We start from the raw sequence: 112,012 nt of genomic DNA, 5'->3' as shown, positions 1-112,012 counted from the left end.
GGCGCCGCCGGACCGGAGGGTCCCTGTCCGGGCGCCAGGGGCGGGGGCTGGGACGTGGTCTGTGCGACTCCGATGGCGGGCCAGAACAAGATCACCGCCCACAGCGCGGAGGCCTTCGTATGCATTATTCCGATATTTTGCATACTTCGTACCAGTGCCGCAATGCAGGTGATCGAGCGCGGCCGCCGTCTTGCTGCCTTGAGTTTGTTCGGGCGCCTGCCTAAACTTTGCCATGATTGCAAAACAGCCGGTCTCACGTTTGCGCTCGATGGCGCTGACGGTGGCGCTGTTCGCGATCACCCTCGCAATCTTTCAGCCCCTTTCCCACGCGGTCATGCTGCGGATGGGCGGCCTGGAGGCGGCCACCGCCCTGTGGGGTGCTCTCTGCCAGCCCAATGCCGACACGGGCGAGGGCGAGTCACAGGGACCGGTGAATGCCAAGGTCCACGATTGCTGCTTCGGACTGTCCCATGCACCGGCACAGGCGCTGCCATCCGGCGCCTCGATCGAGGTCGAGGTCACCGAGGCGGCCCCGGGCGTCCACCCGGCGCACCATCATCCCTCGACCGGCGCCATTCGTGACGGGCCCAACCAGCCTCGAGCTCCACCACTTCTGAACGACTGACTTCAATCCTTGCAACACGCGCGCCCGCTGGCGCGCGTGTTGTATCGCGTCAGCCATTCGAGGGAGTGCCTATGCCGGCGATTCTCAGGACGATCGATGATCGTCCCGGTGAGGCCTGCCGTCTGTTCGGCGGTCACCCTCCCAGCCCCTCCGATCATGTTCCCGCACTGCGGGGCGCTAGCCCGTGCGGCTCATCCATCAATCCAATTCAAGGTGAACTCCCATGCCCCGTAGCGCGATGCGCCGCTATCTGAGACGCTGCCTCTCGGCCCGTCCTCTTCTTGCTCCCGGACTGATGATCCTCGCGATGCCGGCGCTTGCGCAGACGAGCGACAAGCCTTCGGGGACGCCCGTCGAATTTCCGCCGGTGCTCGTTCAAGGCACGGGTGTGCCGGTCGAGAATACGACGGCCGGTCCGGTCCAGGGACTTCGCGCGCTGACGGCCAAGTCTTCCACCAGGACCTCGACCCCGATCGAGCAGCTGCCCCAGAACATCAACGTCATCACGCGCTCCCTGATCGACAGCCAGCTCTCGATAACGCTCAGCGACGCGGTCAGGAACGCCAGCAACGTGCAGCCCGTCGACACACGGATGATTGGCAATGTCGAGCAGACCCCGGTGAGGATCAGGGGGTTCGGCGCGGAACTCTGGACCGACGGCTTTGCCGGCAACCTGTTCAGCGCGGGCGACCGCGATGGGCTGGTGAATGTCGAGCGCGTCGAGATCCTGAAGGGCCCCAGCGCCGTCGTCTATGGCGGCGGCGCCGGTGCGCCGGTCGGCGGCGTGCTCAACGTCGTCTCGAAGATGCCGACCGACACGGCAAAGTATCAGGTGGGCACGACGTTCGGCAGCTACTGGTACGCCAACCCCTACATCGACGTGAACCAACCCCTGAACGACGAGAAGACGGTGCTGTTCCGCTTCACCTCCGAGTATACCGGGAGCAGTAGCTACATCGACGTTCTGAATTCCCGCCGCTTCAGCGTCAATCCGACGCTCACGCTGACCAACAAGACGGACACGACCCTGACGCTCCAGGGTTTTGTGTCGCAGGCCTACCAGCAGGCTTATCCCGGCCTGCCGGTCAGCGGCACGGTCACTGGAGACTACACCGTCAACCGCAACCTGTACTTCGGCAATCCCAATATCATGCCGAGCTACTCGAAGCTGTATGGCGTAACCGGAACATTGGATCATCGCATCGACGATGTCTGGTCGGTCAACGTCAAGGCGCGGTGGAGCGCCTCGGAGATGCAGCAGAACTCCCAAAGCGCCTTCCTCGACGCCACGGGAACCGGGGGCACGCCGTTGTTTCCGCCGTCGACCTTCGATGTCAACAACATCGAGGTGTACGACCAGCAGCAGGAGATCAGCATCAACCCGACGGTTCAGGCGAAGTTCTCGACGGAGTCGACGAAGAACACGCTGCTGATCGGTGGCGACTTCAGCCGCGTCCGCGACTGGGGGTACATGAACGTCGACACGAATGGCAACGTCTGCTTTCTGATCGGGTTCGGCTGCACGCCCTCCCTCGCCAACCTGCAGAATCCGTCGTTCACAACGCCCTATACCTTCCCTGTGCCGGGAAAGGGAGAAGGTGCTTCGTTCTTCAACTTCAACAACACCTACTTGACGACGGGCTTCTACGCGCAGCTGCAGTCGACGATCAACGAGCGCTTCCATGTTCTGGCCGGGGCCCGCCTGGCGTCGATCGACATGACCTATAACGAGTTTGCGAGCGGCGCCATGGTGACGCGCGTGACGCAGGCGACCCGGCTGCTTCCCCGCGCCGGAATTGTCGTCGATCTGGTCAAGGGGCTATCGCTGTACGGCAGCTATTCCCAGGGTATGAAGTGGGTACCGTTCTCGCAGACATTCGCCCAGCCGGCGCCCGAGTTTTCCACGCAGTACGAGGCTGGCGTGAAGCTCAACATCAACGATACCCTCACCGGGACGGTGGCGCTCTTCCAGATCGAGCGCACGAACGTCCCGGTGCGGTTGACGGCCTTTTCCGCCGCCCTCACCCAGCAGACATCGCGCGGCTTCGAAGCCGACTTCCTCTACCAGCCCAATCGCAACTGGAGCGTGCTGGCGAGCTACGGTTACACGAGTGCCTTCTTCGCCGACCCCGCCGGGGCCGGCATTCCGGCGGGCTACCGGCTGCCCTTCGTCCCGGAGCATTCGGGTCGCTTCTGGCTGAACTACCAGTTCGACGAGAGCGTCGCGCCGGGGTTCAGCCTGGGCGCCGGCGTCTATGCGGCCTCGAACCAGTACGTGGATGCGACCAATCTCTGGCAGACGGCGGGCTACTATACGGTCGATGCGAAGATCGGCTACGAGAACGAGAAGTTCCGTGCCGTTCTTTCGGCCAAGAACCTGACGAACAACCAGTACTTCGTTCCGTACAGCTGGCTCGGCGGACAGGTGGCCCCGGGAGCGCCGCTCTCGGTCTATGGCCAACTGGCCTTCAAGTTCTGACGGGAGGCTCGCAATGTCTTTGACACGCCGTCAGTTCTCCGCCGCGGCCGCCGTTGCCGCGGCGGTCGCTCATTCGCCCAGCGATCTCCTGGCGCAACAGACGGGCGGCGGTGAGCCGTCGCCCGGAGCCGCAAACGGGTCGCCTCACGACATGTCGTCCATGCCCGCCCATTGGATGGGCTCGGAGCAGATCGCCTTCCTGATCTATCCGCAATTCACGGCGCTCGACATGGTCGGTCCGCATCACATGCTGACGAGCCTGATGGGCGCGAAGGTGCATCTCGTCGCCAAGACGCGCGATCCGGTGCAATGCGACACCGGTCTTTCCGTGATGCCTTCCATGACCTTCGACGAATGTCCGAGCGACCTCGACATCATCTGCGTGCCGGGTGGTTCCAGCGGTACGCTCGCGGCGATGGCGGACGAGGCGACGATGCTCTTCCTGAAGGACCGCGGCAGCCGGGCGAAGTACGTCACGTCGGTCTGCACCGGTTCGCTGCTCCTCGGGGCGGCCGGGCTGCTCGCCGGATACAGGGCGACGTCGCACTGGGCAACCAGGGGAATTCTGCCGATCTTCGGCGCCAGCCTCGCGGGCGAAAGGGTCGTGGTCGACCGCAACAGGATCACGGGTGGGGGCGTGACGGCGGGGATCGATTTCGGACTGACCCTCGTTGGACATCTGCGGGACCGGGAGTATGCGGAGGGCGTCCAGCTCATGGCGGAGTACGATCCCAAACCGCCCTACGCGGCAGGCACGCCCGAAAGCGCCCCTGCAGAAGTCAGGGCGATGATCGAAGGCATGTTCACCGATTTCGTCGCTGAAGCCGAGAAGGCGGGCCGTACTGCCTTCGCCAGGTTCGGGAGGCTGTGATGACGCAGGCACTTGTCGGCCAAGCAGCTTGAGCTGCAACAGACAAGCCGGCTAAAGTACAGCATGACCGCAATGCTGCCGTTTTCCCGTTTGCGCTCGATCGCGCTGACGGCAGCGTTGTTCGCGATCACGCTCGCCGTCTTCCAGCCTCTCTCCCACGCGGTCATGCTGCGCATGGGCGGCCTCGAGGCCGCCACCGCGCTTTGGGGAGCCCTGTGTCAGCCCAATGGCGACACGGGCGAGGGCGAGTCGCAGGGGCCGGCGAACGCCAAGGTCCACGATTGCTGCTTCGGCCTCGCGCACGCACCGGCGCAGGCGCTGCCATCGGGGGCCTCGATCGAGATCGAGGTCGCCGAAGCGGCGCCGCGCGTCCACACGGCGCATCATCATCCGTCGACCGGCGCCATCCGCGATGGGCCCAACCAACCCCGAGCTCCTCCGCTTCCGAACGACTGACCTCCCGTCTCGCAACGTGCATGCCCTCGGCATGTGCGCTGCTTCGCGTCAGCCATTCAAGGAAGCTTCATGTCTTCGACTCTCAGGGCGACCGTCGTCGCCTCCATAGGGCTCGCCTTCGTGCCCTCGATCCTTCGCGCCGAAGAACTGGCACAGAGCCAGGCGCCCAGCATGCCGCCCATTACCGTCACCGCGCCCACCGCGTCGCTCACCGTGCCATCTGTCAAACAGGCCGAGGAGCAGATCAACAAGACGCCCGGCGGCGTCGAAGTCGTGCCGGCGACGCGCTATCTCGACGGTCGCGCCACCACCATGAAGGACATGCTCGACTACACGCCGGGCGTCTGGGTGCAGAGCAAGTATGGCCAGGAGGATTCCAAGCTCGTCATCCGCGGGTCCGGCCTGTCGCGCAACTTCCACCTGCGCGGCGTCCGCCTCCTGCAGGACGGGACGCCGATCAACCAGGCCGATGGCAGCGGCGATTTCCATGAGATCGACCCGCTCGCCCAGCAGTATATCGAGGTCTACAAGGGCGCCAATGCGCTGCGCTACGGCGCGGCGACGTTGGGCGGTGCGATCAACTTCGTTTCACCCACCGGGCGCAGCAATCCCGGATTCGCCGCGCGCGTCTACGGCGGCAGCTACCAGACCTTCGGACAGCAGGCCGCGGCCGGCTTCAACGAGGGACCGTGGGACGCCTGGCTGTCCTTCACCAACCTGAGCGGCAACGGCTTTCGCCAGCACACCAACCAGAGCCTTCAGAGGGTGAACGGCAATGTCGGCGCGCAGATCGGCTCGAACGCGGAAACGCGCTTCTTCCTGTCGGGCAACCAGGTCCGCAACCAGATTCCCGGCTCGCTGACCCAGCAGCAATATCTGACCGATCCGCAGCAGGGACCGCTCGCCAACGTGCTGCAGAACACCCGGCGCGACGTCGATTCGTTCCGCTTCGCCAACACCACCGTCATCGACATTGGCGAGGACGCGCTCACCCTGCAGGGCTTCGTGAAGTCCAAGTACCTGTTCCATCCGCTCACCTTCGCGGTCGTGGACAACAACCTCCTCGATTGGGGGCTGACAGGGCAATACAAGGGCAGCCGCTCCGTGGCGGGGCATCGCAACGACTTCGTCCTCGGCATCAATTACTTCGCCGGGACCAACCGCAACAAGCAGTTCGCCAACAGCTTCGGAGTGCCCGGTGCGTTGACCAACGACAACACCGAGAACTCGACCAGCATCGAGGTCTACGGCGAGAACTGGTTCTACGTGACCCCCGAAGTCTCGGTCGTCACCGGCCTGCAGCTCAACTGGCAGACCCGCGTGCTGATCGACAACTACCTGGCAAACGGCAACGACTCGGGATCGGCGGCCTATTTCGAAGTGAACCCGAAGATCGGCGCGCTCTGGGAGCCGCGTCCGGGCCTCCAGTTCTTTGCCAACGTCTCGCGGGCCTCGGAGCCGCCGGCGTGGGCCGAGCTGAACCCGAGCGTCGCGCCCGGTTTCGCACCGCTGGCGCCGCAGACCTCGTGGACCGCGGAAATCGGCACGCGCGGCACGATTGGCGGCCAGTTAGGCTGGGATCTTTCGATCTATCGGTCGTGGGTCAAGAACGAGCTGCAGCTCCTCGTGGTGCCGGGCTTCGGCGGTTCGGCCATCGCCATCAACATCCCGAACGCGATCCATCAGGGCATCGAACTCGGACTGAACGGCACGGCCTGGCAGGGCGAGAAGGGCGACCGCCTGACCGCCCGCATGGCACTGACCGTCGGCGACTACCGCTTCGACAACAACCCGACCTACGGCAACAACCAGCTGCCGGGGGCGCCGCCCTATTACATCCGGGCGGAGGCGCGCTACGCCACGCCGGGCGGGTTCTATATCGGCCCGAATGTCGAATGGGTGCCGCAGGGTTACTACGTCGACAACGTCAACAATCCCGCCTTCATGACGTCGCCCTATGCGCTGCTCGGCGTCAAGGCCGGATACACGGGCTTCAAGGGGCTCGAATTCTTCGTCGATGCCCGCAACCTCACGAACCAGATGTACGTGTCGAATGTCGGTGTGACCAACACCGCCAACGCGGCGAGCCAGCTCTACAATCCGGGCGAGGGCGCGACGATCTACGCCGGAATCCAGGCGCGATTCTGAAGCGGGAACCGACCTGAACGAAGACCTCGACACGGATCTTCATGTGGCGGCGGGAGAGCGGTCTGCCGCGGCCTCGTGCAGAAATTCATCCATGGGAGAAATCAGATGATTGGACGTCGAATTGCGATTTGTGCACTGCTGGTGCTGCCCTTGGCAGCTCCTGCATCGGCTCAGGACTACACGCTGGGTTCGCTGGAGATCGCGACGCCCTGGACCCGCGCCACCGCTCCCACCGCCAAGAGCGGCGGCGGCTTCGTGACGATCACCAACAAGGGCACGACGGCCGACCGCCTCATGGCCGCCCGCAGCCCGGCATCGCTCAAGGTCGAGATCCACGAAATGAAGATGGACGGCCAGGTCATGCGGATGCGCGAACTCGCGAACGGTCTCGAGATTCCGCCGGGGGCGACGGTGACGCTGAAGCCCGGCGGTTTCCACATCATGTTCATGGACCTGAAGGCTCCGCTTGCGAAGGACGCCAAGGTTCCCGTGACGCTCGTCTTCGAGAAGGCGGGAAGCATCGACGTGGACTTCAAGGTCGAGGCCATGGGTGCCGCCGGCACCGGACACCAGATGCGATAGGTGTCCGTCGTGCGGCTCGACCCTTCAGCGCCACCCGGCGCCCTCGCAGAACCGCTGTCGACGGCGGCGCGGCGGGGGATTCTCGCGCTGGTGATCTTCTTCCATGTGGGAGGAGGCTGGGCGCTGACGCAGGTCGAGCCGGTGAAGCTGGTGGTGGGCGACATCGCGCCGATGGAGGTGCGGATGGTGCCGGCCGAGGAGCCGGGTCAGCCGGAGATCGAGGAGTCCGAGCCGCCACCACCGGTCGAGCTGAAGCCGCCGCCGCCGGAGCTGGCGACCATCGTCGAGCCGCCGCCGCCCGACCTGCCGCCGCCGGAGTTCCCGCTGGCCAAGGTCGAGCTGCCGCCGCCGGACGAGCCGCCGCCGCCCGAGTTCAAACCGCCGGAGAAGGTCGAGCCCAAGCCCAAGCCGCCCGAGCCGAAGCCTGTGCAGCGCAAGCCGCAGCCGGCGCGTCCGGCGGCTCCGGTCGAGGCCGGCCCGCAGCAGGCTGCGCCCGCGGCGCCGGCCGGCCCGCGCACGGTGCAGGCCGCGCAGCTCGGCTGGCTGGTGCAGCCCAATCCGGCCTATCCGGCGCGCGCGCGGCGGGCGGGCGAGCAGGGCACGGCGACGATCCGCGTGCTGGTCGACGTGACCGGCCGGCCGGCCCAGGTCTCGCTGATGTCCTCCTCGGGCCATGCCGATCTCGACCAGGCGGCGCTGAGCGCCGTCCGCGCGGCGCAGTTCCGACCCTATGTGGAAGGCGGCCTGGCGCAGGCGGTCTGGGTCCACGTCCCGATCAAATTCGTGTTGCAGTAGGAGAGTATCGCATGGGCGACACATCGGCCCTGGGCTTCGGCCATTTCATCGCGCAGGCGGACATCGTCGCGAAGATCCTGCTGGGCGTACTGGCGGTGATGTCGGCGATCTCCTGGTACCTGATCATCTACAAGGGGATCGGGCAGGTCATCCGCCAGGGGCGCAGCCGACGGTTCCTGAACTTCTTCTGGAGCGCCACCTCGCTCGAGCAGGTGCAGAACGAACTCAGCGTCCACGGCGTGCGCGAGCCGTTCGGCCATCTCACGGCGCATTCGCTGCACGCCCAGGCCCATCACGCGAAGTTCGGCGCGGCCAAGCTCGAGGAGGCGGGCAGCGAGACCGAGTTCCTGACGCGCACCATCAAGAAGGTGCTCGACGAAGAGACGACCTCGCTGGAGAACGGGCTCACCATGCTGGCGACGATCGGCGCCACGGCGCCGTTCGTGGGCCTGTTCGGCACGGTGTGGGGCGTCTATCACGCGCTGGTGGCGATCGGCATGTCGGGCTCGGGCATGCTCGACAAGGTGGCGGGCCCGGTGGGCGAGGCGCTGATCATGACCGGCATCGGCCTCGCGGTCGCCCTGCCGGCGGTCATGGGCTACAACTGGCTGACCCGCTCCAACCGCGTGCTGACGGCCAAGCTCGACGCCTTCGCCTTCGAGCTGCTGACCTTCCTGTCGATGGGCCGTGCGCTGCAGGCCGGCCGCAAGCCGGGCAGCGTTCCGCTCGCGGCCGTGACCTGAGGGAGACGGGCAATGGCATTCGGAAGCTTCGAACGCAAGACCTCGTCCCAGCCGATGGCCGAGATCAACATGGTGCCGCTGATCGACGTGGTGCTGGTGCTGCTGGTGATCTTCATCGTGACGGCGCCGCTGCTCACCAACGTGGTGAAGCTCGACCTGCCCAAGGCGACGGCCAACGCCGACCTGCAGAAGCCCGAGAAGATCGAGTTCGCGATCGACGCGCAGGGCTCGCTGTTCTGGGGCGGCGAGCGGGTGACGCGCGAGGAAGCGATGGAGAAGTTCGTCGAGGCCGGCCGCAAGCGGCCGCAGCCCGAAGTCTATCTCCGCGCCGACGCCACCGTGCCATACCGCTACGTCTCCGAGACCCTGGCCGACGCTTCCAAGGGCGGCCTCTCCAAGATCGCTTTCGTCAGCGAACCGGCGCGCTGAGCCCGGCCGTCACATCTCCTATTCCCGTGTGAGGAACCATGTCCGACTATGTTGCGGGTCCAGCGAAGCACGTCGCTTCTGCCGGTGCATCGGGGGAGCAGCCCGCCGGCCGCCTGTACGCACGGCTCTGGCGCTGGCACCTGCTGGCGGCGCTCCTCGTGATCCCGTTCGTGCTCTGGCAGAGCACGACGGGCACGATCTATCTCTGGGCCGAATGGTGGATGGACCAGGCCCATCCCGAACTGCGTTTCGTCCAGCCGGGCGCGACGCCCGTGCCGCCCAGCGTCCAGCTCGCCGCGGCGCTCGAGGCGGCGCCCAAGGAATTCGCCGCCAAGGTGAGCGGCGGGCACAGCCATGGCGGCGGCGGTGCCGCTCATGACCACGGCGCGATGACGGAGCGGGGCGGGCCGCCGGTGCAGGAGATCATCCTGTCCGACGATCCGCGCCGCAGCACCCAGGTCATGATGCTGAACGAGAACGGCCTGCCGTATCCGATCTTCGTCGACCCCTATAGCGGGCGGGTGCTGGGCTCGTTGACGGGAAGCCAGTGGCTGCCGGGCCTGACCAAGGCCCTGCACGGAGGCTGGCCGCTGGGCAAGCCGGGGAGCTGGCTGCTCGAACTGGCGGATGGCTGGGCGATCTTCATGATCCTCTCGGGCCTTTATCTCTGGTGGCCGCGACAACGCGGCTTCCTCGCCGCCCTGCGACCGCGCTTCGACCGGGGCGCTCGCATGGCGGTGCGCGACCTGCACGCCATCGTCGCCGTCCTCTTCTCCGCGGTGTTCCTTTTCTTCCTGATCAGCGCCCTGCCTTGGACAGCTTTCTGGGGCGGCGAGGTCCTGTCGCGGGTGCAGACGGCGCTCAATCAGAAGGGCACCGCCGGCTTCTCGCCGGGCGGCGCCTCGGCGCGACAGATGGAGGCGGCACAGAAGCCGATCGACGATCTCGTCGCCGAGGCACGGGCCCGCGGCATCAGCCAGGCGCTCAGCGTGCGACTGGCGCCGTGGCCGGGCGCGCCACTCTACATTAGCAATCGCAACGGTCCGCCGTCCGCCGACCGCGTGATCCTCGGAAACCCGAAGACGGGCGAGGTGACCCGCGATGCGCTGCGCGCCGACCAGCCGGTGATCCCGCGGATGGTGGGCTTCGGCATCCATGTCCACCAGGGTGACTTTGGCCTGTGGAATCTCTGGATGAACACGGCCTTCGCCCTGTCGCTCGTCTGGCTCACCGTTTCCGGAATCGCCTCGTGGTGGATGCGCCGGCCGCGGGGCAGCCTGGGCGTTCCGCGCAAGGTCGCGCTGCGGTGGCCGCGGGGGCTGGTCGCCACCGCGGCGGCGATGTGCCTCCTGCTGCCGATCTTCGGCGCTTCGGTCCTGCTGCTGCTCGGGCTCGAACGTCTGTTGGTGCATCGTGGGAAGCCTGCCTGATATCATGACCTCCGGCGCGACAGGTCGCGAAGCGGAGGTTTGTGAGATGCAGCGGGTCACCCTGTCGGTCGACGACGATCTCCTGGCGACGCTCGATCGCCATATGAAGAAGCACCGCTATGCCAGCCGCTCAGAGGCCTTGCGCGACATCCTGCGCGACGCGGCGGCGCGCGAGGCACTCGATGCCGGTCCTGCCGGCAAGGAGGAGGGCTTCTGCATCGCCACGCTCGCCTATGTCTACGATCACGAGACGCGCGATCTCGGACGGCGGCTCACCCAGGCCCAGCACAAGCATCACGATCTGCAGGTGGCCACCCTGCATGTCCATCTCGACCACGATTCGTGCCTGGAAGTGTCGGTGCTCCGGGGACCGGTCAAGGCGGTGCGCGCGATGGCCGACGAGACGGTGAGCCAGCGTGGCGTGCGCCACGGCCAGCTCCATCTCGTCCCGGCTGAACTCGACAGCAAGCGCCATAGTCACGGCGGCCGGGGCGGCGGCGGCCACGACCACATTCACGCGTAAGTGCGAAACCCCTTCACCCAGCCTCTCCTCCTGACGGGGGAGAGGAGACCGATCAGGCCGCTTCCTTCCACGCCTTGTCGACCACGGCCACCACGTCGCGCATGATCTGCGTGAGGTCGAAGTCCTTGGGCGTGTAGACACGGGACACGCCGGCGGCGATCAGGGCTTCGGCGTCGGCGGGCGGGATGATGCCGCCGACCACGACCGGCACGTCGCCGATGCCGGCTTCGCGCATTCCCTTCAGCACGTCGCCGACCAGCGAGACGTGGCCGCCCGACAGGATCGACAGACCCACGACGTGCACGCTCTCCTCGAGTGCGGCGTTGACGATGCGCTCGGGTGTGAGGCGGATGCCCTCGTAGACGACTTCCATGCCGCAGTCGCGGGCGCGCACGGCGATCTGCTCGGCGCCGTTGGAATGGCCGTCGAGGCCGGGCTTGCCGACCAGCATCTTGATGCGGCGGCCGAGGCGGCGCGAGACCGCATCGACCTCGCGGCGCGTCGCTTCGAGGCGGCCGTCGGTGACGCCCGCAGCACGTGCCACGCCGGTGGGGGCGCGATACTCGCCGAACACGCCGCGCAGCGCCTCGGTCCATTCGCCGGTGGTGACGCCGGCCTTGGCGCAGTCGATCGACGCCGGCATGACGTTGCGGTCTTCCTTGGTCGCGGCGACCAGCTCGGCGAGGGCGGCCTTCACCGCCGCACCGTCACGCGTCGCCCGCCAGGCGTTCAGCCGCTCGATCTGGCCGCGCTCGACCGAATCGTCGACCGTCATGATCGATTCCTGCCCGCCACCGAGCGGCGAGGGCGCCCCCTCGGTGTAGGCGTTGACGCCGACCACGGTCTGCTCGCCCGATTCGATGGCGGCGAGGCGCTTCAGGTTGGATTCGACCAGGCGCTGCTTCATGTAGGCGGCCTCGATGGCCGCCACGGCGCCGCCCATGTCGGCGATGCGGCCCATCTCGGCCAGCGCCTCCTGCTTCAGCGCCTCGACCCGGGCCGCGATCTCCTTGCTGCCGTCGAAGATGTCGCCGTATTCGAGCAGGTCGGTCTCGAAGGCCACGATCTGCTGCAGGCGCAGCGACCATTGCTGGTCCCACGGGCGGGGCAGGCCGAGCGCCTCGTTCCACGCCGGCAACTGCACCGAGCGGGCGCGGGCGTTCTTGCTCATCACCACGGCCAGCATCTCGAGCAGGATGCGATAGACGTTGTTCTCGGGCTGCTGCTCGGTGAGGCCGAGCGAGTTCACCTGCACGCCGTAACGGAACAGGCGCTGCTTGGGATCGGCGATGCCATAGCGGTTGAGTGTGATGTCTTCCCACATCTCGGCGAACGCCCGCATCTTGCACATCTCGGTGATGAAGCGGATGCCGGCATTCACGAAGAAGGAGATCCGGCCCACCACCTTGGGAAAGTCGGCGTCCGGCACCTGGCCGCGCGCCTTCACCGCGTCGAGCACGGCGATGGCGTTGACCAGCGCGAAGGCCAGCTCCTGCACCGGCGTCGCGCCGGCCTCCTGGAGGTGATAGCTGCAGACGTTCATCGGGTTCCACTTGGGAACCTCGCGATAGGTGAAGCCGATCGTGTCGGCCGTCAGTCTCAGCGACGGTTCGGGCGGGAAGATGTAGGTCCCGCGCGAGAGGTATTCCTTGATGATGTCGTTCTGGGTCGTGCCCTGCAGCTTCGACCGGTCGACGCCCTGCGCCTCGGCGGTCGCGATGTACAGCGAGAGCAGCCAGGCGGCCGGCGCGTTGATCGTCATCGACGTGTTCATCCGGTCGAGCGGGATGCCGTCGAACAGGGTGCGCATGTCGCCGAGATGCGAAATCGGCACGCCCACCTTACCGACCTCGCCCTTGGCCAGCACATGGTCGCTGTCGTAGCCGGTCTGCGTCGGCAGATCGAAGGCGACGCTGAGGCCGGTCTGGCCGCGCGCGAGGTTGGTGCGGTAGAGCTCGTTCGACTTCTCGGCCGTGGAGTGGCCGGCATAAGTGCGAATGAGCCAGGGCTTGTCGCGGTTCGGGATTGTCATGTGTGGCGATTCGCAGTGCTGTTGACGTAGACTTGGGTACACCAGATCATGCTGCGTCGCAGCATCGAAGATTTTGCAACGCGGCGGAAGGGAAAAGAGGGGATTTGAGCGACGCTTCTTCCCCCTGGGGTCAGACGGCCGGCCAGACGCCGCCGGGACCCTCGAGCCCCACAGCCGCCCCCGGAACGCCCTGGAGTCCCGACCTGACCCCCAGCCGGCCGGTCTATGACGGGAAGCTGGGCGAGCTCTACGCCATCTACCTGCGTCATCTCGCGATGATGCTGGTGACGTTGGGCTGGTCCCGCTTCTGGGGCCGCACCCGCATCCGCCGCTATGTCTGGAACCATCTCTCGGTGCTGGGCGACCGGTTCGAGTATCGCGGCCGCGGCCGCGAGCTGATGATCGGTTTCCTGCTGGCGCTGTTGCTGGTCGCGGCCTGGTCCGGCCTCATGTACCTGGTGTGGCTGTACGTCTTCCACCAGAAGCCGTTCGCCACCTTCGGCCTGTTCGACCTGTTCTCGCTGTCGGTCGTGCTGATCGGCTTTCCGCTGGCCTATGTCGGCCACTATGCCGGCCTGCGCTACAAACTCTCGCGCACGCGCTGGCGCGGCATCCGTTGCGGCATGGCGGGCTCGGCCTGGGCCTACGGTGCCACCGCGACCTTCCTGCAATTCGCCAATGCCATGACCGGCTACCTGCTGACACCGGTCATGTCGGTGAACCTGGCGCGCCCGCGCATCGTCAACACGCGGGTCGGCACCCAGGGATTTACCTTCGCCGGACGGGCGGGCGACATCTATGGCCGCTATCTCGGCTACTATTTCCTGAACATCGCGGCCTGGGTCGCCGCGGCCGTCGTCACCTTCATGGCGGTCGGCGGCACACTCAAGAGTCTCGGTTTTTCCTCCGACGACTTCCTGAAGCTGTTCGCCCATCCAAACCTGCGCACCGTGGCCGTGGTGCTGCTCATTGCCTTCGGCGCCTATATCCTGTTCGGCCTGCTCATCCTGCCGCTGCGCTGCTGGTGGCAGGCCTATCTGATGCGCTACCTCGTGACCCATTCCCGCGCCGGCAACGTGCTGTTCGCCACGGCCATCTCGACCTGGCAGATGTGGGGGTTTCTGGTCCTGAACTACCTGATCGTGCTGCTGACCCTGGGCCTCGGCTGGCCGTGGGTGATGCACCGCACGATGAAGCTGATCGCCGGCCAGCTCTGGATCTATGGCGCACCCCAGGGCGGTGAAATCCGGCAGCCGGCCGACCTCGGCCCGACCTATGGCGAGGGCCTGCTCGACATGTTCGACGTGAGCGGGGTCTGACGATGGCCGCCCGCTACTATGACGGCGTCACGGCGGACGTTCAGGAAGTGACCTTGAAGGTCACCAGCCATGAGCTGCTCATCTCCCGTTCGGAAGACTCCAGCCTCCTGGCGCGCTGGCCGGTCGCCGACATGTTCGTGCTGGGCGATTCGCACCATGAGGCCGTGCCGCCGCTGGCGCTGCGCGGCAGCGAGGCGCGGCTGGTCGTCGAGGATCCGGCCTGGCGGGCGCAGCTGGTGTCGCTGGTGCCGGCGCTGAAGCCGCTGGCGCTCGAACCGGTGAAGGTCGCGCCACGCCTCGGCGCCTATTCGCTGGCGATCGTCGCGCTGGTCGGCCTGTTCTGGAGCGTGGTCGAGTATGGCACCGGCTATGCCGCGCCGCTGCTGCCTTACTCGTGGCAGGTGAAGCTGGGCGAGACCGTGCTCGACGAGATCACGGCCGATGAGGAGGTCTGCACCGGCACCGCGGGCCTCGCCGCGATCAACCGCCTGGCCAACGATCTGGCCAAGGAAGCGGGCTACCCGCACGAGGTCACGGTGCACGTGGTGAAGGGCAAGCTCGTCAACGCCTTCACGCTGCCGGGCGGGATCCTCGTTTTCTATTCGGCGCTGATCGACGACGCGAGCAGCACGCAGGTCGCCGGCGTGCTGGCGCACGAAATCGGCCATGTCGTGCATTTTCATCCGACCAAGGGCGTGGTGCGCGCTTTCGGCATCGACATGCTGATCAAGCTGCTGACCGGCGGTTACTCCGATGTCCTGACCACGGTCGGCAGCGGCGGTACCACATTGCTGGCCATGCGCAACGGCCGCGCCTTCGAGCGGGAGGCGGACGAGACCGGCGTGCACCTGCTCGAGCAACGTGGCCTGCGGGCCGACGGCGTTTCGACGTTCTTCGAGAAGATGATGAAGGAGAAGCCCGACGATGCCGCCAGCGCCGCCGGCATCTGGTCGAGCCATCCGCCCACGCAGGAGCGCATCACCGCGACCAAGCGCCCGCCCAACGGCAAGCTGCCCTTCACGACGGCCGAATGGCAGGCGCTCCGGAACGTCTGCAAATAACCGATCGTCCGCGCTCAGCCCGTTCGCGTCAGCCTGATTTCCACCTCGCGCTCCACGTACTTCCATTCCTCGCTCGCGCGCAGCTCGGCCAGGAGGGCGTCGAACGCCGCCTCGTGCTCGGGCGCGAACTCGAACCAGGTGAGGAAGTCGAAGGGTTCGCCGAGGTCGCGGGCATGGTGGAGGCGGCGCGCCACCGCCGGCAGGTATTTCATCGACAGGGCGATGTGACGTGACCTGTCCTCGAAGATCGTCCGGCGCTCGTCCTGGGCCATCGACCACCAGGCTTCGGACTTGCGGATCGGGATCAGCGCCGCGCACGTGGCTTCGCTGCGGCCGAGCCCGGCCTGCACGCCGGCCAGTTCCTTCAGTTCGGCCGCCGTCGAATAGCGCGGATGGCTGACGACGCCGCGCAGCCGCCACGCGGCGCCGGGGAGGTCCGTCGGGGCGAGATGCGTCGCGGCGGCAAGGCCGGGACCGCAAATGGCGGACAGACGCTCGATGCGCCAGGGGCCGGCGTCGCCGGCGGAGAAGGTGACGGTGAAGGGCGGCGGCATGAGTGCATCCTAGCAAGACGCGCGCCGGCTCCTTGGCTATGAAGCGGCATGGGCCCGCACATCGTTCTCGCCACCGCCGCCGACGACCCCGCCATCACACCATCGGACCGGCTGTATGCCGACGCGCTGGAGCGGCGCGGGTGCCGCGTGACGGGCGCGCCGTGGGACGGGCCGCGCGAGGCGTTCGCCGGCGCCGATGCCGTCGTCCTGCGTTCGACCTGGGGCTATTACCGCGCGCTCGAAGATTTCAAGGCATGGACCGAGTCGATGGCCGCCTCGACGCGGCTGTTCAACTCCATCGATCTGGTGCGCTGGAACCTGCGCAAGGACTACGTGGATAAGCTCGCGGCAGCGGGCGTGCGCGTGCCGCGAAGCTTCGTCGTGCCCTGCGAGGTGTCGGCAATCGGCCGGGTCTTCGAGGAGACCGGCTGGGCCCAGGCCGTCGTGAAGCCCGCCAGCGGCGCGTCGGGCCATTCGGTCGAACTGTTGCAGCGCGCGACCCTGGCTGGGCAGATCGCGGGTCTTGCCGACGAGGCGCGGCAGGCGGGCGTCGTGGTGCAGGAGTTCCTGCCGGAGATCGCCGAGGGCGAGCTGTCGCTGGTCTATTTCGACGGCGTCTTCAGCCACGCCATCCGCAAGCGGCCGCCGCCCGGCGAGTTCCGCTCCAACTCTCGCTACAAGCCGACGCGCACCGCCGAAGCGCCGTCGCCCGCTGTATCGCACCAGGGCGCTGCCTGCCTCGCGACCCTGCCCGAGATGCCTCTGTACGCCCGCGTCGACGGTATCGTGCGCGACGGTACGCTGATCGTGATCGAGGTCGAAGTGCTGGAGCCGGCACTGGCCATGGATTTCGACCCGCCCTCGGCCGATCGCTTCGCCGAGGCGACACTCAAGCGTCTCGCCTAGCTGTCCCTGAACAGCGACGTGACCTCGGCCGGATCGGGCGCGACCTTCCAGCGGGCGCCGGCGGCTTCCACGAGCTGCCGCCATCCGTCCAGCCGGCGGGCGTAGCGCGCGGGATCGCGATTGTCTTCGGCCAGGCGGATCACGTTGGTCGCGATCACCTCCATGCCGCGGAGTGTGGCGGGCAGTGCCGGATCGCGGCGACAGGTGTGCGGCAGGTCCTCTTCGAGGTCGGAGAACAACACGATGGTGCGCGTGGCCGCCTGTCGGGCCGCCAGATGCTGCGCGGCCTGGAGCAAAGCGCCGCGTATGTCGGTATAACCCGCCGGCTTCGCGCGGCTGCCATAGTCGGCGAGCTTCTGCCCATAGGCGGCAACGAGGCGCTGGCGTTCGGTCGGCCGGTCGGGCGCGGTGAAGCTCAACAGGACCGCCTCGTCGGTGAAGCTGCAGGCCCCGATCTCGGCCACCGCGAAACTGTCGTGCGCCCGCATGAAGCCCATCGTGATCCGCAGCGTGCGCAGCGCCTTGTCGACTTCGCGGAAGTAGCTCTTGGACACGTCGAGCAGGCCATAGACGGCGGAGGCAGTGGCGCTGCGCTCCTCGCACGCGCCGAGCGCGAGGGCAGACCCGGCCGTCACCGTGGCCAGGAGACCGGTATTGAAGAAACGGCGGCCGATGTCGATCATGAGGAACGCACCGCGCGGGTCGCGAAGAGGGTTCGCACAAGCCGCTCGACGACCAGCGGCAGGAAGATCGCGAGATCGTAGGCGGCAAGCGCCACCGCGAGCAGCCCTTCGACGAGAAAGCGCAGCAGGCGCACCGCGAAGGACAGGGACTCGAGGATGAAGCCCAGAAGAAGCTGGAGGACGACGCGACCGTTGCGGATCAGCGCTTCGATGGCGAATCCCAGGAAGGCCAGGGCGAAGGGTATGATCAGGCCGAACGCCGCCTGCGCGTAGCGCGCCATGGCGCCGGCGGCCTCGCCGGCTTCGGAGGGCGCCGTGCCGGCCAGGGTCCCCAGCAGTTCGCGTTCGAGCCGCGAGATCTCGTCGCGGGTGAGGGCGAGCGCCGCCTCGATGAGCGCCAGCACCACCAGGGCCGTCGTCATGACGACGATGATGGCGAGCCGCTGACCCTTCATCTGTTCCAGCCGTTCGAACTGCGGGAACATCGTCGTGACGCCCAGCGCCTCCAGCAGAACGATGCCGACGGCCACCTCGAGCACGATGATGGCGAGGGCGGCCAGTCGGTAGATCGGCACGCCCATGATGCGATAGGAATCGCCCACCACCTCGGCCATCGGCCGTTCGAGCAGCGCGAAGTTGAGCCAGCCCGCGATTCCCACGGCCAGGATCAGCACGATCGCGAAGACGAAGCCGATGCCGGTCGAATGGCCGAGTTTCACGTCACGTGCCGGCGCCGCCGAAGCCTGGATGGCGTGAAGCTGGAGTCCATAGGACTGGATCACTTGCCGATGTTCGGCGACATTCGCCTCGAGGCGCTCGAGCGCGGCCTGCCTCCTGGGATCGTCCGGGCTTTGACGATCGACAAGGCGATGGACGTCGCGCATTTCCGCCGGCAGTCGCGGCTGCAGTTCCGCTTCCTTCATGCCCGCGGTCAGTCTTTCGTATCGCGCATTGGCCGAGGAGGCACCGAAGCCGATCCATCGTTCGATGAGACGAAGCGTGTGCGAGGCCAGCAGGAAGGCTGCGCGCAGCAGGCGGTGCGCCGCGTCGCGCGCCAGATAGAGCAGGACGATGCCGCCGGCCAGAAAGGCGAGATGCGTCCCGTCGGAAAGCCACGCCTGCAACGCTTCCACCATGCGCGACAGATGGTGTGGGATATCGCCAAAACAAAGGCGCTCGGCTGCGCTGGTAAGCGTCGCTGTGTCAGGTATCGCACGAGACCGCGTCGCGACGACGCGGAACCACATTGCTGCCAACATTCCGACCAATTCTCCGCCCGCGCCGACGCAGGCTGAGCGTCCTGCTACTCCCCCAACCCTGTCCCCAGAGGACCTCCCAGGAATGCCCCATCCGCAGGCTTTCATGGCACAGCGACCTATTGAAGTGATTCGTCCCGCAGCCGCAACCGGCCGTCCCTGGAAGATCGTCGGAACGTGTTTCGGCAGTCTGGTCGTCCTGGCGATGGTCAGCCTGCTGGCGCTGCCCGCGAAGAAGATATCGCAACGCGTTGCCGGCGAACTCGACCTCTATCCCGAATCGGGAACGCCGGTGGCGCTGATGGCGGCCCCGGAAGCGCCGGTGACCGACATCGCGACCGTCCTTCCCGATCCCGACGTGGCGGATCCCACGCCACCGGATTTCGCGCCACCGCACGTCGAAGCGGCGATCGAATTGCAGAAGGGCGATACGGTCGCCCGTGTTCTCGGCCGGCTCGGCATCGAGGCCGCCGACGTTGCCGAGATCGTCGCTGTCCTCGCCGCTCGCGTGCGTCTGGATCGGCTGCCGATCGGTCAGGCCCTGATCGTGAAGCTTCGGCAGCTGCATGAAGAGAAGCCGACTGTCCTGGTCGGGCTGTCGATCCGCCCCGAACCGCAACGCGCGTTCAACGTCGAGCGCGACGATGACGGCAGCTACAGTCTGGAGGAGGAGGTCTTCGAGGTCGCGCCCAGGCTGATGCGCGCCTCGGGCGAAGTCGACGGGTCGGTGATTGGCAGTGCCGAGGCGGCCGGCGTGCCGCATGGACCACTGGCGGAAATGCTGCGCGCCTTCTCCTGGGATGTGAACTTCCAGCACGACATCAAGCCCGGCGACCGGTTCGACGTGCTGGTCGAGCGTTCATGGACCAGCGATGGCAGGCCGGCGGATGACGGACGCGTGCTGTGGGCCGAGATCACCACGGGCGGCGGTGCCGAGACCTACAGCATCTACCGTTTCGATCCGCAGGACGGTGAAGAGTTCTTCTACAATCGCGAGGGCGAAAGCGTGGTCAAGGCGCTGCTGCGCACGCCGCTGAACATGAGCCGCATTTCCTCCCGCTTCGGCCTGCGCCAGCATCCGGTCCTGCGGTTCACGCGGCTGCATGCAGGCATCGATTTCGCCGCGCCGCCGGGCACACCGATCCTCGCCGCCGGTTCGGGCCATGTGATCGAGGCCGGGCGGTTCGGCGGCTATGGCAACTGGGTCAAGATCGGCCACGACGGCGGCCTCGCCACCGGCTACGCGCACATGTCTCGCATCGCCGCCGGGGTGAAGCGCAGCGCGCGCGTGCGCCAGGGCCAGGTGATCGGCTATGTCGGCAGCACCGGCCTCTCGACCGGCCCGCACCTGCACTTCGAATTGCATCGCGGGGGCACTCCCATCGATCCGCTCACCATGGCCCGTACCGCGCAGCGCACGCGCCTCGCCGGCAAGGATCTCGAACGCTTCAAGGCGCAGGTCGCCGAAACCGATCGTGTCCGCGACACGGCGCCGACTCCCGGCGGCGAAGAGAGCAATTGACGGGAGCGAATGGCCAGGATCAACGCCCTCTGCATTGTCCTGCTCGCCGCCTCGGCGGTGCTGCAGGGCGGCGGAGCGGCGTTCGCGGCAGATTGCGAGAGCGGAGTCCTCGACGGCGGCGAAGGCGGCATGAACGTGCTGGTCTACCAGCTCTGCGCCGATCGGCTGACAGTGGGATTTCGCGACAGCGAGGTGATCGAGGAGATCACCTGTGGACCGGCCGGCAGCGTCCATCTCTGGATGTCGACCGATCACGAGCTCTGCGGCTCGCCGCCAGCTCCCGACACGCCAAGGGTCTACGATCTGCTGGAGCCGCTGCGCGGCATCGGCGGCACAGCGTCGGCGCCGGTCGCCAAGCGCCTGACCTGCGGTGGCCCGTCTGGCCGCGCGACCATCGTCGTATCCGACGCCCGGGCCGCGCTGCTGGCGACGCGAACCGGCGACACGATCTATGAGCAGGTGAGCCGGCGTTTCGTCCGGCAGTGCGTTTCTCCAGGTGTCTAACGAGGGCGAGGTTCCGGCGAAGGGGAAAGCTCCAGCCGGCGCGTAATGCCGATCGCCTCGAGGAACGGTTCGTCATGGCTCACCACCAGCAGCGCACCGTCATAGGCACGCAGGCCGGCCTCGATCGCTTCGATCGACTCGATGTCGAGATGGTTGGTCGGCTCGTCGAGGATCAGCAGCGGGGGCGGGCTGTTGCCGCCCAATACGCAGGCGAGGCCGGCGCGCAGCATCTGGCCGCCGCTCAGCGTCGACACGATCTGCAACGCCGCGTCGGCACGGAACATGAAGCGGGCGAGGACTGAGCGGCAGGCATTCTCGTCGGCACCTGGATTGAGGTCGAGGAAATTGTCGCGGATCGACCGCGACGGATCGAGCAGGCTCACCTGCTGGTCGAGCATTGCGAAGTCCGTATGCCGTCGCACGCTGCCAGACGAAGGCTCCAGTTTGCCGGAGATGAGCGCGAGCAGCGTCGTCTTGCCCGATCCGTTCGGTCCGGTGATCGCCACGCGCTCCGGGCCGGTGACGGCGAACGTCAGGCCGTCGATGACCGGGCGCGCCGTACCGTAGCCGGCGCTCACCGCGTCGAGGCGCAGCACCAGCTTGCCAGCCGGCAGCCCGGTGGAGGGCAAGGCCACCCACAAAGGCTGCAGGACCTCGATGCGTTGGCGCGCCACGGCAGCATCCTCGAGCGCCTGCGTCCGTCGCCGCTCGGCGACGCGGGCATTGTCGCCCGAGGTGCTCTCGGCGCGGTTCTGGCGCGCACCGGCCAGGATGCGTGGCATGTCGCCCTTCGCCCGCTTGCGCTGCCCGGCGCCGTCCCTGCGCGCCTTGCGCTCGGCCGTCGACTGCGCGGCGCGGGCCACCTCTTCGACCCGGCGTTCGGCATCGTCGAGGTCGCGCCGCGCGGCAGCGAGCTCGAGTGCCTTGCGCTCGCGATAGTGACTCCAGTTGCCGCCATAGCGGGTGACGCCCAGCGAGGTCATTTCGACGATGGCGTCCATCGTCTCCAGCAGCTCGCGGTCATGGCTGACGACGATCGCGCTCGCCCGCCACGTCGACAGCAGCTCGATCACGGACGCGCGCCCCTCGCGATCGAGATTGTTGGTGGGCTCGTCCAGCAGGATGAAGTCCGGTTCGGCCAGGACCAGCGCGCACAGGGCGGCGCGCGTGCGTTGCCCGCCGGAAAGCGCCGACAGCACCGTCGACGGCCCGGCGTCGAGCCCGACGCGACGCAGTGCCGAGGCGATGCGCGCTTCGAGGGTCCAGTCGGCCGAAGCCAGCTCGTCGGCGCTGGCCCGGCCTTCCTCGGCGCGGCGCAGCACGTCGAGAGCGCCCGTTACGCCGATCAGGTCGGCCAGCGTCTCGTCGGCAGCGACCTGCACCGTCTGCCGCAGGACACCGATCTTGCCGGTCGTCGATACCGTTCCCGCCTGCGGCGACAGCGTGCCGGCCATGATGCCGAGCAGCGTCGACTTGCCGACGCCGTTGCGGCCGACGAGGCCGGTGCGGCCGCCGTCGAAGCTGAGATCGAGATTGGAGAAGAGGGCGCGGCCGTCAGGCGTGGTCGCGGTGAGGCCGGAGAGCGTGATGGAAGGCATGGAAACGGAGTCCCCTGATGGCAAGGCGAGCGGGCATTGCGGTCAGGTGGAAATCCATTTCGGTGCGGTCCGTATCTGTGGGCGACGGCTGCTAGATAGGTGCGGCCGTCGCCCGAATCAAGCAAGCGCGCTGTCAACCCTTGAGACGCTGACCGCCGATGCGATGGTCCTTCAGGATCTCTGGCCGGAACGCCAGCCCGTGACCGGGCCGTTCCGGAGGCGACATGGTGCCGTCCTGGGCGGGCAGGACCGGCTCGATCCAGAGATCGTCGTTCCAGTCCATGTATTCGAGGTAGCTGGCATTGGGGATCGAGGCCAGCACATGGACCATCTGCTCGTGGAACAGGTGCGGCGCCAGGCGGATGCCGTAGGGCTCGGCCATCGACGCGATCTTGCGCAACTCCGAGTAGCCGCCGCGCATCGGGTCGGGCTGCAGGATCGGCGTGCCGGGATGCTCGAAGAACGGCCTGAGGTCGTTCCGCATGAAGTGGCTCTCGCCGCCGACCACGCGCGTCTTCAGCGCCGCGGCGATGCGGCGATAGCCTGCGAAGTCTTCCGCGACAACCGGCTCCTCGAGCCAGTAGGGATCGAACTCGTCGATCCGGTGGCCGGCCTGGATGGCGGTGTCGGCATCCCAGCCCATGTTGACGTCGATCATGATCTCGATGCCGTCGCCCATTTCCTCGCGCATCGCCCGCACGTTCGCGACGTCCTCGCGCCACGGCCGGATATGCGCCACCTGCATCTTGATGGCCGTGAGCCCCTGGGCGGTGAACTCCTTCGCGCGGCTGATCATGCCGTCACGGCCGAGCCCCCGGAAACAGCCCGACCCGTAGGCCGGGATCTTGGTGCGCGCGGCACCCCACAGGCGGAACAGCGGCAGGCTGGCGCGCTTGCCCACGATGTCCCACAGCGCCATATCGACGGCGCTCTGGGCGGCCAGGGTGACGCCCATGCGGCCGAGCCAGAAATTGTTCTTGTAGAGGGTCTGCCAGATGCCCTCGATCTCGGTGGCGTCGCGGCCGATCACATAGGGCGCGACCAGCTCCTTCATGCAGGCGTCCAGCGTGTGCAACCCGCCGTGCAGCGGCATCAGGTAACTCATGCCGATCAGCCCGCCCTGCGTCTCGATCTCCAGCACGAAAATCTCGCGCGGCCCCGGCGCCAGGATCCCGGCGGCCGGCGGCGACGACCGCCACGGCACCTGCAGGAGCGTCGTGCGCAGTTCGGTGATGGTGGTGGCGGTGGTCATGGCGTTTCTTCCCCTAATCGGTCTCTAAGGATTGTGCTCGCCATCGAATGTCCGACGAACCCGGTGCCCACGTCTACATGCTGACATGTGCCGACGGGAGCTACGACGTTGGATGGGCCCGGCTCGGTCTGGCCAGACGGATCTCGGAACACAACGGCGGAACCTACGGCGGCTATACGTCGAACCGCCGGCCGGCGACGTTGGTGCGGGCCGCCCACTTCCTGAATTTGCCGGCGCCGTTGCCGTCGAGCGCCAGATCAAGGGCTGGTCTCGGGCCAAGTAAGGAAGCTCTAATCCGGGGTAGCCCATCCTTCGAGACGGCGCTTCGCGCCTCCTCAGGATGAAGTCGTTTACTGTAGCTGCACGCCCAAAAATTACCTCACCCTGAGCGACCGTCGTGTTGGTCAAGCGTTTGCCCATTGTTTTCTGTCCCTGAGGATGGCGTTGAGGATGGTCACGAGCTTGCGCATGCAAGCGACGATGGCGACCTTTGCCGGCTTTCCTGCGGCGCGCAGGCGATGATAGGTCAGCGCCAAGGGCAGCTTGCGGCGGATGGAGACGAGGATGCTCATGTAGAGGGCAGCCCGTACGACGGGTCGTCCTCCCGCGATGGTACGGCGGCCACGCAAGGTGCCGCTGTCGCGATTGAACGGGGCGACGCCGGTCAGGGAAGCAATCTCGCGTCGGCCGAGACGGCCCAGTTCAGGCAGTTCGGCGATCAGGGTGCGGGCGATCCTGGGCCCGATGCCGGGAACGCTGATCAGAAGGTCCTCCGCTTCCCGCCAGGTCGGTGTTCCCCGGACGGCGGTGTCGATGTCGTCGTCGATCTGTTCGAGCTGGGCCTTCAAGGTGGCAAGCACGCGATCGACGCTCTTGAGGGTGCGTCGAACTGTGAGCATGCGCCGGCGATTGCTCTCGGCCCCGATCATCTCGACGAGCTGACGGCGGCGGGCCATCAGTTCGCCCAACAGTCTGGACTGCTCGTCAGCGAGCGGTCGCGCCGGTGGGTTCACCGCCTCGGCGAAGTGGGCGATGACAGCGGCATCCAGCGCATCGGTCTTGGCCAGCCGTGCGGTGGCCCGGGCGAAGTCTCGGATCTGCCGTGGATTGACGACCGCCACGGGCAGGCCCGCCGCGCCCAGGCCTGCCGCCACGATCGTCTCGAAGCCACCGGTTGCTTCGAGCACGATCAGAGCAGGTGCCATTTTACTCAGCCGCCCAATCAGGTCCTCGATGCCTTCTCCGTTGCGGGCAACGGTGAAGGCCTCGCCGGCGGGGCGCACATGAACATCCAGGCGCTCTTTCGCCACATCGATACCTACGAACATGGATCTTGGCTCCCATCCTTGCGCATGCGGGCTCGCGGTTCGGCCCAGGCGACCGTTCGGGATCACAAAATCAACGGTGGAGGCGCCGAGCTCAGGGACGGGCTTGGAGGCCCCAGGAGCCTGCGGGCTCTCCACCGAGACCGCACCTGCAACTCTACGCCGGCGCGGCCGTGTCTTGATACAAGGAGCGGCCTTAGGCAGCGTCTCGAAGGGTGGGAACCCGCACGGCGTCTGCTGCCGGGGCCGCGGAGACGACAGAATGGCGAACCCCAAAATAGGGATATGCCATCAACCCTATTTAAGGGCGCTCTTGACGCGCTCCTGCATAGGTTTATTCCCCCCGAACACTTCGACCTTATGATGCGCGTCCCAACGAGCAAGCCGACATGACCGATAACCGAGTCTATCTCTTCGATACCACCCTGCGAGACGGGGCCCAGACGCAGGGCGTCGATTTCACCGTGGCCGACAAGGCCGCGATCGCGCGCGAGCTCGACCGGTTGGGCATCGACTATATTGAAGGCGGCTGGCCGGGCGCCAATCCCACAGACGACCGGTTCTTCGCCGATCCGCCGGAGTTCCAGAACGCCAAGTTCGTGGCCTTCGGCATGACACGTCGCGCTGGCCGCAGCGCTGCCAACGATCCCGGCCTCGCCGCGATCCTGCAGACCAAGGCGCGCAACGTCTGCATGGTCGGCAAGACCTGGGACTTCCATGTCGACGTCGCCCTCGAGGTCGACCGTGGCGAATATCTCGAGATGATCTCCGACTCGCTCGCCTATGCGAAGACCCGCATGGAAGAGACGATGTTCGACGCCGAGCATTTCTTCGACGGCTACAAGGCCAATCCCGACTATGCGATGGCCTGCCTCGCCGCCGCCGAGAAGGCGGGGGCACGCTGGATGGTGCTCTGCGACACCAACGGCGGAACCCTGCCGCACGAGATCGAGCGCATCGTGGGGGAGGTGGTGAAGAAGATCCCGGGCGACCGGCTCGGCATCCACACGCACAACGACACCGAGAATGCCGTGGCCAACTCGCTGGCCGCCGTGCGCGCGGGCGTGCGCCAGGTCCAGGGCACGATCAACGGGCTGGGCGAGCGCTGCGGCAACGCCAACATGATCGCGCTGATCCCCAATCTCGTGCTGAAGATGGGCTTCGACACCGGGCTGAAGGACGGGGCGATGCAGAGGCTCACGCACCTGTCGCGCCTGCTCGACGACCGGCTGAACATGCCGACCAACCGCAGCGCGGCCTATGTCGGCACGCGCGCCTTCGCCCACAAAGGCGGGCTGCATGTATCGGCGGTCGAGAAGGATCCGAAGACCTACGAGCATGTCGATCCGGAGGTCGTCGGCAACCAGCGCATCATCGTCGTCAGCGACCAGGCCGGCCGGTCCAACATCATGGCCCGCTTCCGCCAGATCGGCCTCGACGTCGACCCCAAGCATCCCGGCGTCGCGCGCCTGCTCGAGATCGTGAAGGACCGCGAGTCCGAGGGCTATGCCTATGACGGCGCGGATGCGAGCTTCGAGCTGCTGGCGCGGCACGAATTGCATACGCTGCCGGACTATTTCGCGCTGCACAGCTTCCGCGTCCTCGTCGAGCGTCGCGTCAATGCACGCGGCCAGACCGTGGCGATGTCGGAAGCTACGGTGAAGCTCGACGTCGCCGGTCGCCGCGCGATGGAGGTGGGCGAGGGCAACGGCCCCGTGAACGCGCTCGATGCTGCGCTGCGAAAGGCGCTGGTGCCGGTCTATCCGGAGCTGGAGGACATGCGGCTGGTCGACTTCAAGGTCCGCATCCTCGATTCGGCAGGCGGCACGGCGGCGACGACGCGCGTCATGATCGAGAGTGCGGATGCGAAGGGCCGGCGCTGGAGCACGATCGGCGTCTCGCCCAACATCGTGGACGCTTCGTACAACGCGCTCTACGACGCCCTTACCTACAAGCTCTTCCGCGACGGCGCCCGCCCGGCGCAACCTGCCTAGCGGCACCTCCGGCGCAGCCGGCGTAGCAGCCATGCCGCACCTGCCGGTTGACCGCGGGTAGAGCGGGGCAGACGATATAATCGTGCGAGACGGAGAGCATCTGGACACCCAGACACCGCCCATCGCGGCGGCTGCCCTGCGCCGTCCGCGGCTGGGCGCCCGCGTGCTCGCGCGCGCCTTCATGTGGGCGCTGCCGGGGATCGTGCTCTTCGCCACGCTGTTCGTCTGGCTGTCGTCGGGCGGCAGCGTCACCACCGACAACGCCTATGTGAAGGGCGACCGCGCCCAGATCGCGACCCAGCTTTCCGGCCTCATCGTGGAGGTGCCGGTGCAGGAGAACGAGAAGGTCTCGCGCGGCCAGCTCCTGTTCCGGCTCGACGATCAGTCCTACCGTCATGCGCTGACCCGCATCGAAGCCGAGACCGAGACCGTACGCGCCGAAATCCGCGGCCTGCGCGCCCAATGGCGGACCAAGCGCGAGGAGATCAAGGCGGCGCTCAGCCAGCAGACCTTCGCCCAGGCCGAGTTCGACCGGCAGCAGGAACTCGCCGAGAAGAAGGTGGCCTCCACGGCCAAGCTCGAGGAGGCCCGGATGGGCCTCGAGATCGCGCGCCAGCGCATCTCGGCGGCCCAGGAGGATCTGCTGCGCATCGAGGCGGCGCTGGCCGGCGATCCCAAGATTCGCGCCGACGACCATCCGCGCGTGCGCCAGATGATGGCGATGCGCGAGGAGGCGCTGCTGCAGCTGCGCCGCACCACGATCGAATCGCCCATCGACGGCATCGTGAGCAAGCGTCCGGTGCCGGGGAGCTATGCCACCGCGGGCGTGCCGGTGATGGTGGTGGTGGCCGACACCGATCTGTGGATCGAGGCCAACTTCAAGGAGACCGAGCTCACGCGCGTGCGGGCAGGTCAGAAGGTGCTGATCCATGTCGACACCTATCCGGACTCCGAATGCTGGGGCACGGTGTCGAGCATCTCGCAGTCGACCGGCGCGGAGTTCGCCGTGCTGCCGCCGCAGAACGCCACCGGCAACTGGGTGAAGGTGGTCCAGCGCATTCCCGTCCGCCTCTCGGTCGCCTGCCGGGAGGGCGACCCGCCGCTTCGCGTCGGCATGAGCACGACCGTCGAGGTCGAGACGGGCCACACGCGCTCGCTCGCGAGCCTGTGGGCCGGCTGGGCCAAGTCGCTCGGCCTCTCGGGCGCGCCGGCTTCGCCGAAGCCCTGACCGATGGCGCCGGCCGTCGACCCGGCAGTCCTGCGCCGCCGCCGCCTGATCACCTTCACGGTGATGGCCGCCACCATCATGCACGCACTCGACGGCACCATCGCCAACGTGGCGCTGCCGTCGATCCAGGGCTCTCTCTCGGCGACGCAGGAGCAGGTCTCCTGGGTCGTCACCTCTTATATCGTGGCCTCCGCCATCCTGACGCCGCTGGCCGGCTTCTGCGCCATGCGCTTCGGGCTGCGCCGGACGCTGGCGACCTGCGTGATCGGCTTCACCATCGTGTCGATGATGTGCGGCGCCGCCCAGACGCTCGACCAGCTCGTCCTGTTCCGCGCCCTGCAGGGCGGGTTTGGCGCGGCGCTGGTGCCCGTCTCGCAGGCCATCATGATGGACACCTACCCGCGCGAGGAGCAGGGCAAGGCGATGGCCATGTGGGGCGTCGGCACGATGCTCGGCCCCATCGCGGGCCCGTCGCTGGGCGGCTGGCTGACCGACGAGTTTTCGTGGCGCTGGGTGTTCTACGTCAACCTGCCGGTCGGCATCCTGTGCGCGGTCGGTATCCTCGCTCTGGTGCGCGATAACGTACACGGCGCGCCGCGGCGCTTCGACCTGATGGGCTTCACCCTGCTGGCGGTCGCCATCGGCTCCTTCCAGCTCATGCTCGACCGCGGCCATATGCTCGACTGGTTCGACTCGGTCGAGATCATCGGCGAGACGCTCGTGGCGGCCGTGGCCTTCGCCATGTTCGTGATCCACATGATGACCGACCGCCAGCCGTTCCTGTCGCGCGAGCTGTTCCGCGACCGAAACCTCACGGTCGGGCTCTGCTTCACGGCGCTGGCGGGTCTCGTGCTGATCGTGACGGCGACCCTGATGCCGCCGTTCCTGCAGCAGCTGATGGGCTATCCGGTGTTCACGACCGGCGTGGTGCTGGCGCCGCGCGGCGCCGGGATGATGGTCTCGATGATGATGGTGTCGCGCCTGATCGGCCGTATGGATGCGCGCCTGCTGATCGGCGCCGGCTTCGCGCTGGCGGCGGTGTCGCTCTACGACATGACGCTGTTCAACCTCAATGTCAGCGAGGGCCGCATCGTCTGGAACGGCATCCTGCTGGGATTCGGGCTCGGTCTGGTGTTTCCGCCGCTCACCGTTCTCACCTTCGCCACCCTGCCGCAGCGCCTGCGCACCGAGGGGGCGGCGGTCAACGCGCTTCTGCGCAACCTGGGCGCCAGCATCGGCATCGCCGTTTTGGTCTCGATGCTGGCCAGCAACACCCAGCAGAACCGCGCCGACATGGTCGAGAAGTTCACGCCCTATCATCCCGGTTGGCCGATGAATCCCACCGGGGTCAGTCTCGACCCGACGCAGCTCGCGCTCTGGGACGGCGAGATCACCCGCCAGGCCGCGCTGATCGGCTACCTCAACGACTTCCGCATCATGATGATCTGCTCGCTGGTGCTGATCCCGCTGCTTTTCCTGATGCGACGCCCGGCCCTTATCGGCGGGCGCTAACCACGTTATACGGCGGCATGGGACGCGCATCGAAGGGCCGCGACGTCGCCGCCGTCACACCGGCGGTGATCCTCGTACGCCCGCAACTCGGAGAGAATATCGGCATGGCCGCGCGCGCCATGCTGAATTGTGGCCTGTCGACGCTCAGGCTGGTCGCGCCCCGCGACGGCTGGCCCAACGAGCGGGCGCAGCGCGCCGCCTCGGGGGCCGACATCGTGCTGGAGAAGGCCGAGGTGTTCGACAGCGTGGGCGAGGCCGTCGCCGACCTCGAACATGTGGTCGCCACCACGGCGCGCAATCGCGAGCTGGTGCAGCGCATCCTGACGCCGCGCCAGGCCGCGTCCGATATGCGCCGCTGGATCGGGCAGGGCGAAGGCGTGGGCATCATGTTCGGGCCCGAGCGGACCGGTCTCGAGAACGACGACATGGTGCATGCCGACACCGCGCTCTCGATCCCGCTCAATCCGCAATTCTCGTCGCTGAACATGGCGCAGGCCGTGCTGCTGGTGGCCTACGAATGGACCGCCGCCGCCGATACGACGCCGCCCGTGCGCCTGGCCGACCATGCGACTCGGCCCGCCACCAAGGAGGAAATGCAGAACCTGTTCGACCATCTCGAGCGCGCGCTCGACCAGTCGGGCTTCCTGCGGAACAAGGAGATGCGCCCCTCCATGGTGCTCAATCTTCGGGCGCTGCTGCAGCGCGCCGAGATGACGGAGCAGGAGGCCCGCACCTTCCACGGCGTCATCAAGTTCCTGTCCAAGAAACAGCACGAGGAATAGCCATGTCCACCACTGCCAAGATCACCTGGGTCGACGGCGCGCTGCTGGTCGCCGAAGGCGGCAGCGGCCACACGATCACCATGGACGGCGCCCCCGACATCGGCGGCCGCAACCTCGCGTCCCGGCCGATGGAGGTCCTGCTGATGGGGATGGGCGGCTGCACCGCGATCGACGTGGTTTCGATGCTGAAGAAGCAGCGCCAGGATATCGAGGGCGTCGAGGTTTCGCTGGTCGCCGAGCGGGCCGAGGACCATCCCAAGGTCTACACCTCGGTGAAGCTGGTCTACACGGTGCGCGGCCGGAAACTGAACAAGGCGCTGGTCGAGCGGGCGGTCAGCCTGTCCGACGAAAAGTACTGTTCGGCCACCGCGATGGTGAAGAAATCCGCCGCCGTGACCCACGAAGTCGTCTTGGTCGAGATCTAAGCCCTTGATTTTTCAGGATTAACGCCTGCTTGACTGGCCGCAAACGGCCAGTATGTTCCGCCCTTCTTCCGGAGAACGTGGTTGAGGGCCGTTCGGGCTCTCCTCCCGCCCCGACTTTGATGTCGGACCAAGGCCTATCCGGACAACACGGCGTACCCGCGAAGCGGGGCGCACAATGACGGAGTGCAGCGTGAGCAAGCGCGCAAATTCGAAGTACAAGATCGACCGCCGCCTCAGGGTGAACCTGTGGGGCCGTCCCAAGAGCCCGCTCAACAAGCGTGAATACGGTCCCGGCCAGCACGGCCAGGGTCGCACCAAGCCGACCGACTACCGCCTCCAGCTCATGGCGAAGCAGCGCCTCAAGGGCTACTACGGCTCGGTCAGCGAGCGTCAGCTCCGCCGCTATTATGCCGAAGCCGTCCGCCGCAAGGGCGACACCGGCGAAAACCTGGTCGAGCTGCTGGAGCGCCGTCTGGACGCGGTGATCTACCGCATGAAGTTCGCCATCACCGTCTTCGCCTCGCGCCAGCTGGTCAGCCACGGTCACGTCAAGGTCAACGGCCGCCGCGTGAACATCGCGTCGTACCAGGTCAAGGACAACGACGTCATCGAGCTGACCTCCAAGGCCAGCCAGATGGAGCGGGTCCTCGAGGCGACGCAGACCGCCGAGCGCGACGTGCCTGAGTACGTGACGGTCGACCACAAGGACATGAAGGGTACCTACGTGCGCGGGCCGAAGCTCGCCGACGTGCCGTACCCGGTCCAGATGGAGCCCTCGCTGGTCGTCGAATATTACAGCCGCTGATCGGCCGACGCCTGAATTTGACGAAAAACCCGCCCGCTTGTGGCGGGTTTTTTGCTTCTGGGGTCCGGTCGGAACAGTTGTTTCCGGCTATCGCCGGGCGGTGGGAGAGCTATAATCCTGCCGGGGCTTGGGGACTTGGGAGACTAGGCAATGGGATTCGTCCGTGTGGCGGTTCTCGCCTCGATCGTTGCGATCGGCGGGGCAGGCTACGTTTACCGCGATGATGTGATCCGCGAGCTCGGCCCCCATGTCGGCATGGGCTCCACGGCAAAGGCTGCTGAGACTCAGGCCAGTCCCGCTGCGGGTGCCCAGCCGCAGGGACGTCGCGGCCGCGCCAACCCCGGAGCTGGCGTCCCGGTCGTCGTCACCACGATCGGCAAGAAGCCGATGTCGGTGGTGATCGAGGCAGTCGGCACGGTCCAGGCCATCGCCTCCATCCAGATCAAGCCGCGGATGGACAGTCAGATCATGAAGGTCAATGTCGAGGAGGGCGCCCTGGTCAAGGAGGGCGATCTGCTGTTCGAACTCGACAACCGCACCCTCAAGGCCCAGCTCGGCATGCTCGACGCGCAGATCCGCAAGACCAAGGCGCAGATCGAGCAGGCCAAGCGCGACAATGAGCGCGCCGACGGGCTTTTGAGCAAGGGCGCCGGCACGGCCGTGCAGCGTGATACGAGCGCGACCAATCTCAAGTCGCTGGAAGCCCAGCTCGAATCCGACGAGGCCAACCGTCAGGCGACGCTGACCCAGCTCAGCTACACCGAAATCCGGGCGCCCGTGTCGGGTCGCATCGGCTCGATCAGCAGCAAGGCCGGCACCGTCGTTCGCGTCGCCGACAACACCGCCACCGCCACGCTGGCCGTCATCAACCAGGTCGATCCGATCTTCGTCAGCTTCGCGCTGCCGCAGGTCCTGCTGCCCGACCTGCGCGCCGCCATGGCCAAGGGGCCGGTCCGCGTCGACGCGATCGTGAACGACAAGCGCCAGTCCGGCACGATGGCCTTCATCGAGAACACGGTCGATCCCAATACGGGCACCGTCACCGCCAAGGCCCGCATCAACAACGGCAACGAGGGCCTGTGGCCGGGCCAGTTCGTGAAGGTGGAAGTGGTCCTGGGCGTCGAGCCCGAGGCCATTTCGGTCTCGGCGGCCGCCGTCCAACTCGGCCCCCAGGGGCCCTATGTGTTCGTCGTCAAGGACGGCACCGCGGAGGTCCGTCCCGTCGTGATCAAGCGCACGCAGGGCGGTGAGTCCGTCATCGGCACCGGGTTGCAGGACGGCGAGTCGGTGGTGATCGACGGCCAGCTCCGCCTGGTCAACGGGGCCCCGGTCACGATCAAGCCGCCGACGCCCGCGCCGGGGGCGGCCCAGCCCGCTTCCGTCCCGACGGCTGCACCTTCCACGGCCTCGCGGCCCCGCGGCTGATCAACCTCTAGGGAGCGCGGACAATGTCGCTTTCGGCTCTCTGCATTCGTCGTCCGGTGATGACCATCCTGCTGATGGCGATGATCGTCATCGCGGGCATCTTCGGCTTCAAGCAGCTTCCCGTCGCCGCCGTCCCGCGCGTCGACTTCCCCACCATTCAGGTCCAGGCCCAGCTCCCGGGCGCCAGCCCCGAGACGATGGCCGCCTCCGTCGCCTCGATCCTCGAGCGCCAGTTCGCGACCATCGCCGGCGTGACGTCGATGACCTCGACCTCGTCGCTCGGCAATACCGCGATCGTTCTGCAGTTCGACCTGAACCGCAATATCGACGGTGCCGCCCTCGACGTGCAGTCGGCGATCTCGTCGGCCATGCGTCGCCTCCCGGTCGAGCTGCCGACGCCGCCCAGCTTCCGCAAGGTCAACCCGGCCGACTTCCCGATCATGTTCCTGGCGCTGAAGTCGAGTCAGGTGCGCCTCTCCGACGTCGACGCCTTCGCCAATCGCGCGATCCTGCCGCGCATCTCGACCCTGCCCGGCATCGCCCAGGTGCTGATCTTCGGCACGCAGAAATACGCCGTGCGCGTGCGCGCCGATCTCGACCAGCTCGCGGTGCGGGGCCTCACCCTGCAGGAGCTGCAGAACGCCGTCGTCGCGGCCAATTCGAGCAAGCCGGTCGGCGCCATTGCCGATTCGCGCCAGAGTTCGATCCTCGATGCCACCGGCCCGATCAACAAGGCCGCCGACTATATGCCGGTCGTCGTGAGCTGGCAGAACGGCGCGCCGGTCCGCCTCTCCGACGTGGCGACCGCCATCGACAGCGTCGAGAACGACAAGGTCGCGAGCTGGCTGGACGGCACCCGCGCGATCCTGCTCGCGGTCTACCGCCAGCCCGACGCCAACACCGTCGAGGTGGTCGACCGCGTCAAGGCGATGCTGCCGGCCATCCAGGCCGAGATGATGAGCGGCGTCGACATCAGCATCCTGAACGACCGCTCGGTCTCGATCCGCGAGGCGATCGAGGATGTCGAGTTCACGCTGGTGCTTGCCGGTGTCCTGGTCATCATCGCCATCTACTTCTTCCTGCGCAGCTTCCGGGCGACGATCATCCCGGCCATCGCCCTGCCGATCTCGGTCATCGGCACGTTCGCGGGCATGTATCTCTGGGGGCATTCGATCGACAACATCTCGCTGCTGGCCCTGACCCTCGCGGTCGGCTTCGTGGTCGACGATGCCATCGTCATGCTGGAGAACATCGTTCGCCACATCGAGGCGGGCGAGAAGCCGATGGATGCGGCGTTCAAGGGCTCAAAGGAAGTCGGCTTCACCATCGTGTCGATGACGCTGTCGCTGGTCGCGGTGTTCATCCCGGTGCTGTTCATGGGCGGCGTGGTCGGCCGCATGTTCAACGAGTTCGGCCTGGTCATCAGCATGGCCATCCTGATCTCCGGCATCGTGTCGCTGACCTTGACGCCGATGCTGTGCTCGCGGCTCCTGAAGCCGATCGACCATCATGAGAAGCACAACGCCCTTCTGCGGCTCTTCGAGTGGAGCTTCAACAAGCTCACCGAGGGCTATTCCTGGTCGCTGCGGCGCGTCGTCAAACTGCCCCGTCTGGTGCTGCTCATCACCCTCGGCACCTTCGCGCTGACCGCCTACCTGTTCCAGGCGATCCCGAAGGGCTTCTTTCCCTCGGAGGATATCGGCCAGATCACCGGTTCGACCGTCGGCCCCGACGATGCCTCGTTCGACGCCATGGTGGCCCGCCAGGGGGCGCTGGCAGAGGTCATCCGGCGCGATCCCGACGTCGTCTCGGTCATGTCGACCGTCGGCGGCGGTAACGCGGCCAGTACCGTGAACTCGGGTCGCATCTTCATCACGCTGCGTCCGAAGGGCGAGCGCACCGCGACGGCGCTCGAAGTCATTGCCCGCCTGCGCCGCGCCTCCGCGACGGTGCCCGGCATCAACATCTTTTATCAGCCGATCCAGTCGATCAATATTGCGACCACGCAGAGCCGCGCGCAGTACCAGTTCGGCATGCGCTCCAGCAATCTGGCGCTCCTGCGTGAATACGCGCCGATGATGGAAGAGCGCATGAAGCGCATTCCGTCGATCACCGACGTGAACTCCGACCTGCAGGTCAAGGCACGCTCGACCGTCATCGACGTCGACCGCGACACGGCCTCGCGGCTCGGCCTGTCGGTCGACCAGATCCGCCTGCTGCTCTACTCGGCCTTCGGCACGCGCCAGGTCTCGACCATCTACGCGCCCGACGACACCTACCAGGTCATCCTCGAAGCCGACCCGAAATACGCCGACACCAACGAGGTGCTGCGCCGCATGCAGGTCCGCACGCCGACGGGCGCCCTGGTGCCGCTCGACACGGTGGCGAAGCGCAGCGACAAGCCGACGTCGCTGACGGTCAATCACATCGCCCAGCTTCCATCGGTCATCATCTCGTTCAACCTGTCGCCCGGCGTGGCGCTCGGCGACGCGGTGAAGGACATCCAGGCGGTGGCGCGCGAGGTCGGGCTGCCGGCCAGCATCGCCACGAGCTTCGAAGGCAGTGCCCAGGTGTTCCAACAGGCCGTGGCCAATCAGGGCATGCTGTTGTTCGCGGCCGTCCTCGTGATCTACATCATCCTGGGAATCCTCTACGAGAATTTCATCCATCCGCTGACCATCCTGTCGGGCCTGCCGTCGGCCGGCATCGGCGCGCTGGCCACGCTGATGCTGTTCGGCATGGATCTGTCGGTGATCGCCCTGATCGGCGTGGTCATGCTGATCGGCATCGTGAAGAAGAACGCCATCATGATGGTCGACTTCGCGATCGAGCGGCGCGGGCAGGGGGCGGATGCAGAAACCGCGATCGTCGAGGCCGCGCTGCTGCGCTTCCGTCCGATCATGATGACGACGGTCTGCGCCCTGCTCGGTGCGCTGCCGATCGCGATGGGCCACGGCGCCGGCGCCGAACTCCGTCAGCCGCTCGGCATCACCGTCGTCGGTGGCCTGCTGGTGTCCCAGGTCCTGACCCTGTTCATCACGCCCGTCGTCTACATGTGGTTCGACAAGCTCACCGGGATGAAGTTCAGCCCGGGCTGGGCCCGGCGCTGGCGCACCAAGGGCCGGACGCCGCCGGCCCAGCCGGCCGAATAGTCGCTGTCTTCCTGAGTGCAGCGAAGGGCCTCACAGGGTGGCCAGAGAATGCGTAGCGGGCGGGAGATCCTTCGCTGCGCTCCAGGGCGGGGTTGCCCCGCCCGCGATGACAACGATTGCGAGTAGCGTTCCATGACTGACGAGATCGGCGCTTTTGTTCCCGGACCGCGTGTGCATATCGAGGGCCGTGCTGGGGGGCCGCTGTCGGGCCTCACCTTCGCTGCCAAGGACCTCTTCGCGGTCGCGGGCGTGGCGACCGGTGGCGGCAACCACGACTGGCCCACCGGGCGTCCCATCCCCGACAGGCATTCCTGGGCGGTGCAGACCCTGCTCGATGCCGGCGCGACCCTGATCGGCAAGACCATCACCGACGAAGTCTCGCTCGGCATCCTGGGCGAGAACGCCTTTGACGGTACCCCGAAGAACGTCCGTGCCCCTGGTCGCGTGCCGGGCGGTTCGTCCTCGGGCTCCGCGGCCGCGGTGGCCGCGGGGATCTGCGATACCGCACTCGGCACCGACACCGGCGGCTCGGTGCGCGTGCCCTCGAGCTTCTGCGGTCTCTACGGCATCCGCCCGACCCATGGCCGCGTCGACGTGACCGGCATGCTGCCCCAGGCGCCGACCTCCGATACGACCGGATGGTTCGCCCGCGATGCCGAGACCTTCGCGAAGGTCTGCGCCGTGATGCTGGGCGAGGCGATTCCGACGGAATTGCCCTCGAAGCTCGTCGTCGCGGTCGACGCCTTCGGCTTCGCCGATGCCGACACGTCGGAGGCGCTGCAGCCGATGGTGAAGAAGCTGGCGGCCGTCATCGGTTCGAGCCGCGAGGAGATCATGGCGCCGCAGGGCCTGTCGGTCTGGGCGCGCGCCCAGCGCACGCTGCAGCCTGCCGAGGCCTATGCGACGTTCAGGAGCTGGCTCGACGAGCGCAATCCGCGCTTTGCCTTCTCGGTTGCTAAGGCGCTGGTCGCGGGCTCGATGATCCCCGAGGGTGACAAGGTCTGGGCCAACCTGATGCGCCAGGAAGCGCGCAGCCGCATGAAGTATCTGTTGCCGGCCGGCACCATCCTCTGCCTGCCGACGACGCCGTTTCCCGCGCCCAAGGTCGGTCTGCCGCTCTCGGTTCTGGATCCGCTGCGCGACCGCATCACCTGCCTTTGCGCGCAGGGCGGGCTGGCGGGCTTTCCGCAGGTCAATCTGCCCGGCGCCACGACGGTTGACGGTCTGCCGGTCGGCCTGTCCATCATCGGCCCGCGCGGCAGCGATGCGACCCTGGTGGCCGTCGCCCGCGCGATGGAGAAGGCCGCGGGCTGATCGCGCCTTCGATAAGGAGGCGTTTTGGCGAGCGAGAAGCAGAAGATGCTGGCGGGCGAGCTCTACGTCGCGACCGGCGAGGAGCTGGCCGCCGACGCCCGCCGTGTCGCCGAGTGGATGGATCGCTACAACGCCTCGATCGCAGCCACGCAGAGGAATTATCCGGCGCTCCTGCGCGAGATGCTGTCCGAGGTGGGCGAGGGCGCCTACATCCGGCCGCCCTTCCATTGCGACTACGGCTACAACATCAGCCTCGGCAAGGGCGTGTTCCTCAACTTCAACTGCATCATCCTAGACGTGGTGCAGGTCACGATCGGCGACCGCACGCAGATCGGGCCCGGTGTCCAAATTCTCACCGCGGACCATCCACGCGATCCCGCGCAGCGGCGTGCCGGCCTCGAATTCGGGCGGCCGGTGAAGATCGGCGCCGACGTCTGGATCGGCGGCGGCGCCATCGTGCTGCCAGGCGTCACCATCGGCGACGAGGCGATCGTCGGCGCAGGTGCCGTCGTCACGCGCGACGTGCCGGCGGGTGTTACAGTCGTAGGAAATCCAGCAAGAGCGAGGTGAGCGTGACGGATCTGACGCCGAATATTCCCGAAGTCGTGGCCGAGGTGCGCGACCTGTTCGAACGCTACGAGCAGGCGTTGATCGACAAGAACGTGGAGGTGCTCGACGCCACCTTCTGGAACAGCCCGCACACGATCCGTCTCGCCAACCACGAACACGGCTACGGCTTCGACCGTATCCATGCCTTTCGCGTGGCTCGTCCGCCGGGGCCCGGCTCCAAGGAGAAGCGGCTGCGGCTCGACATCGTCACCCTGGGCCGCGACATGGCGACGGTCTCGCTGGTCTACAAGGTGCGCGGCAGGGAGATGACCGGCCGGCAGACGCAGACCTGGGTGCGCTTTCCGGACGTCGGCTGGAAGGTCGTCCACGCTCACGTCTCGATGATCGCCGAAGAGCCGATCCACTAACGAACGCCTGCGAGGGAGGAAACGATGGCCCAGCCCGCCGAGAGCCTTGGCAATGTGATGAACCCCGATCCCGCCTGGGTGGCCAAGGTGAGCGAACCCGCGCTCGAGCCCGACCTGCCGATCGTCGATCCGCATCACCATCTCTGGCAGCGGACCGGCAACGACTATCTGTTCCACGACCTGCTGGCCGACACCCGGACCGGCCACAGGATCGTGGGCACTGTGTTCGTGGATTGCCATTCCATGTATCGCAAGGACGGACCTCCCGAGCTGCGCTGCATCGGCGAGACAGAGTTCGCCAACGGCGTCGCAGCGATGAGCGCGTCGGGGCTCTATGGGGACTTGCGCGCCTGCGCCGGCATCGTCGGCCATGTCGACCTGCGCCTCGGCGAAAAGGCGGGCGACGTGTTCGACGCCCAGATCGCCGCCGGCAACGGCCGCTTCAAGGGCATCCGCCACCAGACCGGCTGGGATGCCGATCCAGGCATCCGCAACTCCCGCAACGATCCGCCACCCGAGCAGACCCGCGACCTGACCTGGCGCGAGGGCTTCCGCGAGCTGGCGAATCGCGACCTGACGTTCGACGCGTGGCTCTACCATCCGCAGATCCTCGAGATTGCCGAGCTGGCGGACGCCTTCCCCAATACGACGATCGTCCTGGACCATGTCGGCGGGCCGCTCGGCTATGCCGGGTATGCCGGCCGTCACGACGAGGTGCGTGCGGCCTGGAAGAAGTCGATGGCCGAGCTTTCCAGGCGACAGAACATCGTGGTGAAGGTCGGCGGCCTCGGCATGGCGATGGGCTTCTTCGACTTCTACCGCCGTCCGATGCCACCGGGCTCGCAGGAACTGGCCGAGGCGTTCCGTCCGTGGGTCGAGACCACGATCGGCCTGTTCGGCGTCGATCGCTGCATGTACGAGAGCAACTTCCCGGTCGACAAGATCACCTCGGGCTACGGCGTCCTGTGGAACGCCTTCAAGCGCATCTCGTCCGGTGCCTCTGCGTCAGAGAAGAAGGCCTTGTTCTCCGGAACGGCGGCACGGGTCTACAGGCTCGAGCTGCCTGCCTGAAGGTTTCCTGTTTCGCTGGACCAGCCCTAACCTCATGCTGAGGAGGCTGCGAAGCAGCCGTCTCGAAGCATGGGCACGAGCACCACGTCTATTGCCGATCCTTCGAGACGGTCGCTGCGACCTCCTCAGATTCTATGTGGCGACGAGAGGTCGAGAGGTAGGTTTGGAGTTGCGAGAACCGAACCTACGGAGAAGTTATGACGTCTTCACATCCCATAGACACCCCCGCCGCCGGCGAGAAGGATGCCACGTTGTACGTGGCGTTTGAACTGAGCAAGTCGAAGTGGCTGATCGGTATGGTGATGTCCGGCGAGAGCAAGATGAGCCGCCACCAAGTGGCTGGCGGCGATACGGCGGCGGTGTGGCAGCTGATCTCGAAGAAGCGCGCCCATGCGGAGAAGCATGGCCGGCCGGTGCGTGTGGTGAGCTGCTACGAGGCCGGCTATGACGGCTTCTGGTTCGATCGTTGGCTGGCCGGGCAGGGCGTCGCCAATCGGGTGCTCGATCCGTCGAGCATCGAGATGCCGCGGCGCGCGCGGCAGGCCAAGACGGACCGTCTGGACCTCGAGCGTCTGATGCGGGTGCTGATCCGCCACGAGGGTGGCGAGCCGAAGGTCTGCAGCGTGGTTCATCCGCCGACCCCCGAGCAGGAAGACGCCCGTCGGGTGTCGCGCGAGCGGGACCGGCTGATCGGCGAGCGCACCGCCCATGTCAACCGCATCAAGGGTCTGTTGCATGGCCAGGGGATCCGCGACGTGCATCCGCGCCGCAAAGGCTTCCTCGAGCAGCTTGCCCAGCTTCGGACCGGCGACGGCCGCGCCGTGCCGGCCAACCTGGCGGCCGAGATCCAGCGCGAGCACGCCCGTCTGGTGCAGGTCGGCGAGCAGATTGCCGAAGTCGAGAGCCAGATGACGGCGGAGCGTGCCGCCGCGGCGCCGGACAGTCGGGCCAGCCAGGTCAACCAGCTGATCAGCCTGAAGAGCGTCGGGCCGGTCGGCGGCGAGACGCTGGTCAACGAGGTATTCTGGCGCGACTTCCAGAACCGGCGCCAGGTCGGAGGCTATTTTGGCCTGGCCGGGACGCCGTTCGACAGCGGCCAGAGCTCGCGCGAGCAGGGCATCAGCAAGGCCGGCAACGCCCGCGCCCGGACCTTGGCCATCGAGCTTTCATGGCTATGGCTGCGCTACCAGCCCGCCAGCACCTTGAGCCTGTGGTTCACGAGCCGCGTCGGCGATCAAAAAGGCCGTGTCAGACGCATCGCCATTGTGGCCCTGGCGCGCAAGCTGATGGTGGCGCTGTGGCGCTTCCTCACCCAGGGCCTGGTGCCCGAGGGCGCCAGGCTGCGAGCTGCCGCACCGGCCGGCCGCTGAACGGCGGCGGCCCGGTGTGTTGCGCAGGAAGCTGATGATGACCGTCCTCATCCATGGACCATGCGGTACCGCTGTCTCAGAAGGGTCTCATCGTTTCCTGGGCAAGACCTCGACCGTGCATGAGGGATTTGGGTGCGGGGCGCAGCGACGCCCGACCGGATATAAGGTGATGCCGTCGACACAACGTGCATTGGCCAGACGCCCAGACTTCCAACGCAACGCGCCGAAGGCCGCCCCTCCACGCACCCCTTCCAGCGCCGCGCTCGCGCGCGGCACTCTCAAGCTTCCATCCCCGAGACGGTCCGATGATTGAGGGACAAAAAATCCAACCCGCCCCTTGACCGTTCAGCGCTCATATAAGGATGAGGTGGTGCGGGTGGCGACAAGAGAGTGCGACTTGCAAGAAACGTGTCAGGAATCGCGCGGCCCGTTCCGCCGCAGGAGGTTTCTTTTTCATCCAACGGGGGCTATCGCACTGACATATGCTGTGAACTCGCCCTAGAATTTTGGCCCTCGCGTTGTTCATTGGGGGCCATTCATGCGTCGTTTTATACTCTCCGCCGTGGCGGCGTTCGCCACCGTGTCCGCCGTCCCGATCGCCTCGGCGCAGACGCTCAAGGTGGTCATGCACTCCGACGTGAAGGTGCTCGATCCGATCTGGAGCGGTGCCTACATCACGCGCAATCACGGCTACATGCTCTACGACGTGCTGTTCGCCATGGACGAGAAGTTCCAGGTGAAGCCGCAGATGGTCGATAGCTGGACCACCAGCGACGACGGCCTGGTCTGGACCTTCAAGCTGCGCGACGGGCTGGAATGGCACGATGGCCAGCCGGTGACGGCCGAGGACTGCATCGCCTCGCTGAAGCGCTGGTCTGTCCGCGATTCGATGGGCCAGAAGATGGCGCAGGCCCTGAAGGAATATAAGGTCGTCGATCCCAGGACCTTCCAGATCGTGCTGAAAGAGAAGTTCGGCGCAGTCATCGAGTCGCTGGGCAAGCCCTCCGTGGTCGTGCCCTTCATGATGCCGAAGCGCATCGCCGAGACCGATCCGTACAAGCAGATCGAAGAGTACATCGGCTCCGGCCCCTTCGTGTTCAAGAAGGACGAATGGAAGCCCGGCGAAAAGCTCGTCTACACCAAGTTCGCCAAGTATAAGCCGCGCGCCGAGCCGATGTCGGGCCTGTCCGGCGGCAAGGTGGTGAAGGTCGATCGGGTCGAATGGGTGTGGATCCCGGACGCCGAGACCCAGGTCAACGCCCTGCTGAACGGCGAGATCGACTACCTCGAAGGCGTCTCCGCGGACCACCTGCCGTTGGTCGAGAAGGACAAGGGCATACGCATCATCAAGGGGCGCACCTCGAACCAGTACGCCTTCCGGCCGAACTGGCTGCTGCCGCCCTTCAACAACGAGAAGGTTCGTCAGGCCGCCGCACTGGCCCTCAACCAGGAGGACTTCCTGCAGGCCAATATCGGTGACAAGCGCTTCTATCAGACCTGCAAGGCGATGTTCACCTGCGGCTCGCCGCTGGCGACCGACGCCGGCATGGCCGGGCTGGTCGAAGGCAATGCCGCGAAGGCCAAGGCCCTGCTCGCCGAGGCGGGCTACGACGGCACTCCGGTCACGCTGCTGGCGCCGAGCGATCTGGGCGTCATCAAGCAACTCGGCCCCGTGGCCAAGTCGCTGCTCGAGAAGGCCGGCTTCAAGGTCGACATGATCTCGATGGACTGGCAGAGCGTGATCGTGCGCTTGGCGAAGAAGGTGCCGGTGTCGGAAGGCGGCTGGAACGCCTTTTCGACGAGCTGGTCGCAGGTCGACATCCTCGATCCCCTGATGACGCCTTTCCTGATCGCGAGCTGCGACAAGGCCCGCAACGGCTGGCCCTGCGACGAGGAACTGGAGAAGCTGCGCGACAAGTACGTGCAGGCCACGACGGAGGCCGAAAAGAAGGCTGCCGCCACCGCGGTCCAGGAGCGCGCCATCAAGGTCGTGACCCACGTGCCGCTCGGCGAATGGTTTGGTGTCAGTGCGGTCCGTTCGAACATCGGAACGCTCGATCCGCCTCCGCCGGTCGTCGTCTTCTGGGGCGTGACGAAGAAGTAGGGAGAAGCTCTGATTCAGTAGAGTCGGATTGGCGTTCGCTAACATGATGGGTGAACTCTGGGCTGGTCAGTCAGCTCAGATTTCACCTTAACTTCCGGCGCTAGCGGCTGATCCGGCTCTGTATAGTTAGGGCCCCTTTCTGACGTCCTGCTTTAACAACCTGAAGCGGCTTCTCAGTGGCGTTTGATTTAGCGTTCTAAAACAATGTCTTGCCAGCATCGGCTAATGCGCCGAAAGCTGACGGATGTCGGAGCCGTCATTCCTCGAAGGGCGGTTTCCGCCCCACCGGATCATCCCGGGATGGCTGGGCGAGGGCCAATCGGCGCGATTGCTGGCCCATGCGCTCGCCGCCGAAACGCGGTTCACGCCGACACGACTTGCCCATGAGGGCAGCGGCCGCCTCGAAACGCTGACCCGACAATCCGCCGTCCTGAAGGATCTCGGTGCGTTGGCCCAGCCGCTCCGGCGCAAGGCGCTGGCGCTGCAGGCGGAGCTGGAGACGGCCTTCCAGATGCCTCAGACGCCGCCCAACAGTACGCAGATGGAAGTGGTGGCGCATGGCGACGGCGCCTTCTACCGGCCGCACACCGACACTTTCACGGGCGACCAGTACACGCCCGGCGGCCGCCGGCGGCTCACCATGATCTATTACTTCCACCGCGAGCCGCGCCGCTTCACGGGCGGCCGACTCCGACTCTTCGACCTGGGCGGCGGCCAGACGATCGATGTCGAGCCGACGCACGACAGTCTGCTCGTCTTTCCCTCGACGGCGCGTCACGAGGTCGAGCGCGTCTCGTGCCCCGCGGGCGCTTTTGGCGATGGCCGCTTCGCCGTGAACATCTGGCTGTGCGGCTGACCGTTACTCGGCCGCCTGCAGCACCGCCGCCTTCTCAGGCACTTTCGGCTCGATCGACCGGCCATTGCGTTTGGCGGCGTCCTCGGCTTCCCAGCGAATGGCGATCTCGGCCAGCCGATCCATGACCTCGTCCAACTCGCCGCCGCGCTTGGTCAGGGAATAGGTGACCTTGGGCGGGATGGTCGCTTCGTAGTCGCGCTTCACAAGCGCCGCACCTTCCAGCGTGCGCAGGCGCTCGGTCAGCATCTTGGCCGAGATGCCCGACACCCGGCGCTTGAGCTCGCCGAAGCGCTGCGGCCCGTGGGTGCGCAGATTGTAGAGGATGTAGGTCGTCCACGGCCCCATCAGCATGCGCAGGATGAAGTCCATCGGGCAGCTGACGCTTTCCTTGGCCTGGGCGGCGGTGGCGGGGGTCGACGTGCTCATGAAAAAAACCTTTTGGTTACGATTTGGTACCTACTGGAGAATATATAGCGGCCATCCCAGATGTTTCCAGTCACTTTGTGAAAGCAACTGATCTGGTGAAACCAATACGGAATTTCTCCAGTGTAATCAGAGGATTGGAAGCCATCATGACAAACGTCGCCATCGTCTATCACTCCGGGTACGGACATACGCAGGCTCTCGCCGAGGCCGTGGCCACAGGCGCACGGGCTGTTGCCGGCACCGTCGTCAGCCTGATTCCGGTCGCCGAGGCCGAGGCCCGCGAGGCCGAGCTCGACGCCGCCGATGCCATCGTCTTCGGCAGCCCGACCTACATGGGCGGCGTGTCGGCGGACTTCGCGAAGTTCAAGGACTGGACGTCGGGCCGCTGGATGGAGGGCAGGTGGCGCAACAAGCTCGCGGCGGGCTTTACCGTCTCGGCTTCGTGGAACGGCGACAAGCACAATACGCTCTATCAGCTGCTCACGCTCGCGGTGCAGCACGGCATGGTCTGGGTCGGCCTCGGCCTGCCGCCGGGCAACAATCATTCGAAGGGGTCGAGCGCCGACCTCAACCGGGTTGGCGCATCGATCGGGGCGATGGCGCAGGCCAATGCCGACCAGGGCGTCGAGGGCATCGGCGCCAGCGACTTCAAGACCTTCGAGGCGCTCGGTCGCCGCGTCGCCGAGGCCACGCAAAGGTGGCACCAAGAGCCGCTCGCGCGGGCAGCCTAGGCCGCCCGTCGCGCCATCAGGTGACCACCGATCGCCCGCGAGGTGCGGTCGGTGGCTCCCGGCCGCCTCACTCCATGCGGATGTTGGCGGATTTGACGATCGAGCTCCACGACGCCAGCTCCTGCCTGATCAGCGCGGAGAGCTGCTGAGGACTGCTCGTTTCGACCGTGGCGCCCTGGGCCACGAAGTCGGCCGTCACGTCGGGCATCGCCATCACCTCGCGCAGCGCGGCGTTGACCCGATCGACGATGGCGGCGGGCGTGCCAGGCGGCGCCAGCATGAAGATGCTGGCCACCGAGTTGAAGCCCGGCAGCGTCTCGCTGATGGTGGGCGTGTCGGGCGCGGCCGGCGAGCGCTTGGCCGAGGTCACGGCCAGCAGGCGCAGCTTGCCGCCGCGGGCCAGCGCCAGGGCCGGCGGCAGGCTGACGAAGCAGATCGGGATCTGACCGCTCACGAGGTCGGCCAGCGCCGGCGTGCCACCCTTGTAGGGGACGTGGACGATCTGGACGCCCGCTTCCTTCTGGAACATCTCGGCGCTGAGATGGGCGATGTTTCCGACACCCGGGGACGCATAGCTGTACTTGCCGGGATTGGCCTTCAGCACGTCGATGAGCTCGCGCGTATTGGCGGCGGGGAAGCTCGGGTTCACCACCAGCGAGTAGGGCAGGTCGCCCAATGCGGCGATCGGGGTGAGCGTGGTCGGATCGTAGGCCACCTTGTCGTAGATGGCGGTGCCGACGAGGATGCCCGACTCGGCAAGGAGCAGCGTGTAGCCGTCGGCCGGCGCGCTCGCGAGACTGGCGGCGGCGATGGTGGAGCCGGCGCCGGACCGGTTCTCCACGACCACCGGCTGGCCCATCAGCGGGCTGAGCTTGTTGGCGACGATGCGCGCCAAGATGTCGGCGCCGCCGCCGGGCGGATAGCCGACCATCAGCTTGATCGCGCGCGATGGGTAGGCGCCCGCCTGTGCGAAGCCGATGCGCGGCGCGGCGAGTCCCAGCGCCAGCGCCGACAGCGCGAGGCGGCGGCCCAGTTTGATGTCTTCGATGCTCATGCGATGTGACCTCGTATCGACGCGCGGGGCCGGTCCTAGAGGGCGGCCGGCGGGAAGTAACGGAACTGCAGGCTCTGGTCCTTCTCGATCTGCTGGATGAGGTCGATCTCCCAGGTGAGATAGTCCGTCATCGACTTGCGCAGGTCGTCGTAGTCGTAGGGGCTGTACCAGACGTCGTCGGTCGGGGAGGTCATGTTCTCGAGCCCGCCGGCCAGCGGCAGGCCGGCGGCGGCCCAGGCGGCCGTGCCGCCGTCGAGAACAGATACCGGCAGGCGCGACGCTGCCGCGGCATCGGCGGCCGCGATGGCCGCGAACGTGCCATCGTCGGATGTCAGGACCAGCCGCTTCGCCTTGGGAGCACCCGCTGCGACCTGCGCCAGCCCGTCCTCCAGCCGCGAGCGTACCGCGAACCAGGCACCCGGAATATGACGGGTGCGGAAGCGCAGGCTGTTGGCCAGGTCGACCACCACCGCGTCGCCGGCCGCGAGCAGGCGATGGAGTTCGAGGACGTTGATCCGCTCGACTCCGCTCGCGGCGTCGGGGGGCAGGAGCTCGACCGCCTCGGGACCCTTCTCCAGCGCACCGCCGCAGGCGCTCAGGCCGCCGGTCAGCACGAACACCTCGGTCCAGCCGAGCTGGTTCAGCCACGACGCCGTCATGCGCGCGCGGACGCCGTTGTCGTCGCACAGGACGATGCGGGCGTTGCGCGTGCCGACATAGTGGTCGGTCGACTGGATGAGCTGGCCGCCGGGCGCGCTGCGCGCATCCTCGATGTGCCCTGCCTCGTATTCCTCGGGGGTGCGCACGTCGAAGAAGTAGAGCGAGCGCGCCGGGTCGGCCTGCAGGTCGCGCAGGCCCGCCGTATCGATCTCGCGCACGCCGAAGCGCTTCGACACGCGCATCGAGGCTTCGATGGCGGCCGCCAGCCCCTTGGGCGAGGGCGGCGGCGCGACGGTGCGGCTGCCTCGGGCCATGGTCTCGCCGCTGAGATGCCAGCCCGCCGTGCCATTGCGCACGCAGACCACCGGGTTCTTCAGTCCGGCATTGATCAGCGACTGCGCACCGATGATGCCGCGCGTGCGGCCGGCGCAATTCACCACGATGGTGGTGTCCTCCCGCTCGATCAGATCGAACACGCGGTGCACCAGCTCGGCACCGGGACAATCGATGCCGCCGGGCAGGCTGTAATTGTGGAACTCCGAGTAAGGCCGGCTGTCCAGGATCAGCATGTCCTTGCCCTGGTCGATCCAGCGGCGCAGTTCCTGGGCATCGATGGCCGGCGTGTCGTAGCGATGCTCGACGAATTCGCCGAACGCCTTGCTGGGCACGTAGATGCCGGCGAACACTTCGAGGCCCGCCTTGCGCCAGCCTTCCAGCCCGTCCGTCATGATGGAGATGTCGGTATAGCCCCAGCCCGCGAGGCGCCGGGCGGCGCGCTCGGCCAGACCGTCGTCGCTCTGGTCCATCAGGATGATGCGGGTCGCGCGCCTCGGGACGAGGGCCGCCATCCGGGTTTCCAGATGGCTGAAGGGCATCGACACGATCGTCAGCGGATGGCCGGAGTTGAACAGCCCTTCCTCGCGCACGTCCAGGAAGGCGAATTCCGCACTCTCGCTCAGCAGCGCATGGACGCGGGCGGCGTCAAGACGCGGCCAGGACGAGGCGGCCTTCGGGGCGGGGTCGTTGACGGTGTTCATCGCGCGGCAAACCAATCTTGGAAGGAAAGGGATCGGTGCAAATCCTGATCGCCGCCGATGGATAAGGAAAATATAAAGATGATATGAACTGATTTGGAATTGGTATGAATTTGACCGTCCGGCAATTGCGCGCCTTTACCCTCGGGGCGCAGTTCGCATCGTTCTCCGAGGCGGCGGCTCGCATGGGTATCACCCAGCCCGGCTACTCGCTGCTGATCCGCCAACTCGAGGACGAAGTGGGCATGGCGCTGTTCCGGCGCACGACGCGGCGGGTCGAACTCACCGAGGCCGGCCGCGAGATCCTGCAGAGTGCCCAGCGTACGCTCCAGCAACTCGAGGAGACCTGCCGCCGCGCCGAGGATTTCCGCGAGGCGCGCCAGGGCACGCTCACTCTCGCCTTCGTACCCTCGGTGGGCTGCAGTCTGCTGCCGCCCACCCTGTCACGCTTCGCTGAGGCCTATCCCGGGATCAAGCTGGTGTTCCACGAGGCTCAGGCGGTGGGCTTTGCCGAGCAGGTGCGCAGCGGTCAGGCGGAGATCGGCCTTGGCCTGTTGCTGCAGCCGGACGAGCAACTCGCCTTCGAGCCGCTGACGCGCGACTGCCTGGTGGCGCTCCTGCACCGACAGCATCCGCTCGCCGAGCGCCCGACCGTGACCTGGAAGGCGCTGGCGCGCTTCAATTCCATCCTGGTGACCAACCAGTCGAGCGTTCGCGTCCATGCCGATCGCGCGGCCGCGTCGGTCGGTGTCGACATCGAGCCGACCTACGTCCTCGATTCGCTCACCACCGCCGTCGGTCTGGTGCGGGCAGGCCTGGGCTATGCCGTGCTGCCGAGCCTGGCGCTGCGCAGCATGGACCTGGGCGGGGCGGTCGCCCGGGCGGTGGAGCAGCCCCGTGCCTGGCGCGACATCGGCCTGCTCACGCGCTCGCAGTTCACCTTGTCGCCGGCGGCGGAAGCCTTCGCCGCCGTCGCGCGGGCGGTCGCGGCGGAGTTCCCGGACCCCGCCACCATGTCGGCTCCGCATCGGAGTGCGCGCCGCGCCGTGCGCTGACGAGCTCGTCCCGGCTCGTATTCCGATACGAAACCGGGGACCGTCGCCTTGCGGCGAGGTCCCCGTTCGGATGGCGATGCGGCCCCTCGACGAGGGACCGTCGGCTTCGCGGCGCTACTTCTTGGTGATGTTCCACATCACCGGCACGGGGCCGGGCAGCCAGCCGCTGATGCGGTCCTTGCGGTAGGCGCCGAAGGCCTTGTATTGGCCGAGCACGATGTAGGTGGCCTGATCCATCACCCGGTCCGAGACGGCCATGGCGACCTCCTTCCGCTTTGCAGGGTCGACTTCCCTGGCGTAGGACGAGCGAAGCTTCTCCATCTCGGGATCGCACGGCCAGCCGAACCAGGCCTTCTCGCAGCCGCCGCTGGTGAAGGAATTGCCGGCCGGGCTTTCGGTCCCGACCGCGACGGTCGTCGTGTAGAAGATGTTCCAGCCGCCCTGCGCCGGCGGATCCTTCTTGGCGCGGCGGGTCACGACCGTCTGCCAGTCCATCGACTGCAGGTCGACCTTGAAACCGACCTTCTCGAGCGCCTGCTTGCCGACCGGCGGAAGCTGGTTGGCCGAGAGCAGGTCGGTCGCGTGCATCATGACGACCGGTGTCCCGTCATAGCCACTCTCCTTGAGGAGCTGGCGCGCCTTCTCGAGGTCGGGCTTGATCAGCAGGTTGCCGTAGCTCTTCTCGTAGGGCGAGCCGCACACCAGCGGCGCGTTGCAGACCCGGTAGATCTCGGGGTCGCCGATCTGCGCGCGCAGGAAATCCTCCTGAGCGATCGCATACATCGCCGCCTGCCGGGCCTTCAGGTTGTTGAACGGCGGGTGGAGGTGGTTGAGGCGCATGATGATCTGGCTGCCCTGCGCGTTCCAGCCGTAGAGCTCGATGTTCTTGTCGGCCTTCAGCAGCGGGAAGAGATCGGGCACCGGAAGTTCGATCAGGTCGATCTCGCCCTGCGCGAGGGCATTGACCGCCGTACTCGGGTCGGAGATCGCCAGCCATTCGACACGGTCGACCTTCACCACCTTGCCGCCGGCCAGCATCGAGGGCGGCTCGGCGCGCGGTTTATACTTGGTGTTCTTGATATAGACGACCTTCTCGCCGGGCTTCCATTCGTCTTTCTTGAAGATGAACGGGCCGGAGCCGGTGTAATCGTCGATCTGCTTGAACGGGTCGGTCTCGGCGACCTTCTTGGGCATCATGAAGGTAGAGGGCTTGCCCAGGGCCTCGAGAACGAGGCCGAACGGCTCCTTGAGCACGATCTGGAAGGTCTTGGCGTCGACAACCTTCAGCGTGGCGAGGGCGGCCGTCATCTGCTGGCCGATGGGGTCGCGGGCGGCCCAGCGCTTGATCGACGCGACGCAGTCCTCGGCGGTGACCGGCTGGCCGTCGTGCCATTCCAGACCATCGCGCAGGGTGAAGGTCCAGGTCAGCTTGTCGTCCGAGGCCTCGTACTTGTCGACCATCTGCGGCTGGATGCGCAGGTCCGCATCCTGGGCGAACAGCGTGTCGTAAATCATGTAGCCGTGGTTTCGGGTGATGAAGGCGCTCGTCCAGATCGGGTCCAGGACCTTCAGATCTGAATGGGCGACCATCTTCAGGGTCTGCGCCGACACCGGGGCCGCCGCTGCCGCAACCGCCGTCGACAAGGCGAGACAGGCTGCAACCTGTCGCAATCTCCACATAACGTGCATGATTTACTCTTTACCCTTCTACAACACCCTAACTTCACACAAGCTGCCACGAGCTCGACGAGGAATAAAGCAATGTCGATGCCGATGGCGCCTCTGACACGACGAACCGCGCGCGGAGGCTGATCGATCGCCGTCCTGCACAAACGACAAGGGGACCTTCGCCGGCCTGGCGAAGGTCCCCCTTTCGATAATGGGACGACGCTATGCGGTCATTTCTTGCTGATGTTCCAGAGCACCGGAACCGGGCCGGCGAGCCAGCCGCTCAGGCGGTCCTTGCGGTAGGCGCCGAAGGCCTTGTACTGGCCGACCGGAGCGTAGAAGCCCTGGTCCATCAGGCGATCGGAGATGGCGATGCCCAGCTCCTTGCGCTTGGCCGGGTCGCTCTCCTTGATGAAGGCGGCCCGCAGGACCTCGATCTCGGGATCGCAGGGCCAGCCGAACCACGCCTTCTCGCAGGTGCCGGCGGCGTAGGAGTTGACGCCCGGATTGTCGAGATCGAGCGTGATGTTGGTGGTGAAGAAGATGTTCCAGCCGCCCTGCGCCGGCGGTTCCTTGCGCGCGCGGCGGGCGACCACGGTCTGCCAGTCCATCGCCAGAAGGTCGATCTTGAAGCCAGCCTTCTCGAGCTGCTGCTTGGCGACGGCCTGCACCTGGTTCGAGGATTGCAGGTCGGTCTGCTGGAGCATCGCGACCGGCGTGCCGTCATAGCCGCTCTCCTTCAGGAGCCGGCGCGCCTTCTCGAGGTCGGGCTTGATCAGCAGGTCGCCGTATTCCTTGCCGTAGGTCGTGCCGCAGACGAACGGCGCGTTGCAGACCTTGTAGATTTCCGGATCGCCGACCTGGGCGCGCAGCATGTCTTCCTGGGCGAGGGCCCACATCGCCGCCTGGCGCGCCTTCACGTTGTTGAAGGGCGGGTGAAGCGTGTTGAAGCGCATGATGATCTGGCTTCCGAGCGCGTTCCAGCCGAACAGCGCGATGTTCTTGTCGGCCTTCAGCATCGGGAAGAGGTCGGGCACCGGCGATTCGATCAGGTCGATCTCGCCGGCCAGCAGGGCGTTCACCGCCGTGCTGGGATCGGTGATGGCCAGCCATTCGACCCTGTCGACCTTGGCCACCTTGCCGCCCGCCAGCATCGAGGGCGGCTCGGCGCGCGGCTTGTATTTGGTGTTCTTGACGTAAACGATCTTCTCGCCGGGCTTCCATTCCTCCTTCTTGAAGACGAAGGGGCCGGAGCCGGTATAGTCCTCGATCTGCTTGTTGGGATCGGTTTCGGCGACGCGCTTGGGCATCATGAACGGTACGTTCGACGAGGGCTTGCCGAGCGCGTCGACGACGAGGCCGAACGGTTCCTTCAGCTCGAACGCGAAAGTCTTGGCGTCGATCGCCTTGATCTCCTTGGTCGCCTTCAGGAGGAGCTGGCCGAAGCCGTCGCGGGCGCCCCAGCGCTTGATCGAGGCGATGCAATCCTCGGACGTGACGGGGGTGCCGTCGCTCCATTCGAGGCCGTCACGCAAGGTGATAGTCCAGGTGAGCTTGTCGTCCGAGACGGTGTACTTTTCCGCCATCTGCGGCTGGGTCTTGAGGTCGGCGTCCTTGGCGAACAGGACGTCGTAGATCATGTAGCCGTGATTGCGGGTGATCAGCGCCGTGGTCCAGATCGGGTCGAGGATCTTGATGTCCGCGTGCGACACCATCCTCAGCGTCGTCTGGGCCGCCGCCGGCACGGAAGCCGCGGCCATGGCCGCCGCCAGCCCGAGGGAAGCCGCCAGCGCGACCCGTCTGCGCAATCCCAACATTCAGTACCCTTTCCCATGATAGACTTGAGCCAATTGCACACAGGCTGCCACGCGGCCCCAGAGGAATAAAGACATGTCGATGCCTTCGATCTTTGTGTCGCATGGAGCGCCGACGCTCATCCTGAGCGACGCGCCGGCGCGGACCTTCCTGGCCGGGCTGAGCGAGCAAATTCCGCGCCCGACCGCCATCGTGGCGGTGTCGGCGCACTGGGACACCGACGTGCCGGCCGTGTCGATCGTCCGCAAGCCCGATACGATCCATGATTTCTACGGCTTCCCAGAAGGGCTCTACAAGCTGCGCTATGAGGCGCCCGGCGCGCCGGCGCTCGCCGAGAAAGTCGCGAAGCTGACAGGCGCCGCGCACGATCATCATCGCGGCCTTGATCATGGCGCCTGGGTGCCGGCGATGCTCGCCTGGCCCGAGGCCGACATCCCGATCTTCCAGCTCTCGGTGCAACCGGCGCTCGGCCCCGCGCACCATATCGCGCTCGGCCGGAAGCTCGCTGCGTTGCGTGAAGAGGGCGTGCTGGTCATGGGCAGCGGCAGCGCTATCCACAATCTACGCGCCCTGGTGCGCAGCGAGGACGCCTCGGAGCCCGAGCCCTGGGCGCAGGCCTTCGACGACTGGCTGGCCGACACGCTGGAGAAGGGCGACGAGGCGGCGCTCGCCGACTACCGCGCCCGCGCGCCGTACGCCCGCGAAGCCCATCCGACCGACGAGCACTTCCTGCCATTGCATGTCGCGTTCGGCGCGGCCGGCGAGGGGGCGCAGGGTCGGGCGCTTCATCGCAGCTTCACGTTGGGGAACCTGTCGATGGCCGCCTACGCATTCGGGTAGAGTCTCGGCCGGAGTAGAATCACCTTCATCCCCGCTCCAGGACATCGCAAAGCGATGTCCTGACGCTTGAAGGCCGAGCTTCGCTCGGCCTTCAGATCATGAGCTCGTAGTGGTGCGCCGCATGCGCGGCGTCCAGGGTCGTCGCCCATTGCGAGACCGTGCTGGCATCCTTGGCCGCGATATTGGCCGAAGAGAGTTCCGCCAGCGAGACGTCGGTCAGCTTGTAGGTCTGATTGTTGCCCTCGATGGTGATGACGGTCGAGCCGTTGACCTCGGCGATGGAGAAACTGTCCTTGGCCATCCAGTTGAAGTCGAGCGTATCGAGGGCGGTGTCGAAGTCGATCGCCGTGTTGGTGCCCCAGGCCCAGGTGATCGCGAATGTATCGGCCTTGCCATTGCCCACGTGGCCCTGGTCCGGCTCGCTGTCGTCATTGACGATGGTGCCGACGGCGGTCGCATCGGCGATGGTGGCGCCGCTGGCATTGGAGAGCGTGACGGCAAAGGTCTCGTTCCCCTCGAACACGGTGTCACCGCTGATATCCACATGCACCGTCTTCGAGGTTTCGCCCGCCGCGAAGGTGAGAGTGCCGTTGGAGGCTACATAGTCCGAGCCGGCGGTCGCCGTGTCGTTCGCAGTGGAATAGGCCACTGTCACGGGGCCCGTGGCTGCCTTGTCGAGCGTCACCACAAACATGAAATGGGCATCATCGCCATTGCCTTCCGCCACCGAGAGGTCGGCGATGGAGAGCGCCGGCAGGGCCGGGGCGCCGTCGTCGTCGATGATGGTGCCGATGGCCGTTCCGTCGGCGATCGTGGCGCCGTCGGGGTTGGAGAGCTTGACCTTGAAGGTCTCGTTGGCCTCGGCCAGCACGTCGCCCTTGATGTCGACATGGACCGTCTTGGAGGTCTCGCCGGCGGCGAAGGTGACGGTGCCGCTGGAGGCGACGTAGTCCTTGCCGGCCTTGGCCGTGCCGTTTGCGGTGGAATAGGCCACGGTCACCGGGCCGTCGGCGGCCCTGTCGAGCGTCACCACGAACATGAAATGGGCATGGTCCCCGTTGCCTTCCGTCACCGCGAGGTCGGCGATCGAGAGGGTCGGGGGGCGGTCGTCGTCGATGATGGTGCCTGTTGCGGTGCCGTCGGCGATCGTGGCGCCGGTGGGGCTGGAGAGGTTGATCTTGAACGTCTCGTTGGCCTCGGCCAGCACGTCGCCCTTGATGTCGACATGGACCGTCTTGGAGGTCTCGCCGGCGGCGAAGGTGACGGTGCCGCTGGAGGCGACGTAGTCCTTGCCAGCCTTGGCGGTGCCGTTTGTGGTGGAATAGGCGACCGTCACGGGGGTCGTGGCTGCGTGGTCGAGCGTCACCACGAACATGAAATGGGCATGCTCGCCATTGCCTTCCGCCACCGAGAGGTCGGCGATCGAGAGCGCGGGAAGCGCACCACCCTCGTTTCCGCTCGCGCCGTCGGTCGCCCCCGACGCGCCCGCCACCGTGCCTCCGCCGGCGATCGGCAGATTGAAGTCGACGATCTCGGCGTCGGAGGCCTGCCCCATGCCGATCTTGGCGGACAGGTCGTCCTCGCGGACCTGGGTGAAGGTGAATTCGAAGTTGCTCGAGGAGAGGCCGGCCCGGGTGACCCCGAGCAGGATGAGCTTCTGGCCCGTGCTGAGATCCGCGATGACCACGCCTTCGCTGCTGTCGGTCATCGAGAGGTTTTCGCGGCTGCCATAGAACTTAAAGCTCACCACGTCGGTGGCGGGATCGAAGGCGACCCGGTCCACCTGCCCCACTTCATGGGAGCGCATATAGACGGTGTCGGCGGCGAGCACCGGGCCGTTTTCCCACGCGAGCGCGCCGCTCAGCGCCTCGCGCAAGTGATTGTTGTCGATGAATTCGAAATTCTCCACCGACAGGTCGGCGAGGCGGACACCCTGCACGATCACCGTCTCGCCGCTCCACGGGCTCATGAAGCCGAAGCCCTGGGGCGTGTCGATGACAATGAAAGAATGGATGTTGGCGTTGCCGAGGTCGATCTTGTCCACCGCCGGGTCGAAGCCGACGATATCGGCGCCGCTCACCGAGTTGATGAGCCAGACTTTGCCGGTGCCGTTGCCCGGATCCTGCTTCGTGTCGTCGTCGGTGATCTGTCCCACCGCCGTGGCGTCGGCGATGGTCGCGCCGGTGGCACCGGAGAGGGTGAGCGAGAAGGTTTCAGCGGCCTCCACCGCAGTGTCGCCGTTGACGACCACATGCACCATCTTGGAGGTCTCGCCGGCCGCGAAGGTCAACGTTCCGGTGAGGGCGGCATAGTCGGAACCCGCGGTCGCCGTACCGTCGGCGGTGGCGTAGTTAACGCTCACGGGACCGGTTGCCGCCTTGTCGAGCGTGACGATGAACATCAGCTCGGCGGTGCCCGAATCCCCCTCGCGCATCGAGACGTCGCCCACCGAGAGCGCGGGCAACGTGGCTGCCGCATCGTCGTTGATGACGGTGCCGGTTGCCGAGCCGTCGGCGATGGTCGCGCCATCGGCATTGGCGAGGTGGATGGTCAAGGTCTCGTTACTCTCCGCCACCTTGTCGCTCTTGACCTTCACATCGATGGTCTTCGACGTTTCGCCCGCCGCGAAGGCGAGGGTGCCGCTCGCGGCAACATAGTCGCTGCCGGACGTGGCGGTGCCGTCGGCCGTCGAATAGGCGACCGTGACCGGACCGGCGGCCGCCGCGGACAGGATCACGGTGAAGGTCATGAGCTTGACGCCGGAGTTGCCTTCTTTCACCGACACGTCGGCAACCGACAGGCTGGGCACCGCCGGCTCGGCGGTGTCCAGCGCCGCGTCCCATTTCTCGATCACGCTCGCGTCCTTCGCGCGGATATTGTCCATGCTCAGTTCGGCCAGCGTCACGCCATCGAGCGTGTAGGTCTGGTCGTTGCCGGTGATGGTGATGACGACCGAGCCGCCGACCTCGGCGATGGAGAAATTGTCCTTCTGGAACCAGCCGAAATCGAGCACGTCGAGGGCGGGGTCGAAGGCGAGGACGGTATTGACGCCCCATGTCCAGTTGATGGTGGTCACGGTTCCTACGCCATCACCCCCTGTTCCTCCGCCGCCACCGGTCTGTCCGCCGGTGGAGCCGCCGTCCGCCTGGGTGCCGTCCCAGCCCGCATAGTCGGCGACGGTGCCGTCATTGTTGAAATCGTCGTGCCAGAGCTCCTCCGCAAGGGCCAGTGTCTTGGCCGACTCATGGGCGGCGATCAGGGTCGAATAGCTCGGCGTATCGTAGGCCCCGAACTGCTGGATATATTTGAGGATGGAGGTGCCGTATTCGTCGGCCGAGGCACTGCCATTGTTGAGAAGGTCCAGCGTGCCCCAGGCCCCGCGCAGATGGGCGGCGGCGAGAATGCCGGTGAGGGTGAGCGTGACGGTCACGCTCTGCCCGTTGGTGTCGACATAGGTGCGCTGGGTACCGATCAGCGCGTCGAGGCTGGTGCCCTTGGCCTCGAGCCCGCTCTCGATGACGTTGAGGTTGTAGCCGAAGGCATCGAGGATGATGGCTTCCTGGATGTCGGTCTTCAGCGTGGCGAAACTGTCGACGCCGTTCTTGCCGGTGAAGTGCCCGGTCCACTGGTTGCCGGTATTGCCCTGATAGTAGCCGAGGTCGATGAGCAGCGCCTCGCCGAACTGATAGCCGACGAAGCCCAGCGCATTCACGGAGGTGTACTGCATGTCATGCCAGGAGAGCTGGCCGGCCTGATAGGCTTCCCAGTTGGCATCGCCCACCCAGCTCCGGATCTGCCCTTCGGTGATCTGTCCCGAGAGATAGCGATCGTAGTCGACACCCGATTCAAACGCCCTGAGTGCGTCCAGAAACTGCGTGAAAGTCCCGTTCGACATGCCTTGCTCCCCCGAACTCAACTCGCGTACCGACCGCGCGATACCGCCGATATCCACAGGCCGTACGCGAAAATCATAACCGTTCGATGTCGCTGCTGTCGAAGGGGGGTGGTCGCTCGTGCGTTGGGCCCTCGCCGGCAGCGGGGCGCGTCATGGCGTTGCCGAAAGATTCAACCGCGCACACCAACGAAAAACGGGAGCGCTTTTGCGCTCCCGTTCGGGTCGTAATCAGGAAGGTCGGGCCGTTTACGCGGCTTCGGCCAGCGCCACGCCCTTTTCCTTGAAGACCTGCTCGAGTTCGCCGGTCTCGAACATCTCGCGGATGATGTCGCAACCGCCGATGAACTCGCCCTTGACGTAGAGCTGGGGGATCGTCGGCCACTGGCTGAATTCCTTGATGCCCTGGCGCAGGTCAGGGTCGACGAGGATGTTGATGCCGTGGAACTTCACGCCGAGCTGGCTCAGCACATCGACCACCGCGGCCGAGAAGCCGCACTGGGGAAACACGGGCGTGCCCTTCATGAACAGCAGAACGTCGTTCTTGCCGATCTCGTCGCGGATACGCTCGAACACCTGGGGTTCGCTCATGATCGATCTCCGTGGAGCGCCGCCGGGGGCGCGGGGGTGACTGAATATAGGGCGTTCAGGGCCTTTGCGCCATGGTGGTCAGCTTGAGCGCGTGGAGAACGCCCCCCATGCGGCCACCCAGGGCGCCGTAGACCATCTGGTGCTGCTGGATCTTCGACTTGCCGGCAAAAGCTGCCGAAATCACTGTTGCAGCGTAGTGATCGCCGTCCCCGGCGAGGTCCTGAATCTCGACCTCGGCACCCGGAATACCGTCCTTGATCAGGCGAATGATGTCGTCAGCTTGCATAGGCATGAGAAATCCTCAGGCGGCGCTGTTCATGTAGCCGGGCAGCCAGTTCTCGTGGGCGTCGTGCAACTCCTGCAGCGGCAGGGTGAGGAGCCCGTCGACCGAGATATCCGGACCGCCGGAATAGCCCAGCAGCACTGCCGGCACGCCGGCCTTGCGGGCGGCCTCGACGAGGGCGGGGCCATCGTCGGTGGCGATCAGGTAGCGGCCCTGGTCCTCGCCATAGAGATAGGCGTGGGGCGCCACGTCGCTCGCCGGCAGCTTGATGCAGGCGCCGGTGCCGCCCGATAGGCACATCTCGGCGAGCGCCACGAGCAGGCCGCCATCCGAGAGGTCGTGGCAGGCATGGACGCGGCGGCCGACGATCTCGCCGCGCACGAAGTCACCGTTGCGCCGTTCGACGGCGAGGTCGACCGGCGGCGGGGCACCTTCCTCGCGGCCGTGCAGTTCGCGAAGGTAGATCGACTGGCCGAGCCAGCCCTTCGTCTCGCCGATCAGCACCAGTGCGAGGCCGGACTGCACCAGGCGCGAGCCCGCGGAGGTCGCGATGTCATCGATCACGCCCACCGCACCGATGGTCGGGGTCGGCAGGATCGGCCGGCCCTCGGTTTCGTTGTAGAGGGAGACGTTGCCCGACACGACGGGGAAGTCGAGCGCGGTGCAGGCTTCCGCCATGCCCATGATGGCGCCGGCGAACTGGCCCATGATCTCCGGCTTCTGCGGATTGCCGAAGTTCATGTTGTCGGTGACGGCGAGCGGCCGGGCGCCGACCGCGGTGATGTTGCGCCACGCCTCGGCCACGGCCTGGCGGCCGCCGGTCTCGGGATGGGCCTGCACGTAGCGCGGCGTGCAGTCCGACGTCATGGCGAGGCCCTTGTGGCTCACGACCTTGGGAGCTCCCGGCACGCGCACCAGCGCAGCGTCGCCGCCCTGCGGGCGGATCGCCGTGTTGCCCATGATGAGATGGTCGTACTGGTGCCAGATCCACGCCTTGCTGGCGAGATCGGGGCAGCTCATCAGGGTGAGCAGCGAGGCCTTCCAGTCTGTCGGCGCCGGCACCTTCGAGGCGTCCAGCTCGGGCGGCAGCGGCGTCAGGGTCCACGGCCGCTCGTACATCGGCGCTTCGGTGACCAGCGGCGGGATCGGGATGTTGCCCACCACGTCGCCATGCCAGGTCAGCACCATGCGCTCGGTGTCGGTCAGGTGGCCGATCACGGCGAAGTCCAGTTCCCACTTCTCGAAGATCGCGCGCGCCTGGTCCTCGCGGCCGGGCTTCAGCACGATCAGCATGCGCTCCTGGCTCTCCGACAGCATGAGCTCGTAGGGATTCATGCCGGTCTCGCGCATCGGCACCTTGTCGAGTTCCATGACGAGGCCGAGCCCGCCCTTGGCCGCCATCTCGAACGAGGAGGAGGTGAGGCCGGCCGCGCCCATGTCCTGGATGGCGATGATGGCGTCGGTCGCCATCAGTTCGAGGCAGGCTTCCAGCAGCAGCTTCTCGACGAACGGATCGCCGACCTGCACGGTGGGGCGCTTGCTCTCGCTGTCCTCGTTGAACTCGGTGGAGGACATGGTGGCGCCGTGGATGCCGTCGCGGCCCGTCTTGGAGCCGACATAGACCATCGGATTGCCGATGCCGGCGGCCGCCGCATAGAAGATCTTGTCGGTCGCGGCGACGCCCACGGTCATGGCGTTGACCAGGATGTTGCCGTTGTAGGCGGCATGGAAGTTGGTCTCGCCGCCCACGGTGGGAATGCCCATGCAGTTGCCGTAGCCGGCGATGCCCGCGACCACGCCCGACACGAGGTGGCGCGTCTTGGCATGCTTCGGGTCGCCGAAGCGCAGCGCGTTGAGGTTGGCCACCGGCCGCGCGCCCATCGTGAATACGTCGCGCAGGATGCCGCCGACCCCCGTCGCCGCGCCCTGGTAGGGCTCGATGTAGGAGGGGTGGTTGTGGCTCTCCATCTTGAAGATGGCGGCTTGGCCGTCGCCGATGTCGATGACGCCGGCATTCTCGCCCGGGCCCTGGATGACCCAGGGCGCCTTGGTCGGCAGCTTCTTCAGCCACACCTTCGAGGACTTGTAGGAGCAGTGCTCGCTCCACATCGCCGAGAAGATGCCGAGCTCCACCATCGTGGGCGTGCGGCCCATGATCTTCAGCAGGCGCTCGTACTCGTCCGGCGCCAGCCCGTGCTCGGCCACGATCTGCGGGGTGATCGCGGGCTCGTTCGGCAGTTTTACGGGCGGGTTCTTTTCCTGGGCTACGGTCACGACGCGTCTTTCATGAAAGGGCTTCGACCATGCCCTCGAACAGGGCCTTGCCGTCGGTGCCGCCGAACATCGGCTCCACCGCATTCTCGGGATGGGGCATCAGGCCCAGCACCGTCTTGGTGTCGTTGAAGACACCGGCGATGTTGCTGCTGGAGCCGTTGGGATTGCCGCGTCCGTCGACGATCGAGCCGTCGGGGCCGCAGTAGCGGAAGGCGATCTGGCCGCGATCCTCGAGCCGCTTCATCGTGTCGGCATCGGCGAAGTAGTTGCCCTCGGCATGGGCCACCGGCACCTTGATCACCTGGCCGGCCTGGTAGCGGTTGGTGAACAGGCTCTGGCTGGTCTCGACCCGGAGGTGGACGTCGGCGCAGACGAACTTGAGGTGCGAGTTGCGCATCAGGGTGCCCGGCAGCAGGCCCGCCTCGGTCACGATCTGGAAGCCGTTGCAGATGCCCAGCACCGGCACGCCCTGCGCGGCGCGCTTCTTCACTTCGGCCATCACCGGCGACTGTGCGGCCATCGCGCCGCAGCGCAGATAGTCGCCGTAGGAGAAGCCGCCCGGCACGACGATCAGGTCGACCTTCTCGAAGTCGCCGTCGCCGTGCCACACCATCTGCGGCCGGCGCCCGGTGACCAGTTCGATCGCCTGCGCCACATCGCCTTCGCGATTGGAGCCGGGAAAGACGAGGATCGCCGCTTTCATTTCGTGATCTTCCGCTGGGGGCGCGCCACTCCGTGGCGCGTCGTTGTTGATACAGGCGAAGGTCGCGCCACTTCAGCGAGGGGAATTACCCCGCGCGCAGTGGCGCGCCCCCAGCCAAGACGCGACGTGTTCATCAGCCCACCAGTTCGATCGAGTAGTTCTCGATCACCGTGTTGGCGAGCAGCTTCTTGCACATCTCCTCGACACGGGCCTTGGCCCTCGCCTTGTCGGTCTCGGCGAGCTCGAGCTCGATGAACTTGCCCTGGCGCACGTCGCCGACCTCCGGGAAGCCCAGCCGGTTCAGCGAATGTCCGATGGCTTTGCCCTGGGGGTCGAGCACGCCGTTCTTGAGGGTCACGTGGACTCTGACTTTCATGTCGCCTCTTTACTGCAGCGTGGTGGGGCCGCGCACGTCGCCCGGTCCCTGGTCGATGAGGATGCCGAGGCGCCGCGCCACTTCCTGGTAGGCTTCCTCGACCTTGCCGAGGTCGCGGCGGAACCGGTCCTTGTCCATCTTCTCGTTGGTCCTGAGATCCCACAGCCGGCACGAATCCGGGCTGATCTCGTCGGCCAGCACGATCCGGACCATGTCGTCCTCGTAGAGGCGGCCGAACTCGATCTTGAAATCGATCAGCTTGATGCCGCAGCCGAGGAACAGGCCGAACAGGAAATCGTTCACCCGCAAGGTCAGCGCCACGATGTCGTCGAGGTCCTGGGGCGTCGCCCAGCCGAAGGCGGTGATGTGCTCCTCGGTGACCATCGGGTCGCCCAGCGCGTCGTTCTTGTAGAAGAACTCCATGATCGAGCGGGGGAGCTGCGTGCCTTCCTCGACGCCGAAACGCTTGGCGAAGGAGCCGGCGGCGACGTTGCGGACCACGATCTCGAGCGGGATGATCTCGACCTGCCGGATGAGCTGCTCGCGCATGTTCAGCCGGCGGATGAAATGGGTCGGCACGCCGATTTCCCCGAGCTTGGTCATCAGGAACTCGGAGATGCGGTTGTTGATCACCCCCTTGCCGGTGATGACCCCCTTCTTCTGGTTGTTGAAGGCGGTCGCGTCGTCCTTGAAGTACTGGACGATCGTCCCGGGTTCGGGCCCCTCGAACAAGGTCTTGGCCTTGCCCTCGTAGATGCGGCGACGGCGGGACATGTCTTACTCCTGCGCGGGCGATGCGGCTCGCCCGCCTTTCGGGCGGAATATGGCGGAAACGCCATGCGCCGGTACTGGGGAAAAATCCATTGAAAAAGGTGACGGGGTCGTCATATTGAACTCGGAACAGGAGGCCTCACATGGCCCAGCAAATCACCTACGACAAGGCCTATGACACGGTCGGACGTGAGGATTTTCCGGCAATGCTGGAAGTTCCCCGGTATGGCCGCCGCACCGACGCCTTCGACGGCATCATTTCGGCCACCCACGACCATTTCTGGGATCCCCTCGACAAGGCCTATATCGACTTCGACCAGCCTTTCGACATGGTCCGGACGCCGATCATGCCCCTGGACAATGTGGTCGAGCTGCGGAGTGCGGTGGCGGACCGGCTGGACGAGGGCCAGAGGATCGGCCTCGCCAACGACGTCATGCATTGGTCGATCTCCAACCTGCTGCACGGCGAGCAGGGGGCGCTCTCGCTGTCGGCCAGCCTCTGCCACATCCTGCTCGACCCCGGCGCCCAGGAATACGCCGCCAACCAGGCCCGCGAGGAAGCCCGTCATGTTGCAGGGTTCACGCGCTATATCGGCCGGCGCTGGGGCGCGCCCCTGCCGGTGGGCAAGACCATCGCCACGGTTCTCACCGACCTCGTGACCACGGAAGAGGTCTACAAGAAGATCGTCGGCATGCAGATGCTGATCGAAGGCATCGCCATGGGCTCCTTCGCGACGCTCAATGCCAAGACCAACGACCCGGTGCTGCGCCGGCTGGTCCAGCTGGTGATGAGCGACGAGGCCTTCCACCACCGCTTTGGCCGGATCTGGGCCTCCCGGACCATCCGCCATCTCAGCGAGGACGAGCACAGGAAGGTCGAGGACTGGGCGGCCCAGATCTTCCAGACGCTGCTGTTCAACCTCATCAACGCCGAGCAGAAGCAGGTCATCTACGCCAAGTACGGGCTCGACTGGCAGTGGGTGCGCGACGCGATGAAGGAGGTCTTCACCGACGAGGACCGCCGCGCCAACCTGAAGGAAAGCACCAACATCTTCCGGGTGCTGATCAAGACGCTCCTGCATGCCGGCATCATCACCTCGCGCACCGCGCCGCTCTACGGCGTCTGGGTCGACATGAAGGAACTCGAATCCGAGGGCGACGGCATTCCCGGCGACATCGTCGCCGAGGAGATGATGGTCACGCTCCGCGAGATCAACGCGAAGCGCAAGCGTATCGCCTCGAAGGACGTGGTGCCCGCAGGCTGAATTGCGCCTTCGGGCATGCGCGGCAACTCTGGTTCAGGGCTTGAACACGTAGCCCGGCGTGATGGCCACGTCCGCAGGAATGGGCTGCAGGTCGGAAAACAGCTCCGGGTAGGTCTTCATCACGCTGAGGATGAACTTCGGTTCGATGTGCTTGTTCACGTCGAACACCGTCTTGATGACGCCCAGCCGTTGCAGTGTGTCTTGGGCCTTCCACAGCGCACGATAGTTGTGGGCTGAGATGCGCCGGTCCACCTGCTGGACGTTGTACTGCATGGCAGTCTCCGCCACGTCCAGCTTCAACCCGGGAATCCAGCGCGTACCGATGGCGGCTGCCTGCTTGGGATTCTTGCGCATCCACTGATCGGCCTCCGACACGGCCGCCAGGAACTTCTCGATCGTCGGCCCATTCTTCTCCACCCAGGGTCGCAACGCGATGTTGAAGCCGAGGTAGGAGATGACGTCGCCGCCGCGGATCACTTCGATCGCGCCTGGTACGTCCTTCATGGCGATCACCGGTGCCGGGTCCCAGCACACGAACGCATCCACGCCCTTGGCGAGCAGCGCCACGCTCATTTCCGGCGGCGGCGTGTTGACGAGAGTGACGTCGGAAGGCGTGAGGCCAGCCTTCTCGAGCAAGCCAAGGATATAGAGATGATTGATGGTGCCGAACGAAGTGCCGATCTTCTTGCCCTTGAGGCTCTTGAGATCACCCTTGACGATACCCGAGTCCTTGCCGGCGATCAGCGCAAGCGTCGCATCGGAGCCGAGTTTGGTGGCACTGCCGCTGAAATTGCCGAAGAACACCAGGTCCATGCCACGCAGGATGGCGCCGATGGCCGGCACGCCAGCCTGCACCATGTCGGTCTCGCCCGCCTGCAAGGCATTGAGTGCATCGACGCCGGTGGCGTAGGGGCGCGCGATGGTGACGTCCAGCCCGTATTTCTCGAAGAAGCCGCGCTCGAGTGCGATCGGCAGTGCCAGCATGTCGACGGCGGCAACCATGCCGACCTTGAGCTTTACCGGATCCTTGGCCTGCGCCATTGCCGACAGCGGCAACAGCAACAGGGCAACGAGCAGTGTCATGATCCTTGGCATTTTCCTCACCCTCCTGGTTGAAGCGGCTCGACGCGCGTAACCCAGTAAGGGCGGGCGACGGTCGCGAGGTCCGCTCGTTTCACTCCTCGAACTTCAACGGCGTTGTCTTGTGTCCCAGAGACCCTGCCGTAGGTCTGGAACAGCTGTACGTGGAAACGCTCGGGTGGAAACGGCAGGGTAATCAGTACGTTGACCTTCTCGGGGCCATTGGAAAAATCCGCGATCTTGTACGGCGCGGCGATGGTCAACCAGAGCTGCCAGGCCAAGTAGCAGACCGCCACGGCCAGCAGGACATGCGTCTTTCGCGACCTGAGGGCATCGTTCAGCATGTATCAGGCCGATCGCACGAGTTGAAGAACGCGGGCCGACAGTTCCTTGAATCGCACGTCGTCGTTCAAGGCGTCCCAGGAACGTGGGCGGGGCAGGTCCACGGCAATCTCCTCGAGCACGCGTCCTTTGGACAGTGCCACGACCCGATCGGCGAGAAACACGGCTTCGCCTACGTCGTGAGTGATGAAAATCACCGTGGGACGCTTCTCCTGCCAGATGCGGGTGAGTTCCTCCTGCAGCGTCATGCGCGTCTGGGCGTCGATGCTCGCGAACGGCTCGTCCATCAGCAGCACGTCCGGCTCATTGGCCAACGCGCGAACCACGCCGACACGCTGCTGCATGCCGCCCGACAGTTCGGCGGGATAGCGTCTGGCTGCCTCGGTCAGCTTGGCGAGGGCCAGATATTCGTGCGCGATCTTCTCGCGCTGCGCCTTGCCGACGCCGCGCATCTTCGGACCGAAGGCGACGTTTTCGAGCACGGTCCTCCAGGGAAAAAGCGCGAACGATTGAAACACCACGCCACGGTCGGCTCCTGGTCCCTTCACCGGCCGGCCGTCGAGCAGGATCTCGCCGCCCGTGTAGGGAAGGAAGCCCGCGATCATGTTCAGGATGGTGGTCTTGCCGCAGCCCGACGGCCCGACGATAGACACGAACTCGCCCTGCTGCACGTCCAGCGATACATCGTGGACCGCCGTGACGTTGGTGCCGGCATAGGGGTCGAAGTAGGTCTTCGACAGATTGCGGATGGTCAGATTTTTCATCGTGTCACCAATCCCCACCGCTGACCGGTGGCGCGTTCGATAGGCGCCAGAATCCAGCCGTCGACGATGTACCAGAGGATACCGAGGATGATCATGCCGAGCAGGATCTCGACGACGGAGCCGGCACGGCGCGCATCGAACATGAGAAATCCGATTCCGCTGGTACCGACGATGATCTCGGTTGCGATCAGGGCGCGCCATCCGTAGCCCAGCCCATTGCGCAGGCCCGTCATGATGCTGGGGAGCGCGCCGGGCAGCACCACTTCCCAAAGAATGCGGGTACGCGAGGCGCCAAGGCTTTGCGCGGCGCGATGCATGGTGATCGGGATCGAACGAACGCCCAGCACTGTGTTCAGGATGACCGGGAATATCACCGTGTAGACGATGATGACGGTCATGGTGGTGAGGCCGTAGCCAAACCAGATCACCAGGATCGGCAGCCAGGCGATGTCGCCAATGGCCTGGAAGAACAGCAGGGGCGGCCAAAGCGCAGTATGCGCCCGCGAGCTGAGACCGACCAACATCCCGAGCGGAATGCCGATCGCGATCCCCCAGAACGCGCCGACGGCGAGCCGTACCATGCTGTCCTGCAGATACTCCGGCAGGATGCCGGTATAGACCAGCGAGCCGAACGAGTGCACGACGTCCAGCGGTCCCGGCAGGAACACGCGTGGGAATATCTGCATCTCTGTGACGATCCACCAGATGGCGATCAGGAGAAGGAACGGCGCGATCGCAACCACGGACGGCCAGCGCACCGTCAGGCGTACGCAACGGCTCCATATCCCGAGAAGAAAGGATTTCATGCGCGTTGCACCATGCCCCAGCGCTCGATGGTCGTGCGCTCGAGCGGTGCCAATAGCAGACGATCGAGCAGCAGCCACAGAACGCCGATCACGACCATGCCAAGCACGATCACTTCGGTCTTGTAGAAATCCCGCGCCACGAAAAGCATGTAACCGAGGCCGACGTTGGTGGCGATCATCTCGGCGGCGATCAGCCCGCGCCAGGCGAAGCCCAAGCCGGTTCGTATGCCGGTGACGATGTGAGGCAGTGCGCCCGGCAGGAGAACCTCGGTCAGCATCGCCCATCGCCCCGCACCGAGTGATGCGGCCGCGTTGCGTACGTGCAGGGGGATCGTCGAGACGCCGAGCAGCGTGTTGTATGTCACGATGAAGAACACGGCATTGAAGATGACGAATGTGATGGCGCCGAAGCCGTAGCCGAACCACAGGGTCGCAATGGGGATCCAGGCGATGCCAGCCAGTACCGAGAAAAACCGGAGCGGGGGCGTCAGAAAGCTGGAAAAAACGGGGCTGACGCCCATGGCGATGCCCAGGGGAATGGCGACCAACAGGCCAAGCACTGTGCCGACAGCGACGCGGAGCAGGCTCGCGCCGATGTGGTGGATCAGCGTACCGTCCTGAATTCCCTCGATCCCGGCTTGGACCACCGAGCCAAGCGATGGAAGCAACCGGGGATTGACATCGAAGTACGGGACAAGGATCGCCCAGAGAGCGAGCAGAACGGCAAAGGGAGCGCAGAACCGGAGCGCCGAAGTGAGCTTGCGCCGCATCACGTTTGACTCAGGGGCCGGCGGGCACCCGTGCGACCGGCGCGGCGCCGGGTGCCGACTTTTGGTTTGGACAAGTGGGCCTGGGTGTAACCAAGGACCCGCTCCATCGCGTTGCGGGCCTTTGTGGCGTCCCGTTGTTCGATGGCGCGCGCGATCGTGGCATGATTGGGCAGGTTACCGTCGAACCAGCCATCGACGCTGTCCACGGCAACCACAAACACCGCGCTCAGAATTGTGTCGATCGCACCGCGAAAGCCCTGCAAGACCGGATTGTGGGTCGCGTCGAGAATGGCGAGGTGAAACGCCTTGTCTGCGGCAGTTGCGGTGGCTTGACTGTCTGAGGCTTCCATCGCGGCGAGGGCCGCATTGATCCGCAACAGGTCCGTCTTGGTGGCACGGGTGGCTGCGAGCGCGGCGGCGGCTGGCTCAATGATCGAGCGGACTTCCTGAACAGCCAGCAGCAACTCACGGTCGGGATTTTCCTGTCCCACGAGCCAATTCAACACGTCGCGATCGAGCAGACTCCAATCGCGCCGCGGCAACACACGGGTTCCGTGGCGTGGCCGGACGCTGACGAGCCCTTTGCCCGACAATGTCTTGATCGCCTCACGTATCACGCCGCGGCCGACGCCGAGGCGGCTTTCGAGATCGCATTCGGGAGGCAGCACCGCCCCGGCCGGAATGATCCCTTGAGCGATCTCGCGCCCGAGCGTCGTCAGCACGGTGTAGATACGCCCCGGCTTCGAACGCACTTCAACGGATTTCGCGCGCTTGGTAGACAAGATCTGTTTGCTCCCGGCCGCCGGCTCTTCGGCCGGCTGGCAAGTTCAAATCATACACCGATCGGAAGCGGGTGCAATCATCGGATGTTTAACATCGGATGTTTAACATCCGATGATTGGAAGTAGGGCCACGTTGTCGTTCGATGCGAATAGGTCGGCACTGTTGAGCCGACGCTGCGAGGCAACACCGCGCCGCAGCAACAGGTGTACCCGCAAGAGAATTGGCTGAGACGCACGACCGACAGTGTCGGTGGCTCTTTCAACAGCCTGCCAATGCCCTGAGTTGAGTTTCTCTAGAGTTTTCGTGCGAGCACGAAGCAGGAGAGACCTGCCAGGCGGTTGATCGGGAAGATCGGGAGTTCGGCGGCGCAGATTGCGGTGAGGAGGGCGTTGGTGAGGGCGCCCTGTTTCTTCAGGCTGCTGCGAGGTTCCGTCGTGTTGCGGTCGGCGAGGCGCACGGCGGCGGCGAGCGGGAAGACGAAGCCGAAATAGTAGCTGCCGCGAACGATCTCGAGACCGGCCTCCTGCAACACGGTCTCGATGCCGGGCAGGCGGTAGCGCCTCTTGTGCTCGAGGAAGACGTCGTGGCCGCTCCACAGGAAGGCGAAGGCGGGCACCGTCACCAGGAAATGCGCGCCGGCCGGCACCTTTTCCGCGTAGTGCCTTACCAGCCCGCGATCGTCGTCGACATGCTCCAGCACGTCCATCATCAGCACGAGGTCGCAGTCGGTCGGGCCGGTGTCGCGGCGGTAGCGCACGGGCTTCCCGGCGACGCGGTCGTCGCGGTCCGAGGGATAGCCGATGTCGACACAGAGCGCGCTCGCGGCCGCCGTCCGTTCGAGCAGATGGCGCGAGAAGAAGCCCGAGCCCGCGCCGACGTCGAGCAGGCGCCTGGGGGCCAGGGAGCGCACGGCGCGGCGCAGCGCGGCGGCCTTGGAGCGGTAGTACCAATGGTTGCCGATACCGGCGCCCAGTATGTCTTCTTCCTTGAGGTCCATCGACGGTCAGGGCTTTGGCGGCTCGGTCGTGCCGTCCTCGTAGACGCCCTCGACGATGTAGATCGGACGGCCCTTCACCTCGACGAACAGGCGGCCGAGATACTCGCCGATGATCCCGAGCGAGAGAAGCTGGATCGCGCCCATCAGCAGGACCGCGATCAGCAGCGAGGCGTAGCCTGGCGTGTCGACGCCGAAGATGAGCACGCGGGTGACGATGAACAGGGCGTAGAGCACCGCCACGATGGCGATCGCCAGGCCGACATAGAACCAGGCGCGCAGCGGCGCGGTCGAGAAGCTCACGACGCCGTCGATGGCGAAGTTCCAGAGCCGCCAGAAGTTGAACTTGCTGGTGCCGGCCGCGCGCTCGGGCCGCTCGTAGGGCACGCCGACCGAGCTGAAGCCCACCCAGGCGAACAGGCCCTTCATGAAGCGGTTGCGCTCGGGCAGCTGGCGCAGCACCTCGACGGCGCGGCGGTCGACCAGCCGGAAATCGCCGACATTTGGCGGGATGCGCACCGGCGACATGGAATTGAACACCCGGTAGAACCAGCCGGCCGAGACCCGCTTGGCCGGGGTGTCGGTGTGGCGCGCCGTGCGGATGCCGTAGACGATGTCGTAGCCCTCGCGCCAGCGCGTGACGAAGGCGGCGATCAGTTCCGGCGGATCCTGCAGGTCGATATCCATCGGGATCAGGACGTCGCCGCGGGCATGGTCGATGCCCGCGGTGAGGGCGGCTTCCTTGCCGAAGTTGCGCGACAGGTTGACGATGCGGATTCGCCGGTCGATTCGGCTGCGATGAAACAGCCGCGCGAAAGTGTTGTCGCGCGAGCCGTCGTTGACGAACACGATCTCGAAGCGGAGGCCGTCGCGCTCCAGCAGCGGCACCGTGGTGGTGAGGAAGACGGCGATCGACTCTTCCTCGTTGAACACGGGCACGACCAGCGAGACAAGCGGATCCATGGGCCGCCGCGCCCGCTGGACGGCAAGCTGGTGCGCCAGCGCCGTGTCCTTGTCGAGGCTGCCGTCGGAGGCGAAGGGGAGAGAATCGGGCACGACGGACGGAACTGCGCGGAATCTAGGATACGGTTTCGACGGTGCCGTCGAGATTCATGATCCCCAGCTCGACGATGAGCTGCGGCTGGCGCTTGCTGGCCTGGTCGCGGAAGGCGCGCAGCCCCTGGCTCAACATTTCGGTTTCGAAGGCGCGGTCGGTCTTGATGCGGTTGCCATAGGCGAGGGCGGCGGCGCCGCAGTCGCGGTGGGCCATGCCGATCAGCCGCTTCACGTTGTGAAGCTGGACCGAGATGTCGAGATTGGCTTCCCAGGCGGCGCGCCATTCCTGGAAGATCGGGGCCACCGCGGCGATGGGCCCGCCGGCAATGTTGAACTGGCTGTACTGGTTCTGCCAGCCCCGCGACGTCATGTACTTCCAGACGTCCGTGGTGAAGCGCGGATCGATGCACTTCATCAGCATCGCCTCGTACCCGTCATCGACGGCCAGCGCCGGGCCGGCGGCCGCCACTGCGGCGGCGCCGAGACCCAAGCCCAGCAGGTTGCGGCGCGAGAGGGCGGCGAGGCAGCCGCAGCCGGAATGATGCGTGTGGATCATCGGAAGGTCGCCTTGCCCTGTTGTGCGAGACCGCCGTTGGGATCGGCGATCCATGTCGTGACCGAGCCGTCCGGTTCGCGGCGGCCGTGAACGCCAAGAGCCGCCCCGCCGAACACCGGCGAGAGGGCACGGAACTCGAAACTGCGAACCAGCTTACCCGCGTTGGAGCGGCGCGCCAGTTCGATCTGCAGCATGCCCATCAGCGGCCCGTGGACGATCAGCCCGGGATAGCCTTCGACGCCCGTCACATAGGGCTGGTCGTAGTGGATGCGGTGGCCGTTGAAGGTGAGGGCGGAGAAGCGGAACAACAGTACGGGGTCGGCCAGGACGGTACGCGTCCAGGTCGCGTCGGCCGGCGCCGGCCGGGGCGGCTTCGGCGTTTCGCCCGGCTTGGCCGCCTCGCGATAGACGATGTCGTGCTCCTCGACGAAGGAGATGCCGCGTGGGCCTGAGATCGTGTGCTGCACGGTCACGAAGACCATCGATCCGGTCGAGCCGGACTTGGGCTCGACCGACTTGATCTCGGACAGGCGATGGACCGTGTCGCCGACGCGGATCGGCTCGCCGTCGAAGGAGAAGCGGCTGCCGGCCCACATGCGGCGCGGCAGCGGCACCGGCGGCAGGAAATCGCCGCGCTGGGCATGGCCGTCGGAGCCGATTTTCGACTGCGGCGCGACCTCCAGGAAGTAGAGCCAGTGCCAGAGCGGCGGCAGGGGATCGCCGTTCTTCGGGTCGGCATCACCCGTCTCGTCGAAGGTCGCGGACAGGGCGCGGACCGGGAAGGGGGCGGCGAGATCCTCCATGGATTGCGTCCGGCCGATCCAGTCTTTCAGTTTTTCCAGCGACATCTCGGGTTTCCTCTCTGCAGGCGTGACACTGCCACTGCGAACGCAGGGTGGAAAGACGGTGTCGCGGTCGCTATATACCGCCCCCATAAGACATGCCCAACCGGAGCGGCCGATGACCACCTTCGACGATCGCGAGAAAGCCTTCGAAGCCAAGTACGAGCACGACGAGGAGCTGAAATTCAAGGTCAACTCGCGCCGCAACAAGCTGCTGGGCCTGTGGGCCGCCAGCCTGATGGGCAAGACGGGCGCCGATGCCGAGGCCTATGCCAAGGATGTGGTGATGGCCGACTTCGAGAAGCCGGGCGATTCCGACGTTGTGCAGAAGCTGATGACCGACCTGGCCGCGGCCGGCAAGCCGACGGACGAGCACGCGATCCGCAAGGAGTCGCATCGTCTCACCGACGAAGCCCGGCAGCAGATCATGACCGAAGTCCGCTAACCGGGCTGTTTCGCCTGTGCTAGGCTGCCTCCCATAAGAAAAGTCTTAGGGAGGCATCAGTGCCGATCAATCGTCGCAAGATGTTTGCGTATGCGGGCGCCGCCGTGGCCGCGCCCGCATTGCTGCGCGAGGGCTACGCGCAGGCTGCCGAAGTCAACCTCAAGCTGCACCACTTCCTGCCGGCCGCCTCGAACATCCACCAGAAGTTCCTGACGCCGCTGGTTCGCAAGATCGAGGCTGAGTCCAACGGCCGCGTCAAGATCACGATCTTCCCTGCGATGCAGCTCGGCGGCGCCCCGCCCCAGCTCTACGATCAGGCACGCGACGGCGTGGCCGACATCGTCTGGACCCTGCCGGGCAACACGCCGGGCCGCTTCCCGGCAAGCGAGGCGATGGAGCTGCCCTTCGTCGCCGACAAGCTCGGCATCGTGAACGCCAAGGCGTTCCAGGAGTATGCCGACACCTACCTCAAGGACGAGTTCAAGGAAGTCCATCTGGTCTGCGCCTGGGCGCACGATGCCGGGCTGATCCATGCCAACAGGCAGGTGAAGACGATGGAGGACCTGAAGGGCCTGAAGTTGCGCTTCCCGACGCGGCAGGCGGGCGAGGCGCTCAAGGCGCTGGGGGCCAGCGCGATCGGCATGCCGATCCCGCAGGTGCCCGAGAGCCTGGCCCAGAAAGTGATCGACGGCTGTGTCGTCCCGTGGGAGGTCGTGCCCGCCATCAAGGTGCAGGAGCTGCTGAAGTACCATACCGGTATCCCGGGATCGCCGACCCTGTACACCGCGACCTTCGTGCTCGCCATGAACAAGGGCAGCTACGACAAGATGCCCGCCGACCTGAAGAAGATCCTCGACGCCAACTCCGGGATGGCGGCCGCGACGATGGCGGGCAAGACTTGGGACGATGCCGGCGCGGCGGTGGCGGAGATGGTCGCCAAGCGCGGCGGCAACGTCATCAGCGAGATCTCGGTCGACGAGGCGGTCCGCTGGCGAAAGACCACGCAGCCGGTGATCGATGCGTGGATCGCGTCGGTCAAGGACCGCAACCTCGACGGCGCCAAGCTGGTCGAGGCGGTTCGAACGCTGGTCCAGAAGTACAAGATGTCCTGAGCCCCCGCATGGGCTGGACGCAAAGGGCGGAGAGGCTGGGCGCGGCGCTTGCCCTGGCGGGCGCGGCGCTGTCGCTGTTCATCGCCGGCCTCGTGACGGTGAGCGTCGGGCTGCGCTGGGCTACCTCCAATGGCCTGCCGGGCGATTTCGAGACGGTGCAGATGGCGGTCGCGCTCGCGATCTTCTCCTTCCTGCCCTACACGCAGCTTCGTCGCGGCAACATGCTGGTCGACACCTTCACGAGCCGGCTGCCGCCGCGCGCGACCGCGGCGATCGACGCCTTCTGGGACGTGGTCTATGCCGCCGTCGCTGCCCTGCTGGGGTGGCGGCTCTCGGTCGGCGCCACCGACGCCCTCGACTCGCACACGACCTCCATGGTGCTGGGCCTGCCGGTCGGGTGGGCGATCATGGCCTGCGCCGCCATGGCGGGCCTGCTGGCGCTGGCGTCGCTGGTCACCGCGGCTGGTCGCTTCGGATCGGGGACATGACGGGCACGACGGCCGCCATCGCGGGCTTCGCGATCATGCTGCTGCTGATGGCGATGCGCATGCCGATCGGGCTGTCGCTCCTGTTCGTGGGCGGTGCGGGTTATGCCTGGCTGGGCGGCTGGCCGACCTTCCTGAACTACATCAAGGCCACGCCCTATCACGACTTCTCCAATTACACGCTTTCGGTCATCCCGCTCTTCATCCTGATGGGTGCACTGGCGGAGAAGTCGGGCCTGTCGACATCCCTGTTCCGCGCCGCGTCTAGTCTGGTCGGCCATCGGCCCGGCGGAATGGCGATGGGCCTGATCGGCGCCTGCACGGCCTTCGGCGCGATCTGTGGATCGTCGGTGGCCACCACCGCTACCTTCGCGCGCGCCGCGCTGCCCGAGTTCGAGCGCTACCGCTACGATGCGGGTTTCGCGGCCGGCACCGTCGCTGTCGGCGGGACGCTGGGCATCCTGATTCCCCCCTCGGTGATCCTGGTCGTCTATGGCATCTCGACCGAGCAGAACATCGCCAAGCTCTTCATGGCAGCCTTCATCCCCGGTTTCATGGCCGCGATCTTCTACTGCGTCGTCGTCGCCCTGGTCGTGCGCCGGCGTCCCGAGCTGGGACCGGCCCTGCCGCGCGTGCCACTCGACCGGCGGCTGCGCGATGTTGCCGCCGTCTGGCCGGCCGTTCTGGTGGCACTGGTCGTCATCGGAGGCATCTACGGCGGCATCTTTTCGCCGACCGAGGGCGCGGCGGTGGGCGTCATCGCGATGCTGGTCGTGGCCGTGTCGGTCGGCGGCATGCGCTGGGTGGGGCTGAAGGCGGCGTTGCTGCAGACCGCCGAGACCGCCGGCATGATCTTCCTGATCCTGCTGGGTGCCGACGTGTTCAATGCTTTCTTGGCGCTGTCGCAGCTTCCCGTCGCCGCGGCCGAATGGATCGGCAATTCGGGCTTCACGGCTTACGGCGTGATGGCGCTGATCCTGCTCTTCTACATCCTGCTGGGCGCGGTCATGGATGAGCTGGCCATGATCCTGCTCACCTTGCCGATCTTCTTCCCGATCGTGCAGGCGCTGGATTTCGGCATGCCGGCCGACGACGTCGCGATCTGGTTCGGTGTCCTGGTGCTGATCGTGGTCGGCATCGGCCTCACTGCGCCGCCGATCGGCCTGAATGTCTTCGTGGTCTCCGCCATCGCCCGTCACGTGGCGCTGACGCGCATCTACCGTGCCGTACTGCCCTTCATCGCGGCCGACATCATCAGGCTCGGCCTCGTGATGGCCTTCCCGGCGCTGGCGCTCGCAACGGTGCGGCTCTTGACCTGAGCGTCAGCCAAACACCCGCTTGAAGATCGTGTCGACGTGCTTGGTGTGATAGCCCATGTCGAACAGCGCGGTGAGTTCGTCGTCCGACATGAACTCGGCAATCTCCTTGTCGGCCCGGCAAAGCGCCAGGAGCGATGCGTTGCCGCGCCAGGCGTCCATCGCGTTGCGCTGGACGGCCGCGTAGGAGGCCTCGCGGCTCATGCCCTTCTGGGTCAGTGCCAGCAGGATGCGCTGGGAGAAGACGAGGCCGCCCAGAGAATCGAGATTGGCCTTCATGCGGTCGGCATAGACTACGAGCTGCTCGACCACGCCGGCCATGCGGTTCAGCGCGAAGTCGAGCGTGCCGGTGGCGTCGGGCGCGATGTAGCGCTCGGTCGAGGAGTGCGAGATGTCGCGCTCGTGCCACAGGGTCACGTTTTCCAGCGCCGGCACGACCGCCGAGCGCACGACGCGGGCGAGGCCGGTGATGTTCTCGGTCAGCACCGGGTTGCGCTTGTGCGGCATCGAGGACGAGCCCTTCTGCCCGGCCGAGAAGAACTCCTCGGCCTCGCGCACCTCGGTGCGCTGCAGGTGGCGGAACTCGGTGGCGAGGTTCTCGAGCGACGAGGCGACGACGCCCAGGGCCGCGAAGAAGGCGGCATGGCGGTCGCGCGGGATGACCTGCGTCGACACCGGCTCGACGGCGAGGCCGAGCTTGCGGGCGACATGCGCCTCGATGCCGGGATCGACGTTGGCGAAGGTGCCGACGGGTCCGGAAATGGCGCAGGTCGCGATCTCGGCGCGGGCCGCCACCAGACGCGCGCGGTTGCGCAGGAAGGCCGCGTAGTGGCCCGCGAGCTTCACGCCGAAAGTCGTGGGCTCGGCATGGATGCCGTGGCTGCGGCCGATGGTGAGCGTGTCCTTGTGCTCCAGGGCGCGCTTCTTCAGCGCGGCGAGCAGCCGGTCGACGTCGGCCAGCAGCAGGTCGGCCGCCTGGGTGAGCTGCACGGCGAAGCTGGTGTCGAGCACGTCGGACGAGGTCATGCCCTGGTGGACGAAGCGCGACTCGGGGCCGATGAACTCGCCCAGCCAGGTCAGGAAGGCGATGACATCGTGCTTGGTCACGCGCTCGATGGCGTCGATCTTCTCGACATTGCCGGCGGGGTCGGCCTTGAGCGCTTCCATTGCCTTGGCGCCGCCGTCCCAGATGGCTTTGGCGGAGGCCTTCGGGATGATGCCGGCCTCGGCCATGGCATCGCAGGCATGCGCCTCGATCTCGAACCAGATGCGGAAGCGATTCTCGGGGGCCCAGATGGCCGCCATTTGCGGCCGTGAATAGCGCGGGATCATGGCCGGGCTTTTAACGCCGAAGGGCCTCCGGCGCTATGTTAGAAGTGCGCCTCATGGAACCGCTCGAGAACTGTCCCCGCGAAACCCTGGCCGCCGTGCGCGGCGTGCTCACCGACATCGACGACACCGTCTCCAGCGACGGAACGCTGACGGCCGAGGCCTATGGCGCCCTCCAGGCCCTGAAGCAGGCCGGCCTTCTGGTCGTGCCGGTCACCGGCCGGCCGGCCGGCTGGTGCGACCATATTGCCCGGTTCTGGCCGGTCGATGCCGTGGTCGGCGAGAACGGCGCGTTCTGGATGTGGCACGACCGCCGCCAGAAGCGCCTGAGCACCCGCTTCATCCAGTCCGAGGCCGAGCGCGCGGAGGGAAGGCGGCGGCTGGACCGGGTGCGGGCCGAGATGCTGCAGGAAGTGCCCGGCGCCGGGATCGCCTCCGACCAGCCCTATCGTCTGGCCGACCTGGCGGTCGATTTCTGCGAGGACGTGCCGCCGCTCCCGCCCGCCGAGGTCCGGCGCATCGTGGCGATCTTCGAGCGCCACGGCGCTCATGCCAAGGTGAGCTCGATCCACGTCAACGGCTGGTTCGGCGACTACGACAAGCTCACGACCAGCCTGACCATGATGCAGGAACTGTTCGGCATCGACCTGGCGGCCGACAAGGCGGCTTACGTTTTTTCGGGCGACTCGCCCAACGACGCACCGATGTTCGGCTATTTTCCCAATGCGGTGGGCGTGGCCAACGTCGTGGATTTCGCCGACCTTCTGGAGCACCGGCCGCGCTGGGTCACCTCGGGCCGCTCGGGCGCCGGCTTCGTCGAGCTGGCACAGGCGCTGCTGGCGGCGCGCGCCTGATTCAGCGCGGCGCCGCCGGGGCGGCTGCTGGCGAGGGCGGGGGCGGCGGGCCGATCAGCAGGGAGCCATAGTGGGTCACGCTGTCGCCCTGGCTCCACACGCCCACGGGCCCGGCCTGGATCAGCGTCCGGTCGTTGACCCCGAACAGCGGCTTGCCGTCGAGCGCCACCTCGATGCGATCGTTGACGGCGATGACGCGCAGCGAGTGCCACTGGCCGAGCGTCACCGGCGCTTCCTTCATGCCGAGCTGGCTGCGCTTGCCCTTGTCCATGCGATAGAGGCGGACCGTGTTGTCGCGGGCATTGGCGCGCACGACATAATAGTCGCTGGCGCTCTGGGCGCGGAACATGAAGCCCCCCACCTGGTCGCGCGACCCCGAGATCGGCTTGAAGCGGAGGGTGGCGTCGAAGTCGCGACCGGATGCCTGCTCCGAGATGCAGAGGGGAAAGCGCTGCTCGGTCGCATCGGGTTCGCTCTCGACCAGCGCCCAGCCGTCCGGCCCGTCGGGATCGGCGACGGCGCGCCAGTCGGGAGGCCGGCCGATGCCCGTCTTGCCCTGGGTGCAGCCGACGCGGCCGTCCGGAGTCGTGAGCGGCACGACGAGCTGCGCCGAGGCGGGCAGGGCGGTGAACAGGAGCGGGACGAGCAGGAGGAGGAAACGCATCGTGGGAGAGTAGCAAAAAATGCGGGCTGCTTGACCGAAGATGCGGGAGGGAGGAGTTTACGCGCGGCCGTATTTCGGACGAAATCATCAAGGGGGAAATTCATGCGTCTTTGCACCATCCTGAGCGGCGGCAAGCCCGCCGTCGGCGTCAAGCTCGGCGACGGCAAGATCGTCGATCTCAGCAAGCAGATGCCGCGCGGGCCGAAGTCGGTCGTGGAGATCCTGTCGGGCGGCAAGAAGCTGCAGCAGGCGGTGCTCAAGGCCTGCGCCAAGCCCAAGGCCGGCGCCACCGTGTCGGAGAAGTCGGCCAAGTACCTGACGCCGATCCCGGCGCCCGGCAAGATCCTGTGCATCGGTCTCAACTACCGCAAGCACGCCGAGGAGACCGGCAGCCCGATTCCGACCTATCCGGTGGTGTTCACGCGCTTCAACAACACGCTGGTGCCGCACAACGGCAAGATGCTGTCGACGACGCACTCGAAGGAATTCGACTGGGAAGCCGAGCTCACCATCGTGATCGGCAAGAAGTGCCGCAACGTGCCGAAGGAGAAGGCACTCTCGGTGATCGCCGGCTACGCCTGCTTCAACGACGGCTCGATCCGCGACTGGCAGCGCAAGTCGGGCGGCCAGTTCACCCTGGGCAAGAACTTCGACGCCACCGGCGGCTTCGGCCCCGACATCGTGACGCCGGACGAGCTGCCCAAGGGCGCCGCGCCGCTCCGCATCTCGACCCGCGTCAACGGCGTCACCATGCAGGACAGCAACACCGACGACCTGATCTTCGACGTGCCGACGCTGGTGCATGAGCTCAGCAAGTGCATGACCCTCGATCCCGGCGACATCATCATCACCGGCACGCCCTCGGGCGTGGCGATGGCGCGCAAGCCGCAGCCCTGGCTGAAGCCGGGCGACGTCTGCGAGGTCGAGATCGAAGGCATCGGCACGCTGCGCAACACGATCGCCCAGGGCGCGTAAGCGCTCGGGGCCAGGTGCGGCAACGATCGACGGCGGCTCCACAAGGGGCCGCCGTTTTCGTTGGTTGTCGTCCCGAGCGGGTCCTACCGCCGCGGCAGCTTGTCGAGGCCGCCCAGCATCAGGTGCGTCGCGAATTCGGCGGCAGCGGCGGGATCGACCGGGTCGCGGGCGACCATGACCATGGAGACCTCGAAGGCGATGCCGGACATCGAGGCGCCGAGATAGGAGACGTCGACATTGGGCAGGATGCCCTGCGCGATGGCGGTGCGGATGTCGTCGTTGAGCGCCTTGGCCAGCGCCCGGACGTCGGGTTTGTCGAGCAGCGTGCGCACCGAGGTGAAGCTCGACCTCGCCAGGGCCAGCAGTTCGGCGTCCTCGGCGAGGAAGTTGAAATAGGCGGCATAGTGCTCGCGCACGAATTCCTCGGCGGTGGTGGCACGGCCGCGGCCCTCGCGATGGCGCTGCAGCAGTACGCTGGTCAGCTCGCCGACCACCGCCTCGAAGATCTCGTCCTTGTCCTTGAAGTAATTGTAGAAGGTGCCGGAGGCGAGGTCGGTGCGGCGCACGATGTCGCGCACGCTGGCCGCGCCATAGCCCATCTCGGCAAATACGCCGCGCGCGGCCTTGAGCAGGGCGGTGCGGTTCTCCGCCTTGTTCTGCTCGCGCCGGCCCGTCCGGTCGCTACGCTGGGTGAGTGGGGCCGTCCCGTCGTTCATGTGCGCTCCGTCATCGGCCGAGCTGCGCCAGTTCGTGGCGCAGGCCGGCCACCATGTCGTCCATCGCACGGGCTGCCGCGTGCAAGGCGCCGCGCATCCCGATGAACCCGTGAATGAGCGTCTCGAACTCGCGGTGGATGACCTTGACGCCCGCTTCCTGCAGCCGCTCGGCATAGGCCCGGCCCTCGTCGCGCAGCGGATCGAAGCCCGCGGTGAAGACCAGCGCCGGCGCTACGCCACCCAGATCGGCGACACGCAGCGGCGAGGCGCGTGGATCGTCGATTTCGGTCTCTTCGTTGAGATAGTGGGTCCGGAACCAGGTCATGTCGGCCTGGGTCAGCAGGAAGCCCTCGCCGCAACTCTGGTGGGAGCCGCTGCTGCCTGCCATGTCGGTGGCGGGGTAGATCAGCCACTGCAGGCAGGGCGGATGGGGCTCGCCTCGCATCGTCTGGGCGACCACGGCGGCCAGCGTTCCGCCGGCCGAATCGCCCGCCACGACGATGCGGTCGGGGTCGAGGCCGAGCGAGACCGCCTGGTCGGCCAGCCAGCGGTAGGAAGCGACGCTGTCGTCGACGGCGGCGGGGAACTTGTGCTCCGGCGCCAGCCGGTAGTCGACGGCGACGAGGGCGCAGCCCGAGCGGGCGCAGAAATAGCGGCAGGCGAGGTCGTAGCCTTCAAGGCTGCCCATGACCCAGCCGCCGCCATGCAGATAGAGGATCGTCGGCAGCAGGCGGGCCACCGTGCCGGCCGGCCGGTAGATGCGGACGCGCAGGGGGCCGGCAGGACCCGGCAGGGTGCGGTCGACGATCTCGCTGACCGGGGCGGGCTTGCCGCCCAGCAACTGCATGAAGGCGTCGTAGTCCTCGCGCGCCTCGGCCACGCTCATCGTGTGCAGGCCCGGCTGGCCGCTATAGGCGAGCAGTCTCAGGAACCACTGGGCGCGGCCGTCCAGGGTGCGCCCGTCGACCCCCACCGGCGGGCCGGCCAGGATGTTCACCCATGAAATGGGCATGCGTAGCGCCAGGTTGGCGACCTTGCCCTGAACCTCCCGCGCGACGTCCTTCATCGACATCAGGAGTACCTAGCACCGCCCCGGCCCGTTGTGGAGCCCGCCGGCTCTGGCTAGTTTGGCGGCCGATGCCTCCTGCGGCGCCCGACTTCTTCGCAGACGCGCTCCGCCGCGAGATCATCCGCAGCGAGCAGCAGCGCATGCGCGCTCTCGCCATCATCCTCGCGGTCCTGCTTGCGCTCTCGCTGACGGTCGCGAACGTCTTCGCGGACTATTCCTCGCGCATGTTCGATCGCGACGTGCCCGGCTGGCTCCCGCTGGTCGGCATCGCCCCCTTCCTGGTCTATGAGCTGGCTTCCCTCACGTTCCTGCACCACCGGGCGGCGCGCGACCGTGATTTCCCGCAGATTGCGCGCTTCGCGAATGCGCTGATCGAGACGTCGCTGCCGGCCGTCATCATCATCACGCTGAGCCACTACATGGACCCGGTGCTGGTGTTCAGCTACTGGCCGCCGCTGCTCTACTTCGTCTTCATCCTGCTCTCGACGCTGCGGCTGGATTTCTGGCTGTCGGTCTGGACCGGGACGGTCGCCAGCCTGCAGCAGATGGCGCTGGTCCTGTGGCTGGTTCCGCTCCAGCCGTGGGGCGAGATCCCGCAGGCCGCGCCGCTGTTCCATTTCACCCGCAGCCTCATCTTCTTCGCCGGCGGCCTGGTGGCCGCCTACGTGGCGACAAGCCTGCGCAGCCAGTTCGAAAAGTCGGTACGCGCCGTAGTGGCGCGCGACCGGGTGACCAACCTGTTCGGCCAGCATGTCTCGCCGGCCGTGGTCGACCGCCTGCTGGCAACGCGCACCGATCCTCCGAGCGAGATTCGCACCGTGTGCGTGCTGTTCCTCGACATTCGCGGCTTCACCGCCATGACGCGACGGCGCAGCGCCGAGGAGACGGTGGCGCTGCTCAACTCGTTCTTTGCGGAGATGATCGAGGTGGTGGACCGCAACAACGGCATCATCAACAAGTTCCTGGGCGACGGGTTCATGGCCCTGTTCGGGGCACCGCTCGAGGACCCGTCGGCGGCGCGAAACGCACTGGCGGCGGCGCGTGGCATGATCGAAACCGTCGAGCGCTGGAACGGCACGCATCCCGGCTGGGCGCTCAGGATCGGCATCGGCGTTCATCTGGGCCCGGCGGTGACGGGCACGGTGGGCTCGCCGCAGCGCAAGGAATACACCGTGATCGGCGATACGGTGAACCTCGCCGCGCGGCTCGAGCAACTCACCAAGGAGGTGGGCGCCCAACTGCTGATCTCGCAGTCGGTGCGCGATTCGACTCCGTGCGAGGGGGCTGTCGATCTCGGGCCCATCGTAATCCGTGGCTACGAAGAGGGGGTGCGCGTATGGCGGATGGCCTGACCTGGTACTTTGCGTACGGCTCCAACATGGATGCCGCCCGCCTGTTCGATCAGCGGCTGGCGCCGCGGGGCGTGCCGCGCGGCGAGCGCATCGCGGGCCGGCTCGACGGCTGGCGCCTCGCCTTCGACAAACCCGAGCGCGACATGGGCGGCGGCGCAGCGGCCAACATCGTGCCGGCGGAGGGCGCCGTCGTGCACGGCACGCTGAACGCCCTGCCGCCGGAAGGCTTCGCGGTGCTCGATATCTACGAAGGCGTCGAGGGCGGCCACTATGAACGCCGCACGATCCGGGTGGTGCGCGGCGATACCGGTGAGGAGGTCGAGGCGATCGTCTATGTCGCGCTGATGCAGGGCGACGGCCTGAAGCCGCAACGCGCCTATCTCAACTGCCTGCTCGCCGGCCGCGATCTCCTGCCGCCGGACTACTGGGAAGCGCTCGCCGCCACGCCGACGTTCGATTGACGCACAGTCGTCCCGAGCACAGCGAGGGACCTCGCGGAACGATCAACGGTCCCCGTCGCCGGCGTGAGATCCTTCGCTGCGCTCAGGATGACAAAGCTACCCACCCAGCAGGTGGCGGCGCACGTAGCCCTTGAGGTCGTCCATCGACTGCTTCGCAGCGGCGTCGTTGGCGCCGCCGCTGACGCCCAGCGTCCTGCAGGCGGCCATTGCCTTGGCGATCGCGTCAGGGATCGGCTTGCCGCCCGGGCCGTAGGTCACGATGCCGCTGTCGCGCGAAATCCATGACGTGTCGGGCTGCTGCTGGTTCACGCACTTCGAATAGTTCTCGCCGCGCGGATTGAAATAGGGCGGTCCGTAGTCGAAACCGTGCATCGCGCCGGGGAAGACCTTGGTCTGGATCGTTGCGCCTGCGGCGCGCAGGGCTTCGCCGTAGGTCTGGCAGGGCTCGAAGCCGACATAGGTGTCGGCGCCGCCCAGCAGCTGATAGATCGGCGCGCCGGTCGTCCGCGGCTGGTAGTACTGCGCGCTGCACGACGGATAGAACGGCACATGCAGCGCATAGCGCGGCCCACCCGACGCGCCGCCGGCCGCGAGGATCAGCTGCTCGTGAGAAGCCATCAGCGCCGAGGTGCCACCTTTCGAGAAGCCCATGATCCCGATATGGCGGCGATCGATACGGGGATTGCTCGCGAGCGCTTTCAAGGCGGCCAGGGCATCGAGGTTGAAGTCCTGTCCGGTAACGGCGGACTGGTCTAGCACGGTCGAGGTGACGCCGCGTGGCTTGAAGGAGTCGATGACCACGGTTGCCACGCCCATCGGCACCAGCTCGCGGACGTATCGGGCCTCGCGCTCCCCGACGCCGCCACTGCCGTGATGGATCACCATCGCCGGCACCGGACCCGCGCCGGCAGTCGCAGGCCAGGTGATCTCGGCGGTGATCTGGACGGGCTTGCCCTTCTGCCGGCTCTCGAACGAGATCGTCTCGCGCTGCTGCGCCTGCGCGCCGGTGAAGACAGCGGCGCAGGCGAGCAGGGCGCAGGCGGCGACCATCGCCGCCCGGCGCATCTTAGGCCGGGACCTTCTGCTTCTCGGCCGTGATCTTGTTGCTCATCGGGTCGTAGCCCTGGAGCTCCGGCACGTCTTCCTCGTGCCAGAAATTGAGTTCGATCATCACGCCGTCGGGGTCGTGCACGAAGACCTGCTGGAGCGGGCGCGCCGGCACCTTCTTCACTTCGAAGGGTAGGCCGTCCTGCTTGATCTGGTCGAGGGTGCCGCGGATGTCGGCGCAGTTGATGGCGATATGGTCGATTGCGCCGCTGCCCTGGTCGGTGCGGCCGCTTTCGGAGATGAGATGCAGGATCGCCTTGTCGCCTGCGTACATCCAGGCGCCGGGGAACGGGAAGGGAGGACGATCGCCGTTGGTCAGGCCGACATAGCGTTCGTAGAAGCGAACGGTCGCCTCGAGGTCGGCGCAGTAGATGTTGTAATGGTCGAGCGAAAGCGCAGGCATGAATGCCTCCTTCGGTTCTGGAAGCTCCGGTCAGACCCCGCCAGCTTAGGCCGAAAGGCCGGACGGGGAAACCGCTTCCGGGCGGCGCAGGACGGCGTTGAACACTGTGGACGGCACGGCGATGCGCGGGTCCTCGTAGACCGCCCGCAGCTCCTCCAGATGCCCGTCGGGCTCGTGCGTCAGGCGGGCCAACCTGTCGATGAAGTCGGGATCGATCTCACTGTCGACCAGGGCCATGCCGCCCCAGACGTCCCACGGCAGCATCTCGCGGTTGTTGAGCGCCGCCACGTCGCGAATGACGTTGCTGGCGATGAACCACAGTCCGGCCATGTCCAGCACGCCGAAGGCCTGCGGGTCGGCCCCGCCGTCGCGGCACAGCCGCCAGGCATCGCCCGCCACCAGGAACTTCTCGCGCGGCACGTCCAGCGTGTCGAAGTCGATACCGAACAAAGCCCGCTGCCGGGCGTCGATCTGGGCATCGACCAGCACCCAGCGGCCCTGCGCCGCGTCGAAATACTCGGTCACCCAGTGATCGACGAACCTGCCCTTCGTGAAATAGGCGCCGAAGCCGCAGCGCGCCCGGGCGGCGACCCCCTTGCTCCTGAGTATCGCGACGAGCAGCAGCGCATAGTGGCGGCAACACCCCGCGAACCGCTCGCCCGGCGCGCGGGGCTGCGTCAACGGCCGCGCATCCTGGACGGCGATGCGTTCCAGAATCTCCCATGCACTGCGCACATGCGGCTCGCTGCGCTGGCGGTCCGAAAGCGTGATGCCGTAGAGGTTCGGCATATGCTCGTGGATGAGCAATCCCTGCAGCCCCTTCGCGAGGCCGGCGATATCGCGAGGCAGCGCCGCGAACTGCAGCGCCCAGATACCGGCATCGCTCAGGGCGACGGGCGAGCGAAAGGGCACGAGGTTCATGCGAACAGTTCCTCGAGCCTGTCGAGCGCCATGCCCCAGCCGCCGCGATGGCCGTCGCGCGCCTTCTCGTCGAAGAACTGCTCGTGGGTGAGAGTGAGGATCGTGCCGTCCTGGTCCGGTTTCAGGTCGATCGTGACCTGGGACTCGCGTTCCGGGGTGCTCTGCCAGGCCCAGGAGAAGACCAGCCTGGTCGGCGGCACGATCTCTCGATAGATGCCGCTCACGCTGTGATGCTCGTCGTCGGGCGTCCAGAACTGCACGCGGAAGCGGCCGCCGACCCGCAGGTCGGTCTCGGCAAGGGGCGCCCGGTGGTGACCGGTGACGCCCCACCAGCGAATCATTTTTTCCGGCTGCGTCCAGGCTTCGTAGACTTTTTCGGGCGGGGCGTTGAGGCGGCGCTTGAGGGCGAGGCTGGGTTTGCTGGCCATTTGTCGTCTTCCTCCAGAAAGGCGGCGAGGCGGTCGAGCTGTTGCGTCCAGTAACGCTGGTAGTGGGCGAGCCAATTCATCGCCTGCTCCATCGGCTCCGCCTTCAGCTGGCAGGTGACGGTGCGGCCGGACTTGGACCGCACGATCAGGCCGGCGTCGGAGAGCACGTCGAGATGCTTCATGATGGCCGGCAGCGAGACCGGAAAGGGCCGCGCCAGCTCGCTGACGCTGACGGCTTCCTCCGCGTCGAGACGGGCCAGGAGCGCCCGGCGCGTCGGGTCGGAGAGGGCTGCGAAGGTGCGGTCGAGCAGGGCGCTTTGATTGTTAACCATAGAGTTAACAGTTAGGCGTCGACCTTCTGCGAGTCAAGCGGCGGTGCCGTTATCCGAGCTTCTTGATCAGCGCCTGGGCGGCCGCGGGATTGCGCACCTTGGCACCCGAGATGAAGTAGAGGAAGGCGTCGCCCTTCTTCGCCCAGGCCTTGGCGCGCTTGGCCCATTTGTCGATCTCGGCCGGCTTGTAGCCGGTCTTTACCGTCTCCTCGGACTGCATCAGCCGGGCATAGGTGAAGTCGGCGGTCGGTTCGTCGATCTCGGGGAAGTCCTTGTCGTGGGCGTAGACGATCGCCGCCTTGTATTTGCGCGCGAGATCGTAGAAGCGCTCGTCCTTGAAGCTGTCGTGCCTGACCTCGAGCGCATGGCGCAGCGGCAGCTTGCCGACCTCGCGCGGCAGCAGCTTCAGGAACGCCTCGAAATCTTCAGGATCGAACCTCTTGGTACCCATGAACTGCCAGTTGATCGGGCCCAGCCGATCCTTGAGCTCGACCATTCCCTGGCTGACGAAGCGCTGCACCGATTCGCCGGCATCCGCCAGCACCTTGCGGTTGGTGCAGAAGCGCGAAGCCTTCACCGCGAACACGAAGCCCTCGGGCGTCTCGTCGCGCCACTTGGCCCAGCTCGCCGGCTTGAAGGTCGAATAGTAGGTGCCGTTGATCTCGATCGAGGTGAGCTGACGGCTGGCATATTCCAGCTCGCGCTTCTGGACGAGGTCGTCGGGATAGAAGACACCGCGCCACGGCTCGAAGGTCCAGCCGCCGATGCCGACAAGGATTTTTCCACTCATGGCTTGAGTATAGCGCGAAACCGCCCACAAGCGGTTTCGGAATGCGATCAACGCGGGAAACGTTGCTCGCTTGTCTGCGTTGTCGAGGCTCGGCCGTGGGAAGCCGTGGGTATCGAATTGGGTGTGTGGTGGTGAATTCAGACGATGCAGGCGCTTCAGGCCTGTCGGTTCTCGTCGTCGAGAGCGATGTGGAGGCAAAGGCCGTTCTCCTGGGTCACCTGCGCCGACGCGGCTTCAGGATCCTGGAATCGGAGCATGGCGGCGCGTCCATTCGGGCCGCCTTCGATCATTCCTTCGACTATGTCGTCACCGACATCGATTGGTCGGGCGTCAGCGACGGGGCGGTCCTTGCCCGGTGGATCAGGGCCAATCGGCCCGAAGCGCGGGTCATTCTGACCTCGAAGAGCCTGACGCATTGGGTGCCCGCCGATAGCGCCATCGCCGGCCTTCCAATCATCAGGAAGCCTTTCCGCCCGGAAGAGCTGGATCGCTTCCTGGCGCCGGTGGCGGTGATGGCAATCCCGGGTTCGTGAGGTGCGGGTGGACGGAGCGCTAGGTCAATAGCCCCAGACTCCGGAAGCTCGCATGCCCCTTGCGGCCGATCACGAGGTGATCGTGGATCGTGATGCCCAGCGCCTCCGAAGCGGCCTTGATCTCGCGCGTCATCTCGATGTCGTCACGGGAGGGCTTGGGATCGCCGCTCGGGTGATTGTGCACGAGGATCAGGGCGGCTGCATTCAATGCCAGCGCCCGCTTAACCACCTCGCGCGGGTAGACCGGCGTGTGATCGATGGTGCCGCGCTGCTGCACCTCGTCGGCGATCAGCACGTTCTTGCGGTCGAGGAAGAGGATGCGGAACTGCTCGGTCTTCTCGTGCGCCAGCGCGGCGTGGCAATAGTCGATAAGCTGCTGCCAGTTGGTCAGCACCGGCATGTCCTTGACCTTGCGCTCGGCCAGCCGCCGCCCGACCTCGCGCATCGCCTTGAAGTGGACCAGCGTGCGCTGGTCGATCTCGAACTCGCGCAGTTGCGCCGGCTCGGCGGCGAAGACGTCGCCCAGCGTGCCGAAGCGTTCCAGCAGCGCCTTGGCCATCGGCTTGGTGTCGATCCGGTCGATCGAATAGAAAAGCAGCAGCTCCAGCAGCTCGTAGTCGGCCAGCGGCTCGACGCCGGCCTTCAGCACACGCTCGCGCACCCGGCCGCGATGGCCGTGATAGTGCGGCTTGGGCGGTGCCGTCTCGCCGCTGTTGTGGCCGGTCGTGGGAGCCGGCACCGTCTCCAGCGCCGCGGCAAGCCGGGGTGTCGGATCTTCGCCGGCAAAATCCCAGCACTGATCCAGCCGGTTCCAGGTCCCGCCGGCCTCGCGCAGCAGGATACGGTGGGGCAGGGTGTTGCCGCTCACGCGCCAGAGATTGTCGGAAGAGTGCAGGCGGAGGCCGGCCGCCAGCAGGGCCAGCAACGCCTCGTCGTTCGGCGCGGCCGTACTCGCCGCCGCCGGAACCGCTTCGAGAGCTGTCCGCTTCGCCTTCCCCATTCCGGCACGATCCAATGGAACCGCGGCGGAAAGGCGGCAGGAAATGGCTGAAGTCGCGACCATGGGAGGTGTAGTCTGGTGGTAGATCAACCGGAGGCAATGTGGAGCTGCGGCTCGAGGAGGGTCTAATGGCTTACCGGTCCCATCATCCATTCGGGCGCGCGCTGCTCGCGGTACTGCTGTTGATCCTGGCTCTTCCGGTGCAGGCCCGGGAATGGAAGGTCGAGAACGAGTTACGGGGCAAGCCCGACAAGGACAAGCTTGGCGCCTTTCACAAGGCCCAGGACGTCAGCGGGATTGCGTGCGACCGCGAAACTGGCTTTCCGCGGCGGTGCTTGGTGATCGATGACGAGGTGCAATGGGCGCAGGTGGTGATGCTGCATGAGAACGAGATCGTTGCCGGGCAGACAATCCAACTGATCGGCAACACGCTCGACGGCAAGCCTATCGAACTCGATGGCGAGGGCGTGGCCTATGCCGATGGTTATTTCTACGTCATCGGCTCGCACGGGGCGCCGCGAAAGAACGAGAAGAACCAAGCGAAGCGGGAAGCCCGGATCGCCGCGAGCAGCCAGCTCGTCCGCTTCCGGATCGACAGCGACGACATCACGATGGATGGTCGCTTGAAGGCGATGCCCAGGATCGAAACGACGGCCAAACTTCGCAATGCCCTGGCAGGACATGCCGATCTCAAGAATTTCGCGGAAAAGAATCTGGACGCGAACGGCCTCACCATCGAGGGCGTCGCGATCAAGGACGGCATCCTCTATGCCGGATTGCGAGCGCCGGTACTGGCGCCCGGTCGGGCCACGGTGGCAACGGTTCCGGTGGCAGCCTTGTTCGACGGCAAGCCGGGACTCCCGGAATTGACGCTGCATTCCCTGACGGTCGGCAGCGGGAACGGGATTCGTGACCTTGCGCTCCACAAGGGCGAATTCATCGTTCTGGCGGGCTCCTCGCCTGAGCTGGAGAAGGGCGATCCTGGAAAATACTTCGTCTACAGATGGGCCGGTAAAGGCGACGTCAAGGGAGCGGGGGCGGAGGTGCCGGTGTATCCGGGGCAGGCGGGCGACAAGTCGAAGTATCCAAAGCCCGAAGCCATCCTGCCGCTCGAAGACACCAGCGATGGCCTGCGTATCCTCGTGATCTACGAAGGCGCCAGGGAGGGACGGCCGCGGGATCTCACGATTCGCTAGGCGCTCCACTGCCTGTAGACTGAACCGATGTCAGTCCAGAATTTTACCGAGATCGACGCGGCCTGTGCCGTCTTCGCCGAACAGGAACGGATTCCGGGCCTTGCCCTGGGGGTCGTGCAGGAGGGGCGCCTCGTCCATGCGACGACCGTCGGCCTGGCCGACCGCGAGGCCGGCCGGCGCGTGGAGGTCGGGACCGCCTTCCGCATCGCGTCGATGACCAAGAACATGACGGCGTTGGCGATCCTGTCGTTGCGCGACCGGGGATGGCTGCAGCTCGACGCACCGCTGGCCCACTACGTGCCGCAGTTCGCGGCGGTGAAGCCGGCCACACTCGACAGCGCGCCGGTCACGGTGCGCCACCTGCTCACGCACACGGCGGGCTTCGTCACCGACGATCCGTGGGGCGACCGCGTGTTGGGGATGACACCGGCGGAGCTCGACACGGTGATCGCCACCGGCCATCTGTTCGCCCGCCCGCCGGGCCTCGCCTTCGAGTACAGCAACCTGGGCTATGCGCTGCTGGGGCGCGTGCTGACCAACGTGAGCGGCGAGCCCTACCAGGCCTACATGCGCCGCACCTTCCTCGAGCCGCTGGGCATGGAGCACACGACGTTCGATGCTCCCGCCGCCGCGGCGCTTGGGGACTATGCCTTCGGCTATCGTCGCGACGGCGAGACCTGGTCGCGCGAGCGCATCGAGCCGGACGGCGAGGTCGGCGCCATGGGCGGCCTCGCGACCACCGTGCCTGACTATGCGCGCTACGTGTCCTTCCTGTTGAGTGCATGGCCGGCGCGCGATGCGCCCGAGTCCGGCCCGGTCCGCCGCTCGAGCGTGCGCGAGATGGTGCTGTGGCACGCACCGCCGTTCGCGCCCGAGACGGCGGCGGGCGCCCGCGGCGGGCAGCCCAGCGCCTATGGCTACGGCCTCACCCATTCGACCGACGCGCTCCTCGGCATGCGCATCCATCACGCCGGCGGCCTGCCGGGCTATGGCTCGCACGTGGTGATGCTGCCGGAGCGCGGCTGGGGCATCTTCGCATTCGGCAATCGCACGTATTCGCCGATGTCGCGGCTGACGCTGGACGTCGCGGAGAGACTGCATGCCGCCGCGCCGCCACCCGCTGTCGCGGAACCCTCGCCCGCGCTCGTGCGCGCCGTACAGGCGATCGTGGCGGCCTATGCCTCGGGACGCATCGAGGGCGGCGATCGTCCGTTCGCGGTGAATTTCCTGTTGGATACGCCGGCACCGCTGCGCGACGCCGAACTCGTGTCGCTGAAGCAGCGTCTGGGCGAGGGGAGTCTCGAACGGATCGAGCCGATCCATGCGCTTGCCGGCCGCTTCGTCCTGGCCTGTGCGAAGGGCCGGCTGAACGGGACCGTCATCCTGTCGCCCGAAGCGGATTCAGGGATCCAGAAGCTGGTCCTGTCGGTGGCTGGCGGCTGACGCCGCAGCGGATCTGACTATGCCGGCGTCGCCTGCAAGGGCTTCGTTTCGGCCAGATCGTACGGCGGCTTGGCCAATTCCTTGGGCGAGAGCGTGAAGAACTCGACGCCGGTTTCGGTGATGCCGACCGAATGCTCGAACTGGGCGGAGAGCTGCTTGTCGCGGGTCACCGCGGTCCAGCCATCGCTCAGCACCTTCACCTGCCAGGTCCCGGCATTTACCATCGGCTCGACGGTGAAGAACATGCCGGGCTTCAGCACCGGGCCGGTGCCCTTCTTGCCGTAGTGCAGGATGTTCGGCGCGTCGTGGAAGATGCGGCCGAGACCGTGGCCCGAGAAGTCGCGCACCACCGAGAAGCGCTGCGCCTCGACATAGGACTGGATGGCGAAGCCGATGTCGCCAACATGGCCGCCGGGCTTGGCCGCGGCAATGCCGCGCATCATCGCCTCGTAGGTGACGTCGCACAGGCGACGGGCCTTCACGCCGACATCGCCGGCGTAATACATGCGGCTGGTGTCGCCGTACCAGCCGTCGAGGATGACGGTGACGTCGATGTTGACGATGTCGCCGTTCTGCAGCCGCTTGTCGGACGGGATACCGTGGCAGACGACGTGGTTGATCGAGGTGCAGATCGACTTCGGGAAGCCGCGATAGTTCAGCGGGGCCGGGATCGCCTTGTGATCCAGGATGAACTCGTGGCAGAGCCGGTCGAGCTCTTCCGTCGTGACGCCCGGCTGGACGTAGGGCGTGATGAAGTCGAGGGTCTCGGCCGCCAGACGGCCGGCCTTGCGCATGCCGGTGAACCCTTCGGGTCCGTGCAGCTTGATGGTGCGCTCGTCGCGGCGCCAATAGTCGGCGCTGTCGTCGACGATTTCGCGTGAATTGGTCATCCGCCTTATTTGGCATGCGATACCGGCGGTAACAAGGGCGGGACCGCGGCTTGGCCCATCGGCCCGCGTCCGCTAGGTTGCTGAAACCAAACGAAAATCAGCAGGCGTAACTCATGTCAGACCCGGCAAAAATCGTCACCGCCTGCATCCTCGTGATCGGCAACGAGATCCTGAGCGGCCGCACCCGCGATTCCAACATCCAGTATCTTGCCACCGAACTGGGCAAACTCGGCGTCCGGGTCATGGAGGCCCGGGTTATTCCCGACGTCGAGGCGACCGTGGTGGCGACCCTGAACGAGGTGCGCGCCAAGTTCGACTACGTGTTCACCACCGGCGGCATCGGCCCGACCCATGACGACATCACCGCCGACTGCATCGCCAAGGCGTTCGGCGTGGGCATTTCCGAGCATCCCGAGGCGGTGGCCCGCATGACCCGGCACTACGGCGACCCGGCCCTGTTCACGCCGGCGCGGCGGCGCATGGCGCGGGTCCCGCATGGCGGCGTGCTGGTCGATAACCCCGTGTCCGTGGCGCCCGGCTTCCAGATGGAGAACGTCTTCACCTTCGCCGGCATCCCCAAGGTTGCCGAGGCGATGTTTCAGTCGATGAAGCACCGGCTGGTCGGCGGCACGCCCGTCCTCTCACGCACCGTGCGGACCGACCTGGCCGAAGGTATTATCGCCGAGCCGCTGGGCGCGCTGCAGAAGCGTTTCGAGGATATCGACATCGGATCCTATCCGGCCTTCCGTAACGGCAAGCCCAGCGTCTCGCTCGTCCTGCGCGGCACGGATGATGCAAGGCTCGTCGAAGCGGTGGCCGAACTGATGTCGACCCTCCGCGGCATGAACGGCGAGGCCGAGGAATTTCTGACCTGACGCAACTGACCGGACGAGCAAGGCAAGGGTCCTTCGCTGCGCTCGGGCTGACATCGTCGTGGGCCATGGCGCCGTGCGCCGCCGCCGACCAACCTGTCATCCTGAGCGCAGCGGAGGACCTTTCGCTTGGGTCCCAATCACGGCCCGGCGCATGAAAGGCGTCGGCCGGCACCTCACCTCATGGTCTGCGCTGATCGCCCTCACCGTACCGGTGACGGCGTTGATGCTGTGGCTGCACGCGCCGGCCGCGCTGATGCTGGGGCCATTACTCGCCGGGGTCGCTTTCGCCTCGTGGGGCGGCAAGGTGACCTATCCCGTGCCGGTCTTCGCGGTCGCGCAGGGCATCGTCGGCAGCATGATCGCCAGGATGGTCCCGCTCACGATCGTGGGCGACATCGTCGGGCACTGGGCGCTGTTCACGGTCGGCGTCGTCTCGGTCGTCGCCGCCAGCACCTGGGTGGGCTGGCAGATGACGCGCTGGCAGATGCTGCCCGGCACCACGGCGCTGTGGGGCGTGAGCCCGGGCGCCGCCTCGGTGATGACCTACATGGCCGAAGCCTATGGCGCGGACATGCGCATGGTGGCCTTCATGCAGTATCTGCGCGTCGTCATGGTGGCCGCCGTCGCGGCCGGGGTGGCGCGTTACTTCGGCGGTGCCTCCCAGCACGCGCCGGACGCGATCGTCTGGTTCCCCGAGGTCGCCTGGGTGCCGTTGCTCGAGACCCTGGCGCTGGCCGGCGTGGGCTCCTGGCTGGCGCGCCGGCTCAGCATTCCGGCAGGCGCTTTCCTGGTGCCGCTGGTCGGCGGCATCGTGCTCACGCATATGGGCTGGCTGCGGCTCGAACTGCCGACCTGGCTGCTCGCGGGCTGCTATGCGCTGGTCGGCTGGAACGTCGGCCTGCGCTTCACGCGCGCGCTGCTGGTCCACGTGCTGCGCCAGCTGCCCGGCATCCTGCTGTGCATCTTCGTCATGCTGGCGATGTGCGGCGCGGTCGCGGCCTTCATGGTGTTCGCCGCCGGAATCGACCCGCTCACTGCCTACCTCGCCACCAGCCCCGGCGGTGCCGACTCCATCGCCATCATCGCGGCCTCGACCGACGTCGACGTGTCCTTCGTTATGGCCATGCAGACGGTCCGCCTGCTCGTCGTACTGTTCGCCGCGCCTTACATCACCAAGGTCATCGCCGACCGGATCGGTGGCCTGGGAAAGAGCTGACGCTTCAGTTCTGCCGGCTGCGTCCGACCTCGACGACCCGGCCATCCGTCATCAGAACCACGAGGCTCACGGATTCGATGCCGGGGTCGACCGCCAGCATCGGCCGCTCCGCTTGGCGCAGCGCGTTCCAGGAGGTTCGGTCGAAGGGCTCGGCGACGGTCGTCGTGAAGTCGCCCTGGGTGATCTCGCGGTCGGTCAGGCCCTCCGGCCATTCCGGCAGTTTCGCGGTCGTGTCCTGCGTCATCGCTTCGATGCCGCTCAGTGCCCGCTTCATGTCCGCCCGCGTCTCGAGAGCGGACTGGTAAATCTGCACGATGAAGCCCGGTGTCGCGGCGCTGTAGAGGGGGCGGCCGTCCGGCGCCCGGATTACCAGCGCGGTCGCGGCATTGAGGCAGTCGGTGCCATCGGAGAAGACGTCGATGACATAGCCGCGCCCCGCCGCGGTCCACGGCACCGTGTCCGACACGCTGCAGTCGCCTTTCGTCGGCCCTGCCGCGATCAGGGCTCCGCGATTGGTCGGCTTCTGCGGCATCGCCTGCGCCCGCAACCACGCGCCGAGCGCGCCGGGCAGCGCCTTCGTCATCGCTGCACCGTCGTCGACCTTTGCCAGGGCGGGAACCTTCGCAACGGGAACGATCTCGAGCGAAATCGGGGCATTGCCCGGCAGGACCTTGTCCGGTGCGTCGTCGAACTTCGGTTCGCCTCCCGGACGCCGCGAGACGAACAACACGACCGCATTCGCGCAATCCGGCCCGCGCACGATGGCGTCAGCAGAGTAACCCGGCCCCGCCGTGTCCCACGGCAGGCTGACGCGGCCATCGCAGTCGGCGGCGTGGGCGACGCCGGCAACAACGAAGAAGACGGCAGAGACTAAGGCGCCAACAGTCGAGAAGGTCATGCGCAGTAATTTGCATCGAGATCGCACGAACGTCGAGCGAACGACGATTGATGTCATGTGTCCAGGCACGGGGCGGACCGCGCGTCATGGCACCGTCGCCCCAAGCCGGAGGCTCTCGGTCGGGCTACGATCTTAGCGCGAACCCGCGGCCAGCGCGTACCGCCGGAAGTTGTCCCCTCGACTCCACTGCCTGGAGTTGTCAAAGTCCAGGATCGATCTAGGTGGAGGCGCATGCCAAGCCAGATGAGTCGCAGGCAACGCATAGGCGGTGGCAAGCACTTGTCGCCGCAACCGGTGTCGAGCCAGATGTCTGCTTCGAACATCGCGAGGATTTTTGCCGCAGCGGTCCGGCACCATCAGGCGGGACGGCTGGTTGAAGCGGAGCGGCATTATCGCCAGGTCCTTGCCATCGCCCCCCGCCACGCCGACAGCCTGCATCTGCTTGGCGTCGCTACCTTTCAGGCGGGACGCTCCGATCTCGCCATAGAGCTGATCGACCAGGCTCTCGCGGTCCAACCTGACTACCCCGAGGCGCTGTGCAATCTCGGCAACGCGTTCATCAACCTCTCCAAACTGGAAGACGCGGCTGCGAGCTACCGCAAGGCGCTGGACCTCGCGCCGACCTATCTCGAACCCCAGGTCAACCTCGGGAACGTCCTTGAGAGCCTCGGGAGACCAGACGAGGCAATAGACTGCTACCGCAGGACGATCGCCCTGCAACCCAACCTTTCCGAGGCGCACAACAATCTCGGTGTCGCTCTGTACGGCCAAGGCCGCGTCGACGAAGCGATAGCGAGCTACGAGCGCACGCTCGAGATCGACCCCAACTTCGCCATGGCCCTCAATAACCTTGCAGCGGCGCAGCTCGCCCGGGGCGAGCCGGCGGCGGCCTTGCACGCGGTAAGGCGTTCGCTCGGGACCCGGGAGTCCGACGATGCCAAAGCGCTGCTGGTCGCTTGCCTTAGCCGCGTGCGCGACGTGGGGGCTGACGGCGGGTTGCGGTTCCTCATGATGCGAGCCTTGTCGGAGGCGTGGGGGCGACCGGATCAGCTCGCGCGGGTCTGCATAAGCCTCATCAGGCTCGATCCCGAAATCGCCGGATGCGTCAGGCGCGCCGTGCAGGCATGGCCGCAACCGTTGCCTGGGAAGCTCCTGTTCGGACACCGGGGCCTGGCGGCCGTAACGGCCGATCAGCTGCTGATCGCCCTGCTCGATGCCGCTCCGATCGGCGATATCGATATGGAGCGTTTCCTGACGATGGCGCGGCGGGTGCTGCTCGATGTCGCCGGCGATGCTGCCCCAACACCCGAAGGAATCGCCTTCCATAGTGCGCTTGCCCGGCAGTGCTTCATCAACGAGTACGTCTTCGCCGTTTCTGACGATGAGCTCCGAGCCGCTGAAGCGTTGCGCGAGTCATTGTCGGCGGCTTTGGATACAGGCGCGTCGGTGCCGGCGTCTTGGCTGTTGGCGGTCGCGACCTACTTTCCACTCCAGACCGTCAAGCAATGGCCCAGGTTGCTGGAGAGGCCGTGGCCCGACCATATCGGATCGCTTCTTACTCAGCAGCTCCATGAACCGGCAGAGGAACGTCGACTCGCCGCCGCTCTTCGCCGGCTCACCGACATCGACGACAGCGTCTCGTTGGCCGTTCAGAGCCAGTACGAAGAGAACCCGTATCCGCGTTGGGTGAAGCTTCCGTGCGCGAAGGGGGCCGATTGCATCGAGTCCTATCTGCGCCAGACATTCCCGCTGGCAGCCTTTGCTCCCGCTCCGGCTGCTGGCAGGACGGAGATACTGGTGGCAGGCTGTGGCACCGGCCAGCATCCGATCAGGACTGCGCAGCAGTTCAACAAGGCACGCGTGCTGGCCGTCGATCTCAGCCGCAACAGCCTGGCCTATGCCGCGCGCAAGGCGCGCGAACGCGGGCTTTCATCGATCGAATTTGCCCAGGCCGATTTGCTGAAGCTGGGCGCATTCGATCGCCGCTTCGATGTGATCGAGGCGAGCGGTGTGCTGCATCATCTCGAGGACCCCTGGACCGGATGGCGCACGCTGCTGTCTCTGCTAAAACAGGGCGGGTTCATGCTGCTCGGCCTCTACAGCGTGAGCGCTCGGCGAAACGTGGCGCGGCTGCGCGAGTACGTCGCCGGGCGAGGTTACGGCTCGACCGCCGGCGAGATACGGCGCTGTCGCCAGGAACTGATGGATATGGACGGAGGCGGCCGATCGGCGCATTCAGTGTCATCGGACATGTTCAGCATCAGCGGGTGCCGCGACCTTCTCTTCCACGTTCAGGAGAAGTGCCTCACCCTCGCGGAAATCGAGCTGTTTCTCCGCGAAAACGATCTCACGCTCATCGGATTCGAGATCGCGCCCGATGTTCTGCACGCCTATCGGTCACGATTTCCGGACGATTGCGCCGCGACCGACCTTGCACGGTGGCAAGTCTTCGAAGACGAGAACCCGGACACGTTCGCCGGCATGTATCAGTTCTGGACTCAGAAGAGGGCGCGCTAGACTCATTCGGGCTTTCACGAATATCCGAGATTTCCGGGAGAGGGCTCCCCCGTCGGTCAGGTATTCGCCGCCCGGTGCACCGTCTTGGCGCGGGTTGCCAGCAGCTTGTCGATGCGGCGGCCGTCCATGTCGAGGACCTCGAAGCGCCAGCCGCCGATGGTGACCGTGTCGCCTTCCTTGGGCAGGCGGCGCATGGCGGCCAGCACCATGCCGGCTGCGGTGTGGAAGTCGGCGGTGCGCTTGGTGGTGATGCCCAGCAGCTCGGTGAGTTCATCGGCCGGCATGCTGCCTGCCACCAGCCACGACCCGTCGTCGCGCTCCTTGGCCTCGGGTTCGGCCGGGCCTTCGTCGGTCTGGAAGGCGCCGACGATCGCTTCGAGAATGTCGGCGGTGGTGACGATGCCCAGCAGCTCGCCATACTCGTCCTGCACCAGCACCATGTGCGCGGGCGAATTCTTCAGCGTGTCGAGCACGTCGAACCCGTCCATCGTATCCGGCACGATGGGCGCCGGCCTGACGAGGGCGCGCGGATCTGCGGCGCCGTCGCGGATGAAGGCGTCGAGCAGGTCGTTCTTGCGCACGACGCCGGCGGCGTGGTTCACGGCCGGGTCCCAGGCGACCAGCCGGGAGTGAACGCTGGATTGAACGGCCTGGAGCAGGGCCTGCGGGGCGAGCGACAGGTCGACGAGGTCGAGCTCGTGCCGCGGCGTCATGATGGCCCGGGCGGGTCGGTCTCCCAGGCGCATGACGGCGCTGATCATGCCGCGCTCCCGCGGCTCGATGACGCCCGAGGATTCGCCGTCGGCGATCAGCGCCTTGATCTCCTCGGCCGTCACGGCGGCGTCGGCGCTCTGCCGTCCGCCCAGCAGGCGCAGGACCGCCTTGCCCGAGATGTCGAGCAGCCAGACGAGCGGTGCGGATATGCGCGCCAGCATCGCCATGCCCGGCGCCACCGCCGCGGCGACGGCCTCGGCGTTGCGCAGCGCGATCTGCTTGGGCACCAGCTCGCCCACGATCAGCGACAGATAGGTGATGAGCGCGACCACGCCGCCATAGGCCAGCGGTTCGGCGAAGCGCAGCGGCATGCCGGTGTCGACGAGCACCGTCGTGAGGCGCGCGCCGAGCGTGGCCCCGGAAAAGGCACCGGCGAGAATGCCGACGAGAGTGATGCCGATCTGCACGGTCGAGAGGAAGCGGCCCGGATCGTCGGCCAGGCGGAGCGCCGCGGTCGCGCCGCGCGACCCGCCCTCGGCCATGGCCTTCAGCCGGCCCCGGCGCGCCGAGACGACCGCCAGTTCCGACATTGCGAGGACACCGTTGATGAGGATAAGGACGAGGGCGATCAGCAGCTCGATATAGACCATCGGTTCAGTCTATCTGCGCTTAGGGACGGAACGAAGGCGCTTGGTACAGCTTGTTGGAGCTCACAGGCCTCCGGGACAAAGCGCTCTTAAGGATAAAACGGGGTTTCGAACCGCGGAGGAGACAGGTTGGCGAAACGGGTACAGTCGCCGCGCAGAATTCTTTACTGCCAGACGGCCAAAACATCGACGGCAGGAACCGTGATCAGCCTGGCGCCATTCGCGGCAGGTTCGGTCTCCCGCCAGCGGACGGCGGCCAGGTAACCCAGCGTATATCCAAGAGATCGTGGGTAGTTCTTGCTTCGACCATAGAACCACGCGGCATGGTCATAGGATTCCGCGTGAACGGCTTCGTTGAAAAAACTGGCTGCAACGTCAGGCGTTACGGCGCACTCCCAGGGTTCAGGGGGATTGCCGAAGATTTCCTTCACGAAAAGACCGGCGAGTCCTTCGCTCACGATGGCTTCCCTGAGACTGCTACCATAGCCGGGATTTTCGTAGCGCGCGCAGTGATGAACCTCATGGGCGATTTGCCGGCGCAGGACCTCGTTCGCCAGACTCGCCCGGAAGTTGGGATTGCCACGATCGAACGTCAGGGAAAACAAATCCTTGCGGTAGGCATTCCCGACCATTCCGATTTCGGGAATCACCCAATCGCCCCACTGGATCAGTATGTCGACTTTCGGTGGGTCGATCAGTTTCGATACCAGCAGATATGTCGTCTCGACTTCGGTGGTGATTCGCGACCGCACATCGGCAAAATCGCCTGCCGCCTCAAGCCAATGCAGTTTCCAGTTATGCATGTATTCCCTGGCGCGACACTAGCGTAGCGTACATTACTTCTACAACCGACGGGGCATATCCTACCGTCTTTCCAGTCCGAGAGCTGGAGTGCGCCAAGCCGCCCGGATCGTCGGCCAGTCGCAGCGCCCCGGTCGCGCCGCGCGAGCCGCCCTCGGCCATGGCCTTCAGCCGGCCCCGGCGCGCCGAGACGACCGCCAGTTCCGACATTGCGAGGACACCGTTGATGAGGACGAGGGCGATCAGCAACTCGATATAGACCATCGCTTCAGTCAAACTGCGTTTCGGGTCGGAACGAAGGCGGGACGGGCGCGGCTCTTGCAAGGGCGCGTGCGGGAAATCGCCCCCAAACCCCTCATTCGAAATCGTGTACGTTCGTTCCATGACCGCTTTGCATGACATGACCGCCGGCGAGCTGCTCGCCGCCTACAAATCCAAGTCGCTGTCCCCCGTCGAGGCCACCGACGCCGTGATCGCCCGCATCGAGGCTTGGGAGCCCAAGCTGAAGGCGCTCTATGCCCCCGATTTCGAGGGTGCGCGCAAGGCTGCGAAGGCTTCCGAGGCGCGCTGGCAGAAGGGGGCGCCGCAGGGCGCGCTCGATGGCGTTCCCATCACCATCAAGGAGAACATCGCGACCAAGGGCGTGCCGATGCCGCTCGGCACGGCGGCGACCGAGCTGGTGCCAGCCGCCGCCGACGCGCCCGCCTCGGCGCGCGTGCGCGAGGCGGGGGCGGTCATCCTCTCCAAGACCACGATGCCCGACTACGGCATGCTGTCCTCCGGCCGCAGCTCCTTTCATCCGCTGACGCGAAACCCGTGGAACCTCGCCTGGAATCCCGGCGGCTCCAGCGCCGGTGCGGGCGCGGCGGCGGCGGCGGGATACGGCCCGCTGCATCTCGGCACCGACATCGGCGGCTCGGTCCGCCTGCCGGCGAGCTGGAACGGCATCTTCACCCTGAAGCCCAGCCTCGGCCGCGTCCCGGTCGACCCGCCCTTCTTCGGCCGTGCCATCGGGCCGATGACGCGCAGCGTCGCGGACTCCTGCCTGCTGATGGCCGAACTTTCCAAGCCCGATTGGCGCGACCACATGAACCTGCCGTCGGCCGCCATCGACTGGAGCGCCGGGCCGCTCGAACCGAAGGGCCTCAGAATCGGCCTGCACCTGGACGCGGGCTGCGGCATGCCGGTCGAGCCGGAAACCAAGGCAGCGATCGAGGCGGCGGCGAAGCTCTTCGCGGCGGCCGGTGCGCACGTCGAACCCGTCGCGCCGTTCATGACCCCCGCCATGCTCGACCTCCAGGATATCTTCTGGCGGGTGCGGAGCTGGGTCGATTTCTCGGCGCTGAGCCATGCACGCCAGGCGAAGGTGCTGCCCTTCATCGCCGACTGGTGCCGCGCCGGCGCCGATGTTTCGGGGCCGATGGTGATCCGCGGCGTGAACAACTACATGGCCATCCGCGCCGCCACCGTGAAGGCGACGCAGCCGTTCGACTACGTGCTGTCGCCGACCTCGCCGGTCCCCACCTTCCCGGCCGAATGGGAAATGCCCTCCAACGACGTGAACCGGGCGATGGACCATATCGGCTTCACCATGCCCTACAACATGAGCGAACAGCCGGCCGCCTCGATCAACTGCGCCTACACGAAGGAAGGCAAGCCGATCGGCCTCCAGATCTCGGGACGCCGCTTCGACGATTCCGGCGTGCTGCGCCTGTCGCGCTGGTTCGAGACGGTGCGCGGCGAGCAGAAGAAGTGGCCCGAGCCGCCGAAATAAGGCGCACGCCCTGATGGAGTACGACGTCATCGTGGTGGGCTCGGGCGCTGCCGGCCTGTCGGCGGCACTTGCGGCCGCGCACGATGGCGCCCGCGTGATCGTGCTCGAGAAGTCCCGCTGGCTCGGCGGCACGACGGCGATGTCGGGCGCGGGCACCTGGGTGCCGTGCAACCATCACATGAGGGCGGCCGGCATCGAGGACTCGCCCGAGGAGACGATGCGCTACATCAAGGGCGCGGCGCCTCCCGGCTGGGAGGAGAGCGAGCAGGAGCTCTGGCAGGTGCTTGCCGAGCAATCGGCGCCGATGCTGCGCTTCCTGGAAGACGAGACGCCGCTGCGCTTCGAACTGGTCAACCATCCCGACCCCTATGCCGATTTGCCGGGCGGCAGGCCGTTCGGCCGCATGGTCTCGACCACGCCACTCAGCAAATTCCTTCTCGGGCGGTGGTGGAACCGGGTGCGGGCGTCGGTGAAGACGCAGCTCTTCACCTATCGCGAGCTGGTCGACGGCGTCCTCAAGAACCCGGTGCGCGGGGCGCTGGGCATGGCGCCGACCCTGCTCTGGCGACTGCTGACGGCGCGGGTCGGGGCGGGCAACGCGCTGGTGATCGGACTGGTGCGGGGCTGTCTCGACAAGGGGTGCCACATCGAACTCGAAGCACCGGTCCATCGGCTGGTAATGGACGGCGATGCGGTGGCAGGCGTCGAGGCCACGGTCGGCGGCGAGCGGCGCACGATCCGGGCCACGCGCGGTGTCGTGCTGGCGACCGGCGGCTTCGACTGGAACCGCGACCTCATGGCCAGGTACTTCCCCGGCGTCGACCTCACCGGCGCGCCCGACACCAACACCGGCGACGGTCAGGTGATGGCGGCCGAGGTCGGTGCCGAGCTCGCGCACATGGACCAGGCACTGATTTCGCCTGCGACCTTCACGACCTACGAAGGCCGCCGCCACGCCCAGCCGCTGCTCGAGACCTACGCCCCGCATGTGATCCTGGTGAACCGCGACGCAAAGCGCTTCGTCAGCGAAGGCAGTCCGGCGCTGGGTGTCGCCATCGACGAGCGCGGCCCCGACGGCCGTCACCTTCACCTTCCGGCCTGGCGGATCTTCGACGTGCGTTACGCCAAGGCGATGACGCTCTCGATGCACTTCGGCTCGAAGGAGAAGGGGTTCATTCGCAAGGCCGACACGATCGAGGCGCTGGCCGGCCAGATCGGCCTCGATCCCGCGGCGCTGCGCGCCACCGTCGACCGCTTCAACGGCTGGTCTAAGGAAGGCACCGATCGCGATTTCCATCGCGGCGAGACGGTGTGGGAGCGCTTCTATACCAAGAACCGCGCGCTCGGCACGGTCGAGCAGGGGCCGTTCTACGCCGCGCCCTTCCTCTATGTGAGCCTCGGCACCAAGGGTGGCCCGCGCACCGACCGGTACTGTCGCGTGCTGCGGCCCGACCGCAGCGTGATCGGCGGGCTCTACTGCGCCGGGATCGCGATGGCGAGTCCGATCGGCACCAAGTCGGTCGGCGCCGGCACGACGATCGGGCCCTGCCTCACCTTCGGCTACGTCGCTGGCCGCGCGATCACGAAGCGCAATGTCTGATCGGCCGCCCCGTGGTCCGCTGGGCATTCTGATGCTCGACACGCGGTTTCCGCGGATCGTCGGCGATGTCGGCAATGCGGCGTCCTACGACTTCCCGGTGATCTTCCGGCGCATGGAAGGCATCGGGTCTGCCGATGCGGTGGCGGCGCATCCCGATACGCCGCGCGTGCTGGCGGCGTTGAAGGCGAATGCCGAGGCGCTGGCGGCGGAGGGCGCGGTCGGGCTGGGGACGAGCTGCGGGTTTCTCGCGCTCTATCAGGACGACCTTGCGAAGGTGTCCCCGGTGCCGGTGGCGACCTCGGCGCTGCTGCACATTCGCAAGCTGGCAGGACGCAAGGCCGGGGTGATCACCGCTTCGGCGAAGAACCTGACGCCGGCGCATTTTGCGGCGGTCGGCGCATCCGGCGATACGCCGGTCGTCGGATTGCCCGAGGACAGTTCGTTTGCGGGCACGTTTCTGCGCAACGGGTTGACGCTCGATCGCGAAGCGGTCGAGCGCGAAGTGGTGGCGGCGGGGCGTGACCTTGTGGCCCGGCATCCCGAGGTGGACACGGTGGTGCTCGAATGCACCAACCTGCCGCCCTACAAGCCGGCACTGGAGAAGGCGCTGGGCCTGCCGGTGCTCGACGTGCTCGATCTGCTGAAGGACTTCTACGTCAGCCTGGGAAGGCCAGCTTCGGAAGGACCATGACCGACCACGGCCAGATCGTGATGATGGCGACGGCCGCGACCAGCAGGAAGAAGAAGGGCAGCGAGGCCTTGGCCACGTACATGCTGTCCTTGCCGCTCATGGCCTGCAGCACGAACAGGTTGAAGCCGACCGGCGGCGAGACTTCCGCCATCTCGATCACCAGCACCATGAAGATGCCGAACCACACGAGGTCGAAGCCGGCGGCCTTGATCATCGGCAGCACGATCGAGGTGGTGAGCAGGATCATCGAGATGCCGTCGAGCGCGGTGCCGAGCACGATGTACATGACCGTGAGCACGGCGATCAGCATGAAGGGGCTGAGGCCCAGGCTGTTCACCCAGGCCGCGAGCGCCAGCGGCACGCCGGTATAGCCCATCGCCACGGCCATGAACGAAGCGCCTGCCAGGATCAGCATGATCATGCAGGTGAGGCGCACCGTGCCCATGACGCTGTCCCAGAACGATTTCCAGGTGAGCATGCGCGACCAGATCGAGATGGCCAGCGAGCCCATGACGCCCCAGGCCGCGCACTCCGTCGCCGTCGCCCAGCCGAAGATCAGCGAGGCGAAGACCAGCAGGATCAGCAGGGTGCAGGGGATGAGGTTGGCCGATTCCTTCAGCCGCTCGCGGAAGGTGAGGTGCTTCAGGTCGTCGGGCGGCGTCTTGTCGGGATTCCGGAGCGACCACCAGATGATGTAACCCGAGTAGAGCGCCATCACGATCAGGCCGGGAATAAAGCCCGCGAGAAAGACCTGGATGATCGAGACCTCGGCGGCCACGGCATAGACGACCATGGTGATCGAGGGCGGGATCAGGATGCCGAGGGTCCCGGCGCCGGCCAGCGAGCCCAAGCTCATCTCCTCGTCATAGCCGCGCTTCTTCAGCTCGGGCAGCGCGATCTTGGCAATGGTGGCGCAGGTCGCGGCCGACGAGCCCGAGACCGAGCCGAAGATACCGCACCCCAGCACGTTCACGTGCATCAGCCGGCCGGGCAGCCAGCCGACCCAGGGCGCGAGGCCGCGGAACATCTCCTCCGAGAGTTTCGTACGGAACAGGATCTCGCCCATCCAGATGAAGAGCGGCAGAGCGGCCAGCGTCCACGAATTGGCGCCGCCCCAGGTGGTGGTGGCGAGGATCTGGCCCGCCGTCATCTTGCCGGCCAGCAGCAGCGAGACCCAGCCGCAGGCCATCAGCGACATGGCGATCCACACGCCCGCGCCCAGCAGCAGGGCGAGCACGCCCAGCAGCAGAAGGCCCATCTCCAGCAGGTCCATCGTCAGACTCCGCTCTCGGCGGCGCGCTCGATGATTTCGTCCGCCGTCTTGGGCGGATCGCGCATGTAGCAGGGCTTGTTGCCCATCAGCACGCGCACGAACTCGTCGACGAAGGCGACCAGCAGCAGGACCACGCCGACGGCGAGCGCCGATTGCGGGATCCAGATCGGGATCGCGATCACCCCCTGGGCGAACTCGTTGAAGCGCCAGGAATCGTAGACCATCTTGGACAGGAACCAGGCGAACAGTGCCAGAAACGTGCCGCCGGTGAACAGCGCCACCAGTTCGACGAGCCGCCGCCGCGAGCCCTCGAAGCGGTCGACCAGCAGGGTGACGCGGATCAGGTCGCCCTGCTTGAACGTATGCGCCAGGCCCAGGAAGCACATAGCGGCGCAGAGCCATCCGGAGATCTCGTCGCCGCCCTTCAGGTTGATGCCGAACTCGCGGCCGATCGACATCAGCATCATGACGACGCAGATGGCGATCAGCATCAGCCCGGCGAGAGCGCCGCAGACCCAGTAGAGAATGTCGATAAAACGGCGCAAGGATCGCTCACTGCTTCTTGTAGGCGTCGACCAGCTGCTGGCCCTCGGCGCCGGCCTTGGCCAGCCAGTCCTTGGTCAGCTGATCGCCGAACTTCTTGAGGTCGCTCATCAGCTGCGGCGAGGGCTCCAGCGTCTTCATGCCCTTGGCCTTGAGCTGGTCAGTGTACCAGTTCGTCTTCTCCTCGCAGAGCTTCCAGCCGCGCAGCTCGGCCTCGGCGGCCGCCTTGAGCAGGGCGTCCTGCTGGGCCTTGTCGAGCTTGCCGAAGGCCTCCTTGTTCACGAAGATCATGTTCTTCGGCAGCCAGGCCTTGGTGTCGTAGAAATGGTCGAGCGATTCCCAGACCTTGCTGTCGTAGCCGGTCGACCCCGAGGAGATGAACGCGTTGGCGACGCCGGTCGCCAGTGCCTGCGGCAGGTCGGCGGCCTGGATGGTGACGGGCACCATGCCGGCCAGCTCGGCCAGGCGCGTCGTGCCGACATTGTAGGCACGGAACTTCAGACCCTTGAGATCGGCGGCCGAGTTCACGTCCTTCTTCGTGTAGAGGCCCTGCGGCGGCCAGGGCACGGCAAACAGCAGCATCATGCCCTGCGCCTCGAGTTTCTTCTCGAGCAGCGGCTTCTGCGCCTTCCACAGCTTCATCGCCTCGGGATAGGAGGAGGCGAGGAACGGCACGACATCGGCGCCGAACAGCGCGTTCTCGTTCTCGAGGTTCGACATCAGCAGCTCGCCGATCTGCGCCTGGCCCGACTGAACCGCACGCTTGATCTCCGGCACCTTGAACAGCGAGGCGTTGGAATGGACCTGGATGGTGAGCTTGCCGTCGGTCGCCTTCTTCACATCATCTGCGAAGGTCTGGATGTTCTCGGTATGGTAGTTGGTGGCGGGATAGCCCGTCGGCATATCCCACTTGGTCTGGGCGAATGCCGGTGTCGCGAGCAGCATCGCAGCCGATGCGAGAAGAAGTCTGCGCTTCATGGATTCAAGTCTCCCAAGGTCCCTGTCGGGCGGATCGTTACAACGGCCTCATCGGGCCAGCAAGCGACGGTAGAGCGGCTGCAGCAAGGTCGGAATGATGTAGATCGGGAACTGCACCGCGGCGATGAACAGGAAGATGTCGGGATCGGCCGTTGCCGGCAGGACTGCCATCAGGAGCGCGTTGTGCCGACCGCCTGAGCAGTAGCCCACGGTGAGGGCACTGCGCCGGTCGAGGAACGGCAGGGTCGCGATCGCCATCACCAGATTGCAAAGAAGCATTCCTCCGAATGAGCCGGCGATGAAGCCCGCAAGCTTCACCGGCTCGGCCGCGGCACGGGCGACCACGCCATCCATCAGCGGGATGGCGAAGACCATCAGCACCAGTACCGACACGCCATCAAGAGTCGTGCCAGCCTCGACGATGCGCGTACCCAGCCAGCGACGGATGATGAGCGCGCCGACCAGTGCGATGGCCACGATCATCGCCAGCCTCAGACTAAGGTCGAATAAGCCGATCTTGAGGTCGAAGCCCAGCAGCCAAAGCGCCAGCGGCGGCAGGGTGAAGGGCGCCAGGAAGTTGGTGAACAGCGACAGCAGCAGGGCCAGCGAGGCGTCGAGCCGCAGGAAGGTGGCGGTGGTCGCGGCCGAGATGATGCCAGGCGCCATGGCGCTGAGGCAGAGCGCGGTGACGAGGCTCGGCCACAGGCCCAACCCCTGCCAGATCGGCCACACGACGAGCGGAACCGCAATCAGGTTGAGGACCGCCAGCAGCAGCGCGAGCCCCGGCCGGCGCAGGAGTGCCGAGAGGCGGCCCCAGTCCATGCGGGCCAGCGCCAGCATCAGCAGCAGCACCACCAGCGGCAGCAGCAGCGGCCGCGCCGCCGCGGCGACGTCCTGGAACAGCAGCCCCAGCAGCAGCGAGAAGGGCAGTAGCGTCGTGGCGCGGCGCCCCATGCGCTGCAGGACCGATACGAGCGGATTCATTGAAGCCACCGTAGCACGTGCTAGCCTGTGGCCGATGAACACTCTGCCTGGCGTCTGGCTCGACGATCTCACCCGACAGGAAGTCGCTTCCCGATTGGACGGCAATGCCGTCGTCCTCGTTCCCGTCGTTTTGGCCGGCACCCCGGCGCCTCATCTGCCGCTCAAGACGGCAGCCTTGATCGCCCGTGCGCTCGGTCAGGCGCTGTTGCAGCGGTTGCCCGTCGTGCTGGCCCCCGTCATCGATGCAGACTCCTTCTCGCGGCCGGAGATGCTGGAACGGGTCCTCGGCGACCGTCTGGACGGGCTGAGGGCGCTTGGTGCGCGACGCATCGTGGTGCTCGAAATCTCGCCGTCACCGCTTGGGACACCGCAGGTTCTCGCGGACGGGCTGGTGGTGCGGGCCGGCGACCGCCTTGCCGACGACGAGTATGTCACCTCCTGCCTGATGGCCCTTGACCCGCGAAGCGTGCGCATGCCCCTGCTGCCGGCCAGCTCCCGGAGCCAAGCCTTCGCGGGCGAACGCGGAATGTCGGCCGAGGTCGATGAAATCGCTACGGCCGTCGTTTCGAAGTGGCCCGATCTTATCTGACGATACTGGGCGATGCCGTCTGGTGCTCCGGGCTCCGGACTGGCAAAAGCTTGAGCCATGCCGCTGCACTGGACCGTCGACTCCAAGGAAAGGCTCGTGATCGTGACCGCCGAAGGCGATGTCACCGGCCCGGAGCTCGAGGAATACATCGCGGCGATGAACGGCGCCGGCACGATGTCTTACCGCAAGCTGTACGACGGCAGTCGAGGCAACAGTGGTTTGACCGAAGAGGAGCTGCTGGGGATCGGTGTGCGGCTCCGCGCGCGGCATGCGACAGGCGACAGGCCGGGACCTCTTGCGCTCGTCCTATCGTCGGAGCAATTCGAGCAGGCTTCCCGCGTGCTGGGCATGCTGGCCGCGGCCGACCGACCCATGCGAGTGTTTTCCGATATTGCGCCGGCACGGCACTGGATCGAGAGGCTTCCGAAGTAGGCGGCGCAACGAGCCAATATGGGCTATGGTAGCGGCTCAGGCGCTATCAGGAGTCTTTATGAGGTTGTTCTTGCTGCCGGCCGCTGTTGCCGTTTCGATGATTGCCGTTGCCGCCGGAGCGCAGACGGCCATCCAGGCCGGCGAATGGGAGACGACCGAGACGACCACGATGGAGGGCGTGCAGCCGATGCCGCCCTCGTCGAAGAAGGTCTGCCTCACGGCGGAGGATGCGCAGCTCGAGCGTCTGCTGTTCCCGACACCGGACGAAATCAAGCAACATGGTTGCAAGTACGAGCCGGGCGCCAAGAAGGCCGGCGTTCTCGCCGCCACACTGACCTGCCCGCCGAACGACCAGATGCCCGGCGTGACGGCGAAGGCCGACATTACCTACACCCCGACGAGCTACCAGGGAGTTGGCCAGCTCGAGGCGGCCGACAAGTCCGGCACGACCGTGAAGGGCAAGAGCCAACTGAGCGGCAAGCGTCTCGGCGATTGCCCTAAGTAAGGCGGCTTTTCAGCATCCGGACGATGTCCGGGTCAGGCATCTCGTCGAGCGTCAGCAGGGCGGTATAGGGATCTCCCTCGAGGCCGAGCACGCGGGCGAAGGCGGGCTCGGTCTTCAGGCCATCACGACGGCGCCGCATCACGGCAGCGCGCAGCCCGTCACCGCCCAAACCGAGAAGCCGGCGCTCGATCTCGAAATGCCGCCAGCCCGGTTGCCGGGCGACCGGCCGCGGATCGCCGAACACCTCGACCGGCCATCCGTCGAGGTGGAATGACGCGACGACGGGCCGGCCGTCGCTCTTCCACTGATGGATGGCGAAGCCGTCGAAGGCGCTGGCGAAGTCCCAGAGCGTCCTCGCGAAGGCCTCGGCGTCGGTCGCCTGGCAGATCACGTCGATGTCGCTTGCGGGCAGATCGAGACCCAGCGGCGGCGTGCCGGCCACATGCGGATCGAAACGCGCTAGAGCGGTGAGGAGGCCCGACCGGTCGAGGACCGCGAGGTAGTGCGGGCGCGGCATCCGCTCAGGCGAAAGCCGGCATAACCTGCTCGCCGAAGCGGCGCATCGAGGCGAGGTTCTGGGCGTGGCTCATCGCGCCGAACCCGGTCTGGCAGAGCAGATGCTGCACCCCGACGTCGCGCAGCTCGGCGACCTGGTCACGCACCCGTTGGACGGAGCCGTAGAGGCAGCCGGTGCGCAGCAGGAACGGCACGGCTTCGGAGTCCGGCACCTTGGGATCGGTCCAGGCGTTGAGCGTCGCGGGCTCGGGCTCGAAGTCGGCGGGATTGTGCGCCTCGCGCACATGCATCATGTGGGCGCGCGTCTCGACCAGCAACGCGGCCAGCGCATCCTCTGCCTCGGCATCCGACTCCGCGACATAGACGTTGCGCCAGAGCGCGCTCTGGGCCAGCAGCCGCGCCTTGGTCGCGGCATCGTGTCCGCCTTCGTCGATTCCGGCGGCGTAGGTCGCCCAGCGTTCCTTGATGCGTTCGACGGGAAGGCGCGCGGTCAGAATCGGCATGCCGAGCCGGCCGCATTCCCGAAACGAGCCCGGTGAGATGACGCTGCGCCACAAGGGCGGGCCCGGCTGCTGCACCGGCTTCGGCCGGATCGCCGGCACGTGCAGCGTGTGGAAGCGGCCCTCGTAGTCGAGCGGCGACTCCGTCCAGGCGCGCTGCAGGATGTCGACCGTCTCTTCCATGCGCTCGCGGCTGTCGGTGCTGCGCAGCCCGTGGCCGACGAATTCATACTCGTTGTAGGCGGTGCCCTTGCCGATGCCGACGTCGATGCGGCCCTTGCTGAGATTGTCGAGCAGCGCGAGCTGGACGGCGAGGCGCACCGGATGATGGAAGGGTGTCTGCACCACGGCGAAGCCCAGCCGCACCTTGCTGGTCTTCATCGCCAGCGCCGCCGCGAACATCAGCGAGTCGCAGTACACGCTCTCGCCGGTGAAGTAATGCTCGGTCAGCCAGACGTCGGAAAAGCCCAGCCGCTCCGCCTCGCAGGCCTGCGCCACAATGTCGTCGATGCGGGTCGCGTCTTCGTCGGGCGAGGGTGACATTGCAAGGGTAAGCCAGCCGAACTGCATTCTACACTCCGCGTCGTCTCCGTGCGTCTATAGCATGTCGGTCTGGCTCGTATGGCGCCGTCTCGCGAGACGTACTAAAAAAATCGGACAGTGCCGACGATACTGAAAAACACACTGCTCGTTCTGATCTCCATCGTGCTCTGTACAGCAGCAGCCGAGGGAATGGTCCGCTGGCTCGACGCCGAGGCGCCGAGTGCCGCGCTGAAGCACCTCGGCGGGATTCCCCTGGCGGAGGGGGTGCAGCCCGCCTGGTTCGGCGAGAATCCGGCGCCGCTGCCGAACCGCCATACGGTCTCGTCCGACGCGCTCGAGCTCGTGCGTCGGGTCGAGGCGAGCGGCGTGACCGACGGCACACGGCGAGCCGACATGTTCAAGGCGTGGAACAGCGTCTTCGTCGGTCCCGATCCCTGCGCGCATCGCTATCTCAAGGACGCGCCGGGGCAGATCTACGTCTTCGACCCGCCGGATGGCAGCCCGTGGCCGCGCTATCGTTTCCTGCCTGACACAACGACGCCGATCGGGCTGGTGACCAACGCCTACGGGTTTCGCGGCGGTCCCGTTCCCCTCGCGCGTCAGCCGAAGACGATCCGCATCGTCTTCGTGGGCGCATCGACGACGGTGGCCTCGCACCACTTTCCCTATTCCTACCCCGAGCATGTCGGCTACTGGCTCAATCGATGGACTGCCGCGAAGAGGCTCGACCTTCGCTTCGAGGTGCTGAATGCCGGGCGCGAGAGCATCGGCTCGCCCGACATTGCCGCCATCGTGCGCAATGAGGTGGCGCCACTCGCGCCGGATCTGGTCGTTTATTACGAGGGCGCCAACCAGTTCTATCTCGAGCCGCTCGTCCCCCAGCTTCCGCCGCGCCCCGCCAGACTGCCGGTCGCGAGTGCGCCCGCATCGGGCTTGTTCGCACGCATCCTCGAGGATCTGAGCTACAGCTCCGCACTGGCCAAGCGCCTGCAGAATCTGATTGCCGAATACGCCGCGCCTCGCGACGCAAGCCCCTCGGCCGCCGGTGGCAGGGCGCCGGGGGCCGACGGTCGCGAATGGCCGAAGCCCGATTACACGCTGGTCTGGCCGACCGGCGTCGATGAGAAGGATCCCGACCTCGCGCGCAAGGACCTTCCGGTCACGCTGCCGGAAATCCTGGCCGATCTCGGCCGTATCGAGGCGACGACACAGGCCGTGGGCGGGGAGATGGCGCTCGCCTCGTTCAAGTGGCTGGTCGAGGACGGCATGGTGCTCGATCCGGTGCGCCACAAGTTCATCCTGGAGTATCTCAACTACGGCTATGCGCCTTTCCGTTACCGGGACCTGGCACGTCTGGCGGCGTTCCAGAACCGCGTGCTGGAGAAGTATGCGCGGGAACACCGGATCGACTTCCTGGATGTCGCCCGGCTGATGCCCTCCGATCCGGACCTGTTCATCGATGCAATCCACGGCACGCCGGAAGGGGTGCGCCTGCGCGCCTGGATCATGCTGCAGCTTCTCGTGCCGGTGATCGACCGACATCTGGCCGACGGCACCTGGCCCAAGAAGACTTTCCCTGTCGTGCCGCCTCCCGCTCCCTACAAGCCGCGCGTGGTCACTTTTGATTGCAAAGGGAAGGCGGGCTGAGGCTGCGCGTTGGAAAGCTTGCAGTCTCAAAGAGATAATCCTAGCCTGAGTCATCACTCGGGGGAGGAAAATGAAGCTGGGATTGACGGCGATCACGATGATCGCCCTGGCGGCTGCGGGCGCCAGTCCGACGGCAGCGCAACAGACCACTCATGGCTGCGCCTGCCTGCACAACCAGACGCAGGCGCAGATCAGCTATCGCTACAAATGGGGCGAGGGCGAATGGAAGACCATGCAGCTCAAGCCGGGCTACCAGAACTGGATCTGCTGGCAGTACCAGAACGCCCAGAAGAGCTCGCCGAACCTGTTGTTCCAGCTCGATGTCGACATGTCCAAGGGCAGCGCCTGGACGACCTACAGCATCGCGCGCGTCCAGACCGTGGGCGCGAGCTGTGATGCGGTGGGCGCC

At 66.4% G+C, this 112,012-nt stretch carries 109 protein-coding genes (2 of these 109 cut by a window edge); 57 read left to right on the top strand and 52 right to left on the bottom strand.

All coding sequences use genetic code 11. From position 1 onward, the window contains the following. Positions 1-125 carry the 5' portion of a TonB-dependent receptor gene (locus ACP15H_RS14580; RefSeq protein WP_425066899.1) on the bottom strand. Its footprint begins 2,011 nt before the window's first position, so the window shows 125 of its 2,136 coding nt (coding positions 1-125); its start codon is at positions 123-125; the stop codon falls past the left edge of the window. 107 nt (positions 126-232) lie between these two features. Between ACP15H_RS14580 and ACP15H_RS14575 the strand changes: the two genes are divergently transcribed. From ACP15H_RS14575 to nikR, 11 genes are all read left to right on the top strand, one after another. Then, positions 233-625, top strand: coding sequence for a hypothetical protein (locus tag ACP15H_RS14575; protein ID WP_425066898.1), 393 nt, complete (start codon positions 233-235; stop codon positions 623-625). Between the two features lie 223 nt (positions 626-848). Then, a complete protein-coding gene (locus ACP15H_RS14570) occupies positions 849-3,104 on the top strand; it encodes a TonB-dependent siderophore receptor (protein ID WP_425066897.1) in 2,256 nt (751 codons plus the stop codon). 13 nt (positions 3,105-3,117) lie between these two features. Then, complete coding sequence (locus tag ACP15H_RS14565; protein ID WP_425066896.1) at positions 3,118-3,975, top strand: DJ-1/PfpI family protein; 858 nt, start codon at positions 3,118-3,120, stop codon at positions 3,973-3,975. 12 nt (positions 3,976-3,987) lie between these two features. Next, positions 3,988-4,431 carry a DUF2946 family protein gene (locus ACP15H_RS14560; RefSeq protein ID WP_425066895.1) on the top strand — a complete coding sequence of 148 codons (444 nt, stop codon included), beginning with the start codon at positions 3,988-3,990 and terminating at the stop codon, positions 4,429-4,431. Between the two features lie 69 nt (positions 4,432-4,500). Further along, positions 4,501-6,579, top strand: coding sequence for a TonB-dependent receptor family protein (locus ACP15H_RS14555; protein WP_425066894.1), 2,079 nt, complete (start codon positions 4,501-4,503; stop codon positions 6,577-6,579). 105 nt (positions 6,580-6,684) lie between these two features. After that, a complete protein-coding gene (locus ACP15H_RS14550) occupies positions 6,685-7,161 on the top strand; it encodes a copper chaperone PCu(A)C (protein WP_425066893.1) in 477 nt (158 codons plus the stop codon). Continuing rightward, positions 7,162-7,956, top strand: a complete 795-nt coding sequence (locus ACP15H_RS14545) for an energy transducer TonB (RefSeq protein ID WP_425066892.1) — start codon at positions 7,162-7,164, stop codon at positions 7,954-7,956. Positions 7,957-7,967: 11 nt separating this feature from the next. Further along, positions 7,968-8,699 (top strand): MotA/TolQ/ExbB proton channel family protein, encoded by a 732-nt coding sequence (locus ACP15H_RS14540; RefSeq protein WP_425065852.1) that lies wholly within the window; start codon positions 7,968-7,970, stop codon positions 8,697-8,699. Between the two features lie 12 nt (positions 8,700-8,711). Next, complete coding sequence (locus ACP15H_RS14535; RefSeq protein ID WP_422012007.1) at positions 8,712-9,128, top strand: ExbD/TolR family protein; 417 nt, start codon at positions 8,712-8,714, stop codon at positions 9,126-9,128. Between the two features lie 38 nt (positions 9,129-9,166). Next, complete coding sequence (locus ACP15H_RS14530) at positions 9,167-10,558, top strand: PepSY-associated TM helix domain-containing protein (RefSeq protein WP_425066891.1); 1,392 nt, start codon at positions 9,167-9,169, stop codon at positions 10,556-10,558. A 46-nt stretch (positions 10,559-10,604) separates the two neighbouring features. Next, a complete protein-coding gene (gene nikR, locus ACP15H_RS14525) occupies positions 10,605-11,081 on the top strand; it encodes a nickel-responsive transcriptional regulator NikR (protein WP_425066890.1) in 477 nt (158 codons plus the stop codon). Positions 11,082-11,133: 52 nt separating this feature from the next. Here nikR and ACP15H_RS14520 read toward each other — a convergent pair whose 3' ends face one another. Next, positions 11,134-13,113 carry a methylmalonyl-CoA mutase family protein gene (locus ACP15H_RS14520; RefSeq protein ID WP_425066889.1) on the bottom strand — a complete coding sequence of 660 codons (1,980 nt, stop codon included), beginning with the start codon at positions 13,111-13,113 and terminating at the stop codon, positions 11,134-11,136. 104 nt (positions 13,114-13,217) lie between these two features. Here ACP15H_RS14520 and ACP15H_RS14515 point away from each other — a divergent pair, with 104 nt between their 5' ends. Continuing rightward, on the top strand, positions 13,218-14,432 hold the full coding sequence (locus ACP15H_RS14515) for a YjgN family protein (RefSeq protein WP_425066888.1): 1,215 nt from the start codon (positions 13,218-13,220) through the stop codon (positions 14,430-14,432). Between the two features lie 2 nt (positions 14,433-14,434). Then, positions 14,435-15,493 (top strand): M48 family metallopeptidase, encoded by a 1,059-nt coding sequence (locus ACP15H_RS14510; RefSeq protein ID WP_425066887.1) that lies wholly within the window; start codon positions 14,435-14,437, stop codon positions 15,491-15,493. Between the two features lie 14 nt (positions 15,494-15,507). On the opposite strand, the gene ACP15H_RS14505 is transcribed toward ACP15H_RS14510, so the two are convergent. After that, positions 15,508-16,047: a chlorite dismutase family protein gene (locus tag ACP15H_RS14505; protein WP_425066886.1), complete on the bottom strand. Its 540-nt coding sequence runs from the start codon at positions 16,045-16,047 to the stop codon at positions 15,508-15,510. A 48-nt stretch (positions 16,048-16,095) separates the two neighbouring features. Here ACP15H_RS14505 and ACP15H_RS14500 point away from each other — a divergent pair, with 48 nt between their 5' ends. Further along, a complete protein-coding gene (locus tag ACP15H_RS14500) occupies positions 16,096-16,953 on the top strand; it encodes an ATP-grasp domain-containing protein (RefSeq protein WP_425066885.1) in 858 nt (285 codons plus the stop codon). Here the strand turns inward: ACP15H_RS14500 and ACP15H_RS14495 are convergent. After that, on the bottom strand, positions 16,950-17,636 hold the full coding sequence (locus tag ACP15H_RS14495) for a vWA domain-containing protein (protein ID WP_425066884.1): 687 nt from the start codon (positions 17,634-17,636) through the stop codon (positions 16,950-16,952). The two genes, ACP15H_RS14500 and ACP15H_RS14495, sit on opposite strands and share 4 nt — an antisense overlap. After that, complete coding sequence (locus tag ACP15H_RS14490; RefSeq protein WP_425066883.1) at positions 17,633-18,772, bottom strand: hypothetical protein; 1,140 nt, start codon at positions 18,770-18,772, stop codon at positions 17,633-17,635. The genes ACP15H_RS14495 and ACP15H_RS14490 overlap by 4 nt, the downstream gene beginning before the upstream one ends. Positions 18,773-19,019: 247 nt before the next feature. On the opposite strand from ACP15H_RS14490, the gene ACP15H_RS14485 reads away from it, so the two are divergent. After that, complete coding sequence (locus ACP15H_RS14485; RefSeq protein WP_425066882.1) at positions 19,020-20,414, top strand: M23 family metallopeptidase; 1,395 nt, start codon at positions 19,020-19,022, stop codon at positions 20,412-20,414. A 9-nt stretch (positions 20,415-20,423) separates the two neighbouring features. Next, positions 20,424-20,918 carry a hypothetical protein gene (locus tag ACP15H_RS14480; protein ID WP_425066881.1) on the top strand — a complete coding sequence of 165 codons (495 nt, stop codon included), beginning with the start codon at positions 20,424-20,426 and terminating at the stop codon, positions 20,916-20,918. Here the strand turns inward: ACP15H_RS14480 and ACP15H_RS14475 are convergent. From ACP15H_RS14475 to ACP15H_RS14465, 3 genes are all read right to left on the bottom strand, one after another. Then, positions 20,915-22,516 carry an ABC-F family ATP-binding cassette domain-containing protein gene (locus ACP15H_RS14475; RefSeq protein ID WP_425066880.1) on the bottom strand — a complete coding sequence of 534 codons (1,602 nt, stop codon included), beginning with the start codon at positions 22,514-22,516 and terminating at the stop codon, positions 20,915-20,917. The genes ACP15H_RS14480 and ACP15H_RS14475 overlap by 4 nt on opposite strands. A gap of 133 nt (positions 22,517-22,649) precedes the next feature. Next, entirely contained in the window at positions 22,650-23,768 is a 1,119-nt protein-coding gene (locus ACP15H_RS14470) for a mandelate racemase/muconate lactonizing enzyme family protein (RefSeq protein ID WP_425066879.1), read from the bottom strand. Between the two features lie 404 nt (positions 23,769-24,172). Continuing rightward, positions 24,173-25,096 carry an IS110 family transposase gene (locus tag ACP15H_RS14465; RefSeq protein ID WP_425066878.1) on the bottom strand — a complete coding sequence of 308 codons (924 nt, stop codon included), beginning with the start codon at positions 25,094-25,096 and terminating at the stop codon, positions 24,173-24,175. A gap of 386 nt (positions 25,097-25,482) precedes the next feature. On the opposite strand from ACP15H_RS14465, the gene cimA reads away from it, so the two are divergent. From cimA to ACP15H_RS14390, 15 genes are all read left to right on the top strand, one after another. Beyond that, positions 25,483-27,087: a citramalate synthase gene (gene cimA, locus ACP15H_RS14460; RefSeq protein ID WP_425066877.1), complete on the top strand. Its 1,605-nt coding sequence runs from the start codon at positions 25,483-25,485 to the stop codon at positions 27,085-27,087. A gap of 82 nt (positions 27,088-27,169) precedes the next feature. Further along, positions 27,170-28,315 carry an HlyD family secretion protein gene (locus ACP15H_RS14455; RefSeq protein WP_425066876.1) on the top strand — a complete coding sequence of 382 codons (1,146 nt, stop codon included), beginning with the start codon at positions 27,170-27,172 and terminating at the stop codon, positions 28,313-28,315. A gap of 3 nt (positions 28,316-28,318) precedes the next feature. Further along, on the top strand, positions 28,319-29,827 hold the full coding sequence (locus ACP15H_RS14450; RefSeq protein WP_425066875.1) for a DHA2 family efflux MFS transporter permease subunit: 1,509 nt from the start codon (positions 28,319-28,321) through the stop codon (positions 29,825-29,827). A gap of 17 nt (positions 29,828-29,844) precedes the next feature. Beyond that, positions 29,845-30,609, top strand: a complete 765-nt coding sequence (locus ACP15H_RS14445; protein WP_425066874.1) for an RNA methyltransferase — start codon at positions 29,845-29,847, stop codon at positions 30,607-30,609. A 2-nt stretch (positions 30,610-30,611) separates the two neighbouring features. Continuing rightward, complete coding sequence (locus ACP15H_RS14440; RefSeq protein ID WP_422029605.1) at positions 30,612-31,034, top strand: OsmC family protein; 423 nt, start codon at positions 30,612-30,614, stop codon at positions 31,032-31,034. Positions 31,035-31,224: 190 nt separating this feature from the next. Next, on the top strand, positions 31,225-31,839 hold the full coding sequence (rpsD, locus tag ACP15H_RS14435) for a 30S ribosomal protein S4 (RefSeq protein WP_296332703.1): 615 nt from the start codon (positions 31,225-31,227) through the stop codon (positions 31,837-31,839). A 150-nt stretch (positions 31,840-31,989) separates the two neighbouring features. Further along, positions 31,990-33,264 carry an efflux RND transporter periplasmic adaptor subunit gene (locus tag ACP15H_RS14430; RefSeq protein ID WP_425066873.1) on the top strand — a complete coding sequence of 425 codons (1,275 nt, stop codon included), beginning with the start codon at positions 31,990-31,992 and terminating at the stop codon, positions 33,262-33,264. 23 nt (positions 33,265-33,287) lie between these two features. Beyond that, on the top strand, positions 33,288-36,416 hold the full coding sequence (locus ACP15H_RS14425; protein WP_425066872.1) for an efflux RND transporter permease subunit: 3,129 nt from the start codon (positions 33,288-33,290) through the stop codon (positions 36,414-36,416). A gap of 132 nt (positions 36,417-36,548) precedes the next feature. After that, a complete protein-coding gene (locus tag ACP15H_RS14420) occupies positions 36,549-37,730 on the top strand; it encodes an amidase (RefSeq protein WP_425066871.1) in 1,182 nt (393 codons plus the stop codon). Between the two features lie 24 nt (positions 37,731-37,754). Beyond that, positions 37,755-38,300, top strand: coding sequence for a sugar O-acetyltransferase (locus tag ACP15H_RS14415; RefSeq protein WP_425066870.1), 546 nt, complete (start codon positions 37,755-37,757; stop codon positions 38,298-38,300). A gap of 2 nt (positions 38,301-38,302) precedes the next feature. After that, positions 38,303-38,707, top strand: a complete 405-nt coding sequence (locus ACP15H_RS14410) for an AtzH-like domain-containing protein (RefSeq protein ID WP_425066869.1) — start codon at positions 38,303-38,305, stop codon at positions 38,705-38,707. 24 nt (positions 38,708-38,731) lie between these two features. Further along, positions 38,732-39,778 (top strand): amidohydrolase family protein, encoded by a 1,047-nt coding sequence (locus ACP15H_RS14405; protein WP_425066868.1) that lies wholly within the window; start codon positions 38,732-38,734, stop codon positions 39,776-39,778. Positions 39,779-39,975: 197 nt separating this feature from the next. After that, complete coding sequence (locus ACP15H_RS14400; RefSeq protein WP_425064641.1) at positions 39,976-41,148, top strand: IS110 family transposase; 1,173 nt, start codon at positions 39,976-39,978, stop codon at positions 41,146-41,148. Between the two features lie 538 nt (positions 41,149-41,686). Beyond that, positions 41,687-43,252 carry an ABC transporter substrate-binding protein gene (locus ACP15H_RS14395; RefSeq protein ID WP_425066867.1) on the top strand — a complete coding sequence of 522 codons (1,566 nt, stop codon included), beginning with the start codon at positions 41,687-41,689 and terminating at the stop codon, positions 43,250-43,252. 244 nt (positions 43,253-43,496) lie between these two features. Next, positions 43,497-44,108 carry a 2OG-Fe(II) oxygenase gene (locus tag ACP15H_RS14390; RefSeq protein WP_425066866.1) on the top strand — a complete coding sequence of 204 codons (612 nt, stop codon included), beginning with the start codon at positions 43,497-43,499 and terminating at the stop codon, positions 44,106-44,108. Between the two features lie 3 nt (positions 44,109-44,111). Here the strand turns inward: ACP15H_RS14390 and ACP15H_RS14385 are convergent, their stop codons facing one another. Then, complete coding sequence (locus ACP15H_RS14385) at positions 44,112-44,534, bottom strand: winged helix-turn-helix transcriptional regulator (RefSeq protein WP_425066865.1); 423 nt, start codon at positions 44,532-44,534, stop codon at positions 44,112-44,114. Positions 44,535-44,680: 146 nt separating this feature from the next. Here ACP15H_RS14385 and ACP15H_RS14380 point away from each other — a divergent pair, with 146 nt between their 5' ends. Next, on the top strand, positions 44,681-45,265 hold the full coding sequence (locus ACP15H_RS14380) for a flavodoxin family protein (RefSeq protein WP_425066864.1): 585 nt from the start codon (positions 44,681-44,683) through the stop codon (positions 45,263-45,265). Positions 45,266-45,332: 67 nt separating this feature from the next. On the opposite strand, the gene ACP15H_RS14375 is transcribed toward ACP15H_RS14380, so the two are convergent. Both ACP15H_RS14375 and ACP15H_RS14370 read right to left on the bottom strand, forming a co-directional pair. Next, positions 45,333-46,319, bottom strand: coding sequence for a tripartite tricarboxylate transporter substrate binding protein (locus ACP15H_RS14375; protein WP_425066863.1), 987 nt, complete (start codon positions 46,317-46,319; stop codon positions 45,333-45,335). Between the two features lie 35 nt (positions 46,320-46,354). Next, positions 46,355-48,016, bottom strand: a complete 1,662-nt coding sequence (locus ACP15H_RS14370) for a rhodanese-like domain-containing protein (protein WP_425066862.1) — start codon at positions 48,014-48,016, stop codon at positions 46,355-46,357. A 104-nt stretch (positions 48,017-48,120) separates the two neighbouring features. Here ACP15H_RS14370 and ACP15H_RS14365 point away from each other — a divergent pair, with 104 nt between their 5' ends. Further along, entirely contained in the window at positions 48,121-49,068 is a 948-nt protein-coding gene (locus tag ACP15H_RS14365) for a LysR substrate-binding domain-containing protein (protein ID WP_425066861.1), read from the top strand. 114 nt (positions 49,069-49,182) lie between these two features. Here the strand turns inward: ACP15H_RS14365 and ACP15H_RS14360 are convergent, their stop codons facing one another. Further along, positions 49,183-50,712 carry an ABC transporter substrate-binding protein gene (locus tag ACP15H_RS14360; protein ID WP_425066860.1) on the bottom strand — a complete coding sequence of 510 codons (1,530 nt, stop codon included), beginning with the start codon at positions 50,710-50,712 and terminating at the stop codon, positions 49,183-49,185. A gap of 254 nt (positions 50,713-50,966) precedes the next feature. Continuing rightward, complete coding sequence (locus tag ACP15H_RS14355) at positions 50,967-52,553, bottom strand: ABC transporter substrate-binding protein (protein ID WP_425066859.1); 1,587 nt, start codon at positions 52,551-52,553, stop codon at positions 50,967-50,969. A gap of 79 nt (positions 52,554-52,632) precedes the next feature. Here ACP15H_RS14355 and ACP15H_RS14350 point away from each other — a divergent pair, with 79 nt between their 5' ends. Beyond that, positions 52,633-53,391: a DODA-type extradiol aromatic ring-opening family dioxygenase gene (locus tag ACP15H_RS14350; RefSeq protein WP_425066858.1), complete on the top strand. Its 759-nt coding sequence runs from the start codon at positions 52,633-52,635 to the stop codon at positions 53,389-53,391. 91 nt (positions 53,392-53,482) lie between these two features. On the opposite strand, the gene ACP15H_RS14345 is transcribed toward ACP15H_RS14350, so the two are convergent. The 7 genes from ACP15H_RS14345 to purC all read right to left on the bottom strand — a co-directional run bounded on the left by ACP15H_RS14345 (position 53,483) and on the right by purC (position 62,284). Continuing rightward, a complete protein-coding gene (locus ACP15H_RS14345; protein WP_425066857.1) occupies positions 53,483-57,286 on the bottom strand; it encodes a Calx-beta domain-containing protein in 3,804 nt (1,267 codons plus the stop codon). A 246-nt stretch (positions 57,287-57,532) separates the two neighbouring features. Beyond that, on the bottom strand, positions 57,533-57,874 hold the full coding sequence (grxD, locus tag ACP15H_RS14340) for a Grx4 family monothiol glutaredoxin (RefSeq protein ID WP_425066856.1): 342 nt from the start codon (positions 57,872-57,874) through the stop codon (positions 57,533-57,535). Positions 57,875-57,929: 55 nt separating this feature from the next. Next, the gene (locus ACP15H_RS14335) at positions 57,930-58,166 is read right to left on the bottom strand and encodes a BolA family protein (RefSeq protein WP_425066855.1); all 237 of its coding nucleotides are present in this window, start codon (positions 58,164-58,166) and stop codon (positions 57,930-57,932) included. A gap of 9 nt (positions 58,167-58,175) precedes the next feature. After that, on the bottom strand, positions 58,176-60,395 hold the full coding sequence (gene purL / locus ACP15H_RS14330; protein ID WP_425069905.1) for a phosphoribosylformylglycinamidine synthase subunit PurL: 2,220 nt from the start codon (positions 60,393-60,395) through the stop codon (positions 58,176-58,178). A 46-nt stretch (positions 60,396-60,441) separates the two neighbouring features. Then, the gene (purQ, locus tag ACP15H_RS14325) at positions 60,442-61,134 is read right to left on the bottom strand and encodes a phosphoribosylformylglycinamidine synthase subunit PurQ (protein ID WP_425066854.1); all 693 of its coding nucleotides are present in this window, start codon (positions 61,132-61,134) and stop codon (positions 60,442-60,444) included. A 133-nt stretch (positions 61,135-61,267) separates the two neighbouring features. Then, entirely contained in the window at positions 61,268-61,510 is a 243-nt protein-coding gene (gene purS / locus ACP15H_RS14320; protein WP_425066853.1) for a phosphoribosylformylglycinamidine synthase subunit PurS, read from the bottom strand. Positions 61,511-61,519: 9 nt separating this feature from the next. Beyond that, positions 61,520-62,284 carry a phosphoribosylaminoimidazolesuccinocarboxamide synthase gene (purC, locus tag ACP15H_RS14315; protein WP_425066852.1) on the bottom strand — a complete coding sequence of 255 codons (765 nt, stop codon included), beginning with the start codon at positions 62,282-62,284 and terminating at the stop codon, positions 61,520-61,522. Between the two features lie 140 nt (positions 62,285-62,424). On the opposite strand from purC, the gene ACP15H_RS14310 reads away from it, so the two are divergent. Further along, complete coding sequence (locus ACP15H_RS14310; RefSeq protein WP_425066851.1) at positions 62,425-63,546, top strand: ferritin-like domain-containing protein; 1,122 nt, start codon at positions 62,425-62,427, stop codon at positions 63,544-63,546. 33 nt (positions 63,547-63,579) lie between these two features. Here the strand turns inward: ACP15H_RS14310 and ACP15H_RS14305 are convergent, their stop codons facing one another. The 10 genes from ACP15H_RS14305 to ACP15H_RS14260 all read right to left on the bottom strand — a co-directional run bounded on the left by ACP15H_RS14305 (position 63,580) and on the right by ACP15H_RS14260 (position 71,545). Continuing rightward, positions 63,580-64,629 carry an ABC transporter substrate-binding protein gene (locus ACP15H_RS14305; RefSeq protein WP_425066850.1) on the bottom strand — a complete coding sequence of 350 codons (1,050 nt, stop codon included), beginning with the start codon at positions 64,627-64,629 and terminating at the stop codon, positions 63,580-63,582. 17 nt (positions 64,630-64,646) lie between these two features. Further along, positions 64,647-64,970 carry a hypothetical protein gene (locus ACP15H_RS14300; RefSeq protein ID WP_425066849.1) on the bottom strand — a complete coding sequence of 108 codons (324 nt, stop codon included), beginning with the start codon at positions 64,968-64,970 and terminating at the stop codon, positions 64,647-64,649. A gap of 3 nt (positions 64,971-64,973) precedes the next feature. Beyond that, positions 64,974-65,732: an ABC transporter ATP-binding protein gene (locus tag ACP15H_RS14295; protein ID WP_425066848.1), complete on the bottom strand. Its 759-nt coding sequence runs from the start codon at positions 65,730-65,732 to the stop codon at positions 64,974-64,976. Then, positions 65,729-66,538, bottom strand: a complete 810-nt coding sequence (locus tag ACP15H_RS14290) for an ABC transporter permease (RefSeq protein ID WP_425066847.1) — start codon at positions 66,536-66,538, stop codon at positions 65,729-65,731. Before ACP15H_RS14290 ends, ACP15H_RS14295 begins: the two co-directional genes overlap by 4 nt. Then, complete coding sequence (locus tag ACP15H_RS14285; protein ID WP_425066846.1) at positions 66,535-67,308, bottom strand: ABC transporter permease; 774 nt, start codon at positions 67,306-67,308, stop codon at positions 66,535-66,537. Before ACP15H_RS14285 ends, ACP15H_RS14290 begins: the two co-directional genes overlap by 4 nt. Further along, positions 67,308-68,093, bottom strand: coding sequence for a FadR/GntR family transcriptional regulator (locus tag ACP15H_RS14280; RefSeq protein ID WP_425069904.1), 786 nt, complete (start codon positions 68,091-68,093; stop codon positions 67,308-67,310). The genes ACP15H_RS14285 and ACP15H_RS14280 overlap by 1 nt, the downstream gene beginning before the upstream one ends. A 290-nt stretch (positions 68,094-68,383) precedes the next feature. Further along, complete coding sequence (locus ACP15H_RS14275) at positions 68,384-69,088, bottom strand: methyltransferase domain-containing protein (RefSeq protein ID WP_425066845.1); 705 nt, start codon at positions 69,086-69,088, stop codon at positions 68,384-68,386. A gap of 6 nt (positions 69,089-69,094) precedes the next feature. After that, positions 69,095-70,141 carry a glycosyltransferase family 2 protein gene (locus tag ACP15H_RS14270; RefSeq protein ID WP_425066844.1) on the bottom strand — a complete coding sequence of 349 codons (1,047 nt, stop codon included), beginning with the start codon at positions 70,139-70,141 and terminating at the stop codon, positions 69,095-69,097. A 22-nt stretch (positions 70,142-70,163) separates the two neighbouring features. Further along, positions 70,164-70,697 carry a hypothetical protein gene (locus ACP15H_RS14265; protein ID WP_425066843.1) on the bottom strand — a complete coding sequence of 178 codons (534 nt, stop codon included), beginning with the start codon at positions 70,695-70,697 and terminating at the stop codon, positions 70,164-70,166. Continuing rightward, positions 70,694-71,545, bottom strand: coding sequence for an FAS1-like dehydratase domain-containing protein (locus ACP15H_RS14260; protein WP_425066842.1), 852 nt, complete (start codon positions 71,543-71,545; stop codon positions 70,694-70,696). Before ACP15H_RS14260 ends, ACP15H_RS14265 begins: the two co-directional genes overlap by 4 nt. Before the next feature lie 112 nt (positions 71,546-71,657). Here ACP15H_RS14260 and ACP15H_RS14255 point away from each other — a divergent pair, with 112 nt between their 5' ends. The 4 genes from ACP15H_RS14255 to ACP15H_RS14240 are packed head-to-tail and all read left to right on the top strand — an operon-like array spanning position 71,658 to position 74,900. Next, complete coding sequence (locus ACP15H_RS14255) at positions 71,658-71,984, top strand: DUF1476 domain-containing protein (protein ID WP_425066841.1); 327 nt, start codon at positions 71,658-71,660, stop codon at positions 71,982-71,984. A gap of 59 nt (positions 71,985-72,043) precedes the next feature. Beyond that, on the top strand, positions 72,044-73,096 hold the full coding sequence (locus tag ACP15H_RS14250) for a TRAP transporter substrate-binding protein (RefSeq protein ID WP_425066840.1): 1,053 nt from the start codon (positions 72,044-72,046) through the stop codon (positions 73,094-73,096). Positions 73,097-73,104: 8 nt separating this feature from the next. Next, positions 73,105-73,584 carry a TRAP transporter small permease gene (locus tag ACP15H_RS14245; protein ID WP_425066839.1) on the top strand — a complete coding sequence of 160 codons (480 nt, stop codon included), beginning with the start codon at positions 73,105-73,107 and terminating at the stop codon, positions 73,582-73,584. After that, positions 73,581-74,900, top strand: coding sequence for a TRAP transporter large permease (locus ACP15H_RS14240; RefSeq protein ID WP_425066838.1), 1,320 nt, complete (start codon positions 73,581-73,583; stop codon positions 74,898-74,900). The genes ACP15H_RS14245 and ACP15H_RS14240 overlap by 4 nt, the downstream gene beginning before the upstream one ends. 3 nt (positions 74,901-74,903) lie before the next feature. Here the strand turns inward: ACP15H_RS14240 and purB are convergent, their stop codons facing one another. Further along, the gene (gene purB / locus ACP15H_RS14235) at positions 74,904-76,229 is read right to left on the bottom strand and encodes an adenylosuccinate lyase (protein ID WP_425066837.1); all 1,326 of its coding nucleotides are present in this window, start codon (positions 76,227-76,229) and stop codon (positions 74,904-74,906) included. A 53-nt stretch (positions 76,230-76,282) separates the two neighbouring features. Between purB and ACP15H_RS14230 the strand changes: the two genes are divergently transcribed. Next, positions 76,283-77,080: an HAD family hydrolase gene (locus ACP15H_RS14230; protein WP_425066836.1), complete on the top strand. Its 798-nt coding sequence runs from the start codon at positions 76,283-76,285 to the stop codon at positions 77,078-77,080. A 1-nt stretch (position 77,081) separates the two neighbouring features. Here ACP15H_RS14230 and ACP15H_RS14225 read toward each other — a convergent pair whose 3' ends face one another. After that, entirely contained in the window at positions 77,082-77,744 is a 663-nt protein-coding gene (locus ACP15H_RS14225) for a family 16 glycoside hydrolase (protein WP_425066835.1), read from the bottom strand. A gap of 102 nt (positions 77,745-77,846) precedes the next feature. Here ACP15H_RS14225 and ACP15H_RS14220 point away from each other — a divergent pair, with 102 nt between their 5' ends. Then, complete coding sequence (locus tag ACP15H_RS14220; protein ID WP_425066834.1) at positions 77,847-78,719, top strand: fumarylacetoacetate hydrolase family protein; 873 nt, start codon at positions 77,847-77,849, stop codon at positions 78,717-78,719. Positions 78,720-78,802: 83 nt separating this feature from the next. Here the strand turns inward: ACP15H_RS14220 and ACP15H_RS14215 are convergent, their stop codons facing one another. Both ACP15H_RS14215 and ACP15H_RS14210 read right to left on the bottom strand, forming a co-directional pair. Beyond that, positions 78,803-79,435: a TetR/AcrR family transcriptional regulator gene (locus ACP15H_RS14215; protein WP_425066833.1), complete on the bottom strand. Its 633-nt coding sequence runs from the start codon at positions 79,433-79,435 to the stop codon at positions 78,803-78,805. 10 nt (positions 79,436-79,445) lie between these two features. Beyond that, positions 79,446-80,507 (bottom strand): alpha/beta hydrolase, encoded by a 1,062-nt coding sequence (locus tag ACP15H_RS14210; RefSeq protein WP_425066832.1) that lies wholly within the window; start codon positions 80,505-80,507, stop codon positions 79,446-79,448. Positions 80,508-80,572: 65 nt separating this feature from the next. Between ACP15H_RS14210 and ACP15H_RS14205 the strand changes: the two genes are divergently transcribed. Next, the gene (locus ACP15H_RS14205) at positions 80,573-81,856 is read left to right on the top strand and encodes an adenylate/guanylate cyclase domain-containing protein (protein WP_425066831.1); all 1,284 of its coding nucleotides are present in this window, start codon (positions 80,573-80,575) and stop codon (positions 81,854-81,856) included. Next, positions 81,841-82,317: a gamma-glutamylcyclotransferase family protein gene (locus tag ACP15H_RS14200; RefSeq protein WP_425066830.1), complete on the top strand. Its 477-nt coding sequence runs from the start codon at positions 81,841-81,843 to the stop codon at positions 82,315-82,317. The genes ACP15H_RS14205 and ACP15H_RS14200 overlap by 16 nt, the downstream gene beginning before the upstream one ends. Positions 82,318-82,413: 96 nt before the next feature. On the opposite strand, the gene ACP15H_RS14195 is transcribed toward ACP15H_RS14200, so the two are convergent. From ACP15H_RS14195 to ACP15H_RS14170, 6 genes are read right to left on the bottom strand one after another with little or no spacing between them, the layout of a single operon-like run. Next, a complete protein-coding gene (locus tag ACP15H_RS14195) occupies positions 82,414-83,382 on the bottom strand; it encodes a dienelactone hydrolase family protein (protein WP_425066829.1) in 969 nt (322 codons plus the stop codon). 1 nt (position 83,383) lies between these two features. Then, positions 83,384-83,827 (bottom strand): VOC family protein, encoded by a 444-nt coding sequence (locus ACP15H_RS14190; RefSeq protein WP_425066828.1) that lies wholly within the window; start codon positions 83,825-83,827, stop codon positions 83,384-83,386. 45 nt (positions 83,828-83,872) lie between these two features. Then, on the bottom strand, positions 83,873-84,748 hold the full coding sequence (locus ACP15H_RS14185; RefSeq protein WP_425066827.1) for a transglutaminase-like domain-containing protein: 876 nt from the start codon (positions 84,746-84,748) through the stop codon (positions 83,873-83,875). Beyond that, on the bottom strand, positions 84,745-85,176 hold the full coding sequence (locus ACP15H_RS14180) for an SRPBCC family protein (RefSeq protein WP_425066826.1): 432 nt from the start codon (positions 85,174-85,176) through the stop codon (positions 84,745-84,747). Before ACP15H_RS14180 ends, ACP15H_RS14185 begins: the two co-directional genes overlap by 4 nt. Continuing rightward, positions 85,086-85,508, bottom strand: a complete 423-nt coding sequence (locus ACP15H_RS14175; RefSeq protein WP_425066825.1) for an ArsR/SmtB family transcription factor — start codon at positions 85,506-85,508, stop codon at positions 85,086-85,088. The genes ACP15H_RS14180 and ACP15H_RS14175 overlap by 91 nt, the downstream gene beginning before the upstream one ends. A 49-nt stretch (positions 85,509-85,557) precedes the next feature. Beyond that, entirely contained in the window at positions 85,558-86,298 is a 741-nt protein-coding gene (locus ACP15H_RS14170) for a DUF72 domain-containing protein (RefSeq protein WP_425066824.1), read from the bottom strand. A 131-nt stretch (positions 86,299-86,429) separates the two neighbouring features. Here ACP15H_RS14170 and ACP15H_RS14165 point away from each other — a divergent pair, with 131 nt between their 5' ends. Continuing rightward, complete coding sequence (locus ACP15H_RS14165) at positions 86,430-86,831, top strand: response regulator (RefSeq protein ID WP_425066823.1); 402 nt, start codon at positions 86,430-86,432, stop codon at positions 86,829-86,831. A 19-nt stretch (positions 86,832-86,850) separates the two neighbouring features. Here ACP15H_RS14165 and radC read toward each other — a convergent pair whose 3' ends face one another. Continuing rightward, positions 86,851-87,579, bottom strand: coding sequence for a RadC family protein (radC, locus tag ACP15H_RS14160; protein WP_425069903.1), 729 nt, complete (start codon positions 87,577-87,579; stop codon positions 86,851-86,853). 380 nt (positions 87,580-87,959) lie between these two features. On the opposite strand from radC, the gene ACP15H_RS14155 reads away from it, so the two are divergent. Further along, on the top strand, positions 87,960-89,027 hold the full coding sequence (locus tag ACP15H_RS14155) for a DUF3616 domain-containing protein (protein ID WP_425066822.1): 1,068 nt from the start codon (positions 87,960-87,962) through the stop codon (positions 89,025-89,027). Positions 89,028-89,054: 27 nt separating this feature from the next. After that, positions 89,055-90,470: a serine hydrolase domain-containing protein gene (locus tag ACP15H_RS14150; protein ID WP_425066821.1), complete on the top strand. Its 1,416-nt coding sequence runs from the start codon at positions 89,055-89,057 to the stop codon at positions 90,468-90,470. 17 nt (positions 90,471-90,487) lie between these two features. Here ACP15H_RS14150 and map read toward each other — a convergent pair whose 3' ends face one another. Continuing rightward, the gene (gene map / locus ACP15H_RS14145; RefSeq protein ID WP_425066820.1) at positions 90,488-91,360 is read right to left on the bottom strand and encodes a type I methionyl aminopeptidase; all 873 of its coding nucleotides are present in this window, start codon (positions 91,358-91,360) and stop codon (positions 90,488-90,490) included. Between the two features lie 113 nt (positions 91,361-91,473). On the opposite strand from map, the gene ACP15H_RS14140 reads away from it, so the two are divergent. Both ACP15H_RS14140 and ACP15H_RS14135 read left to right on the top strand, forming a co-directional pair. Continuing rightward, positions 91,474-92,235, top strand: coding sequence for a competence/damage-inducible protein A (locus tag ACP15H_RS14140; RefSeq protein ID WP_425066819.1), 762 nt, complete (start codon positions 91,474-91,476; stop codon positions 92,233-92,235). A gap of 151 nt (positions 92,236-92,386) precedes the next feature. Then, positions 92,387-93,451, top strand: a complete 1,065-nt coding sequence (locus tag ACP15H_RS14135) for an AbrB family transcriptional regulator (protein ID WP_425066818.1) — start codon at positions 92,387-92,389, stop codon at positions 93,449-93,451. 4 nt (positions 93,452-93,455) lie between these two features. On the opposite strand, the gene ACP15H_RS14130 is transcribed toward ACP15H_RS14135, so the two are convergent. Further along, on the bottom strand, positions 93,456-94,349 hold the full coding sequence (locus ACP15H_RS14130) for a hypothetical protein (RefSeq protein WP_425066817.1): 894 nt from the start codon (positions 94,347-94,349) through the stop codon (positions 93,456-93,458). A gap of 231 nt (positions 94,350-94,580) precedes the next feature. Here ACP15H_RS14130 and ACP15H_RS14125 point away from each other — a divergent pair, with 231 nt between their 5' ends. Continuing rightward, positions 94,581-96,866, top strand: coding sequence for a tetratricopeptide repeat protein (locus ACP15H_RS14125; protein ID WP_425066816.1), 2,286 nt, complete (start codon positions 94,581-94,583; stop codon positions 96,864-96,866). A gap of 56 nt (positions 96,867-96,922) precedes the next feature. On the opposite strand, the gene ACP15H_RS14120 is transcribed toward ACP15H_RS14125, so the two are convergent. From ACP15H_RS14120 to ACP15H_RS14110, 3 genes are all read right to left on the bottom strand, one after another. Continuing rightward, positions 96,923-98,230 carry a hemolysin family protein gene (locus ACP15H_RS14120; RefSeq protein ID WP_425066815.1) on the bottom strand — a complete coding sequence of 436 codons (1,308 nt, stop codon included), beginning with the start codon at positions 98,228-98,230 and terminating at the stop codon, positions 96,923-96,925. Positions 98,231-98,391: 161 nt separating this feature from the next. Further along, positions 98,392-99,030 (bottom strand): DUF2268 domain-containing putative Zn-dependent protease, encoded by a 639-nt coding sequence (locus ACP15H_RS14115; protein WP_425066814.1) that lies wholly within the window; start codon positions 99,028-99,030, stop codon positions 98,392-98,394. Beyond that, positions 99,023-99,292 carry a CNNM domain-containing protein gene (locus ACP15H_RS14110; RefSeq protein ID WP_425066813.1) on the bottom strand — a complete coding sequence of 90 codons (270 nt, stop codon included), beginning with the start codon at positions 99,290-99,292 and terminating at the stop codon, positions 99,023-99,025. Before ACP15H_RS14110 ends, ACP15H_RS14115 begins: the two co-directional genes overlap by 8 nt. Before the next feature lie 118 nt (positions 99,293-99,410). Here ACP15H_RS14110 and ACP15H_RS14105 point away from each other — a divergent pair, with 118 nt between their 5' ends. From ACP15H_RS14105 to ACP15H_RS14095, 3 genes are read left to right on the top strand one after another with little or no spacing between them, the layout of a single operon-like run. Beyond that, complete coding sequence (locus ACP15H_RS14105; RefSeq protein WP_425066812.1) at positions 99,411-100,802, top strand: amidase; 1,392 nt, start codon at positions 99,411-99,413, stop codon at positions 100,800-100,802. Between the two features lie 13 nt (positions 100,803-100,815). After that, on the top strand, positions 100,816-102,402 hold the full coding sequence (locus ACP15H_RS14100) for an FAD-dependent oxidoreductase (RefSeq protein WP_425066811.1): 1,587 nt from the start codon (positions 100,816-100,818) through the stop codon (positions 102,400-102,402). After that, a complete protein-coding gene (locus ACP15H_RS14095; RefSeq protein WP_425066810.1) occupies positions 102,395-103,093 on the top strand; it encodes an aspartate/glutamate racemase family protein in 699 nt (232 codons plus the stop codon). The genes ACP15H_RS14100 and ACP15H_RS14095 overlap by 8 nt, the downstream gene beginning before the upstream one ends. On the opposite strand, the gene ACP15H_RS14090 is transcribed toward ACP15H_RS14095, so the two are convergent. From ACP15H_RS14090 to ACP15H_RS14075, 4 genes are read right to left on the bottom strand one after another with little or no spacing between them, the layout of a single operon-like run. Then, entirely contained in the window at positions 103,059-104,366 is a 1,308-nt protein-coding gene (locus ACP15H_RS14090) for a TRAP transporter large permease (protein ID WP_425066809.1), read from the bottom strand. The genes ACP15H_RS14095 and ACP15H_RS14090 overlap by 35 nt on opposite strands. Before the next feature lie 2 nt (positions 104,367-104,368). Continuing rightward, positions 104,369-104,911: a TRAP transporter small permease gene (locus ACP15H_RS14085; protein WP_425066808.1), complete on the bottom strand. Its 543-nt coding sequence runs from the start codon at positions 104,909-104,911 to the stop codon at positions 104,369-104,371. 7 nt (positions 104,912-104,918) lie between these two features. Continuing rightward, positions 104,919-105,887 (bottom strand): TRAP transporter substrate-binding protein, encoded by a 969-nt coding sequence (locus ACP15H_RS14080; protein ID WP_425066807.1) that lies wholly within the window; start codon positions 105,885-105,887, stop codon positions 104,919-104,921. Positions 105,888-105,935: 48 nt separating this feature from the next. Further along, a complete protein-coding gene (locus ACP15H_RS14075; RefSeq protein WP_425066806.1) occupies positions 105,936-106,871 on the bottom strand; it encodes a hypothetical protein in 936 nt (311 codons plus the stop codon). 34 nt (positions 106,872-106,905) lie between these two features. On the opposite strand from ACP15H_RS14075, the gene ACP15H_RS14070 reads away from it, so the two are divergent. The 3 genes from ACP15H_RS14070 to ACP15H_RS14060 are packed head-to-tail and all read left to right on the top strand — an operon-like array spanning position 106,906 to position 108,397. Next, the gene (locus ACP15H_RS14070; protein WP_425066805.1) at positions 106,906-107,460 is read left to right on the top strand and encodes a hypothetical protein; all 555 of its coding nucleotides are present in this window, start codon (positions 106,906-106,908) and stop codon (positions 107,458-107,460) included. A gap of 57 nt (positions 107,461-107,517) precedes the next feature. Continuing rightward, on the top strand, positions 107,518-107,892 hold the full coding sequence (locus tag ACP15H_RS14065; RefSeq protein ID WP_425066804.1) for a hypothetical protein: 375 nt from the start codon (positions 107,518-107,520) through the stop codon (positions 107,890-107,892). Between the two features lie 58 nt (positions 107,893-107,950). Further along, positions 107,951-108,397: a DUF3617 domain-containing protein gene (locus tag ACP15H_RS14060; protein WP_425066803.1), complete on the top strand. Its 447-nt coding sequence runs from the start codon at positions 107,951-107,953 to the stop codon at positions 108,395-108,397. Here the strand turns inward: ACP15H_RS14060 and ACP15H_RS14055 are convergent. Both ACP15H_RS14055 and ACP15H_RS14050 read right to left on the bottom strand, forming a co-directional pair. Further along, positions 108,390-108,914: a DUF4269 domain-containing protein gene (locus ACP15H_RS14055; RefSeq protein ID WP_425066802.1), complete on the bottom strand. Its 525-nt coding sequence runs from the start codon at positions 108,912-108,914 to the stop codon at positions 108,390-108,392. The genes ACP15H_RS14060 and ACP15H_RS14055 overlap by 8 nt on opposite strands. A 4-nt stretch (positions 108,915-108,918) precedes the next feature. Beyond that, positions 108,919-109,983 carry an LLM class flavin-dependent oxidoreductase gene (locus ACP15H_RS14050; RefSeq protein WP_425066801.1) on the bottom strand — a complete coding sequence of 355 codons (1,065 nt, stop codon included), beginning with the start codon at positions 109,981-109,983 and terminating at the stop codon, positions 108,919-108,921. A 90-nt stretch (positions 109,984-110,073) separates the two neighbouring features. Between ACP15H_RS14050 and ACP15H_RS14045 the strand changes: the two genes are divergently transcribed. Beyond that, complete coding sequence (locus ACP15H_RS14045) at positions 110,074-111,603, top strand: hypothetical protein (RefSeq protein WP_425066800.1); 1,530 nt, start codon at positions 110,074-110,076, stop codon at positions 111,601-111,603. A 70-nt stretch (positions 111,604-111,673) separates the two neighbouring features. Continuing rightward, on the top strand, positions 111,674-112,012 hold the 5' portion of the coding sequence (locus tag ACP15H_RS14040; protein ID WP_425066799.1) for a hypothetical protein. Its footprint extends 72 nt past the window's final position; the window shows 339 of its 411 coding nt (coding positions 1-339); its start codon is at positions 111,674-111,676; its stop codon lies beyond the right edge, outside the window.

It is taken from the genome of Reyranella sp. (assembly GCF_965249915.1).
GTDB lineage: Bacteria > Pseudomonadota > Alphaproteobacteria > Reyranellales > Reyranellaceae > Reyranella.
The sequence above is the reverse complement of the archived record's forward strand: the minus strand, read 5'-3'. Positions and strand labels throughout refer to the sequence as shown.

Excerpts from the sequence above, each read along its gene's own strand:
- ACP15H_RS14150 (WP_425066821.1), top strand. The coding sequence starts at position 89,055 with ATGTCAGTCCAGAATTTTACCGAGATCGACGCGGCCTGTGCCGTCTTC.
- ACP15H_RS14285 (WP_425066846.1), bottom strand. The coding sequence starts at position 67,308 with ATGCGGCGCAAGCTCACTTCGGCGCTCCGGTTCTGCGCTCCCTTTGCC.
- ACP15H_RS14080 (WP_425066807.1), bottom strand. The coding sequence starts at position 105,887 with ATGAAGCGCAGACTTCTTCTCGCATCGGCTGCGATGCTGCTCGCGACA.
- ACP15H_RS14130 (WP_425066817.1), bottom strand. The coding sequence starts at position 94,349 with ATGACCTTCTCGACTGTTGGCGCCTTAGTCTCTGCCGTCTTCTTCGTT.
- ACP15H_RS14345 (WP_425066857.1), bottom strand. The coding sequence starts at position 57,286 with ATGTCGAACGGGACTTTCACGCAGTTTCTGGACGCACTCAGGGCGTTT.
- ACP15H_RS14400 (WP_425064641.1), top strand. The coding sequence starts at position 39,976 with ATGACGTCTTCACATCCCATAGACACCCCCGCCGCCGGCGAGAAGGAT.
- ACP15H_RS14425 (WP_425066872.1), top strand. The coding sequence starts at position 33,288 with ATGTCGCTTTCGGCTCTCTGCATTCGTCGTCCGGTGATGACCATCCTG.
- ACP15H_RS14570 (WP_425066897.1), top strand. The coding sequence starts at position 849 with ATGCCCCGTAGCGCGATGCGCCGCTATCTGAGACGCTGCCTCTCGGCC.
- ACP15H_RS14440 (WP_422029605.1), top strand. The coding sequence starts at position 30,612 with ATGTCCACCACTGCCAAGATCACCTGGGTCGACGGCGCGCTGCTGGTC.
- purQ (WP_425066854.1), bottom strand. The coding sequence starts at position 61,134 with ATGAAAGCGGCGATCCTCGTCTTTCCCGGCTCCAATCGCGAAGGCGAT.
- ACP15H_RS14090 (WP_425066809.1), bottom strand. The coding sequence starts at position 104,366 with ATGGACCTGCTGGAGATGGGCCTTCTGCTGCTGGGCGTGCTCGCCCTG.
- grxD (WP_425066856.1), bottom strand. The coding sequence starts at position 57,874 with ATGAGCGAACCCCAGGTGTTCGAGCGTATCCGCGACGAGATCGGCAAG.
- ACP15H_RS14060 (WP_425066803.1), top strand. The coding sequence starts at position 107,951 with ATGAGGTTGTTCTTGCTGCCGGCCGCTGTTGCCGTTTCGATGATTGCC.
- ACP15H_RS14240 (WP_425066838.1), top strand. The coding sequence starts at position 73,581 with ATGACGGGCACGACGGCCGCCATCGCGGGCTTCGCGATCATGCTGCTG.
- ACP15H_RS14310 (WP_425066851.1), top strand. The coding sequence starts at position 62,425 with ATGGCCCAGCAAATCACCTACGACAAGGCCTATGACACGGTCGGACGT.
- ACP15H_RS14065 (WP_425066804.1), top strand. The coding sequence starts at position 107,518 with ATGCCGCTGCACTGGACCGTCGACTCCAAGGAAAGGCTCGTGATCGTG.
- ACP15H_RS14100 (WP_425066811.1), top strand. The coding sequence starts at position 100,816 with ATGGAGTACGACGTCATCGTGGTGGGCTCGGGCGCTGCCGGCCTGTCG.
- ACP15H_RS14465 (WP_425066878.1), bottom strand. The coding sequence starts at position 25,096 with ATGTTCGTAGGTATCGATGTGGCGAAAGAGCGCCTGGATGTTCATGTG.
- ACP15H_RS14540 (WP_425065852.1), top strand. The coding sequence starts at position 7,968 with ATGGGCGACACATCGGCCCTGGGCTTCGGCCATTTCATCGCGCAGGCG.
- ACP15H_RS14480 (WP_425066881.1), top strand. The coding sequence starts at position 20,424 with ATGGCCAGGATCAACGCCCTCTGCATTGTCCTGCTCGCCGCCTCGGCG.
- ACP15H_RS14220 (WP_425066834.1), top strand. The coding sequence starts at position 77,847 with ATGCGTCTTTGCACCATCCTGAGCGGCGGCAAGCCCGCCGTCGGCGTC.
- nikR (WP_425066890.1), top strand. The coding sequence starts at position 10,605 with ATGCAGCGGGTCACCCTGTCGGTCGACGACGATCTCCTGGCGACGCTC.
- ACP15H_RS14105 (WP_425066812.1), top strand. The coding sequence starts at position 99,411 with ATGACCGCTTTGCATGACATGACCGCCGGCGAGCTGCTCGCCGCCTAC.
- ACP15H_RS14575 (WP_425066898.1), top strand. The coding sequence starts at position 233 with ATGATTGCAAAACAGCCGGTCTCACGTTTGCGCTCGATGGCGCTGACG.
- ACP15H_RS14230 (WP_425066836.1), top strand. The coding sequence starts at position 76,283 with ATGGAACCGCTCGAGAACTGTCCCCGCGAAACCCTGGCCGCCGTGCGC.
- ACP15H_RS14260 (WP_425066842.1), bottom strand. The coding sequence starts at position 71,545 with ATGTCGCTGGAAAAACTGAAAGACTGGATCGGCCGGACGCAATCCATG.
- ACP15H_RS14555 (WP_425066894.1), top strand. The coding sequence starts at position 4,501 with ATGTCTTCGACTCTCAGGGCGACCGTCGTCGCCTCCATAGGGCTCGCC.
- ACP15H_RS14430 (WP_425066873.1), top strand. The coding sequence starts at position 31,990 with ATGGGATTCGTCCGTGTGGCGGTTCTCGCCTCGATCGTTGCGATCGGC.
- ACP15H_RS14125 (WP_425066816.1), top strand. The coding sequence starts at position 94,581 with ATGCCAAGCCAGATGAGTCGCAGGCAACGCATAGGCGGTGGCAAGCAC.
- ACP15H_RS14255 (WP_425066841.1), top strand. The coding sequence starts at position 71,658 with ATGACCACCTTCGACGATCGCGAGAAAGCCTTCGAAGCCAAGTACGAG.
- ACP15H_RS14055 (WP_425066802.1), bottom strand. The coding sequence starts at position 108,914 with ATGCCGCGCCCGCACTACCTCGCGGTCCTCGACCGGTCGGGCCTCCTC.
- ACP15H_RS14140 (WP_425066819.1), top strand. The coding sequence starts at position 91,474 with ATGTCAGACCCGGCAAAAATCGTCACCGCCTGCATCCTCGTGATCGGC.
- ACP15H_RS14190 (WP_425066828.1), bottom strand. The coding sequence starts at position 83,827 with ATGCCTGCGCTTTCGCTCGACCATTACAACATCTACTGCGCCGACCTC.
- ACP15H_RS14395 (WP_425066867.1), top strand. The coding sequence starts at position 41,687 with ATGCGTCGTTTTATACTCTCCGCCGTGGCGGCGTTCGCCACCGTGTCC.
- ACP15H_RS14355 (WP_425066859.1), bottom strand. The coding sequence starts at position 52,553 with ATGTTGGGATTGCGCAGACGGGTCGCGCTGGCGGCTTCCCTCGGGCTG.
- ACP15H_RS14365 (WP_425066861.1), top strand. The coding sequence starts at position 48,121 with ATGAATTTGACCGTCCGGCAATTGCGCGCCTTTACCCTCGGGGCGCAG.
- ACP15H_RS14095 (WP_425066810.1), top strand. The coding sequence starts at position 102,395 with ATGTCTGATCGGCCGCCCCGTGGTCCGCTGGGCATTCTGATGCTCGAC.
- ACP15H_RS14075 (WP_425066806.1), bottom strand. The coding sequence starts at position 106,871 with ATGAATCCGCTCGTATCGGTCCTGCAGCGCATGGGGCGCCGCGCCACG.
- ACP15H_RS14495 (WP_425066884.1), bottom strand. The coding sequence starts at position 17,636 with ATGATCGACATCGGCCGCCGTTTCTTCAATACCGGTCTCCTGGCCACG.
- ACP15H_RS14225 (WP_425066835.1), bottom strand. The coding sequence starts at position 77,744 with ATGCGTTTCCTCCTCCTGCTCGTCCCGCTCCTGTTCACCGCCCTGCCC.
- ACP15H_RS14520 (WP_425066889.1), bottom strand. The coding sequence starts at position 13,113 with ATGACAATCCCGAACCGCGACAAGCCCTGGCTCATTCGCACTTATGCC.
- ACP15H_RS14275 (WP_425066845.1), bottom strand. The coding sequence starts at position 69,088 with ATGGACCTCAAGGAAGAAGACATACTGGGCGCCGGTATCGGCAACCAT.
- ACP15H_RS14180 (WP_425066826.1), bottom strand. The coding sequence starts at position 85,176 with ATGGCCAGCAAACCCAGCCTCGCCCTCAAGCGCCGCCTCAACGCCCCG.
- ACP15H_RS14530 (WP_425066891.1), top strand. The coding sequence starts at position 9,167 with ATGTCCGACTATGTTGCGGGTCCAGCGAAGCACGTCGCTTCTGCCGGT.
- ACP15H_RS14290 (WP_425066847.1), bottom strand. The coding sequence starts at position 66,538 with ATGAAATCCTTTCTTCTCGGGATATGGAGCCGTTGCGTACGCCTGACG.
- ACP15H_RS14135 (WP_425066818.1), top strand. The coding sequence starts at position 92,387 with ATGAAAGGCGTCGGCCGGCACCTCACCTCATGGTCTGCGCTGATCGCC.
- ACP15H_RS14375 (WP_425066863.1), bottom strand. The coding sequence starts at position 46,319 with ATGAGCATCGAAGACATCAAACTGGGCCGCCGCCTCGCGCTGTCGGCG.
- ACP15H_RS14245 (WP_425066839.1), top strand. The coding sequence starts at position 73,105 with ATGGGCTGGACGCAAAGGGCGGAGAGGCTGGGCGCGGCGCTTGCCCTG.
- ACP15H_RS14550 (WP_425066893.1), top strand. The coding sequence starts at position 6,685 with ATGATTGGACGTCGAATTGCGATTTGTGCACTGCTGGTGCTGCCCTTG.
- ACP15H_RS14565 (WP_425066896.1), top strand. The coding sequence starts at position 3,118 with ATGTCTTTGACACGCCGTCAGTTCTCCGCCGCGGCCGCCGTTGCCGCG.
- ACP15H_RS14420 (WP_425066871.1), top strand. The coding sequence starts at position 36,549 with ATGACTGACGAGATCGGCGCTTTTGTTCCCGGACCGCGTGTGCATATC.
- map (WP_425066820.1), bottom strand. The coding sequence starts at position 91,360 with ATGACCAATTCACGCGAAATCGTCGACGACAGCGCCGACTATTGGCGC.
- ACP15H_RS14195 (WP_425066829.1), bottom strand. The coding sequence starts at position 83,382 with ATGCGCCGGGCGGCGATGGTCGCCGCCTGCGCCCTGCTCGCCTGCGCC.
- ACP15H_RS14210 (WP_425066832.1), bottom strand. The coding sequence starts at position 80,507 with ATGTCGATGAAGGACGTCGCGCGGGAGGTTCAGGGCAAGGTCGCCAAC.
- ACP15H_RS14405 (WP_425066868.1), top strand. The coding sequence starts at position 38,732 with ATGGCCCAGCCCGCCGAGAGCCTTGGCAATGTGATGAACCCCGATCCC.
- ACP15H_RS14120 (WP_425066815.1), bottom strand. The coding sequence starts at position 98,230 with ATGGTCTATATCGAGCTGCTGATCGCCCTCGTCCTTATCCTCATCAAC.
- ACP15H_RS14265 (WP_425066843.1), bottom strand. The coding sequence starts at position 70,697 with ATGATCCACACGCATCATTCCGGCTGCGGCTGCCTCGCCGCCCTCTCG.
- ACP15H_RS14200 (WP_425066830.1), top strand. The coding sequence starts at position 81,841 with ATGGCGGATGGCCTGACCTGGTACTTTGCGTACGGCTCCAACATGGAT.
- ACP15H_RS14500 (WP_425066885.1), top strand. The coding sequence starts at position 16,096 with ATGGGCCCGCACATCGTTCTCGCCACCGCCGCCGACGACCCCGCCATC.
- ACP15H_RS14470 (WP_425066879.1), bottom strand. The coding sequence starts at position 23,768 with ATGACCACCGCCACCACCATCACCGAACTGCGCACGACGCTCCTGCAG.
- ACP15H_RS14370 (WP_425066862.1), bottom strand. The coding sequence starts at position 48,016 with ATGAACACCGTCAACGACCCCGCCCCGAAGGCCGCCTCGTCCTGGCCG.
- ACP15H_RS14350 (WP_425066858.1), top strand. The coding sequence starts at position 52,633 with ATGCCTTCGATCTTTGTGTCGCATGGAGCGCCGACGCTCATCCTGAGC.
- ACP15H_RS14445 (WP_425066874.1), top strand. The coding sequence starts at position 29,845 with ATGGGACGCGCATCGAAGGGCCGCGACGTCGCCGCCGTCACACCGGCG.
- ACP15H_RS14295 (WP_425066848.1), bottom strand. The coding sequence starts at position 65,732 with ATGAAAAATCTGACCATCCGCAATCTGTCGAAGACCTACTTCGACCCC.
- ACP15H_RS14505 (WP_425066886.1), bottom strand. The coding sequence starts at position 16,047 with ATGCCGCCGCCCTTCACCGTCACCTTCTCCGCCGGCGACGCCGGCCCC.
- purB (WP_425066837.1), bottom strand. The coding sequence starts at position 76,229 with ATGATCCCGCGCTATTCACGGCCGCAAATGGCGGCCATCTGGGCCCCC.
- ACP15H_RS14475 (WP_425066880.1), bottom strand. The coding sequence starts at position 22,516 with ATGCCTTCCATCACGCTCTCCGGCCTCACCGCGACCACGCCTGACGGC.
- ACP15H_RS14215 (WP_425066833.1), bottom strand. The coding sequence starts at position 79,435 with ATGAACGACGGGACGGCCCCACTCACCCAGCGTAGCGACCGGACGGGC.
- purS (WP_425066853.1), bottom strand. The coding sequence starts at position 61,510 with ATGAAAGTCAGAGTCCACGTGACCCTCAAGAACGGCGTGCTCGACCCC.
- ACP15H_RS14335 (WP_425066855.1), bottom strand. The coding sequence starts at position 58,166 with ATGCCTATGCAAGCTGACGACATCATTCGCCTGATCAAGGACGGTATT.
- ACP15H_RS14305 (WP_425066850.1), bottom strand. The coding sequence starts at position 64,629 with ATGACACTGCTCGTTGCCCTGTTGCTGTTGCCGCTGTCGGCAATGGCG.
- ACP15H_RS14490 (WP_425066883.1), bottom strand. The coding sequence starts at position 18,772 with ATGGTGGAAGCGTTGCAGGCGTGGCTTTCCGACGGGACGCATCTCGCC.
- ACP15H_RS14070 (WP_425066805.1), top strand. The coding sequence starts at position 106,906 with ATGAACACTCTGCCTGGCGTCTGGCTCGACGATCTCACCCGACAGGAA.
- ACP15H_RS14115 (WP_425066814.1), bottom strand. The coding sequence starts at position 99,030 with ATGCATAACTGGAAACTGCATTGGCTTGAGGCGGCAGGCGATTTTGCC.
- ACP15H_RS14510 (WP_425066887.1), top strand. The coding sequence starts at position 14,435 with ATGGCCGCCCGCTACTATGACGGCGTCACGGCGGACGTTCAGGAAGTG.
- cimA (WP_425066877.1), top strand. The coding sequence starts at position 25,483 with ATGACCGATAACCGAGTCTATCTCTTCGATACCACCCTGCGAGACGGG.
- ACP15H_RS14300 (WP_425066849.1), bottom strand. The coding sequence starts at position 64,970 with ATGCTGAACGATGCCCTCAGGTCGCGAAAGACGCATGTCCTGCTGGCC.
- ACP15H_RS14205 (WP_425066831.1), top strand. The coding sequence starts at position 80,573 with ATGCCTCCTGCGGCGCCCGACTTCTTCGCAGACGCGCTCCGCCGCGAG.
- ACP15H_RS14175 (WP_425066825.1), bottom strand. The coding sequence starts at position 85,508 with ATGGTTAACAATCAAAGCGCCCTGCTCGACCGCACCTTCGCAGCCCTC.
- ACP15H_RS14450 (WP_425066875.1), top strand. The coding sequence starts at position 28,319 with ATGGCGCCGGCCGTCGACCCGGCAGTCCTGCGCCGCCGCCGCCTGATC.
- ACP15H_RS14390 (WP_425066866.1), top strand. The coding sequence starts at position 43,497 with ATGTCGGAGCCGTCATTCCTCGAAGGGCGGTTTCCGCCCCACCGGATC.
- purC (WP_425066852.1), bottom strand. The coding sequence starts at position 62,284 with ATGTCCCGCCGTCGCCGCATCTACGAGGGCAAGGCCAAGACCTTGTTC.
- ACP15H_RS14385 (WP_425066865.1), bottom strand. The coding sequence starts at position 44,534 with ATGAGCACGTCGACCCCCGCCACCGCCGCCCAGGCCAAGGAAAGCGTC.
- ACP15H_RS14170 (WP_425066824.1), bottom strand. The coding sequence starts at position 86,298 with ATGAGTGGAAAAATCCTTGTCGGCATCGGCGGCTGGACCTTCGAGCCG.
- ACP15H_RS14380 (WP_425066864.1), top strand. The coding sequence starts at position 44,681 with ATGACAAACGTCGCCATCGTCTATCACTCCGGGTACGGACATACGCAG.
- ACP15H_RS14155 (WP_425066822.1), top strand. The coding sequence starts at position 87,960 with ATGGCTTACCGGTCCCATCATCCATTCGGGCGCGCGCTGCTCGCGGTA.
- ACP15H_RS14110 (WP_425066813.1), bottom strand. The coding sequence starts at position 99,292 with ATGGTCTATATCGAGTTGCTGATCGCCCTCGTCCTCATCAACGGTGTC.
- ACP15H_RS14050 (WP_425066801.1), bottom strand. The coding sequence starts at position 109,983 with ATGCAGTTCGGCTGGCTTACCCTTGCAATGTCACCCTCGCCCGACGAA.
- ACP15H_RS14535 (WP_422012007.1), top strand. The coding sequence starts at position 8,712 with ATGGCATTCGGAAGCTTCGAACGCAAGACCTCGTCCCAGCCGATGGCC.
- ACP15H_RS14185 (WP_425066827.1), bottom strand. The coding sequence starts at position 84,748 with ATGAACCTCGTGCCCTTTCGCTCGCCCGTCGCCCTGAGCGATGCCGGT.